92 protein-coding genes and 1 pseudogene are annotated in these 97249 nt (G+C 34.6%); 84 read left to right on the top strand and 9 right to left on the bottom strand.

Annotation, left to right across the window (positions count from 1 at the left end):
* Positions 1-20 precede the first annotated feature (20 nt).
* Complete coding sequence (locus DW114_RS13760) at positions 21-341, bottom strand: transposase (RefSeq protein WP_117454309.1); 321 nt, start codon at positions 339-341, stop codon at positions 21-23.
* 70 nt (positions 342-411) lie between these two features.
* Positions 412-1773 (bottom strand): MATE family efflux transporter, encoded by a 1362-nt coding sequence (locus DW114_RS13755; protein WP_117454308.1) that lies wholly within the window; start codon positions 1771-1773, stop codon positions 412-414.
* A 596-nt stretch (positions 1774-2369) separates the two neighbouring features.
* Here DW114_RS13755 and DW114_RS13750 point away from each other — a divergent pair.
* The 21 genes from DW114_RS13750 (at position 2370) to DW114_RS13645 (ending at position 22881) form a co-directional block, all read left to right on the top strand.
* Positions 2370-3737, top strand: a complete 1368-nt coding sequence (locus DW114_RS13750) for an exopolysaccharide biosynthesis polyprenyl glycosylphosphotransferase (protein WP_117454307.1) — start codon at positions 2370-2372, stop codon at positions 3735-3737.
* On the top strand, positions 3737-4264 hold the full coding sequence (loaP, locus tag DW114_RS13745) for an antiterminator LoaP (protein WP_117454306.1): 528 nt from the start codon (positions 3737-3739) through the stop codon (positions 4262-4264). The genes DW114_RS13750 and loaP overlap by 1 nt, the downstream gene beginning before the upstream one ends.
* 135 nt (positions 4265-4399) lie before the next feature.
* Positions 4400-5092, top strand: coding sequence for a YveK family protein (locus DW114_RS13740; protein WP_117454305.1), 693 nt, complete (start codon positions 4400-4402; stop codon positions 5090-5092).
* 3 nt (positions 5093-5095) lie between these two features.
* Positions 5096-5887 carry a tyrosine-protein phosphatase gene (locus DW114_RS13735; protein ID WP_117454304.1) on the top strand — a complete coding sequence of 264 codons (792 nt, stop codon included), beginning with the start codon at positions 5096-5098 and terminating at the stop codon, positions 5885-5887.
* A 1-nt stretch (position 5888) separates the two neighbouring features.
* Positions 5889-6614 (top strand): CpsD/CapB family tyrosine-protein kinase, encoded by a 726-nt coding sequence (locus tag DW114_RS13730; RefSeq protein ID WP_117454303.1) that lies wholly within the window; start codon positions 5889-5891, stop codon positions 6612-6614.
* Positions 6615-6626: 12 nt separating this feature from the next.
* Positions 6627-7193, top strand: a complete 567-nt coding sequence (locus tag DW114_RS13725; protein ID WP_117454302.1) for a hypothetical protein — start codon at positions 6627-6629, stop codon at positions 7191-7193.
* Complete coding sequence (locus tag DW114_RS13720) at positions 7193-8632, top strand: LCP family protein (protein WP_117454301.1); 1440 nt, start codon at positions 7193-7195, stop codon at positions 8630-8632. Before DW114_RS13725 ends, DW114_RS13720 begins: the two co-directional genes overlap by 1 nt.
* A gap of 14 nt (positions 8633-8646) precedes the next feature.
* A complete protein-coding gene (gene pssD / locus DW114_RS13715; RefSeq protein ID WP_117454300.1) occupies positions 8647-9096 on the top strand; it encodes a PssD/Cps14F family polysaccharide biosynthesis glycosyltransferase in 450 nt (149 codons plus the stop codon).
* A gap of 13 nt (positions 9097-9109) precedes the next feature.
* Positions 9110-9625 carry a glycosyltransferase gene (locus tag DW114_RS13710; protein WP_117454299.1) on the top strand — a complete coding sequence of 172 codons (516 nt, stop codon included), beginning with the start codon at positions 9110-9112 and terminating at the stop codon, positions 9623-9625.
* Entirely contained in the window at positions 9618-10739 is a 1122-nt protein-coding gene (locus DW114_RS13705) for a polysaccharide pyruvyl transferase family protein (RefSeq protein WP_117454298.1), read from the top strand. The genes DW114_RS13710 and DW114_RS13705 overlap by 8 nt, the downstream gene beginning before the upstream one ends.
* A gap of 17 nt (positions 10740-10756) precedes the next feature.
* On the top strand, positions 10757-11920 hold the full coding sequence (locus tag DW114_RS13700) for a Coenzyme F420 hydrogenase/dehydrogenase, beta subunit C-terminal domain (protein WP_117454297.1): 1164 nt from the start codon (positions 10757-10759) through the stop codon (positions 11918-11920).
* Between the two features lie 16 nt (positions 11921-11936).
* Entirely contained in the window at positions 11937-13040 is a 1104-nt protein-coding gene (locus DW114_RS13695) for a glycosyltransferase family 1 protein (protein WP_117454296.1), read from the top strand.
* Between the two features lie 57 nt (positions 13041-13097).
* Entirely contained in the window at positions 13098-14036 is a 939-nt protein-coding gene (locus DW114_RS13690) for a glycosyltransferase (protein ID WP_158552275.1), read from the top strand.
* A 10-nt stretch (positions 14037-14046) separates the two neighbouring features.
* The gene (locus DW114_RS13685; protein ID WP_117454294.1) at positions 14047-15216 is read left to right on the top strand and encodes an O-antigen ligase family protein; all 1170 of its coding nucleotides are present in this window, start codon (positions 14047-14049) and stop codon (positions 15214-15216) included.
* 940 nt (positions 15217-16156) lie between these two features.
* On the top strand, positions 16157-17269 hold the full coding sequence (locus DW114_RS13680) for a polysaccharide pyruvyl transferase family protein (RefSeq protein ID WP_117454293.1): 1113 nt from the start codon (positions 16157-16159) through the stop codon (positions 17267-17269).
* A 12-nt stretch (positions 17270-17281) separates the two neighbouring features.
* A complete protein-coding gene (locus DW114_RS13675) occupies positions 17282-18685 on the top strand; it encodes a lipopolysaccharide biosynthesis protein (protein WP_117454292.1) in 1404 nt (467 codons plus the stop codon).
* Positions 18686-18692: 7 nt separating this feature from the next.
* Positions 18693-19805 (top strand): Coenzyme F420 hydrogenase/dehydrogenase, beta subunit C-terminal domain, encoded by a 1113-nt coding sequence (locus DW114_RS13670; RefSeq protein WP_117454291.1) that lies wholly within the window; start codon positions 18693-18695, stop codon positions 19803-19805.
* A 61-nt stretch (positions 19806-19866) separates the two neighbouring features.
* Complete coding sequence (locus tag DW114_RS13665; RefSeq protein WP_117454290.1) at positions 19867-20052, top strand: hypothetical protein; 186 nt, start codon at positions 19867-19869, stop codon at positions 20050-20052.
* Positions 20053-20688: 636 nt separating this feature from the next.
* Positions 20689-20970 carry a tyrosine-type recombinase/integrase gene (locus DW114_RS13655; protein ID WP_117454288.1) on the top strand — a complete coding sequence of 94 codons (282 nt, stop codon included), beginning with the start codon at positions 20689-20691 and terminating at the stop codon, positions 20968-20970.
* A gap of 500 nt (positions 20971-21470) precedes the next feature.
* On the top strand, positions 21471-22223 hold the full coding sequence (locus DW114_RS13650; protein ID WP_117454287.1) for a YveK family protein: 753 nt from the start codon (positions 21471-21473) through the stop codon (positions 22221-22223).
* A complete protein-coding gene (locus tag DW114_RS13645; protein WP_158552274.1) occupies positions 22207-22881 on the top strand; it encodes a CpsD/CapB family tyrosine-protein kinase in 675 nt (224 codons plus the stop codon). The genes DW114_RS13650 and DW114_RS13645 overlap by 17 nt, the downstream gene beginning before the upstream one ends.
* 697 nt (positions 22882-23578) lie before the next feature.
* On the opposite strand, the gene DW114_RS13635 is transcribed toward DW114_RS13645, so the two are convergent.
* The gene (locus DW114_RS13635) at positions 23579-25267 is read right to left on the bottom strand and encodes an ammonium transporter (RefSeq protein ID WP_117454284.1); all 1689 of its coding nucleotides are present in this window, start codon (positions 25265-25267) and stop codon (positions 23579-23581) included.
* A gap of 503 nt (positions 25268-25770) precedes the next feature.
* Between DW114_RS13635 and DW114_RS13630 the strand changes: the two genes are divergently transcribed.
* The 36 genes and pseudogenes from DW114_RS13630 (at position 25771) to DW114_RS13465 (ending at position 63777) form a co-directional block, all read left to right on the top strand.
* Entirely contained in the window at positions 25771-25974 is a 204-nt protein-coding gene (locus tag DW114_RS13630; RefSeq protein ID WP_117454283.1) for a hypothetical protein, read from the top strand.
* 161 nt (positions 25975-26135) lie between these two features.
* Positions 26136-26429 carry a 30S ribosomal protein S6 gene (rpsF, locus tag DW114_RS13625; protein ID WP_117454282.1) on the top strand — a complete coding sequence of 98 codons (294 nt, stop codon included), beginning with the start codon at positions 26136-26138 and terminating at the stop codon, positions 26427-26429.
* 25 nt (positions 26430-26454) lie between these two features.
* Positions 26455-26928, top strand: coding sequence for a single-stranded DNA-binding protein (locus DW114_RS13620; protein WP_117454281.1), 474 nt, complete (start codon positions 26455-26457; stop codon positions 26926-26928).
* A 17-nt stretch (positions 26929-26945) separates the two neighbouring features.
* Positions 26946-27176, top strand: coding sequence for a 30S ribosomal protein S18 (rpsR, locus tag DW114_RS13615; RefSeq protein ID WP_117454280.1), 231 nt, complete (start codon positions 26946-26948; stop codon positions 27174-27176).
* 60 nt (positions 27177-27236) lie between these two features.
* Positions 27237-28160 (top strand): DUF2232 domain-containing protein, encoded by a 924-nt coding sequence (locus DW114_RS13610; RefSeq protein WP_117454279.1) that lies wholly within the window; start codon positions 27237-27239, stop codon positions 28158-28160.
* Positions 28138-30129: a DHH family phosphoesterase gene (locus DW114_RS13605; protein ID WP_117454278.1), complete on the top strand. Its 1992-nt coding sequence runs from the start codon at positions 28138-28140 to the stop codon at positions 30127-30129. Before DW114_RS13610 ends, DW114_RS13605 begins: the two co-directional genes overlap by 23 nt.
* Positions 30107-30553 (top strand): 50S ribosomal protein L9, encoded by a 447-nt coding sequence (gene rplI / locus DW114_RS13600; protein WP_117454277.1) that lies wholly within the window; start codon positions 30107-30109, stop codon positions 30551-30553. The genes DW114_RS13605 and rplI overlap by 23 nt, the downstream gene beginning before the upstream one ends.
* A gap of 9 nt (positions 30554-30562) precedes the next feature.
* On the top strand, positions 30563-31903 hold the full coding sequence (gene dnaB, locus DW114_RS13595) for a replicative DNA helicase (protein WP_117454276.1): 1341 nt from the start codon (positions 30563-30565) through the stop codon (positions 31901-31903).
* Positions 31904-31918: 15 nt separating this feature from the next.
* Positions 31919-32668 carry an MBL fold metallo-hydrolase gene (locus DW114_RS13590; protein WP_117454275.1) on the top strand — a complete coding sequence of 250 codons (750 nt, stop codon included), beginning with the start codon at positions 31919-31921 and terminating at the stop codon, positions 32666-32668.
* Positions 32669-32670: 2 nt separating this feature from the next.
* A complete protein-coding gene (locus DW114_RS13585; protein ID WP_117454274.1) occupies positions 32671-33762 on the top strand; it encodes a S1C family serine protease in 1092 nt (363 codons plus the stop codon).
* A gap of 236 nt (positions 33763-33998) precedes the next feature.
* Positions 33999-35423, top strand: coding sequence for a Wadjet anti-phage system protein JetA family protein (locus tag DW114_RS13580; RefSeq protein ID WP_117454273.1), 1425 nt, complete (start codon positions 33999-34001; stop codon positions 35421-35423).
* Positions 35420-36052: a DUF4194 domain-containing protein gene (locus DW114_RS13575; protein WP_117454272.1), complete on the top strand. Its 633-nt coding sequence runs from the start codon at positions 35420-35422 to the stop codon at positions 36050-36052. Before DW114_RS13580 ends, DW114_RS13575 begins: the two co-directional genes overlap by 4 nt.
* A complete protein-coding gene (locus DW114_RS13570) occupies positions 36024-39335 on the top strand; it encodes an ATP-binding protein (RefSeq protein ID WP_233511368.1) in 3312 nt (1103 codons plus the stop codon). The genes DW114_RS13575 and DW114_RS13570 overlap by 29 nt, the downstream gene beginning before the upstream one ends.
* On the top strand, positions 39304-40545 hold the full coding sequence (locus tag DW114_RS13565; RefSeq protein ID WP_117454271.1) for a Wadjet anti-phage system protein JetD domain-containing protein: 1242 nt from the start codon (positions 39304-39306) through the stop codon (positions 40543-40545). The genes DW114_RS13570 and DW114_RS13565 overlap by 32 nt, the downstream gene beginning before the upstream one ends.
* 220 nt (positions 40546-40765) lie before the next feature.
* A pseudogene (locus DW114_RS22210) lies at positions 40766-41887 on the top strand (acyl-CoA dehydrogenase); the annotation flags it as partial.
* A 72-nt stretch (positions 41888-41959) separates the two neighbouring features.
* Positions 41960-42673 carry an FAD-binding protein gene (locus DW114_RS22205; protein WP_394336427.1) on the top strand — a complete coding sequence of 238 codons (714 nt, stop codon included), beginning with the start codon at positions 41960-41962 and terminating at the stop codon, positions 42671-42673.
* A gap of 12 nt (positions 42674-42685) precedes the next feature.
* Positions 42686-43888 (top strand): FprA family A-type flavoprotein, encoded by a 1203-nt coding sequence (locus DW114_RS13555; RefSeq protein ID WP_117454269.1) that lies wholly within the window; start codon positions 42686-42688, stop codon positions 43886-43888.
* A 90-nt stretch (positions 43889-43978) separates the two neighbouring features.
* Positions 43979-44644, top strand: a complete 666-nt coding sequence (locus DW114_RS13550; protein ID WP_117454268.1) for an MmcQ/YjbR family DNA-binding protein — start codon at positions 43979-43981, stop codon at positions 44642-44644.
* A gap of 187 nt (positions 44645-44831) precedes the next feature.
* Positions 44832-46250, top strand: a complete 1419-nt coding sequence (locus tag DW114_RS13545; RefSeq protein WP_117454267.1) for a hypothetical protein — start codon at positions 44832-44834, stop codon at positions 46248-46250.
* Between the two features lie 57 nt (positions 46251-46307).
* Positions 46308-46823, top strand: coding sequence for an HD domain-containing protein (locus DW114_RS13540; protein ID WP_117454266.1), 516 nt, complete (start codon positions 46308-46310; stop codon positions 46821-46823).
* A complete protein-coding gene (rlmH, locus tag DW114_RS13535) occupies positions 46820-47296 on the top strand; it encodes a 23S rRNA (pseudouridine(1915)-N(3))-methyltransferase RlmH (protein ID WP_117454265.1) in 477 nt (158 codons plus the stop codon). Before DW114_RS13540 ends, rlmH begins: the two co-directional genes overlap by 4 nt.
* A gap of 10 nt (positions 47297-47306) precedes the next feature.
* The gene (locus DW114_RS13530; RefSeq protein ID WP_117454264.1) at positions 47307-48389 is read left to right on the top strand and encodes an enhanced serine sensitivity protein SseB C-terminal domain-containing protein; all 1083 of its coding nucleotides are present in this window, start codon (positions 47307-47309) and stop codon (positions 48387-48389) included.
* Positions 48390-48490: 101 nt separating this feature from the next.
* Positions 48491-48859 (top strand): winged helix-turn-helix domain-containing protein, encoded by a 369-nt coding sequence (locus tag DW114_RS13525; protein ID WP_117454263.1) that lies wholly within the window; start codon positions 48491-48493, stop codon positions 48857-48859.
* Positions 48849-49517, top strand: a complete 669-nt coding sequence (locus DW114_RS13520) for a nitroreductase family protein (protein ID WP_207732834.1) — start codon at positions 48849-48851, stop codon at positions 49515-49517. The genes DW114_RS13525 and DW114_RS13520 overlap by 11 nt, the downstream gene beginning before the upstream one ends.
* Positions 49518-49990: 473 nt before the next feature.
* Complete coding sequence (locus DW114_RS13515; protein ID WP_117454262.1) at positions 49991-50974, top strand: ABC transporter substrate-binding protein; 984 nt, start codon at positions 49991-49993, stop codon at positions 50972-50974.
* 30 nt (positions 50975-51004) lie between these two features.
* Positions 51005-51874: an ABC transporter permease gene (locus DW114_RS13510; RefSeq protein WP_117454261.1), complete on the top strand. Its 870-nt coding sequence runs from the start codon at positions 51005-51007 to the stop codon at positions 51872-51874.
* Entirely contained in the window at positions 51867-52622 is a 756-nt protein-coding gene (locus DW114_RS13505; RefSeq protein ID WP_117454260.1) for an ABC transporter ATP-binding protein, read from the top strand. Before DW114_RS13510 ends, DW114_RS13505 begins: the two co-directional genes overlap by 8 nt.
* Before the next feature lie 283 nt (positions 52623-52905).
* Complete coding sequence (locus DW114_RS13500) at positions 52906-54042, top strand: glucose-1-phosphate adenylyltransferase (RefSeq protein WP_117454259.1); 1137 nt, start codon at positions 52906-52908, stop codon at positions 54040-54042.
* 2 nt (positions 54043-54044) lie between these two features.
* On the top strand, positions 54045-55154 hold the full coding sequence (gene glgD, locus DW114_RS13495; RefSeq protein ID WP_117454258.1) for a glucose-1-phosphate adenylyltransferase subunit GlgD: 1110 nt from the start codon (positions 54045-54047) through the stop codon (positions 55152-55154).
* A complete protein-coding gene (gene glgA, locus DW114_RS13490; protein WP_117454257.1) occupies positions 55154-56593 on the top strand; it encodes a glycogen synthase GlgA in 1440 nt (479 codons plus the stop codon). Before glgD ends, glgA begins: the two co-directional genes overlap by 1 nt.
* 224 nt (positions 56594-56817) lie before the next feature.
* Positions 56818-57732 carry an Abi family protein gene (locus DW114_RS13485; RefSeq protein ID WP_158552273.1) on the top strand — a complete coding sequence of 305 codons (915 nt, stop codon included), beginning with the start codon at positions 56818-56820 and terminating at the stop codon, positions 57730-57732.
* A gap of 108 nt (positions 57733-57840) precedes the next feature.
* The gene (locus DW114_RS13480; protein WP_158552272.1) at positions 57841-59709 is read left to right on the top strand and encodes a BglG family transcription antiterminator; all 1869 of its coding nucleotides are present in this window, start codon (positions 57841-57843) and stop codon (positions 59707-59709) included.
* A gap of 80 nt (positions 59710-59789) precedes the next feature.
* A complete protein-coding gene (locus tag DW114_RS13475) occupies positions 59790-60833 on the top strand; it encodes a PTS sugar transporter subunit IIC (RefSeq protein ID WP_207732784.1) in 1044 nt (347 codons plus the stop codon).
* Between the two features lie 28 nt (positions 60834-60861).
* Positions 60862-61125, top strand: coding sequence for a PTS sugar transporter subunit IIC (locus tag DW114_RS21735; RefSeq protein ID WP_207732783.1), 264 nt, complete (start codon positions 60862-60864; stop codon positions 61123-61125).
* Positions 61126-61143: 18 nt separating this feature from the next.
* Positions 61144-62625, top strand: a complete 1482-nt coding sequence (locus DW114_RS13470) for a glycoside hydrolase family 1 protein (RefSeq protein ID WP_117454254.1) — start codon at positions 61144-61146, stop codon at positions 62623-62625.
* 30 nt (positions 62626-62655) lie between these two features.
* Entirely contained in the window at positions 62656-63777 is a 1122-nt protein-coding gene (locus DW114_RS13465; RefSeq protein ID WP_117454253.1) for an iron-containing alcohol dehydrogenase family protein, read from the top strand.
* A 23-nt stretch (positions 63778-63800) separates the two neighbouring features.
* Here the strand turns inward: DW114_RS13465 and DW114_RS13460 are convergent, their stop codons facing one another.
* Positions 63801-64076, bottom strand: a complete 276-nt coding sequence (locus tag DW114_RS13460; protein ID WP_117454252.1) for a hypothetical protein — start codon at positions 64074-64076, stop codon at positions 63801-63803.
* A 70-nt stretch (positions 64077-64146) separates the two neighbouring features.
* Positions 64147-64788, bottom strand: a complete 642-nt coding sequence (locus DW114_RS13455) for a TetR/AcrR family transcriptional regulator (protein ID WP_117454251.1) — start codon at positions 64786-64788, stop codon at positions 64147-64149.
* Between the two features lie 125 nt (positions 64789-64913).
* Here DW114_RS13455 and DW114_RS13450 point away from each other — a divergent pair, with 125 nt between their 5' ends.
* The 5 genes from DW114_RS13450 to DW114_RS13430 all read left to right on the top strand — a co-directional run bounded on the left by DW114_RS13450 (position 64914) and on the right by DW114_RS13430 (position 71639).
* Positions 64914-65918 (top strand): DUF952 domain-containing protein, encoded by a 1005-nt coding sequence (locus DW114_RS13450; RefSeq protein ID WP_158552271.1) that lies wholly within the window; start codon positions 64914-64916, stop codon positions 65916-65918.
* A gap of 86 nt (positions 65919-66004) precedes the next feature.
* The gene (locus DW114_RS13445; protein WP_117454249.1) at positions 66005-67387 is read left to right on the top strand and encodes an MATE family efflux transporter; all 1383 of its coding nucleotides are present in this window, start codon (positions 66005-66007) and stop codon (positions 67385-67387) included.
* A 1060-nt stretch (positions 67388-68447) separates the two neighbouring features.
* Positions 68448-69959: an IMP dehydrogenase gene (locus DW114_RS13440; RefSeq protein ID WP_117454248.1), complete on the top strand. Its 1512-nt coding sequence runs from the start codon at positions 68448-68450 to the stop codon at positions 69957-69959.
* Positions 69960-70125: 166 nt separating this feature from the next.
* Entirely contained in the window at positions 70126-71148 is a 1023-nt protein-coding gene (locus DW114_RS13435) for a GGDEF domain-containing protein (RefSeq protein WP_199483592.1), read from the top strand.
* Between the two features lie 50 nt (positions 71149-71198).
* A complete protein-coding gene (locus tag DW114_RS13430; RefSeq protein WP_117454247.1) occupies positions 71199-71639 on the top strand; it encodes a hypothetical protein in 441 nt (146 codons plus the stop codon).
* Positions 71640-71725: 86 nt separating this feature from the next.
* On the opposite strand, the gene DW114_RS13425 is transcribed toward DW114_RS13430, so the two are convergent.
* Positions 71726-73333 carry a GGDEF domain-containing protein gene (locus tag DW114_RS13425; protein ID WP_117454246.1) on the bottom strand — a complete coding sequence of 536 codons (1608 nt, stop codon included), beginning with the start codon at positions 73331-73333 and terminating at the stop codon, positions 71726-71728.
* A 231-nt stretch (positions 73334-73564) separates the two neighbouring features.
* Here DW114_RS13425 and DW114_RS13420 point away from each other — a divergent pair, with 231 nt between their 5' ends.
* Positions 73565-74743 (top strand): phosphoglycerate kinase, encoded by a 1179-nt coding sequence (locus DW114_RS13420; protein ID WP_117454245.1) that lies wholly within the window; start codon positions 73565-73567, stop codon positions 74741-74743.
* A gap of 18 nt (positions 74744-74761) precedes the next feature.
* On the top strand, positions 74762-75508 hold the full coding sequence (tpiA, locus tag DW114_RS13415) for a triose-phosphate isomerase (RefSeq protein WP_117454244.1): 747 nt from the start codon (positions 74762-74764) through the stop codon (positions 75506-75508).
* 151 nt (positions 75509-75659) lie between these two features.
* Here the strand turns inward: tpiA and DW114_RS13410 are convergent, their stop codons facing one another.
* Positions 75660-76751 (bottom strand): metallophosphoesterase, encoded by a 1092-nt coding sequence (locus DW114_RS13410; protein ID WP_117454243.1) that lies wholly within the window; start codon positions 76749-76751, stop codon positions 75660-75662.
* 300 nt (positions 76752-77051) lie between these two features.
* Here DW114_RS13410 and DW114_RS13405 point away from each other — a divergent pair, with 300 nt between their 5' ends.
* The 12 genes from DW114_RS13405 (at position 77052) to DW114_RS13350 (ending at position 85621) form a co-directional block, all read left to right on the top strand.
* Positions 77052-77354 (top strand): DUF2089 family protein, encoded by a 303-nt coding sequence (locus DW114_RS13405; RefSeq protein WP_199483591.1) that lies wholly within the window; start codon positions 77052-77054, stop codon positions 77352-77354.
* The gene (locus tag DW114_RS13400) at positions 77351-77746 is read left to right on the top strand and encodes a hypothetical protein (RefSeq protein WP_117454242.1); all 396 of its coding nucleotides are present in this window, start codon (positions 77351-77353) and stop codon (positions 77744-77746) included. Before DW114_RS13405 ends, DW114_RS13400 begins: the two co-directional genes overlap by 4 nt.
* 198 nt (positions 77747-77944) lie before the next feature.
* Positions 77945-78748: a PTS mannose/fructose/sorbose/N-acetylgalactosamine transporter subunit IIC gene (locus DW114_RS13395; protein ID WP_117454241.1), complete on the top strand. Its 804-nt coding sequence runs from the start codon at positions 77945-77947 to the stop codon at positions 78746-78748.
* A complete protein-coding gene (locus DW114_RS13390; protein ID WP_117454240.1) occupies positions 78741-79568 on the top strand; it encodes a PTS system mannose/fructose/sorbose family transporter subunit IID in 828 nt (275 codons plus the stop codon). Before DW114_RS13395 ends, DW114_RS13390 begins: the two co-directional genes overlap by 8 nt.
* Before the next feature lie 226 nt (positions 79569-79794).
* Complete coding sequence (locus DW114_RS13385; protein ID WP_117454239.1) at positions 79795-80604, top strand: PTS mannose/fructose/sorbose/N-acetylgalactosamine transporter subunit IIC; 810 nt, start codon at positions 79795-79797, stop codon at positions 80602-80604.
* The gene (locus DW114_RS13380) at positions 80597-81424 is read left to right on the top strand and encodes a PTS system mannose/fructose/sorbose family transporter subunit IID (RefSeq protein WP_117454238.1); all 828 of its coding nucleotides are present in this window, start codon (positions 80597-80599) and stop codon (positions 81422-81424) included. Before DW114_RS13385 ends, DW114_RS13380 begins: the two co-directional genes overlap by 8 nt.
* An 18-nt stretch (positions 81425-81442) precedes the next feature.
* Positions 81443-81922, top strand: coding sequence for a PTS system mannose/fructose/N-acetylgalactosamine-transporter subunit IIB (locus DW114_RS13375; RefSeq protein ID WP_117454237.1), 480 nt, complete (start codon positions 81443-81445; stop codon positions 81920-81922).
* A 20-nt stretch (positions 81923-81942) separates the two neighbouring features.
* Positions 81943-82791, top strand: coding sequence for a MurR/RpiR family transcriptional regulator (locus tag DW114_RS13370; RefSeq protein WP_117454236.1), 849 nt, complete (start codon positions 81943-81945; stop codon positions 82789-82791).
* 17 nt (positions 82792-82808) lie between these two features.
* Positions 82809-83708 (top strand): N-acetylmuramic acid 6-phosphate etherase, encoded by a 900-nt coding sequence (gene murQ, locus DW114_RS13365; protein ID WP_117454235.1) that lies wholly within the window; start codon positions 82809-82811, stop codon positions 83706-83708.
* The gene (locus DW114_RS13360; RefSeq protein ID WP_199483590.1) at positions 83653-84687 is read left to right on the top strand and encodes a serine hydrolase domain-containing protein; all 1035 of its coding nucleotides are present in this window, start codon (positions 83653-83655) and stop codon (positions 84685-84687) included. The genes murQ and DW114_RS13360 overlap by 56 nt, the downstream gene beginning before the upstream one ends.
* A gap of 2 nt (positions 84688-84689) precedes the next feature.
* Entirely contained in the window at positions 84690-85106 is a 417-nt protein-coding gene (locus tag DW114_RS13355) for a PTS sugar transporter subunit IIA (protein ID WP_117454234.1), read from the top strand.
* A 59-nt stretch (positions 85107-85165) separates the two neighbouring features.
* Positions 85166-85621: a GNAT family N-acetyltransferase gene (locus DW114_RS13350; RefSeq protein ID WP_117454233.1), complete on the top strand. Its 456-nt coding sequence runs from the start codon at positions 85166-85168 to the stop codon at positions 85619-85621.
* On the opposite strand, the gene DW114_RS13345 is transcribed toward DW114_RS13350, so the two are convergent.
* Positions 85611-86480 (bottom strand): NAD-dependent epimerase/dehydratase family protein, encoded by an 870-nt coding sequence (locus DW114_RS13345; protein ID WP_117454232.1) that lies wholly within the window; start codon positions 86478-86480, stop codon positions 85611-85613. The genes DW114_RS13350 and DW114_RS13345 overlap by 11 nt on opposite strands.
* Positions 86481-86631: 151 nt before the next feature.
* Here DW114_RS13345 and DW114_RS13340 point away from each other — a divergent pair, with 151 nt between their 5' ends.
* A complete protein-coding gene (locus DW114_RS13340; RefSeq protein WP_117454231.1) occupies positions 86632-87519 on the top strand; it encodes a YitT family protein in 888 nt (295 codons plus the stop codon).
* A gap of 12 nt (positions 87520-87531) precedes the next feature.
* On the opposite strand, the gene DW114_RS13335 is transcribed toward DW114_RS13340, so the two are convergent.
* The gene (locus tag DW114_RS13335; protein WP_117454230.1) at positions 87532-89214 is read right to left on the bottom strand and encodes a bifunctional diguanylate cyclase/phosphodiesterase; all 1683 of its coding nucleotides are present in this window, start codon (positions 89212-89214) and stop codon (positions 87532-87534) included.
* A 165-nt stretch (positions 89215-89379) separates the two neighbouring features.
* Between DW114_RS13335 and DW114_RS13330 the strand changes: the two genes are divergently transcribed.
* From DW114_RS13330 to DW114_RS13300, 7 genes are all read left to right on the top strand, one after another.
* Entirely contained in the window at positions 89380-89931 is a 552-nt protein-coding gene (locus DW114_RS13330; RefSeq protein ID WP_117454229.1) for a VanZ family protein, read from the top strand.
* 145 nt (positions 89932-90076) lie between these two features.
* Complete coding sequence (locus DW114_RS13325) at positions 90077-90742, top strand: response regulator transcription factor (RefSeq protein ID WP_117454228.1); 666 nt, start codon at positions 90077-90079, stop codon at positions 90740-90742.
* Positions 90739-91758: a sensor histidine kinase gene (locus DW114_RS13320; protein WP_117454227.1), complete on the top strand. Its 1020-nt coding sequence runs from the start codon at positions 90739-90741 to the stop codon at positions 91756-91758. Before DW114_RS13325 ends, DW114_RS13320 begins: the two co-directional genes overlap by 4 nt.
* 60 nt (positions 91759-91818) lie before the next feature.
* Positions 91819-92583: an ABC transporter ATP-binding protein gene (locus DW114_RS13315; protein ID WP_117454226.1), complete on the top strand. Its 765-nt coding sequence runs from the start codon at positions 91819-91821 to the stop codon at positions 92581-92583.
* Positions 92570-94519 (top strand): FtsX-like permease family protein, encoded by a 1950-nt coding sequence (locus DW114_RS13310; RefSeq protein WP_158552270.1) that lies wholly within the window; start codon positions 92570-92572, stop codon positions 94517-94519. Before DW114_RS13315 ends, DW114_RS13310 begins: the two co-directional genes overlap by 14 nt.
* Positions 94520-94524: 5 nt before the next feature.
* Positions 94525-96438, top strand: a complete 1914-nt coding sequence (locus DW114_RS13305) for an FtsX-like permease family protein (protein WP_117454224.1) — start codon at positions 94525-94527, stop codon at positions 96436-96438.
* A 99-nt stretch (positions 96439-96537) separates the two neighbouring features.
* The gene (locus DW114_RS13300; RefSeq protein ID WP_117454223.1) at positions 96538-97179 is read left to right on the top strand and encodes a site-2 protease family protein; all 642 of its coding nucleotides are present in this window, start codon (positions 96538-96540) and stop codon (positions 97177-97179) included.
* The last annotated feature ends 70 nt before the right edge of the window (positions 97180-97249 follow it).

Genomic DNA, 97249 nt, shown 5'->3' with positions numbered 1-97249 from the left:
GTGCTAATGTTTAATTATTTTTAAGACATTTTCATTTTTGCTTGACACTTAATCCAATTAATTAATGTACCATCTGAAGATAGCCCATACTCAATCGCAGTTGATTTAACAGAGTGATGTTGGAGTAAGACTCTGTTTATGATTTCTTCTTTAAGTGCTGGGGGATAATATTTGTTTTTGTCTTTTCTTAATATACTCTCCCCATGTTTATCAAGGAGTCTGATTAAATATTTTACATTTCCTATGAGAATTGCATATTCTTTGGATAATGAAGATATGCTCCTTCCTTGTTTTCTTTTCTCATAGATTTCTATTTTTTGTTCTCTCGTTAGTTTTGACATAATAAAATGCACCTCCATATTTGGTGTCCAAATTATGGGGTGCATTTCAAATGACAAGAGCTTTTGTGTTTTAAGCTTCTACTGTTTCGTATTTCTTTAACCATTTGCCTCTGCGATAATATATAAATAACCATAGTGAACTAATCACCCAGCTGACTGGCCATCCTGCGAAAACAAAGCCAATGTCATGGAATAGTGGAACGCTTGTTAGAATCCATGCCATACGAATACCACACCAGCAAGTAACCATGACAATCATAGGAATTGTAGTAATACCGGCACCACGAACAATTCCTGCAAATGCATGAGATAATGCTAAGAATACATATCCTGGCACAAGTACATGCATCATATATAAACCATAATCGATAACAACAGGGTCACTAGAGAAGATTTCAAGAACCTGTGGTCCAAAGATTAATAAGATTGCGCTAATGGAGATTGTGGTAATACAGCTCATAATACAGCCTGTTTTTCCACCTTTTTTAACACGATCATATTTTTGTGCACCCATATTTTGGCCTGTGAATGTTGTAAGTGCCATCGCAAAACTCATCGCAGGTAGAATGACGAATCCATCAATTTTAGTATAAGAACCACAACCTGCCATTGCCAAAGAACCAAAGGCATTGATATTTGTTTGTACAATGACATTTGAGAAAGATACGATTGCATTTTGAAGTCCACTAGGCAGACCTAAACGAATGATATCCATTAATGTCTGCTTGTGGATTTTTATTTTACGTATGGTGACTTTGTATTCCTGTTTTGTTTTCACAAGCAAAAGCATCGTTAGTAACATACTTGTTGTTTGAGCAATCAATGTCGCCCATGCCACACCGGCAATCCCCATTTTAAATACCACAACAAACAATAAATCCAGAATAATATTTAATACGGATGATACAATCAGGAAGTATAGGGGATTTTTACTATCTCCTACAGAACGTAAGATTCCACTTCCCATGTTATACATCATAACGGAAATTACACCTAAGAAATAAATACGCAAATACAATACAGAATTGACCATAACATCTTCTGGTGTTCCCATCAGTTCCAGAATTAATGGACTGGCGATGACACCAACAATCGTCATGACGATACCCGCTAATAGTGTAAATGCTAAAGATGTATGAATTGCATCCTGTAGAGAATCATGCATGCGTGCGCCAAAATAACGGGATATAATGACTCCAGCACCAACAGACAATCCCATAAAAAAACTTACCAGCAAGTTAATCAGAGGTGCACTGGAACCTACCGCCGCAAGTGCCTGTGGTCCTATATAATTTCCTACAACAATGGAATCCACTGCGTTGTATAACTGCTGAAACAGGTTTCCTAATAATAATGGAATGGAAAACAGCAGCAGTTCTTTCCAGATGACACCCTCGGTCATCAGACCTTTTGTTTTACCTTCATTTTTCATTTAAAACGCTCCCTTAATTACTGTATTATTATACGCCGATGTAAGGATAAAAGATAGAGAAAGAGGTTTAAAAAGTAAAGAATTCCATAGGAGGCTATATAGGTTTGTTAAGATTTATGAAAACTTTGAATTATTAATAAAGCGATATTTCTAAGAAGAATGAATTCATGTACAGGCAATATTGCTGGTTTATCCTTTATAAGATACAAACGTACACGTATTTTAAATGTATTAGCGAAAAGGCTTACATTAATGTATATAAATTCGTTTTGTTTAAAAGTCTAAAAAAGATTACAAAAGTAGAAAATTTTTCTTGATTATGGAATTTATATGTAGTAGAATGGTAAAGGTTACATGATTAGGGAGAGTCATAAATACATCTCGTTATCTTTACATAACGAGTTTGATTCTGTACCAGTTAAATCTATAAAACTTATATTTAAGGAACTTAAAATGTGTATAAAAACAGTTTATACTGGTTTTATCATATATATTAAATCTATAAATATGAACTTATATAGATTATCGTGCAGCTATGAAGAAGGAGGAGGGGAAAGAAAGTAGACCAGAAATGGTTCCTATGAATTTCGAAAACAATGAGGACAAAAACAAATATAGGAATTGTTAATTTCTTATCTGAGGTACTCTTTGTTCTGCTAATCATGCTGTTGGTTCGTAATTCAATGGATTATACGTTACGTTTTGTTATTCTTTATTTTATGATTCAAGCAATGTTTGGCCATTACCGGGTATCTACTTTACTTATCTGGGAAGAGGTTCAATTGCTGATCAAAAGCCATTTATGTTTCTATATGGCAAGTCTGCTATTGATCCCTATTGGTAAACGTGTTTTATATCTTTTGTTATTTAATTTATTGATAACATTTCTGATGTTTATATTTGATGTGTTTATCAGCCGTACCATTCGTATTCTTCTTCGCAATTATGCCAAGGAACGTGTATTAATCATCGGTACTGGAAAAGAAGCACAACAGCTTGGACATGTGGTAAAAACAAATCGATTTTCACTCATGGAAGTTGTTGGATATGTGGATGTAAATGATAAAGAATTATTTCCACGCATTCATCAATCGATTGAGGTAGAAGGAGATATTTATCCTGTTAAAAATTTAGTCAAGGTTATTGAACAACAGGATATTGATACAGCGATTATCGCCATTCCTAATGCTTCAAGAAAACAAATGGATCACTTTATGAGTATTCTTTACAATAAAGTAGAAAAAATCAAATATCTGCCAAGAACTTCTGGGATGGTAACATTTGATACCAAAGTACAGGATTTTGATGGAATGTTGGTTATTTCTACTGCGAAAGGAAAAACAACGAAAGGTGCCTTGATCATGAAGCGGTTGATTGATATTGCTGGGGGACTTGCAGGAATGATTATTTTATTGCCACTATATTTCTATGTTCGTAAAAAGAACCATGCAAATGGGGATTATGATCCCATCTTCTTTACACAGGAGCGTATTGGTAAAAATGGCAAACCGTTTAAAATTTATAAATTTAGAACGATGGTACCGAATGCTGAAACAGTGTTAGAAAAGCTGATGGAAGAAAATCCTGCTATCAGAGAAGAATATGAAACAAACAAAAAGCTACGTAATGACCCAAGAATCACCGCAGCAGGAAAAGTATTGAGAGAAAAGAGCTTAGATGAGTTTCCACAGTTCATTAATGTCATTAAAGGTGAAATGAGCATGGTGGGACCAAGACCATATCTGCCAAGAGAAATCAAAGATATGGGCATATATTATAACAGTGTAATTGGCTGTACACCTGGTGTTACCGGGATGTGGCAAAGCCATGGAAGAAGCGATGTCAGCTTCGATGATCGTCTGAAAATGGATGATTATTATTATAGGAATTGGACCATTTGGCTGGATTTAACGATATTAATTAAAACAGTCAAGATGGTATTCAAAGGCGAGGGTGCCCTTTGATGGAGAATAAAACAAACTGGTATGTGCTATTTGTCATGGGTGGCAAGGAACAGCAGATTTGTGATTTTATGAATCAGGAATATGATAACTGGAAAGTATTCATCCCTAAGATTGAAATCATTCATACCAAACAAGGCAAAGAATTTTTTGTGGAAAAAGTGATGTTTCCAAGCTATCTGTTTATTGAAAGTGATATCCCTTCAAAAGATTTTCAAGATTTGTTGAAAAATATCAGAATGAAGAAAACAGGTATCATCAAAGAATTAAAATTTGATGAGGAAACACCAGCACTGAGAGATTATGAAAGAAAGTATCTGGAAGGCTTATTGAATCATGATTATAAAGTCACAAAGTCTACAGGCTATATTGAAAATGATAAAGTTATGATTACAGAAGGGCCTTTAAAAGGTTATGAAAGTTATATCACCAGAATTGATCGTCATAAGAAAAAAGCAGTGCTTAGTCTTGACTTATTAAACAAGGAAGTCAATGTTACAGTCTCTTTAGAGATTATTAAAAAGATATGAATCAGCGTAGTAGTTGTCAAAGCGCACTATACAAACATTCAAGGACATACTTAACCGTTCAACACTGCATGTGGGGGAAGGGAGAAGTATGTCCTTTTTACTTGTTTGAAGCGGATAAATGAAGGAGTTAATTTTATGGATGAAATAAATAAAACAAATGATGAAATAGAAATTGATATCAGTGCTTTAATGAAGCTTTTAAAGAAGAATATCAAGATGATTGTAATCTGTACAGTATTAGGTGCAGTCATAGCATTTCTTGTGACCAATTTCTTTATGACGAAGAAGTATGCAAGTTCCGCAAGAATCTATCTGATACCAAAAGTAACCGAACAGGGGTATGCAGATTATAATGCGGTAAACTCAAATTCAAAGATGGTCAATAACTATGTTTCCTTGATGCAGGGGGAAACAATCTTATCTAAAGTTGCGGATGAATTGAATATTGAGAATGTAGAAGAAGTAAAAAATTCACTTTCTATTACGAATGTGAACGAAACAGAAATTATAGATGTAAAAGCAACAACCGATGATCCTAAGAAATCACAGGCAATCGTTAGTAAAACAGTAGATATCTTCTTTAAGGAAATGCAGGAAAAACTGGATATCAAAAATATGACGATATCTGATCAGCCAAAAGTAAACGATGTACCTGTATCACCAAGTAAAAAGATGAATACAGTAATTGGTGCTATGGCCGGTCTATTGCTTTCATGTGGATATGTATTCTTACAATATCTATTTGATAAACGTTTGAAAACGAAAGCGGAGGCAGAAAGCTTCTTAGGTGTACCAGTATTAGGAGAAATTCCTTGGTTTGAGGATTAAGGTATGGAGTTTATTGATATACACAATCATTTAGCTTGGGAAATCGATGATGGGATGCCATCTAAAGAAGATGCCATCATTGCATTACAACAAGCAAAAAAAGATGGTATTACAACGATCATATCTACACCTCATTTTGTGCCAGGGCTTCATGATGTATCAAATATTGATATCATCAATGATCGAATAGAGGAATTGAAGGAATTAGCAAAAACTTATGATATTGAAATATACAGCGGTTCAGAAGTTTTTCTGAACCATGAGTATTTAGATATGATTGATAGCAAAGCATTTAATACATTAGCAGATTCTAAATATTTATTAGTGGAATTTGATGTTAGACGAAATATGGATCATAACGATTATGCGGAAGATTATCTGTATGAATTAAAAGTCAGAGGATATCGACCTGTTATCGCACATGTAGAGCGTTATTTTCCAAAAGGTATTGATTTAGATAGAGTACAGTCATGGATAGAACTAGGTTGTTATATCCAAGTCAATCGAACAAGTCTTTTAGGAACACATGGGGATATTTGTAGGAAGAATGCAGAAAAGCTTTTAAGAGAAGGCATGGTACATGTGATAGCAAGTGATACACACAGAAGTGAAGGTCATCGTATCGCAAAGCTTTCTGATGTGTATTCACTAATTGAAAAAGAATATGGAAAAGAAAATGCAATCCTTTTATTACAAGTTAATCCCAAACATATTATTCAAAATGAAACTTTAGAAGGAATGGAAGTCATAAAGAAAAGATCTATCTTCGATAGATTAAGAAAGAAAGGAAGATAGGATGGAAAGAAAACTTGCGCCAAAGCGACATGATAAGAAAAAGAAAAAAACTATCAAACAATCGCAGTTTGATTTTTCAGAAGTATATCGACAGTTAAGAACGAATATTGAATATTCACAATTTGAAGGAGATATTCAAGTAGTCAATCTAACAAGTACAAATCCAGCTGAAGGAAAAAGTTCTGTGGCATCAAATTTAGCAACAGTGAGTATTGCGAAATATCACAATGTCTTATTGATGGATTGTGATTTAAGAAAACCAGTACAACATAAGATATTTAATGTTTCTAATAAAGTCGGATTAAGCAACTTAATGAAGAACTTTGATAGTTTTGATGTAAATGATGATACATATTTCCAGAAATTCAAGGATAACACAAGTGATGGAAAGCTTTATTTACTAACAAGTGGAATGAAGGTACCTAATCCATTGGAGCTTTTATCAAGTGAAAAGTTTAATCATTTAATAGAAAAACTAAGAACAAGATTTGATTTCATCGTGATTGATTGTCCACCAGTAGATGCGGTGGCAGATGCAATTCCAGTGAGTACAGTTACTGATGGAACAATCTATGTAGTATCAGCGAAAGAAACAAACAAAAATGATGCAAAAGCGGCAATCACACAGCTTCAAAGAAATGGTGCCAATATTCTTGGAACTGTACTTACAAAAGTAGAAGCAGAAGCGAAACATTATTATGGCTATTACTATAATAGTGAGTCATAAAGGAGGCATAAGGTGAATTATTTTTATGCGTATATTCCTGATCATAAGCAACAGGATGCGATTTTACAATCTGTGCATTTGTCAGAAAAACAAGTTTATATCGATGAAAACAGAGAAGACAAAAACTGGAAAGATTTATTATCAAAGATTAAAAAAGAAGATACAGTTTTTATTCCTTCTATAGAAATGTTATCTTTTGATGAAGAAGAATTAAAGAATAAATTAGAAACAGTTAAAAATAGGAAAATTCAGTTAACATGTTTAGATAAGAAAACGATTGATGCGACTTTGTTGTTGGAATTGATAGAGTTTTTAAATTTCAGCAGAAGAAATAAAGCAAGAGAGCTTCAAAGAGTAGGAATTGAGAAAGCTTTAGAGAAAAAATATAAAGGCGAAGGAAGATTTGGGCGTCCAAGAGTCGTAAGACCGGATGATTTTGAATATCAATTAGATAGAATTTTTAATAAAGAACTAACTCATGAATCTTATCGTGAAGAATTGGGTATGAAAAGATCAACTTATTACAAATTAGTACATGAATACAAGTTGAAATTAGAAAAGGAAGAAGGCAAATCGTAATGGAAAATATAAAAAAATTTGGTAAACATATTTTCTGGATTATACAATTAATTGCCAGCTTGATTTTATCTTATAGTGTTTATAAAATTCTTCCAATGAAGTATTTGATTTTAGTTATTCTAGTTTTAGCTATTTTATTAGGTTTAGTAATATTTATGCAAGTAGCAAGTAAAACGAATAAAGCAGTGAAAATAGGTAGTAAAGTATTAGCTATTGTTTTGAGTATTTTAATGATATTTGTGAATGTAAAAGTCATCAATAAAGTTCAACAAACCATCGATAAGATTTCAAATGGAAATATCCAAACAACAACAGTTTCAGTACTTGTGAAAAAAAATAGCGCTTTTCAAAAAATAGAAGATTTAGATGGAAAACAGTTCGGTATCATGAAAAATATTGATCGTGAGAATACTGATTTTATGTTAAATCGTTTAAACGAGCAATTTAGGAATCAAGTATCTAAAACAGAATACGCAAGTGGAGAAGAAATGCTTCAAGATCTGTTAGACGAAAAAACAGATGCAATCATCATGAATGAAGGATTTCGCGACAGCTTTAATCTGATTGATAAAAAATTTGAATCTGATACGAAGGTAATTTACACATTGGATAAACAAAAAACGATTGAAAATCTTAAATCAGCTTCAGTGACAAAAGAAAGTTTCATTGTTTATATTTCAGGCATTGATACAACAGGGCCTATCACAACAACAAGTCGTAGTGATGTGAATATGTTGATGGCAGTAAATCCAGTGAAGAAAAAGATTGGATTAATCTTTATTCCACGTGATTATTATGTTCCATTACAATGCCATGATGGTGTTTGTGAAACTGGAGCCATGGATAAACTGACACACGCTGGTTTGTATGGCGTGGAAGTAAGTCAGGCAACAATTGAAAACATCTTAGGAGTAGATATTAACTACAATGTCAGAATCAATTTTGATACCTTAACAACGATGGTAGATGCATTAGGTGGTATAGATATTAATTCAGATCAAGATGTGAATTTACTTCATGGTGCAGGATGTAATATCAAACAAGGCAAGAATCATGTAAATGGAGCTTGTGCGTTAGGCTTTGCAAGAGAACGCTATGCCTATAATGCAGGAGATCGTCATCGTGGTGAGAACCAACAAGAAGTGATTCGTGCAATGATTAATAAGATGACAACAACCAATATTATCAAGAATTATGAATCAATACTAAACGCAGTACAAGGTATGTTTCAAACAAATTTGAAAACAGATGAGATAACAGCACTAATTCAGATGCAAATCAATGATATGTCAAAATGGGATGTACAAAGCACTCTAGTAGATGGTACAGGCGATATGGTGCCTACGTATTCTTATGGAAGTACACCTTTGTATGTTATGCGACCAAATACTGATTCTATTAGTTCTGCGAAAACTTTTGTAAATGAAATTATTAAATAAAATGAGGTGAAGAAATGAAAGTATGTTTAGTAGGATCTAGTGGAGGACATTTAACTCATTTATATATGTTAAAACCATTTTGGGAAAATAAGGATAGATTTTGGGTTACATTTGATAAAAAAGATGCAAAAAGTCTACTAAAAGATGAAAAAATGTATCCATGTTATTATCCAACGAATAGAAATATAAAAAATTTGATACGAAATACAATTGTTGCGTGGAAAGTTCTTCATACTGAAAAACCAGATGTAATTATTTCTTCTGGTGCAGCAGTGTCTGTTCCTTTCTTTTATTTAGGTAAAATTTTTGGTGCTAAACTAATATATATAGAAGTTTTTGATCGTATTGATAAACCTACTTTATCTGGAAAATTAGTATATCCTATTACGGATAAATTCATTGTACAATGGGAAGAAATGAAAAGCGTTTATCCTAAAGCGATAAATTTAGGTAGTATATTTTAAGAGGGGGATTAATATGATATTTGTTACAGTTGGAACACATGAACAGCCTTTTAATAGGTTGATTGAGTATATAGATAACTTAAAACGAGATGGTTTTATAAGTGAGGAAGTAATAATGCAAACAGGTTATAGTACTTATGAACCCAAATATTGCAAATGGAGCAAACTACTTCCGTATAAAGAAATGGTGGAAAATGTTGCTGATGCTCGAATTGTTATTACTCATGGAGGACCAGCAAGTTTTATAATGCCTCTTCAAATTGGAAAGACACCGATTGTTGTACCTAGACAGAAGCAGTTCAATGAGCATGTTAATGATCATCAAGTGGAGTTTGCTAAAGCTGTTGCAGAGAGAATGGGAACAATTATACTAGTCAATGAGATAAATGAATTAAAGCAAATTATTGAAAATTATGATGAAGCTGTTGATGGTATGCCTTCTGGGATGAAAAATAATAATGAGGCTTTTAATCAAGGACTCGAGACAATAGTAAACGATTTTACTAAAAGGAGAAAACAAAATGACTAAAGTCGGTATTTTATCAATGCAAAGGATAATAAATTATGGGTCTTTTCTTCAAGCATACGCACTTAAAACACTTCTTGAAGAACAAGGACATGAAGTTCAATTTGTAGATTATCGAGTTGGAATGCCTTTAATCGAGTCAAATGATGCAAATAAAAAAAGTGCTTTAGGAAAAATATATAAAGTGTTTGAAGCGTTGGCATATGATGCACCGTTAAAGCAAAAATTGCAATTTATTTTATACAAGAAGCAATTTGCGAATAAATATCATAATTTACTTGGATTGACTGTTCAACCCAATTATACTCCTGAATTGGATGTTTTGGTTATTGGAAGTGATGAAGTATTTAATTGTGTGCAGAAGAATCCAAATGTTGGATATTCCCTTGAATTATTTGGTGCAAATAATAAAGCAAATAAATTAATTTCTTATGCTGCATCTTTTGGAAATACAACAGTAGAAAAACTTAAAGAATACAATAAAACTAGTGAAGTTGGTGAGTTATTAAAGAAGTTCAATTGTATATCTGTACGGGATGAAAATTCAAGACAGACGGTACATGTTTTGACAGGAAGAGAAGTACTAAATCATCTTGATCCAGTGTTAGCATATGACTATATCGGAAAATGCAATAGAATACCTACACTTCAAATCAAAGAAAAATACATGATTTTATACGCATATTCTGGACGTATTTCAAAAGAAGAATCAGATAAAATTGCAGCGTATGCAAAGAATAAAGGATTAAAAATTTATGCAATAGGAGGGGTACAACGATGCGCAGATCGTTTTGTAAATTGTTCTCCCTTTGAAGTTTTGGCTTATTTTGCAAATGCTGAAGAAATTATTACAGATACGTTTCATGGTACGATTTTTTCTATTATTACAAGACAAAAATTTACAACACTTGTACGTAAAAGTGTTGGTACATCATATGGAAATGAGGAGAAATTAACAGATTTATTAGTTAGATTGGGGTTACCAGAGAGAATTGCTTTTAATATTGATGAAGTCTTTGCACATCAGAGCGAGTCCATTGATTATGATACGGTGCATACATTTATTAATAAAGAACGAATGAGAACGTTTGAATATTTAAAACATGAAGTGAATTGAAGTCAGGAGGGCTTAGAATGGAAACAATAGCTAAAATTGGAATGGATTGCGTAGGTTGTAGAAGCTGTGAACAATCTTGCCCCCTAAAATGTATTACAATCAAAGAAAACTCTGAGGGTTTTCTATATCCTGTTATTGCAGAGGATGTTTGCGTGAAGTGTGGTCTATGTTTAAAGAAATGTCCGATAAATAAGACTGAAAAAGAAGAACATCATCCACTAGAGGCTTATGCATTAAAGGCAAAAGATAAAAGCTTCTTATTTAATTCTGCATCTGGAGGTGCATCGGATGTAGCGGTCAAAGCAGTGTTGGATCAAGGCGGTTATGCTTATGGTGCAGCCTATGACGAGAATTTTTCAGTAAGTCATATTGAAGTATCAGATGAGGAAGGTCGAAAGAGAATTCAATCATCTAAATATGTCCAATCTGATTTAAAAGATACATTTTCAAAGGCAAAAGCAAGATTGGAAAGTGGTAAAATGGTTCTGTTTACAGGATCACCATGCCAAATTGCAGGTTTGTATGCGTTCTTAGGAAGAAATTATGATAACCTATATACTATAGATTTGATTTGCCATGGTGTACCCTCTCCTAAATTTCTGCAAAAATATTTTGAATATCAAGAACGAAGAATGAAAGGTAGTATTATTTATTTTAATTTTCGTTCCAAAGATAAACGTGGTTGGGGCACACAGTATCTTTTAAAGACAAAGACAAAGACAAAGATAAAGACAAAGATATTAGCTCTTGATAAATATGGAAAACACTTCATGGATGGAGACTGTTATCGAGAAAGCTGCTATCAATGTAAATTTGCTAATCTAAATAGGCCAGCAGATTTAACGGTAGGAGATTTTTGGGGAATAAATAGATGTCATTCGGAATTTTCATCTGCATTAGGTGTTTCTTCAGTAGTTGTAAACACTGAAAATGGAAAAAAACTTTTAGATTTGATGCGAGTTGATTCAGAAATTATTCCTGTCACATTGGATGAAGTGCTAATTAAGCAGCATAATTTACAACAACCAACTTTAAGACCATTAACACGTGATAATTTTTATTTTGAAATTGATGATGAAAGATTTATTAAAAAAATAAAAGTGGGTTTGAGAATAAAAGAACGTGTAAAAAGTATTATTCCATCTAAAGTGGTAGAGAAGTTGAAGCAGTATATAGATTAGGAGAAAGAAAGATAATATGAATGAACCAATTCGAATTTTACATATATTACAACGGATGGAAGCAGGAGGAACCCAGGCACTTTTAATGAGTATTTACAGAAAAATTGATCGATCAAAAATACAATTTGATTTCATTGTAGAATATCCAGAAAAGCAATTTTATGATGATGAAATCATAGCATTAGGCGGAAAAATTTACTATACTTCTATCCGGAAAGATTTCAATTTGGCAAAATTTCAAAGAAAACTTTATCAAATTTTAAAAGATTATCCTGAATATAAAATTGTGCATGTACATGCATATACGATAGGATACTTTTGTCTTCGAACAGCAAAAAAAGCAGGTGTTCCTGTTCGAATTGCTCATTCTCATAGCAATGGGATTGTTCATGATAAAAAATATTTTATAAAATTATTAATGCAAAAACTATTTTTAAGACATGCTACTGATTTTATGGCTTGTTCAGAAGAAGCAGGAAAGTATCTATTTGAAGGAAAAGATTATGTGGTGTTAAATAATGCTATTGATTCTTCCCAATTTATTGCTCAAATAGATGTGCGAAATAATTTGCGAGAAGAATTTGGGTTAAACGAGAAATTTGTAGTAGGACACGTGGGAAGATTATGTCCAGAAAAAAATCACATGTTTTTAATAGATGTCTTTGCACAGATTAAAAAGATGAAAGAAAATGCGATGTTAGTTCTTGTAGGTACGGGACCTTTAGAACAAGAAATCAAGCAAAAAGTATCTGATATGGGGTTAACAGATAGTGTTGTTTTCTTAGGTAATAGAAAAGATATGAACCGAATTTATCAAACATTTGATATATTTATCTTCCCTTCGCTTTTTGAAGGCTTAGGGATTGTTGCAGTTGAGGCTCAGGCAGCTGGTATCCCAGTAATAGGTTCAGAAAGATTGCCACGGGAAATAGAAATTACGCCATTGTTTAATCGTATAAACATAAAAGAAGGAGCTAGAAAATGGGCAGAACTGGCACTTTATTCTGCTGAAAACTCTGTATGCCATACTAATATGCAAAAGTATGTGATAGATGCGGGATTTGATATGGATGCTACAGCAAATATGCTACAGCAATACTATATGAGAAAATGGAATTAATATACAATAGAGTTTATGAATAGAGGTAATCAAAAGGTGAGGAAGGATGAGCTGAGAATGTTGATATCTGTAATTGTACCAATATACAATGTAGAAAATTATTTGAAAAAGTGTATAGAAAGCGTATTGATTCAAGATAAATGTAACTTTGAATTGATATTGATTGATGATTGTTCATCGGATAATTCTTTGGATATTGCAAAGCGTTATGAAAATCGAAGTAATGTTAGGATTATAGGGAAGGAAAAGAATTCTGGATTATCTGATACTAGAAATATTGGTTTAAGGGAAGCAAGAGGTAACTATATTTTGTTTTTAGACTCAGATGATTATATCGAAGATGGTTCCCTAAATACAATTTGCAATATTATAAAAACTCAAAATGATCCAGATGTTATTTATTTTGGCTTTTATGAGGAAAATGAGAATACAATGCAGAAGAGATACGGTTACAAAAGTGATAAAAATAAGTTATACGTTGGTATTGATTTTGTGAAAAGTGAGTTGTCACAGAGATCCTTATATGCTGCCGCTTGTTTTGGGGTATATAAAAAGGAATTTTTGATTTCCAATAATATATATTTCAAAGTTGGCATATTTCATGAAGATGAACTATGGACTCCGCAAGTTGTTTGCAGTGCATATACAATTTTTACTTCTGATTATGCCTATTATCATTATGTAAGACGTTGTGATTCGATAACAAGAAAACAAGATAAGTCACAAAATGGAATTGACTTAATAAATAGTTGTAAAGAACTGGATTATTTATCTAGCCAGCTAACCGATTCAAGATTACGTAAACTGATGGATAATCATATAGCAATGCTGTATATGAAAGCAATGAGTGAGGGGAAACTCTTTCAAAGAGAAAAAAATAAATATGTGAATAGGTTTTATCCATTGAAAAAAACATGTTTTCCTAAGGATAAAGCTAAAGCTATGTTGTTTGCATTAAGTTTGAGGATGTATTATTTTGCAAATAATTTGAAATAAGGAATGAAAGATGAATAAATATAAAATTAGTGTATATAGTTTAATGTCATATGCTTTATTTTTTGCAGTATTTAAACCGAGTTTTTTGCCAGCAACGATAAGGCAGGCATTGAAAATTGCGATATTAGTAGGAACTTTTTTCTTTATAGTATGTAATAGCAAACGAAAGCAGTTATTTAATTGCTCGTTGATTTTTGTATCGTGTGTACTGTTATCTGCTATAGTGGTTGGTATTAGAGAAAATTACACATTTAGAGATATTTTAGATTCTGTGTTATATGCACTTACTTTTTATGATCTCTATACTTTTGCTGGATTATGTAAAAATAAAGGGTGTTCATATAAATTAGTTAATAGTATGTACAAAATTAATTTTGTTTACTGCATGTTAACTATAATCTCAGTTGCCATAGTTGGCGTACAAAACAATAGTAATACAGATGTTTATTTGTTTGGAAATAAATTTACATCAGCGTATCTGTTTATTCTTCTTGTAGCATTATATGGGGCTTCACACAAGATGAGTAAAAAACGAAATAAAGTGACTTTGTGTGCAATATTTGTATTTTCTATCGCATTTTCATTTTATATGGATTGCGGAACTGCAACAGTAACGTTGGTAGTTTTACTTATAATTTGCCTAATTTCTGATAGAATAAGACAGTTAATAGTTAATGAAAAATATGTGGTGCTTGCATTGATCATGTCTGCAGTTATTGTAATATGGATTGAAAGAATACTAAATGTTGATTTTATCAATCAACTAGTATTTCAATATTTTGAAAAAAGTTATACTGTTACAGGGCGTTTGGAAATTTACGGTAAATACTTGACGAATGTAATCTTAAGTAGTTTTTGGGTTGGTCATGGATATAGTAATTCAGTTATGAAGAATCTTACAGGTGTTTATGCGAATGCTCAGAATGGTTTGCTCGAAATGTTTGTTAGCTTCGGATTTTTGGGCGTTGTTGCTCTAATATATACTGTTTACTATTGTTATAAAAAAAGTGATAAAGGGATTCAAGTTTTCTATTTATCATTAATTGTGTATGGAATGATAATAGCTGCAGTGTTTGAGATTTCACTAAATTGGTTCTTTATGTTGGGAATATGCTTAATCAGATGGAATTGTAATTTAGATGAAAACGTGAGCCGAAAGAAAATTAGAAAAAAGTTTTAGATTTTTGGTTATATAGGAATGATCTCTTGAACCCCTGGTTAATCATGCTAGCTTTGCAGGAATCAGAACACTGAAAAGTGAATATTATCCAAAACAAAGAATGATTTGAAAAAGAGAGCATAAGTAATAAACATAACTGTCGTTATGCCTTGAGAAATTGGTTATAGTAGGTAATGATTATACCACTCGTAGAATCTATTTTCTCAGGGCAATTCAAAAGGTATATCCCATGTATCCAGATGCTGTAGCATCAAGATGTGATAGAGGTGACAGTACCATATCTTAGTTGAAATGTGTCGATGTTGCCTAATTTAAAGCCTACTTGCTTAATTTTCTTTAACTATCAAAGAGGCTTTTCACTTATTAGTTGCCTTTGGACAGAGTCACATGATGATACTAAACAGCCTTGGACTATCCTTCATTGAGACATGCATGGTTCTTCCAATTTTAGAATTCATCTGAATTTCATAGGGTATTTTGAAAGTTCAAAACTACCATGATTTATATGTCGACTCTCTTTGCATATAGAAACACCATTTTTGTCAATGATAATGCTGTTCTTGTAAGTAAGCTTAACACCATCTTTCTCTTCATCTGTGAAGGAAAGGTCAAGATTTAAAAACTGATCAATGATATTCTATGAAAAGTGAGTAATGAAATCAGGATAGTATTTACGTGAATTTTTTAAGAACAAAGTTTAGGTAGTTAACATAACTACCATAATTAACAGGGAACAAAAATCGTTACTAATCAATAAATGTGCACCGTCTGCAAGAGAATGGTACAATAAGTTAATAGCGCAAAACACCGCATTTTTTGATAAAATTATCAAGTGTTTTGACAAAAAAGAGGTAAATTTTTAATAAAATTGAAATCTTTAACCTTAATAAATTAAGGTTAAAGATTTCAAGAAATTATAGGAAAGTGTGGAGGATAAGAAATGAAGGTATCTATATTGTCTATGCAAAGGATAAATAATTATGGTTCACTATTGCAGGCATATTCTTTAAAAAAAATCATTGAATCGTTAGGAAATCAAGTTGAATTTATAGATATAAAAAGAGGTGAGAATCAGGCATTAAATGATCAGTGTGAAAAACTCGTTTTGCATAATGATGAAAAAAGTAGAAATTGGTTTGTAAAGCAAATTATTCGCGTGAAAAACAAATTTTCTAATTTAGAAGCAAAAAAACATTTTGAACAATTTAGAATTGATAAATTGGAAATATCAAACACAAATAATGATACTATGTATGATGTGTGCGTAATTGGTAGTGATGAAGTTTTTAATTGTTTGCAAAAATCTAAATGGGGATTCGATTCGCAGTTATTTGGTAATGTGAAAAATGCTAAAAAAGTAATTACTTATGCGGCATGCTGTGGTTCTACAAAAGTAGAGGATCTCTCGGAAGAGCTTAGAACAGCTATTGTTGCAGCTATGGATAATTTGAAGTCAATATCTGTTCGTGATGAAAATACAGCAAAATTTGCACGAATATTAACTGGAAAAGAATGTAACTACAACTTAGACCCTGTTGCAGTTGGTGATTTTTCTGAAGAAATTAAAAATATTGATTTAAAAGGAAAAGTGCCTAAGCGATATTGTATTGTTTATGCTTATAAAGATAGAATATCAGATGAAAATACAATAAATGCGATAAAAAAATATTGTAAAAAATACAATTTGGTGCCAATTGCTCCTTTTGGAAAACAAAAATGGATAAAAAACATGAAACCACTCACTCCGTTTGAGTTACTTAAGGCTTTTGAAAATGCGGAATGTATTGTTACAGATACTTTTCATGGAACGATATTTGGTGCTAAGTTTAGTAAAAAATTGGCAGTAATTATTAGAGATAGTAATAGAAACAAGTTAGAAGATTTAACTAAGAGATTAGGAATAGAAGGTCACATTCTTACAGATATTAATGAACTTGAAAAAATATTGAGTATCGAACTCGATAGAGCCGGAATTGATTGTTTGCTTAAAGACGCAAGAAAAGAGGCATTCAACTATTTAGAAGGAAATTTGTATCAGGATGTGCATAAGTGAAAGTGATAACGAATGGAAAAGAACAGGAAAAAATATTTAATAAAAAACACACTAATATTTACATTAGGTAATTTAGGATCAAAATTAATTACGTTTTTTTTGATTCCATTATATACGAGTGCTTTGACTACAGCGCAGTATGGCGTTGTGGATTTAGTGACGACTGTTAGTACAGTGGCGATTCCGCTTCTTACAATTAACATATGTGAATCAGTTATGAGATTTGCGTTGGATAAGGATGCAGATCAGGAACAAATTACACAGATAGGTACATATATATTTTTTATTGCGTGTCTATTTGGAACAATTGTTATTCCAATTTGCGCTCAATTTGAACAGATTTCGCCATATGCAGTATTGACCTATTTTTATGTAATAACATTGGCAGCAAGTCAACTTTATTTATGCGATTTAAGAGGAAAAGAACAGTTGCTCTTTTATTCTATAGGTAATATACTACATACTTTCTTTATCGCGGTATTCAATATTATTTTTCTACTTGCTTTTAAAATGCAGATAGAAGGATATTTATTGGCATTTATCTGTGCCAACCTCGTTACATTTTTTTATGCGTTGCTTGTAGGTAAGGGATATAAAAGCTTTAGATTGAAAAAAATTAATAAAAAACTTTTAAAAGATATGGCAAAATATTCTATAGTATTGATTCCAAATTCTTTTATGTGGTGGATTATGAATTCCTCTGATCGAATAATGGTTTCAAGTATGGTGGGAATTGCTGCTAATGGTATATATGCAGTTTCGTACAAATTACCGACACTTGTTTCTACGTTAACATCAATTTTTAATCAAGCTTGGAGTTATTCCGCTATTAGGGAAGACGGTGCATGTGATGAAGAAGAATATAATAATCGCATTTTTAAAATGCTTATCGGAATTGTTATGTTGATTGGAATTGGCATAATAACATTTGTGAAACCGTTTTTAAGCATATATGTTTCTGATAAGTTCTTTATTGCATGGAAATATACCCCATTTCTTATAATCGGATATGTCTATCTGACATTGGGATCATTTATGGCTACCAGTTATACTGTTCACAAAGATAGCTTTGGATATCTTTTTTCTGGAATTTTTGGGGCAATTTTTAATATTATATTAAACTTTGTGTTGATACCTATAATTAATGTATATGGTGCAGCAATAGCAACTTGTATGAGCTATTTTTTTGTGTTTATATTTAGACTAATTCACACAAAAAAATATATTAAATACAAAATAGGAAATATTGAGTTTATCTTAGGAAGCATTATTTTGATTTTTTCTTCAGCTATTATATATATAAATAATAATATTGGATTCGTAATTCAGCTTCTACTTTTTGGAGTGGCTGTTTGTATATTAGGTAAGCCATGGTTACAGATGTTGAAGAAAGTTATTGGTACTAAAAGGAAGTGATTAAGTTATGAAAACTGTATGTAAAAAAGACCAATGTGCAGGATGCAAAGCATGTGTTGAAATATGTTCGAAGAAAGCAATTCAGATAGTGGATTCTGTGGTAGCATATAATGCTATCATAGATGAAGATAAGTGTATTAATTGCGGTGCTTGTCATAAAATATGTCAAGCAAATAAACTGCCAGTTCAACTAGAACCAATAATATGGAAAGAGGGGTGGGCCAATGATCAGAAGATCAGGGAAAAAGCTTCATCTGGAGGGATGGCAACTGCAATAGAATTAGCTTTTGTAAATAATGGTGGGACTGTTTGTAGCTGTTCTTTGAAGAATGGGGATTTCTGCTTTTCTTTCGCACATACTGAAAAAGAAGTAATAAAATTTACTGGCTCAAAATATGTAAAAAGTAATCCAGAAGGCATTTATAGGAAAATAAATGATAAACTAAAAAAAGGTGAGAATGTATTATTTGTAGGATTGCCTTGCCAGGTGGCTGCTGTAAAGAATTTTGTAGGTGATAAAGAAAAATTATATACGATAGATTTGATTTGTCATGGTACCCCTTCGCCAAAGATACTTGAACATTTTTTTAATGATTATCATTTAGATATTAGGAATGCTCAAAATATAAAATTTCGTGTAAAGACCAAGTTCTATTTGGAAAGTGATAAAAAGCGTTTTACAGTACCCACGGTTGTAGATAATTATTTAATGACATTTTTAGATTCCGCTTCATATACTGAAAATTGTTATAATTGTAAATATGCCAAACCAGAACGTGTTAGTGATATTACATTAGGTGATTCCTGGGGAAGTGAACTGGCAGAGGATATTCAACGCAAAGGAGTGTCATTGGTACTTTGCCAAACCGAGAAGGGAAAAGCACTTTTGGAGCAAACTGATTTGCATCTGTTGGATGTTGATTTGAAGCGAGCAATACAATGGAACCATCAGCTTAATCATCCATCAATAAAACCAAAACAGCGTGATAAATTTCTAAAAGAAATAAATAAAGGAAAAAAATTTAAACGATGCGTTTGGATTAGCTATCCTAAGAGATGTACAAAAAAATTTATAAAGACGATTTTGTATAAGACGAAAATAACGCGGGGGGGTAAGTAAAACATTGCATAATTTTTACAGATAAGTCGCATTTATTACCTCATATACAAGAGGAGGCCCTGTGTTATCGTTTTTTTATAAACCGGATGTAAGTTTTTATAGTGAGAATGGTTCAACCGTAAATGAAAAAATGGTTGTATGTAAAGATGAATTCGGCACTTCTTATGTATGTGGTACTTCTTTTGCTCCCCCCTTGGATATCTCGGAAACTAGCTTATTTCATACATATCATGAGATTAAACCGTGAAGTTGCAAAAACATTAATTATTAATGCTGCTGGATGAGATAGAAAAGATGATGCTTCTCATAAAATTGGGTATGGTGTTGTTCTTATATATATTAGCGAAATATACAAACAACAAATGATGAAATAAAGTTTGTTTTGACTGATATAGTTGATTAATATTAAACGCGTACTTTCAATCTACATGTTCCGTGAAACTATAACGGACATCCATATTATGCTAGAGCAACTTTGGTGTATTTTTCTAATTGCGATAGAAATCAAGGGGTAGACTATACTAGTATGGAAATGGATATACACTTTGATAGTGTTTATTTTGATAAAAAAGGAAATGTATAAATAAAATCCGTAGTAAGCAATCAGAAGAAGGTCTTTTGACTCTTTATGAAGATGCTAGAAAGATGTATAGGAAATGGGATAATGTTAAACATATTTGCGAAAAGATTACGGACAAAAAGATTCCAAGAAAAGTTATTACAGAATCTGGTAATTGGGGTCTGAAGATTAATATGAAAGAAAGGTTGCATTCTAGTAAAAAAGATAATCTTATTTTTGAGAGTTGTCATCACTTTAAAGGAAATGAATGGAGTAAATCGAATAGATGATTTTATTAACATGTGTATTCCACGTTGATGGCTTGTGAATAGATTGGATATTGAGCATCAGATTAATGTTTATAATAAGGCGAAGTATAAGAAGAATACTGCAATCAGAGATGCTGTAATCATTGAATTATTGTTTTCTACAGGCATCAGGGTGTCTGAGTTATGTAATATCAAAAACACGGAAATTGATTTAGATGGTAGAGAACTATTGATATATGTGAAAGGTGTAAAAGAGCGTATGCTTCAGATAGGAAATGATAGTGTTATCATGACATTGAAGGCATATGAAACTATTTATCATACTAAAATTGATTAAACAGGCTATTTTTTTGTTTAAAAAGGTACCCACAAAAAAGTTCAGAGGTATCTACATGAGAATTTAGATATGACAATAAACAGCAACACCAAAGTTTAAAGGTCATCCACATCCATACGTTAATTTAAAGCACCATAAAAATTAATATTATATAGAACAATTAGTAAAATAATTGCTTTTTTGAAAATATATAAGATTTATTTTACTCAAAGATTTTTTTAAAATTAATTTAATAAAGATGTAAAATTGTCAGCATAATACGTTAAAGAATGTATAGTAATTTAATCATAAAAAACGATTAGCATTTCGCCATGGCACCAATCTGCTATGGCTTTTTTTGCGTAAATTTATGTAGTCTTTTTTACGTCACATATTAAAAATAATACCATTCTCAAATCTAAAGGAAAAGTAAAATAAAACATTATATGTATCATCCTTCATAGAAAAGAAAGAAACCATATGTTTGCCATTATAATAATAGGCAGGCAGGTGAATAAAAAATGGGAATAGAAACAAGTAATGAAGAAACAACAAGAGATGATGAGATCACTATTGATTTGATAGGATTGTTACTAAGGGTGAAAAAGTTTTGGTGGCTTATCGTCATAGGGATGATTGTGGGAACAGGGATATCCTGGTTATATACAGATAAATGTGTAACACCAATGTATTCAGCATCCTCTATGGTGTATTTGCGAGGCAGCTCAACAGATCCTACCGCAAGCTTTCAGGATATACAAGTAAGTACTGCTTTAACAAAAGATTATGAATTGATTTTTAGAAGCCGACCAATTATGGAAAAGGTAATTGAAGATTTAGACTTACCAATGACATATAAACAGCTTGCGGCGCGTGTAGAAATCTCTAATCCTAGTGATACGCGTATCTTAAAGGTAGCCATCAAAGACCAGGACCCAGAATTAGCAAAAAAGATTGTGAATCGTATCGTTGTACATGGTATGGATAGCGCAAAAGAAATCGATCAAAAAGATCCATATCTGGTAGAAGAAGCTGTCAAGGACTTGGATATTGTCAGTCCTAATAAGAAAATGAATATGATGGTAGGAGCATTAGCGGGTTGCATTCTCATGCTGGGTGTTATCTTTATACAATACTTATTGAATGATCATATCGTGACCAGTGAAGATGTGGAAAAATATCTGGATTTACCGGTTCTGTGTGAAATTGTAGAAAGTAAAAGCTGCAACTATGATCGTAAAGAAGGGAGAATGCGACATGGTTTTAAAAAATAATGATACGATAACATTATCCATACCAGAACTAGCACCAGCAGTTAAAGAATCCTTTATGGCATTACGCACCAATTTATTATTTATGAAGGATACAAAAATGATTGCGATTACAAGCTCATTAGCAAATGAAGGAAAATCAGTTACATCCTTTCATCTAGCATTGAGTTTTGCGAATGCAGGAAAGAAAACCCTATTGATTGATGGAGATTTGCGCCGTTCAAGACTTTGTAAATACTTAGGAATTGGAAAAGAATATCCGGGATTAAGCGAATTTTTAAGCCAACAACATGAAGAAAAGGTTTTTTCCACATCCATAGAAAATCTATCTCTTATGTTGAGTGGAAAATGTCCGCCTAATCCATCAGAACTTTTGATACAGGATAATTTTCCTGCGATGATGGAAAAACTACGAGAACAATATGATTATGTATTTATCGATACACCACCGGTATGTAGTGCCACAGATGCGACCATTATCGCCAGGGCGGTTGATGGTGTATTGTTGGTAGTAAGGAGTGATTATGTGAAACGTAAAGTGATTGAGAAAAGTAAACGTATTATCACAAGGAATGAAGGAAGAGTGATTGGCGTCGCATTAAATCGTTTAGATCAACACCATGCTGGTTATTATGGCTATTATGAAGATAAGGATAAATGAGGACTGTGTGAATAACACAGTCTTTTACTTCATGTGTGGCTTATAGAACACAGTATGATATGAATCGTGTAGTAATAATTGATATGATAAACATGTTTCGGCAGTGTTATATGGCATTGCGGTACGATTTGATGAAAATCCATTCTTGTTCTTTGAATTAAGAGGTATTGATGTGAATCGTTTTATCAATGTGACATTACAGAATAAAGTAGAAGTGATGCTGGAACATGCTGATGATAAAAGCGAACGCCAGATTGAGGAAGATAAAATCTATCAAGTATTTGGTCTATAGAAAGATATACATGAAAATCATAAAGCTTTGAAAAGGAGGAAGACAAAAACGATACTATGGATTTAACCAAAAATATTTGCTTTCATATATCTATGGGAATGCTCATAGTATGTCCTTCATCAAAGTTGAAGCATTATCAGTAGACCAATACATAAGAACTTACAATACGACCAAAAGGAAAGGGTAAATGAACGCTTTCCTTTATTTCTTTTAAAGCATATAAATTGAATGTATCAGAAACGTATATCACTTTAAATAGGGATAAGAGGTGTGGGAGTACACTAAATATATGAAGCATATTAATAAACAAAAATACAGCAGACCATCATATTTAAACAGATGATATGAAAAAGAAAGACTATAGAACATATGATATCGTATCGCATTCTATAGCCTTTTCTAAAGTTATTTGGTTTCGTATTGTAAAGCTTCTACACCTTGTTTACCAGAAGAAATTCGGATAACATTTTCTACATCATATACAAAGATTTTTCCATCGCCAATATGACCAGTATATAATACAGTTCTTGCGGCATCCACAACAGCCTGTACAGGTACATTAGATACAACGATTTCTGCTTTTAATTTAGGTAACAGCTTCATTTCTACCTTAGCTCCACGATAGTAAGAAGTTTGACCTTTCTGAACACCACAGCCCAAGACTTTTGTGACTGTCATACCTGTGATGCCAAGAATATCCATAGCAGCTTTTAATGCATCAAATTTTTCTGCTTTGGTAATGATAACAACTTTTGTTAATTTACCAGCGCCTTTTTCAACTTTGGCAGGAATGGCTTCCTCCACACTTACTTGTTGTGGCTTTACAACTGGCGTTGCTTCAATACCTAATGTTTCTGTTTCTAATGCAAATCCAGCATATGCACTTTCTAATCCATGTTCTAATTTATCTAGACCAGTTACCTCTTCTTCTTCGGTAACGCGTAGTCCAACAGTAGCTTTGATGATCACAAATACAATCGTCATCGTTATGGCAGTCCATAATGCAACACTACCAACACCAAGCAGCTGTGTACATAATAATTTCGTACCACCACCATAAAATAAACCAGCAGCTTCAGGCATTGTGTCTGTACCACATGCAAATAATCCAACACAGATAGTACCTAAAATACCACATCCTCCATGAACGGCAACTGCGCCAACAGGATCATCGATTTTTAATTTATAATCTAATAGCCAGACGACAAATACAACGACGATGCCAGCTAAAATACCAATGATGGCTGAGCCTAATACATTAACAACATCACATCCGGCAGTGATAGCGACAAGTCCTGCTAATGAACCATTTAAAGACATGGCAACATCTGGTTTTCCATATTTTACCCATGTGATTATCATAACTGTACAAGTCGCAAGTGCTGGGGCAACTGTTGTTGTCGAAAAAATCGTTGCTAACTGTAATCCATTGGTTGCCGCAGCACCATTGAATCCATACCATCCAAACCACAGGATGAAACAGCCAAGTGCCCCAATGGTGATGTTATGTCCTGGGATACCATTTGGAGAACCATCTTTATTGAACTTTCCAATTCTGGGTCCAAGTAATTTGGCTCCAATACAAGCAGTAATACCACCAACCATATGAATTGCACAAGAACCGGCAAAATCATGAAAACCTAATTGAGATAACCAGCCACCACCCCAAATCCAGTGAGCTTCAATTGGATATATAATCAAACTGATGACGAAACTGTAAATACAATAAGAAATGAATTTTGTACGTTCTGCCATCGCTCCAGATACTATGGTTGCTGCGGTTGCACAGAACACCAAGTTAAATACAAATGCTGACCAGTTGGTGTTTGTAAAATCAAACAAAGGTCCTTTACTGAAATCAAACCAGCCAATGAAACCACCAAGATCATCACCACATAATAAGGCATAACCGATTAATAAGAATGCGACAGTTCCTAAACAGAAATCCATCAGATTCTTCATAATAATGTTACCGGCATTTTTTGCTCGTGTAAATCCTGCCTCTACCATCGCAAAACCTGCCTGCATAAAGAATACAAAGGCTGCACCAATCAGGTACCATATGCCAAAGATTTGACTTAAAATTTCTTCCATATGTTTTTCCTCCTCTTTTTACATACATCCATTTCTATACAAAAAAAAGCGTACGTATCAAAATTGAAACACACGCCTTTGTGGTATAGAAAAAGATAGTTTTCTTGTATACACAAAATAGAAAAAGAAGCCTATGATTGTAAAATCATAAGCTTCTTTGCTTGTGTATGCGAATAGTTTAAATCAAACTGATTTTATTGTCAATTATTTTTTTACATTATTTTCAATGTAAATGGTTACATCGCTGATGACGGTTTAATTTGGTAAAATATTTCTGTGACAGTCCGATAATCATAGAATTCATGATCTAATAAGAAACATACAACAGAGCGCGGATATAAAATAGATACTTCTTCATTTAAGCGATATCCATCATCAAAAGACGAAGCTTGTACACTTGGGATATTTAGGATATGATAAAAAAACAAATGATATATATTCTAATAATGAAGTAGTGGAAATCCTTTGTGAATTATATAGAAGTTTCTAACTGGGTGTAGTGAGTGAATCATGAAGATACTATGAATCTGATACAGGCAATTTTTGCATGCGATAGTAAGCAAGTTGCCATATATATAGAAAAGGCGCATTTAGAAACAAGCATCTTACACTATAATGACGATGTCGATAGGTGTCAAGAGGGAAATGCATTGGCATATACAATCTTTTTAGCATATATATTATGGCTTATGGCGCAAAATGATTGAAAAATATGAATCATAAGATGTACTTTGGATAAGATTGTCAAAAAAATAAAAAAGAACTTTACTTTGCCGGAACCAAATGATAAAATATATAAATGGGTAGAAATCTCTACTCCCCGCTCTATTCAGGAAATAGGGCCGAAGACCATGAGGAGGTGTACAGAATGAAAAAATACGAAATCATGTACATTGTGAACGCATCTTTGGAAGAAGCAGCTCGTAACGAAGTTATGAATGGCTTACACAAGATCATTACAGACCACGAAGGATCAATCGATAAGGTTGACGAATGGGGTGTAAAAGAGTTCGCATATGAAATCAATCACATGAAAAAAGGTTACTATGTTGTAATGAACGTTACAGCTAACAACGAAGGAATCAAAGAATTCGATCGTTTGGCTCGTATCAACCACAGCATCGTACGTTATATGATCATCAAAACTGAAGGCGAAGAATAATCGCTCGATAAAGGAGAGATAGACTATGATCAATCGTGTCGTTTTGGTTGGACGTCTTACAAAAGACCCAATCTTAAGAAAAACCGGCTCAGGAGCATCTGTGGTATCCTTTACCGTTGCATGTGATCGCCGTATAAAAACCGAAGGTCAGCCAACAGCCGATTTTATCAATTGCGTAGCATGGAATAAAGTTGCTGATTTAATGGCACAATACCTTCATAAAGGAAGTCTAGTTGGAGTGGAAGGAAGAATCCAGACACGCAGCTATGATGACCAGACAGGAAAACGTGTATATGTTACTGAAGTAGTTGCTGACAGCGTACAGTTTCTGGAAAGCAAATCTGCAAGTGCAAACAATGCACAAGCTGGATATACACCTGATTACAATGCAAACAACCAGGGTTATGAACCAGATACATCAAGTTCACAGTCATCTTATTCCAGTGATTTTGCATCAAGCGATACACTTGATATCGCAAGTGATGATTTACCATTCTAAAGAAAGGAGATATTTCTATGGCATTCAAAAAACAGCGTATGGGACGTAAAAAAGTATGTTACTTTACAAAGAACCATATTGAAACTATCGATTACAAAGACGTTGAATTATTAAAACGTTTTATTAGCGCAAACGGAAAAATCATTCCAAGACGTGTTACAGGTACACGTGCTAAATATCAGAGAATGCTGGCTACAGCAATCAAACGTGCTCGCCAGATGGCTTTATTGCCTTACGTAAGCGAATAAGAATAGATTACCTCCACTTGTCAAACGGGTGGAGGTTTTTGTCATAATTAGGAGGTTCTTATGAAAAACGATACCAGAAAAATAACCGAAGGGGCCATGATGGTGGCGATTGTAGGATTGATGCTGTTTATTAATCGTCAGTTGGCTGGAATGATTGAATATATGATGTATTGGATTTTGACATTCCCTATTTTAATTTATACCGCAAAGTATGGTGTAAAGAATGCAATGGTGCCAAGTGTCTGTATGTTGATTTTAAGCTTTATGCTGAGTGTGCCTACCACTATCTTTTATATGTTCAGCTGTATTGTAACTGGTATGGTTTATGGCGGTGGGATAAGAAAAGAATGGAAGAATGGAACGCTGATGTTCTGGACGTTTCTTTTTACACTGTTTTCTTATTTGATCACTTTTGTTTTATTTGCCTCTATTTTTGGATATGATCCATCGGAAGATGTAGAAATTGCCAATATGTTATTATCCATGTTTCACTTGGATGTTGGCTTTAATATCGCAAAAGTCATATCCATCATCAGTATTTTATCAACGTTACTAATGAGTATTCTACAAACGATGTGTATTCATATGCTGGGAAATGTAATGTTAAAACGCTTTAAAATTAAGGTGCGCCCAATGAAGCCACTTTATGAATTAAAGGTGCCAAAAATCATAGGATTCATAATAATTGTTATTTGGCTACTATTTTATATGCAAAATGTGATAAAATTAAACCAAGAACTTTTAAATGTTCTGTTCGCATGTTATCTATGTGCAATGGTGTTTGCGATTGGCTATGGTGCATTGGCCTTGATGTGGTTGATTGTATTGCTTCGTAAACGTGCTGCTGTGTTTCTTGTCATGATTGCTATATTTGTTCCATACGTGAATTTTGTAGTGGCATGCATTGGCGTATTGGACATGTTATTAGATTTGAAACAGAAAATGAGTGAGGTGTTATTACATGGATCGCTTAGAAAATTTTAAGGTACAAATCGCTATTATTGTGATATTACAGATTCTGGCATTGATATCGTTATATTCTGTAGGGTTTAATGATATCAATATGGTGCCAATGGTAGTAATGTTAGTATTGAATATCGCTATTATCGTCTGGATCATGGTAAAATTTCAAAAGGATAGAGAACAACGAGATATTGATATCTCAAGAATTTTAGGGCATGATGCTAAAGATGCATTGTTATTTGGTGAAGTAGGAATTATTACCTATGATGAACAATATAATGCCACATGGATCAATGACTTTTTGGAAGAAAGAAAAATTGATGTCGTTGGAAAAAAACTTTCCAGCTGGATTGCGGAAATCACGGATTTATTTACTGGTGATGTAGATGTGATTACCGCAACGGATGATGATCATGTATATGAAATTACCCGAAAAGAAAATGCGCAGGTATTGTATGTCCGTGATATTACAGAATATGCTGTATTGAAAAAACGCTTTGAATCTGATGGTGTTGTGGCTGGTTTATTACAATTGGATAACTATATGGAAATCCAGCAGTATGTGGATGAAGGCAAAATGGCACAAATCAACTTACAGCTGCGTCAGCCATGTGTGGAATGGGCAAATAAATACGGCATGTTTATTCGTCGTTTGAGAAGTGATCGTTTTCTGGTTATCTTAAATGAACGGATTTTTGCGCAGGTTGTAAAAGATCGTTTTTCGATATTAAATACAATAAGAAAAAATGCAGAAGAAATAGATGTATCCATCACATTAAGTATGTCATTTGCTCGTGGTACAGATGATTATCAGTTATTAGATACCATGGTAAATGATTTGCTGGAGCTTGCACAAAGTCGTGGTGGAGATCAGGCTGCTGTTAAGAAATATGGAGAAAGTGTCAAATACTTTGGCGGTAATAGTGAAGCAAGTGAAAAACGTAGTAAAGTGCGTGTACGTGTTATGGCACAGGCAATCAAAGAAGCGATAATGGAAAGTAAACGTGTATTTGTGGTTGGACATTCCAATATGGATTTTGACTGTATGGGCAGTGCATTATGTATGTCACGTATCGCAAGTGCTTATGGAAAAGAATGTTACGTGGTTAGTAAAAGCGGTGGTATGGAGCCACAGTTGAAAGAAGCATTTACTGCTTTGGAAGATGAATTAGATTCCCGTCATCGTTTTATCGAAGATGAAGAAGCCACAAAATTGATTGGAGATGGTGATCTGGTCATTGCGGTGGATCATCATAACCCAAAACAAACTGGAGCACCAATGACTGTCATGTCCGCAAAACGTATTATTGTGATTGACCATCATCGTCGAAGTGAAGATTTTATTGGAAACCCACTTCTTGTCTATGTGGAAACCAGTGCCAGTTCTGTAAGTGAACTTGCAACAGAGCTTTTGCCATATCAGACAAATAAGGTGAATATATCAGAAAGTGAAGCTACGATTATGTATAATGGTATCTTGGTTGATACCAATCGCTTTAGAATGCGTACAGGAAGTCGTACCTTTGAAGCCGTTGCTTATCTGAAAAAGATTGGCGCAGACAGTATGAAAGCCGAAAACATGTTAAAAGAGGACTATGATGATTTTGAAGCAAAAACCTCTATCATGAACTGGTCTGAAAAATACCGTGGAAATATGATTATTGCGGCTGTTAATGACAATACGATAGAAGATCGTACCATGATGTCACAGGCGGCGGATTCTTTATTAAATATCAAAGGTATTGAGGCAAGCTTTGTCATTGCCAATATCAAAGATAACAAAGTTGCTGTTTCTGCACGCAGTAAAGGTGAAATCAATGTGCAGGTCATTATGGAAAAAATGCATGGTGGTGGACATTTCTCTGCTGCAGCATTGCAACGTGATGATACCAGTGTTGCGGCAGTAGATGATGAACTACGCGCAATGATTGATGAATATATAGAAGAAAACAAGGAGGATACAACAGATGAAAGTAATACTACTAAGTGATGTAAAAAAGGTTGGTAAAAAAGGAGATATTGTAGAGGTCAGTGATGGCTATGGCAGAAACTTCCTGTTAAACAAAAAACTGGCTGTTTTGGCCACAAAGAAAAGTATGGAAATCTTAGATGAAGAGAATCTTCAACATGATTTAAAAGAAAAACAGCTGGAATCAGAGGCTGAAGAACTAAAAAAAGAATTAAGTAAAATCGTTTTAGAATTCCATGTAAAAACGGGAGAAGGCGGCAGAGTTTTTGGAAGTGTATCCACAAAACAGATTGTTGCCCAGTTGCATGATAAATATGGTATCAAAGTAGAAAAACGTAAAGTTATCGACAATGAACCAATTTCTAATTTAGGATATACCGATGTAAAAGTTGATTTATATAAAAACAAAGTCATTGGTGTGATTCGTGTTCATGTCAATGGATAGGAGGAAACCATGAGTAAAGAACTGCCACACAGTAATGAGGCGGAACAATCCATATTAGGCGCCATGATGGTGTATCCCAATGTTGCGGGTGTCGTGTATGATCAAGGACTTGTGGCAGAGGATTTCTATCTGGATATCCACCAGAGAATCTTTCGTTGTATGTTAGATATTGTGGATATGGGAAAACCGGTGGATGTAACGACCGTCATTACCCGTTTACAAGATACAGATCAATTGAATTTAGTCGGAGGTGCTGATTATATCATCAAATTAAGTGATACAGCGATCTCCAGTACCAATAGTGTTTACTATATTGAAATGATTAAAAGCCGTGCCCATTTACGGCGCTTGATTGAAACAGCACAGGTGATTGCGGAAGACAGTTTTGATACCAGTGAAAGCCTTGATGTTATCATGGATAACGCAGAGCGTGAAATATTAAATGTCACAAGAAGCCGTAAAGCAACGGATTTCAAAAGCAGCCGTGATGTCATCAGTGGTGTAATGCAGGAATTGATCAAACTTCGTTCTTCAGATAATCGTGTAACTGGAATCAAAACCGGCTATGATGACCTGGATCGATTGACCAATGGTTTTCAGCGTGGTGATTTGATTATTTTAGCGGCTCGTCCTGCGATGGGAAAAACTGCATTTGCGTTAAACTTGGCGCTAAATGCATCCTTCTATAATCCAGGTGCGATTGCGGTATTCTCACTGGAAATGCCTGCGGAAGCCTTGATGAAACGTATATTAAGCGCAAAAAGTGCAGTCGAATCTAGTAAACTTCGAAGTGGGAACATTCTGGATGAAGAATTTAATAAACTGAATGAATCTGCCAACGAACTGATGGCATGTAAACTGTTTATCGATGATTCCAGTAATATCAAAATATCTGAGATATTCTCTAAATGTCGTAAATTAAAAAGCGAACATGGTCTGGATCTTGTGGTCATTGACTACCTTCAGCTGATATCAGGAAGCGGCAGAGGTGGATCGGATAATCGTCAACAGGAAATCTCAGAAATTTCACGTTCTTTAAAAGGGCTTGCCAGAGAGATGGAATGTCCCGTTATATCATTATCACAGTTATCACGTAGTGTAGAAACAAGACCTGATAAACATCCAATGCTGTCAGACCTTCGTGAATCCGGAGCCATCGAGCAGGATGCCGATATCGTTATGTTTTTATACCGTGAAGAATACTACAATAAAGACAAAAATGAAGCGGCTGAAAATGTGACAGAGCCTACCGATGTGGAAATCGCCAAGCATCGTAATGGGGCAACTGCCAGAATCCAGCTGGCATTTCAAAAAAACATTTCCGCATTTTTCAACATGGCGAAGATTTAGAAAGTTGGTTACCTTATGAAATTTGCATTATTGGCCAGTGGCTCCAAAGGAAACTGCTGCCTGATTAAACATAACGACACAAAAATCGTCATCGACTGTGGCACGACCAAACGATATCTGAAAGGATGCTTTGAACGCATTCAATATGATCCCACCCAGTCTGATGCGATATTGATTACACATACACACAGTGATCATGTATCCCAGATGAAGATGTTCAATGATATTCATACTTACGCAACACAAAATATTGAAACAGAGCATCTTCATGGGATTGCCCCTTATGATACACTGGATATCAAAGATTTCCACATTACCGTTTTACCAATGAGTCATGATTGTGAAGGAACTGTTGGTTATGTGATAGAATGTGAGAATGAAAAAATGGTTTATGTGACTGATACGGGGTATATTAAAGAAGAAGTAAAAGATTATATCAAGGACGCTGATTATTATATATTTGAAAGTAATCATGATATAGAGATGTTGATGCAAACCAATCGCCCTGTATATATCAAACAGCGAATCATCAATGACTATGGGCATTTATGCAACGATGACAGTGCGAATGTTTTATGTGATGTGATTGGAAACAACACCAAAGAAATTATACTAGCCCATATTTCTCAAGAAGGAAATACACGGGAGCTGGCATTAAATACACTGATATCTCATTTGGATAAAAAACAAATCCATCATGATCAGATGAAGTTATATCCTGCAGATCAGTTTTCTATTTATGTTGGAGGAAAGGGTGCGAAATAAGCATGAAAAAAACACTAACATTTTTGGTAGTCATGTTGTTGGGCTGGAATATTGTGATCAGTATTCAGCTGTATCGAGTTTCCACAGATAAAAGTAGTAATCAGATTCAGACAACCACAACACAGGGGAATGTACAACAGGCAAGAGTGGAAATCAATAATGATGTAACGGAGCTTGTACAAAAATGTGAAAACAAGGTTGTGACTGTAACAGCAACACTTCGCAATCGTTCCATCGGAAGTGGTAGTGGCGCAATCTATCGGGTTGATGGAAAAGATGTATATATTATTACCAACAACCATGTAGTTTCTGATGGAGATGGCGCAATTGTCACATTTGCGAATGGGAAAGAAATAAAAGCAGAAATCAAAGGACTAGATGAAGTCATGGATTTGGCATTATTGAAGGTCACAGTTGATTTTGATGCGGAAGCCTTTACGATGGCAGATAGCTCGTTGGTGAAAAAAGGGGAATACGTCATCGCTATGGGAAGTCCTCTTGGAATCGAATATCAGGGAAGTGTTTCTGGTGGCTTAATTTCCGGTGTAGATCGTCACATGGAGGTAGATACCGATAACAATGGTGTCGCAGACTTTGATGTATCCGTTCTTCAAACAGATGCAGCTATCAATCCTGGCAACAGTGGAGGTCCACTCATCAATATGGCAGGGGAACTGATTGGTATCAATTCTATGAAAATCAGTGCAGAAGAAGTGGAAGGCTTTGGCTTTGCGCTACCAATCAATGAAGTATTGCCTGTCATTACCCAGTTAGAAAAGGAAGGTAAAGTTATTCGTCCTATTTTGGGTATTTCTGTACAGGAAATTGCACAGTTAACAAGCTTTGAACGCAGCTATTTTGATATCGATAAAGATATTGATAGTGGCTTGTATATCATGAAAGTAACATCAGGCTCACCAGCAAGTAAATCGGGTATAAAGAGTGGGGATGTCTTAGTGAAATTTGATGGCAAAGCTTGTACCGATTTCAAAACATTCCGTACGCTTTTATATAGTAAAAATGTTGGCGATGAAGCAATCCTGACCATTAATCGAAGTGGTAAGGAAAAAGAAATTAAAGTAACATTAGAGTAAAAAGAAGGAAGTATGGTTTCTATTCAAGAACATACTTCTTTTTTTTGATTGTGATGGTTTGGGTGTTAGATGAGTTTATATCTTTGTCATAAATTATTTATGATACTTTATATTTCATTCATAATCAAAATTTTCTTAATTAAAGGAGTAAGTCATAATGAAACAGGTAATTCTTTATGGATATTTTTCAAGTATTCATGTAAAATAAAAGGACGAGGTTTATCGGAGGTGAAGTTATGTCACTATTTGAAAAGATGGATGCATCTTTTTTTACGATACTGGTGTCAAAAAATAAAGATAGGTATGTGGATTTATTATTAGAAATCCATGATTGTATATATCGAAATCAAACAATGAGTATGGAACGTTCCCTGCTTGTGGATTTATTAGAAGAATACGTGAAAGACCGTGAAATATCGTTAGATTTTAAAGAGGAAGAAGAGTATGCGCAAATAGAAACAGAACTTAGGCAGGAAAAGGATACGTATGGAAAAGATATCCAGTTTTTATTGCGCCTGTTTGAAAAACATGGCTGGATCAATGTAGATTTACATATGGATACGATGAAGAAAATGGTGTCTTTGCCTTATCACAGCCGCGTATTTATCACATTTGTGAATGATATTATCAAAGAGCGTGAACAGATTGGATATATGATTCGTATTCATGCGTCTTTAAAAGATATGGAAGATCCAATGAAAATTGAGGACAGCTATCAGCATATCCGTAATGCCTATGCAGATTTTAAAGAGCTAATCTTAACACTTGAACAGACCAATGCCAGAATCCGTGATTATTATGCCATTCAGGTGAAAAAAGTATCGACGAAAATATATCATGATTTCTTTGATGTATACTATGGGGATATTGTGGAAGGATATGTGTTCCCAACACTTGTAGAGGATAGTTTAAAACGTTTTAAAAATCCAGTTGCCAATATATTGGAAACACTGCTTCATGATGAAACATTAAAGGAAAAAATCATTGACAGTGCTACCAGTCATTATCGAGTAAATGGCCGTGATCATGCGAAAAAATCAATTGAGTCTATGTTATATGCGATGTATAACGATTTAAATATTGTGGAAAATCTGACAGCTCAGCTTGTAAATAGTGATGCAAGTTATCGTCGACTTGCGAAACAGAAAATTATGTATTTATGTAATAGTGATCAAGGCTTAAAAGGAAAACTTGTGGAACTGATTCATCATATGAAGGAAGAACCACAAATTACCTCAGATATGATTTCACAGACCATGAATATTCAAAAGACACAATATATACCAAAGAATGAGGTGTATTCCTTCGCCAAACGTAAACGTAAACAAAGCGAAGATATCATGCGTTTCACCTTTGATGAAGAAGCACCTGATCAAAGCCAGCTGGAAGAAAAAATAGGCTTAGATCGTTATGAACGCTTCACAAAAGAAAAAGTGGCGGCTTATTATAAAGATAAATTAAAAGATCAGTCTGCCGGTAAATTAAAGGATATCGGGGTAAAAGATATGGATGATTATATACGATCTATTCTGATTTATGTCTATGGACGAGATCGAAAGATGGATATAGAGGCTACACTTCTGCCAAATGAAACACAAGGTATTGAAGAAGGTAACTTCCACTATCCAAATCTATTAATAAGAAAGAAGGGCGATTCATGAAAGTAGAAACATTAATGGAAAATCAACGTGAAGAATTTTCACGTATCGTGAATATTTTATTAGCTGAAAATTGTGTTTATCAGTACAATAAAATCAAGAATTTTGAGAAAAAAGAACGCAATGAGGACTATACATTTATTTCAGATCATTGGGAATACTTTGATGAATATTTACGATATGCAGGATGGATCCTTCAAAAAGATCGTTCTTCCTATATGGGGATGATTTATATCACAAATGAGCGGGAAGACTGTGCATGTAAATATCAGTTGAATATGTTGGAAACGATGTTCCTATTGATTTTACGTAATTATTATGAAGAAAAAATGCTGGAATTAGATGCCTCCCTAACGATACGTATCACAACCAATGAACTGCTTCGATTGTTGGTGGATGTATTTGCGCTTGTGTCCTCAAAACCATCTTCTACCATGATTTCTTCTGCGATCATGACGTTACAAAGATTGAATGTGGTACAGCGATATCACGTTGAGGAAGAGGAATATCTGTGGGTTTTACCATATATCACTTGTGTATTAACTCCAGAGCATATAGATCATATCTTAAAGAATATACATAACGAGGAAGAAGGTGATGAAGATGAAACTGAAGAAAATGCTATTGATTAACTGGCTGTACTATGAGAAAGTCATGTTAGATTTTGATGATATCGTATTTTTAAGTGGAAAAACCGGTGAAGGAAAATCTGCGCTGATTGATGCGATGCAGATCGTCATATTAGGAAAAACAGATAAATCTTTATTTAATAAATCCGCCAATGATAAAACCACACGAGATTTGATGGGATATCTGAAAGGAAAGTATAAAAACGGTACCTATAAACGAGATAAAGGCTTCTTCAGTTCTCATCTTTGTATGCAATTTGAAGATGAAAAAGGTCAGACATATTGCTTTGGTATCGTCTTTGATTGCGAAGGTGCCACAAGAAATGAAATGGATTATCGTTTCTATATGATGAATCATCCAATTCCTGAACATGAATTTGTGGAAAGTGATGGATTGCTGGATCATGAAAAACGAGTATATGATATCCGCCGCATGAAAAAGTTTTTAGACAGCTTTTCTGATCGAGGATGCCGTATGTTTACGACCAATACCGATTATCGTAATTACTTTAAACAACGTATGATGATCAAAGATGAACGTTTCTTTGATGTATTTAAAATGGCAGTTGCCTATACACCAATGATGAATATATCAGAGTTTATCGTAAAAAATATCTGTCAGGAAGAAGAAGATTTAAATCTGGAAGAAATGCAGGAAGAAATTCAGGATTATCGCCAGATGAAGGAACAATTAGAAACTGTACAATCTAAGAAGGAGCAACTACAGATCATTCATGATAAATATATGGATATCCTGCAGGATAAAGAACGCTTTGATACTTTAGCGATAGAACAACAAGCCATAAACTATCAAATGATGGTATTGGAGCATGAACAGGTGGTTGCATCTTATCATCAACACAATGAAGAATTTCAGACACTAAAACAACAACGTGCACAAAGTGCTGCAGAATATGAGGTAGTAGAAAAACAGCTGGAAGAAATAAAAGATAAGCGTAAAGATAATGCTGCGGATATTTTGGAACGTAAAATTCAAAACTGTCAGAATCAATGGGATATTCACCATGAGGATGTCAGTGTTGTGAGTGAGCAGTTAATCCAGAAGGGCAAAGATCTGGATGAACAGCTGGAAACTTTAGAAGATATTGAAGATGAGGAGCTGCTTGCATTAGAAGAAGGAATTTCATCAACACAGCGTTTAATGGTCAGAAAGTCCATCAATCAGGTGGAACATCTGGAACGTTTTGATTTAGATGAATATAAGACACTTTATGAAAATCTGCAAAACATAGATGAACATGTTGTAAATTGTAGAAGTAATCTGAAAAATGCATTGGTAAAACAACAGGAAGAAATGAAAGAGCTGCTAGTGAAGAAACAAAAGCTGGAAAATGGAAAGAAACCATATTCTAAACAACTTCTTTTATTCAAAGAAGAACTACAAAAACGTTTATCCATGTTGCATCAAAAAGAAATTTCAGTAACCATATTGGCAGACCATATTACCATCAAAGATGAAACATGGCGAAATGCAATTGAAGGATACATCCGTAATCAAAAATTAAATCTGATTGTAGATGAAGCATACTTTATGGATGCCTATCGAATGTATCGTTCTATGAAAAATGAATTAGATATTCATACATATTCCATTGTCGATCAGGCTAAAGCAAAACCAGGACCTGACTTAGATACAACCACCTTATATGATCATGTGGAAGTCGATCGTGAAGATTTAAAGCCGTATGTGAAATACTTGTTGGGAAGAGTCGCATGTTGTGAAAAGGAAGCAGATATTCGTAAATATCACACCAGCATTACACCAGATTGTATGTTGTATAGTGGCTATGCGATTTCTCATATGAATCCCAACCATTATAAAATCCCATTTATCGGGGCGGATTCCCTTGAAAAACAATTGATTGAAGTTGAACGTGAAATAAAAGAAAACCAACAACACGAAGCACAATTACAACAGCTTTATGATATCGTGAAGGATATTCATATTGCGTATGTTATCAATGATGATTTTATCCGTCAGGTAGAAGCCGCTATGACAAAGGCCGAACAAATGAATGCTTTGGAAAAAGAAATGAAAGAGCTGAAAGATGCGATGACGCCACAGTCTTTACAAGAATTAATGGATATTGATGAACAAATTAAGGCTACGCAAAAAGAAAGAAATCGTATTTATGGTATCCAGGTAGAACAGGGAAGCAATGCCAAACAACTAGAAAAAGAAATTACCAGCGATAACAAACGTATGCAGGAATTAGAAGAACGTTTGAAACAGAGTGAAAAACCAGTTTATGGTATCCCTGATAGTATCGCAAATATTAAAGAACTGGATAAAATGATACAAAGAAAACAACAGATAGATAGTCAGTATAAGCATCTGGAAAATTCTTTAGGTATTGATCAGATGGAATTAAAGAGCCAAAAGGAACAATATAATCTGATGTTTCGCATTCATTTAGATCCATCCTTTGCGAGTGAAGATTATGAACGAGAATATGAGAAGTTTGCGCAGAATGTGGTAGAAGGATATATAGAGAAATGTCATCTTGCTGAACAGAAAGCATATGAATGTTTCCAAAACAATTTCTTTAATGCCTTAAACAGTAAGATTGAAAATGTAAAAATGCAAATCGACCGATTAAATCGTTCTATCAAACGTCATCAGTTTGGCCGCTCTCAATATGAATTCGTTTGTACCTGTAACGAAGATTATCGTGAATACTATAATCTGATTACCAACAAAGAATTAAATGGTCATAACTTATTAAATACGCATGTGTATGAAGAAAATGAAGAATTAATACGGGAATTGTTTGATAAAATATCCGCATTATCATCTTTAAATGATCCTAAGGCATATCATGAATTAGAAAAAGAAGTGAAGATGTTATCACGCTTTACGACCTATCTGAAATTTGATATTCTAGAGAATGGAAATTCGCTTGGAAAGACCATCGGATCAAGTTCAGGTGGAGAAACACAAACACCATTTTATGTGGCTGTTTTAGTATCATTATTTAGTGTTTATGATGGACCAGCAGGTGGCTTACAATTAGCTGTATTTGATGAGGCCTTTGATAAGATGGATAATGAGCGAATTGAGGAATGTATCAATCTATTGAAGTCTTTAGGCTTTCAGGCAATCATTGTTACACCAACCGATAAAATCTCTAATTTAAGCAGAGTGGCGGATATGACGTTGATTGCGACAAGTGATGAACGTAACCATCAACGTGTATCTACCGTAACCAAATGGACCCAGAAAGAGGCAATACATGAGCAAGCATCAGAAGCAGTTATTGGATAAACTGATTCAGAAGTACGAAAACAGTGCCCATGCCAATCCCAATAAAGATAACAGTAAGCGTCGAATCATGTTTCATTTGAAAAGCTATCATGCATATGATGTACAGGATTTTGATAGTGTGGAAGAAATCAATGCGGATATGGAAGAACTGCAAAACAAAGGATATATTCAAATTGTGTATGATCAAGAACATACCAACCATATGAAAACCATCATATTAAATCTGGAGCATGTGAATGATATCTATCAGGAATACTATGGTAAACAATCGAAAAATGATGAAGCGCAACAATTATCACAATTACTTCATGACTATCAGGAAAAGATAAAAACTCCATGGATACAATCATTTATTCAGGATGAACAAGCATATCTTGTAAAAAATGGAACTTTGCATAAATATGTGGGAAAAGATATGGAGCATATCAAACAGCTTTTTATGGTACTTGACTATATTGATGAAGGGCGAAATAACTTTATGCGTGCGATGTCCAATGCTCTCTTTCATGATACCAAGTACTTTGAAAATGAACTAAAAAGTAGCTTCTTATCACTGATTCATCGATATGAACCTAATTATCTTATGGCAAAAGCAGATGATTATGAAATGCGGGAAAGTGAGATATTTCGCAGTCTTGGATTTCAATTATATCCAGAGGAATTTGCATGGTGTGCGCCTATTCAACTCTATTTAAAAGATGGTACTTGTATCGATACAACCCCATTTCAAAAAGGGTTTATCCTAAATGGAGATATGCTTTCTGATATAGAACATATGGAAATACAGGCAAAGCGTTTGGTGCTGATTGAAAATAAAGCGAATTATTATAGCCGTATCAAAGAAAAACGACCAGATGAAGCAATCGTATTTGCAGGTGGTCATTTTAGTCCTGTTAGAAAACAATTATATGAATGTATGCGGGAAGGATTTCATGGAGAAATATATTTATCCTCCGATATCGATTTAGGTGGATTTTTGATGTTTGCACGATTAAAAGAGGAAGTATTTCCTAATTTAAAGCCTTATCATATGTCACTTGATATTTATGAAAAATATTTGAAATATGCAAGAAGTGTGGATGAAGCCTATCTTGATAAGATAGAAAAAGCACGAGATCGTGAAGATTTGACAATCTTTCATGATGTAATGGATGCGATTTTAAAGCATAGAAAAGCACTTGAACAAGAAGCGATGATTATAAAGTCGTGAAGTTTTAGAATAAATCAGACTTGCCGATAAGGCAGGTCTTTTCTTTTTTATAAACATAAAAATAATTCTTAGAAAAGTTTTAAGAATTATGAGCGTTTTAGTTGTATAAGCGCTTACATATATGTTATCCTATCGGTGTAAGAGGCATAGAACCTAAAAAGCGAGTAGCTGAAAGAACATCGTCATCATAGGTTAAGGTAAAAAGAGGAGGTATACGTTGATGAATTATGTAACAACACAACAACAGGAAGAATTACGTGCCAAAATCCGTGAGTTTGCGGAAACAGAAGTGAAACCAATCGCATTTATGCTGGATAAGGAAAATGAATTTCCTACGGAAGCAATCAAAAAACTTGGCAAAATGGGTCTAATGGGTATTCCATATCCTAAAGAATATGGAGGAGCTGGCTTAGATGTTGGAAGTTATGCAATTGCAGTAGAAGAATTGAGTCGTGTAGATGGTGGCACAGGGGTTATCCTATCTGCCCATGTATCATTAGGAAGCTGGCCAATCTTTGCATTTGGTACAGAAGAACAAAAACAAAAATATCTAGTACCACTTGCCAAAGGTGAAAAAATTGGTGCTTTTGGTTTAACAGAACCAAACGCTGGAAGTGATGCTGGTGGTACAGAAACAACAGCCGTATTACAAGGTGATCATTATATCTTGAATGGTAATAAAATCTTTATCACCAATGCGCCAAAAGCCGATACGTATGTGGTATTTGCGGTTACGACACCAAATATCGGCACAAAGGGAATCAGCGCTTTTATTGTGGAAAAAGGCTGGGAAGGATTTACATTTGGCGATCACTATGACAAGATGGGCATTCGTTCATCATCAACAGCAGAATTGATCTTCAATGATGTGAAGGTGCCAAAAGAAAACCTACTTGGTAAAGAAGGTCAGGGCTTTAAAATCGCAATGGCAACTTTGGATGGAGGACGTATTGGTATCGCATCTCAGGCTTTAGGTATTGCACAGGGTGCATTTGAACATGCGGTAGAATATGCGAAAGAACGTGAACAGTTTGGAAAACCAATTGCCCAGCAACAAATCATTTCCTTTAAGATTGCGGATATGGCTACCAAGCTTCGCTGTGCAAGATTCTTAGTATATAGCGCCGCAGAATTAAAAGAACATCATGAACCATATGGTATGGAATCTGCCATGGCAAAACAATATGCTTCTGATATCTGTTTAGAGGTTGTCAATGATGCATTACAGGTATTTGGAGGCAGTGGATATTTGAAGGGTATGGAAGTAGAACGTGCATATCGTGACGCAAAAATTTGTACAATTTATGAAGGTACCAATGAAATCCAGCGTGTGGTTATCGCATCACATATCTTAGGTAAACCTAAAAAGAAAGATCGTGCTGCCACAAAAGCAGCTCCAACAGGCATTACTGGTATGCGTAAGAAAATGATTTTTAAAGATGGCAGCGCAGAAGAAAAAGTCGCAAAATTAGTGGAATCATTAAAAGCTGATGGTTATGATTTCACAGTTGGTATTCCACTAGATACACCAATTACACAGGCTGAACGTGTTGTCAGTGCCGGAAAAGGTATTGGATCAAAAGAAAATATGAAATTAATTGAAGCACTGGCAAAACAGGCAGGTGCAGCTATTGGATCATCAAGACCAGTTGCGGAAACATTAAAATATGTGCCAATTGATCGTTATGTGGGTATGTCAGGACAAAAATTCAGTGGCAATCTGTATATCGCATGTGGTATCTCAGGTGCCAGTCAGCATTTAAAAGGTATCAAAGATGCGACAACCATTGTGGCAATCAATACCAATAAAAATGCACCAATCTTTAAGAATGCCGATTATGGTATTGTTGGAGATGTCAATGAAATTCTGCCATTATTAACTGCTGCATTAGATAATGGAAAGCCAAAGAAGGCAGCACCACCAATGGTAAAAATGAAGAAACCATTTATCAAAAAAGATGCATTGCCATACAAACTGCATGTTTGCAATGGATGTGGATATGAATATGATGCAATGTTAGGTGATCCGGAAGCAGATATCGCACCAGGTACACCATTTGAACAATTGCCAGAAGACTGGATTTGCCCAGAATGTGGGGAAGCAAAAGGCCAGTTTATAGAAGAGTAGGAGGAAAAATCAATGGAATGCGTAAGAAAAGTATGTGATGATTTATATTGGGTAGGTGGAAATGACCATCGACTTGCGTTATTTGAAAATATTCATCCAATTCCAAGAGGTGTTTCCTATAACTCCTATCTTCTTTTGGATGAAAAAACAGTGCTGTTTGATACAGTTGATTGGTCTATTGGGCGCCAGTTCTTAGAAAATGTAGCAGCTGTATTAAAAGGACGAGATCTGGATTATCTGATTATTAATCATATGGAACCAGACCATGCGGCAAGTATAGAAGAAATCCTGTTGCGTTATCCAAATGTTACCGTGATTTCTACAGAAAAAGGCTTCCTGTTAATGCGCCAGTTTGGCTTTGATGTGGAAAAAATGGAAGAAGTAAAAGAAGGCGATACCAGATGTTTTGGTACACATACGATTACATTCGTAGAAGCACCTATGGTACACTGGCCAGAAGCCATGGTAAGCTTTGATATTACCAATGGTGTATTATTCTCCGCTGATGCCTTTGGCTCATTCGGTGCCTTAGATGGCAAGCTGTTTAATGATGAAGTGAACTTTGATCGTGATTGGATCGATGATGCTAGACGCTACTATACCAATATTGTTGGGAAATATGGTGCACATGTACAGGCATTATTGAAAAAAGCTGCGACGATCGATATCAAGATGATCTGTCCGCTTCATGGACCGGTATGGCGTAATGATTTAGGATATATCCTTGATAAATATCAACACTGGAGCACATATGAACCAGAAGAAAAAGGTGTATTAATTGCCTATGCTTCTATGTATGGAAATACTGAAAATGCCGCTCATGTGTTAGCCACAAAACTTGTGGAAAAAGGCATGCACAATGTAGCACTTTATGATGTATCAAATACACACGTATCCCAGCTGATTTCTGAAACCTTTAAATACAGTCATCTAGTATTAGCCAGTGTGACATATAATTTAGGTATCTATCCGGTTATGCATAATTTCCTTATGGATATGAAAGCATTAAATGTTCAAAAACGTGTGGTGGGTATCATTGAAAATGGTTCCTGGGCACCTAAATCAGGCAGCTTGATGAAAGAATGCTTAGATGAAATGAAACAGATGAGTATTCTGAATGAAGAATTATCCTTTGTATCCAGTATGAACGATGCAAATCGTAATGAAATGGATGCTTTGGTTGATGGTATTTTAGATTCCATGAAAGATGCTTAATGAATCAGACCTGTCGAATAGGCAGGTCTTTTTTGCATATACAGAAATTATGTTTATACGATATAATATAAGCATCAGGAGTTGACACAAATGGAAAATGAAGTAACCAGAAAAGCACGTTGTAATTTCCATAAGCTAATCGCATATGGTTTTGAAAAACAAGTAGGACAATACATATATCACACCATCATGATGGATGTTTTCAATGTGGAAATTCATGTTGATGAGGAAGGAAATTTAAGTGGAAAACTATATGATATGGAAAGTGGAGAAGAATATGTCAATCATCGGATCAAACAACAAACGGGAGAATTTGTGTCAAAAATGAGAGAAGCATATTTTGAAATTCTATATGATATTGTATCAAATTGTTACAATGCACAGCCATTTATAGGAAATCAGTCAAATAGAATCGCTGTATATCTGAAAGAAACCTATGGAACAACACCAGAGTTTTTGTGGAAAAAATATCCTGGACATGGCGTGTTTCGTAATACACAAAATCAAAAATGGTATGGTATTATTCTAAATATCCATGCGTCAAAAATTATGAATGAAGATAAAGAAATAGAAATTTTAGATGTAAAAATAAAACCAGAACAATTAGAAGAACTCTTAAATAAACCAGGATATTATCCAGCTTATCATATGAACAAAAAAAACTGGATCACACTGGTACTTGATGAAACACTCAGTGATGAAGAAATCAAACAGCACTTAGATGAGAGCTTTTATTTATCAAATTGTAAAAAATAAAATTGATATACGAGCTATCGTGTAAGCTTTTTGTTATCGTGGTATGATAATTTTTATAGTTGTGATTTACATAAGATGTAAATGAAATGAAAATAGTAAACATTTATCGAAAACGCTTGCAAAGTTGCCTTTCAAACAATATAATGGTATAGACCATATAAACAAAAATGAGGGAAGGTGAGTTTTCATGAAAACCAAGCAGAAAAAAGAGGGTGCAGTTGCATCGTTGAATCAGACGGTAGCATTCATTAATCGCTACGCCAAAGATCATCATGGACATCCTTTTCAGGATATCACTTCCTCTAATTTTATGACAATTTTATCAGGGGAAAATATCTGGAATTATATGAGTGCAGATAAAAAGACAATTGCCAATGGTATCCTGCTGGCAGCACAAAGCAAAAGCTATGATCAGATGTTGGCGGAAGCAAAACGTTTAAAATCAAAAACGGATGTTTTTATGCATACATATCTCATGGATGATGAAGAAAATATATATCAGGAGGTCTGCGCCAATCAATATGAACAAATCATGCTGGGAAAATCTGCATATGAAGGTATGGAAGATGAAATAAAAGCAGCTGTAAATGCAATCTTACAGGCAAATGGTGGCAGTACTTATGAACAAATGCTATCTGAAGCAAACAGTTTATCAAAAACAGTGGAAACTTTTTTATCATCACATATGATTGGTGAGGATGGAAGATGTTACTTCAGTGTGGATGCATCCAATTATCAGAAGATATTATCCGGGGAGATTGATTGGAATTTATTATCCCTTCGCACAAAAGAAGCAATTAACGCAAAGCTCAATCAGCCATATGAACAGCTATTGAATGTTGCGCAAATGCTGGATAGCTCCACAAAATCATTTGTTAAAGTGTATGTATCCAATCAAGATGGAGAAATCTATTCAGAAATTGATATTCATAATTATGAACAGATCATGCTTGGAAGAAGCTATTGGAAACGCATGTCAAAGATGGAAAAAGAAATCATTGATCAAATATTATTAAATTATGATTGTAAAATATATGAAGATTTTATCCTGGATGCTAAAGAAGTAGAATATATGTTACAGGAATTTATAAGTCTTTATATGAGTGATCAGAAGGGTGCTTTTCAAGAAGTCAGTGCAGAAAACTATTCCATTATTCTGTCAGGAGAAGAAGATTGGAATGCAATGTCTGAGGATGAAAAAAAGGCAATAAATCAACAGTTGTTGATGCAGGGAACACATACATATGAAGAAATGTTATCTCAGGCAAAATTGTTTTATAAAAATATTATTAGTTTTATCAAAACATATGCGAAAAAGAAACCAAATCCTGAAGATTTAACAAAGCAGCAAAAAGATGCTGTTCAGGCGATTATGGAAGAAAATAATTGTACATCTTACGATGATTTAAGAGCAATGGCTTCCTGTATGGTGGAAAGCTATCAAACACCAGTTCGTGTAATTCATAAACCAAAGGAAATAAAAAACACGGAAACAAAAGATAAAATCATGAAGCTGGAAGAAAAAGCATATAAAAGTACATTAGCTGTGGCAGGGGTTGTTTCCATTGCGGCGGCAGCTTTGCTTGGAAAAAAGAAGAAAAAGTAAGAAGTGAAAATATGGCAGTTTTACAAAAATTGTGATATAACATACCCAGGTGATGAGATGAAACAGGAACAATTACATTTTTTTAAAACTACAGTGGAAGAACTGCTGTCACAGGCATCTTTAAAACAGATGCAAAGTTATACGCAGCATGGTGATATTTCAACGCTGACACACAGCATTTTGGTTGCTTATTACAGTTATGCGATGAATTGTCATCTACACTTGCACAGTGATGAAAAAAGTCTGATTACAGGGGCATTATTACATGATTATTTCCTGTATGACTGGCATGAAAAAGAAAAATGGCATAAATGGCATGGCTTTCGTCATGCGAATTTCGCATATCATAATGCATTACGTGATTTTAATATCAATGCAAAAGAAGCAGAAATCATACGAAAACATATGTGGCCATTGACGATTATTCCCCCAACCTGTAGAGAGGCATGGGTTGTGAATGCTGTGGATACCTTTTCCAGTGTGATGGAAGTGTTGATTGCTCATCGTATCTTTCACACGTTAAAACGAAAATATATGCATCATCCACTCACCGTGTTAGGAGTAAGTATATGATAAAAATAGTGGCAGTAGGTAAGTTAAAAGAAAAAGCTCTGCGAATGCAGATTGAAGAATATGAAAAACGTCTTCGTCCGTTCACAAAACTGGAAATTGTAGAAGTGCCAGATGAAAATGCCCCACAAAGCAATAGTGAGGCGGAAAATGAAATCGTAAAGGATAAAGAAGGCGAACGTCTGTTAAGCAAAATCAAAGATGGAGAATATGTGATCTTATTAGATTTATGGGGAGAAATGATTGATAGCATCGCCTTTGCGAAGAAACTAGAATCTATACAGATCTATCAAAGTCCTAATATCACATTTGTTATAGCCGGCAGTCTGGGACCATCAAAAGAAGTTGTAAAACGTGCGGATTATCGCTGGAAACTAAGCGATTTGACATTTACACATCAAATGACCAGAGTCCTTGTATTAGAACAGATTTACAGAGGATATATGATTCAGCATCATAATCCATATCATAAATAAGGAGAACATTATGGATATTCAAAAACCAGTTACCAATCCTACCTTAGTGGAGGCAATGAAACACTATGATGAAACGCAAAGCCTGGAAGATTTAAATCATATGATTGATGAAGTCATGAAGGCAGATTTTTTATGTCCTGTAATGATGGATATCAAAGAAAAACCAGATGAAAATGGCACTGTTACATTAAAGGAATCTACAATCATTCAGTTTGCGATGATTTCTAATTCTAATAATGAAAGCTTCTTTTTGGCATTTACAGATTGGAAGGAATTAAAGAAATGGCAGGATGTCGCACAACAACAAACTGTTGTGATGCATTTTGATGATTATGCTTCCTTGGTTTTAAAGGAAGATGGAAACGCAAGTGGTTTTGTGATCAATCCATTCCATGAAAATAAACTGTTCACAAAAGATCTGATTGCGAATCTGAAACAGCAATTAGACGCAAGAACACATGTGCAAAAAGAACGTGTAGAAAAAGATGAAACGATAACTTATGGACAGCCAAAAGACGATCCCAATGAAATGGTACAGGCATTAAAAAAAGCTGCGAAAAGAATAAAAGATGTGCATGCGATCTATTTACAGTTTATGGTGCGAAATGCTGAAGAAAGCTGGCTGCTCATTGTGGATCATTGTGGAGATCAAACAACAGTATTTGATCAGTTAGCAAAAGCCGCAATGCCTTATAGAAAAGGATTTCCAATTTATTTTGTGCCGCTGCACGATGATTTTTCCATGAATGTAGTGAAAAATATAGAACCCTTCTATAAGACGTTATTTTATAAAAAACCAGTGATAAAACAAGCACCTGTTGCGATTATAGAAGATTGTTTCGCTATGAAAGATGGCTCCTGTGTATTAGGTGTAGATGTTGTACAGGGAAGCTTTCAGGAAGGTGATCTTGTGGACGTGATGGATGGACAGGAGATTCTTTTTGATTGTAAGATTGCAGGCATAGAGCAGCCAACAGGTCGTATAAAAACAGCTGGTGCTGATCGAAAAGGTAAATATGGTGCCCATTTTGGATTCTGGATCAAAGATCATACAAAAGAAGAATTTGAAAAAGGATATCAATTAAGAAAATAGCATGGGAACTTACCATGCTTTTTCTTTCGTCTTGATTTGCTTTACCAATGCGCAAAAGTATGAAATATCCTGTATAATACAAGGGATAAGGATGTGATCAAATGCAGGACAGCAAAGAAAAAATGAAACAGCTCGCAAAGGAATTTGCGAATTGTCGAACAGCATTTACTGCGATGGGAGATGAAAACCGTCAACTGATCATGATAAGTTTGATGTGTCATTTTGAAGGCATGCGTGTGAATGATATTGCGCAGGAAACTCACCTTTCCAGACCTGCGGTATCTCATCATTTAAAGGTGTTGAAGGAAGCGGGTATTGTGGAAATGTATTCTATTGGCACAAAAAATTTCTATCATATGAGTGGCAAGGAAGCAAACTGGAAACGTTTTACTGATTTGATACAGCATGTGGAAAAGCTGATGAATGAAATGAGCGAAGAGGAAAGAAACTGTGGAAAAAATGATGAATGAAGCAGCAATCTTACAAAAGCGCCATGCGATAAGAAAATATTCAAAAGAGGTTATTGATCAGGATACCATAAGAAAACTAAGACAAATGATAGAAGCCTGTAATAAAGAAAGTGGTTTACATATACGTATGTATCTTCAGGAGCCAAAGGCATTTCAAAGCTTTTTTACGCATTTTGGAAGGTTTTCAAATGTTGAAAACTATATCGCATTGATAGGAAAACCAGGTGAGAAACTGGAAGAAAACTGTGGCTATTATGGTGAAAAAATCGTATGTCAGGCCATCGCATTAGGACTTGATACCTGCTGGGTGGCAGGCAGTTTTCAAAGGAAACATATTCCCATACATGATGATGAACAATTATGTTGTGTCATAGCCATCGGTTATGGCAAAGAAAGTGGAAAACCTCATAAATCAAAACCAATAGAAGAACTTTGTGTGGCAGAAACTAAGATGCCATCATGGTTTTTAGATGGTATGCGATGTGTACAGATAGCACCAACTGCGATGAATAAACAACAATTTCAATTTACACTTCATCAAGATCATTGTGTAAGTGTAAAGGCATTATCAGGGAAATATTCAAAAATAGATTTAGGTATTGTGAAGTATCATTTTGAAGCAGGCGCTGGCCAGGCTGCATGGAAATGGAAAGATTGACTGAAATAATTTTCACAAAATAAATGATAAAATTTTCAATTTTGGGTTGACATAAAAGAAAAATCGGTGTAAATTAGAAGAAACCTACGACAAAGAGATAAAACATGTTGTGCGCTGATAGAGAGTCATGGATGGTGGAATCATGATAGAGATGCAGGCTTGTAAATGGACTTTGGAGGGCGAGGGGAAAAGCAAATGCTTAGTATCCAAGACGTGTGCTCGCGTTAAAGGGCTAGAAATGTGATAGCATTTTGAATGAGAGGATGTTTTAAAATAAGGAAAACATCAAATCAGGTGGTACCGCAGATGAAGATACAGCATCTGTCCTGAAGTCAAAAGACTTTTGGACGGGTGCTTTTTTTATAACAAAAGGGAGGTGGTCATTGTGTTAAACACAGGAGAATGGCGATGGCGTAAGCCAATAAAACAAATAAAAAACAAACAACACAATGATGAAAGAGAGGAAATTGAAAATGAAAAAAACAGTAAAAACTTTAATGGCATGCATGATGTGTGCAGGTGTATTAGCAGGATGTAGCAGTAATAAGGATGAGAAAAAACCACTTGTATCTGTAGCACAGATTGTGGAGCATACAAGTCTGAATGAAATTCGTGATTCATTCAAAGCGGAGATGGAAAGATTAGGATATAAAGAAGGCGAAAACATTGCATATGATTTCAAAGATGCTGGAAATGATCCAACAACAGCTAATTCTATCATGTCAACATTTGCCGGAAATAAATCAGATGTCATTGTAGCAATTGCTACGCCAACAGCGACAGCAGCAGCAAACTACAGCAAAGATATTCCTATTGTATTTGCGGCAGTCAGTGATCCTGTAGGTTCTAAGTTAATGACAAATGTGGAAAAACCTGATAAAAATATCACAGGAACAAGTGATGAAATTCAAATTGATCAGATCATTGCTTTAGCACAAAAGATTGATCCAAAAATGAAAAAACTGGGCTTCTTATACAATCCCGGTGAACCCAATTCAGTAACTAACCTTGAAAAAGCCAAAGCATATTGTAAAGAAAACAATATTGAATTAGTCGAAGGCAGTGGAACAAATATTTCAGAATTACAGAGTGCTATTTCTGTATTGACAGATTCTGTAGATGCTATTTTAGCACCAAATGATAACACCGTCGCAAGCTCTATGGCACCACTTGTGGAAGCCGCAAATAAGAAAAAGGTGCCAGTATACACAGGTGCTGATTCTATGGTAAAAGATGGTGGATTTGCGACAGTAGGTATCAATTATACAGAACTTGGACAGGAAACAGCAAAGATGGTAGATCAGATTTTAAAAGGTACAAAAGTAGAAGATATCCCAGTAAAAGTATTCAATACAAATTTAAATATCTATGTAAATAAAAAGACAATGGATACCTTGGGGATCACACTTCCAGATGAAGTGAAGAATGATAAAAACTTAGTCATGATCGAAGAATAAACGTATACAAACAAGAGAGGGTGAGCAGTTATGAGTTTAGATGTAATCATGGATGCAATCATGTTGGGGATGATTTTTGCGATTATGTCCTTTGGGGTATTTATTTCCTTTCGTATCTTAAATATCCCGGATTTAACCATTGATGGAAGTTTTACCACAGGTTGTGCCGCAAGTGTAATCTGTTGTGTGGCAGGACATCCTTATCTAGGCATTCTTATGGCATTTATCGTAGGAGGAGTGGCAGGTATTGTGACAGGTCTTTTACAGACAAAAGGCAAAATACAGCCCCTTCTTGCGGGCATCTTGACGATGACTGCTTTATACTCTGTCAATTTAAAAATCATGGCAGGAAAACCTAATATTTCTACCTTTGGCTTAACAACGATTTTTACTGCTTTTGAAGGTCTTGGACGTTATCATAAAGCGGTTTTGATTGGTTTGATCTTAGTATTGCTTGCAGTTGTATTATATGCCTTTTTAAAGACACAGTTGGGTATGAGTCTACGTGCAACAGGAGATAATGAAGCCATGGTAAGAGCTTCCAGTATCAATTCTGATATGATGAAAATCATGGGTTTATCCTTAGCAAATGCGATCGTGGCACTTGGCGGTGGCATCTTTGCACAATATCAGAATTTTGCGGATGTCAGTGGTGGTATCGGCATGATGGTCGTAGGACTTGCCAGCATCATTGTTGGGGAAGCTTTCTTGCGCAAAAAGACACTTGTATATCATTTTATGGCTGTTATTGTCGGCGCAATCGCTTATCGATTTATATTGACGATAGCCTTGCAGATTGGTATTGCCAGCACGGATTTAAAATTAGTCAGTGCAATTCTTGTGGCACTTGCCATATCATTACCTCAGCTGGTTGGAAAAAGGGGGAAGAAACATGCTTGATTTAAAAGATTTATGCCTAACATTTTATCCGGGGACAGTTAATGAAAAAGTAGCGTTAGATCATGTTTCCTTTCATGTTGAGGAAGGTGATTTCATCAGTGTATTGGGTACCAATGGCGCTGGAAAAAGTACGTTATTGAATGTCATCAGCGGTTCTTTGCCAAATGATTCTGGCAGTATTATATTAGATGGTGAAGATATCAGTTCTTTTCCAGAATATAAACGTGCTAAGAAAATCGGTCGATTGTTTCAGGATCCCTTAAAAGGAACAGCTCCCAATATGACGATTGAAGAAAATCTTGGTCTGGCTTACAGTCGTGGAAAACGTACGACGTTATCACGTGCAATCAAAAAAGGCGACCGTTCTTTCTTTATTGAAAAATTAAAAGAGTTGAATTTAGGATTAGAAGAGCGCATCACGACCAATGTTGGTTTATTGTCAGGAGGACAGCGGCAGGCCTTAACATTATTAATGGCTACCATTGTGACACCAAAGCTGTTGCTGCTAGATGAACATACAGCAGCTTTAGATCCTAAAACCGCAACACAGGTGATGGAGATCACTGATAAAATAGTAAAAGAACATAACATCACAACCCTGATGATTACCCACAATATGCGTCAGGCACTCGAATATGGAAATAAGACTATCATTTTGAATGAAGGAAAAATTGTAAAGGTATTAGAAGGAGAGGAACGTAAGTCCACAACTGTAGAAGATTTGTTACAAATGTATGACTTTATCTAAAATTTACCTTTTCCAGATATTTCCTTTGAAAAAAATAAGGAATATTTTGAAAACTATGTTAATATACTGAACATGCGGGAAATAAAAAGTTAAAAATTTTCATGAAAAATACATAAAATTTTAACTTGACTTTTTTTGCATGTTTTTGCTTGTGCACCGCAAAATAGTCCCAAATTTGAAAACGCATACAAAAAGTTTAAAAATATATAAAAAATGCTGGAAATTTGTGACAAAAGTTATTATACTAGATATATAGATGAAAATTCCTAAGGGGGGATTTACTGTGAGACAAAACAACATGTTGGCCATGATACTGGCCGGAGGCCGAGGTACTCGTCTATATGCCTTGACCAAAAAGATTGCAAAACCTGCAGTGTACTATGGAGGGAAATATCGAATTATCGACTTTCCACTAAGCAATTGTGCAAACTCCAATATTAACGTTGTTGGTGTGCTGACGCAGTATGAATCAGTTTTACTGAACTCTTATGCAGCAGCAGGACAGCGTTGGGGACTTGACGCAAAAGATAGTGGAGTGTATGTATTGCCACCTCGTGAAAAAGACGGAGCGGCATTTGATGTTTACCGTGGTACCGCAGATGCAATTTCACAAAATATCGATTTCATTGATAGTCACAATCCGGATTACGTATTGATACTGTCAGGAGATCATATCTACAAAATGGATTACTCCAAGATGTTATCACATCACAAAGCTTGTGATGCTGACGCAACGATTGCTGTTCTGCCAGTGCCTATGAAAGAGGCAAGCCGTTTCGGTATTATGAATACGGATGAAACAGGACGCATTGTTGAGTTTGAAGAAAAACCAGAACATCCAAAGAGTAATCTGGCTTCAATGGGTATTTACATCTTTAACTGGAAACAGCTGAGAAAAATGCTGGTTGCAGATATGGATGACCCAAACAGTAACCATGACTTTGGTAAGGATATCATTCCAGCAATGCTGAATGAAAACAAACGTTTATTTGCTTACCAGTTCAAAGGTTATTGGAAAGATGTAGGAACTGTTGATTCTCTGTGGGAAGCAAACATGGATCTTTTAGGAAAGAATAACGAGCTTGACTTGAACGATCCTAACTGGAAGATCTACACAGAAGACGTTGCTACAATACCTCACTTCATTGGACCAGACGCTAAGATTGATAATGCTTATATCAATCAGGGCTGTATGATCAATGGTGAAATTAACAATTCTGTATTGTTTACAAACGTGGAAGTATCAAAAGGAGCTGTTATCAACGACTCTGTATTGATGCCAGATGTTGAAATTGGAGAAGGTGCCGTCATCAACCGAGCAATTATTGCTGAAGGTGTGAAAGTTGATGCAGGTGCAGTTGTCGGTGATCCAAACAGTGAACATATTGAATTGATCAGCAAGAGAGTGAGGTGTGAATAGTTATGTGTAACGCATTTGGAATTGTAAACTATGAAGGACCTGATGTATTTGTCAAGGGAATGCAGGACTATCGTCCATTATCAGCATTCAGCTTTTTGGGAAGATATCGTTTGGTGGACTTTCCATTAAGTAATATGAGCAATAGTGGTGTCAACCACATCAAAGTGTTTGTAAAATCAAATCCAAGAAGTCTGATTGAGCACTTAGGTACAGGCCGTCATTACAATATTAACTCAAAACGTGGTAAGATGCATATTTTACCATCCTATGGAGTCAATGATCTGTATAGTACAGATATCAACTCTTTTATGAATAACATGCTGGCTATTGAAAATGTCAATTATCCATATGTTATCATTACACCACCTCATATGATTTATCGTCAGGATTTCAGAGATTTGCTGGATACACATGTAGAAAGCGGTGCTGATATTACAGTATTATATCAAAACGTTGATAATGCCAAAGAAGCATTTATCAATTGCGACGTTTTAAATTTAAACAAGCAGAAGGGTGTTCTTTCAATTGATAAGAACCGTGGAAATTATAAATCAAGAGCAATTTCTCTTGAAACATATGTATTAAGCAAAGAATTATTTATGGACCTTGTGAAAAAGGCTGCCAATGTTAGTTCTTTATACTGGTTCAGAGATATCGTAAATGATGAATGTACAGAATTAGATATTCGTGGTGTAGCACACCGTGGATATGTAGCATGTATTAATGATTTCCGCAGCTACTTCAATGCAAATATGGACCTTCTGGATTATGATCGTGTATTAGATCTGTTTAAACCAGACTGGCCAATCTATACACGTACCAACGACTCTTGTCCTGCACAATACTATTCAGGTGTAGAAGTAAAACAGAGCATGGTATCCAATGGATGTCTGATTGAAGGAGATGTCGTAAACTCTGTCATCGGACGTGGTTGTGTCATTAAGAAAGGCGCAGTTGTGAAAAACAGTGTCATTCTTCCTGGTGCTGTCATTGGTGAAGATGTTCATATTGAAAATGTAGTTGTAGATAAACAGGCTAGAATCTTACGTAAGAAAGAAATTCTTGCGCAGCCAGATAAGCCTATGTACGTGAAAAGGAATGATAAAATCTAATGGCAAGAATATTAATGGTTGCTGCCGAAGGTCTTCCATTCATCAAGAGTGGTGGACTTGCAGATGTTATCGGTTCTTTGCCGCAGGCACTGTCTAACAAAGGACATGAAGTGCGCGTAGTCCTTCCTTTGTATAGACCAATTGCTGAAAAATACCATCAGGATTTTCAGTTAGAAGCACAATACAGTGTTTCTATTGCCTACCACGAAGTACCAGTAAATATCTGGAGCAGTATGGTAAAAGATGTAAAGTTCTATTTTGTAGAACATAAAGGGTATTTCGAAAGAGATAACATGTATGGCTATATGGATGATGGTGAGCGTTTTGCTTACTTCCAGAAAGCTGTTATTGAAATGTTGAATCAGCTGAATTACTTCCCTGAAATCATGCATAGTCATGACTGGCACACAGGTATGATTCCTGCAATGTGTAAAGAAGGACACAGCTTTGATGAACGTTATCGTAACATTCGTCATGTATATACGATTCACAATCTGGCTTATCAGGGCAACTTCGGCGTGGAAATGCTGGATAGCTGTTTAGGTCTTGATTATCGTATCTATGACAATGGAAACGTACGTTATGATGGCGGTATCAGTTTTATGAAATCAGGTATTCTATACGCTGATAAAGTCACAACGGTATCTCCAACATATTCACAAGAAATTTTAACACCACAGTACGGAGAACATCTGGAAATGGTATTGAATATCCGTAAATATGATTTATGGGGCATTACAAATGGAATTGATATTGAATCATGGAATCCTATGACTGATCCACAGGTTCCTTACAATTTCAACAAGGTCAATGTGAAAAAAGCAAAAGCGTTGAACAAAGAAGCATTACAAAAAGAATTAGGTCTTACAGTAGATCCGGATGTCATGTTGGTTGGGGTCGTTTCCCGACTAACATGGCAGAAGGGATTCTACTTGATGATGGAAAAACTTTCTGAAATTTGTCAGATGCCAATTCAGTTAGCTGTACTTGGTAGTGGTGAGGCAAGCATTGAAGAAAAAATGGCACAATTAGAAGCAGGAAACCGTGGAAAAATTGCATTCTATAAAGGATACAATGATTCTTTGGCACATCGTATCTATGCAGCTTGTGACATGTTCTTAATGCCATCTTTGTTTGAACCATGTGGTATTTCTCAATTGATTAGTATGCGTTATGGTACTTTACCACTTGTAAGAGAAACTGGTGGATTAAAAGATACGGTTACACCATACAATGAATTTGATAAGACTGGTAATGGATTCAGTTTCACAAATTATAACTCTGATGAAATGATTCAGGTTATGTACAATGCAATCAGCGTTTACTATGATCGTCCAGAAGACTGGAAGACATTGGTACGCAATGCAATGGACACAGACGTGAGCTGGGACCACAGTGCGGATATGTATTGCCAGTTGTATTCACAATTACATCTATAAGAAATGAAGGACAGGGAGTACCTGTCCTTTTATGGTGTTTAGAAGGCCTCTAAATATTGCAATAATAGATAAATACTATAAATAATGTTAAAAGCAAAAATAAACTATACATAAAGTGCAAAAAAAATAAAAACATCATATAATAATGTTGACAGTAGCTCCGCCGCCTCTTAACAATGCGTACCACCGGAGCTCTTTTTTGTAAAATGATAAGGGGGAATAATATGGAGGATGAAAAAAGTAAGTTGAAAGAAGCATTGACTTTTGAAACACAATTAAAACATTTAATGATAGATAAAAAATTGAAAGTTGGGAATAAGAGCAATGCATTAAAAGTGTTAAAGAAGGAAAATTACTATAGACTAAGTGGTTATTGGATAAACTTTGTAGATAATAATGATATCTTTTATCAATATATCACTTTTGAACAAATATATAGTATTTATAAATTTGATAAAGTTTTAAGAGGTATGATAATTGAAATTATTAATGATGTAGAAGTCTATTTTAAAACAAGATTAGCAAATTATTTTTCTTTGGCTTATGGCGCTGATGGATATATGGATGATAGCAATTTTAAAGAAATAGCCAAAAATAAACATAGAAATTTGTTAAAGAAAATTGAAGATTTAAAAAATAATAACCCTAACAATCTAATTATTAAGCATCACAAAACTAAATATGGAGGCGATATGCCGTTATGGGTTGTAATAGAATTATTATCATTTGGAAATGTTTCGAAATTATTTAGTATGATGACGAATGAAGATAAAAAAAATATGGTGAAGCAATCCTATAAAAATATTAGTTATACATATATTGAAAGTTTCTACCATGCTATCGCCTACTTTAGAAATCAATGTTGTCATTTTCATAGATTGTATGATGTTAAACATACAATTAAAATGTTGTTATATAAAACTCCGTTTTATGATCCAGATAAAGACAATAGTTCAACTTTTTATTTTATATATGTTATTATTTTGCTTAATCCTAATCATGATTTAGGAAAAAGATTGATTTTCAGACTTTTAAGTGAATTTAAAAAGACTAAAGTTGATAAGAAAAAATATGGATTTCCATATAATTGGAAAGAAATACTAGAAAAAGCAAATGGATATTGTATAGATATTCATTAGCGAGATAAAAGGATTGACAATACAAAATAGTTGCTTAATATAGTTGGAAGAATGTTTCTTATGAAAGATCCTTCCTTTTTTTTATTCTTTTATGGAGAAAATATACCTGTGTATTCTATTTTTGCCACATTAATCTGGTATTGCTTTGTTATTTCGGGTAATCATAAAATCGTCTATAATGAAGATGTAAAGAAAGAGCTGATGAAAATGAAATTGAATGAAAGACAAAAAGTATTGTTGAAATCATTGATTGAAGAAAACGATTATAAGACCTTGCAAGAATATGCAGATATGCTTCAGATTTCTTATAAGACAGTTTCTAATGATGTAAATGTTTTAATGAAAACTCTGGCAGACATTCATATAGAAGTCGATAAAAAACCACATTGTGGCATTCGTTTAAATTTAAAACATGATCAAATCAATGAATTAAATAAGCTATTACAGGAACAAAGTGGAAAAGATGAATATCTCAGTATATCGGATAGAAGAACAGAAATTTATCTTCAGTATCTTTGGAATCCCAATGCATATTACAGCATTCAATATTTTTCAGATCTATATTTCGTTAGTGCCAGCTCTATTATGAAAGATTTGGATATCGTATCTGAAAAACTAACACGATATGATATTACAATGGAAAAAAGTAAAAAGGGTACATGTATTCATGGAAGTGAAATTAACATACGAAAAGCATTGCTTGATTATATGGAACGTTATCTTTATGAACATGTGATGGAAGTTGAACGTTATCAACACTTAAGTGAAAAATTTAAGAGATTTCATGATATGGAAGTTGATGATATAGAAGCGATTATTGAATTTCTTGAACAGAATATGAATCATATAGAAGCAGTATCGAAAAAGATTATCAATGAACCATATTACAGTAATGCCTTCTTGTATCTTGTGTTAATGATTTTGAGAATCAAACATGGCAACTACATACAAGATGTAAAAGAATTGGTATATTACGATGATGCGATTGATGAAACAGATTTTGAATTTACAAATAAATTATGTCGTAATATCAATCATCAATACGATATACAGATCACAGAAGCTGAGGCGATAAATGTTTATCGGCATTTGATCAGTGGAGGTTTAAGCAAAAAAGAAATTGAGATCGTAGAGCGTAATACAAAAGCAAATGATCTAAACTCCCTTACACTTGCCTATACAAGATATCTGATCGAACATATGTCGATTCTGTTTGGTATTGATTTTTCTAATCAGGTATATTTGCATTCGAATCTGCGTTTTCATATCAAACCAATGATTAATCGATTACGCTATGATATTAAGATCAATAACATGATGGTGGAAGAAATACAAAAACGTTATCCATTGGAATTCTATCTGACACAGTTAAGTTGTATTCTGACAAGTAGAAGATATGAAATTAAAGAACCATCAAAAGAAGAAGTAGCTTATATCATGGTATATTTTCAAAGTGCAATTGAACGACATTTACATACGATTCAAGCAATCTTGGTCACAGGGCAAAGTGTAGGTTCTGCGCAACTCTTAAAAACAAGATTAGAAAACACATTTCAAGATGTTGTGATAAAAGAAATCTTACCACCAAGTAAATTAAATCAGGTAAATATGGAAAATATTGATTTGATATTAACAACAGGCAACGTTTCGATGAATTTACCATATATCGCAGTATCACTGTTTTGTGATGAAACGGATATTGCGACAATTCGCCATTATTTAAAAAATTTAAGAAAACATAAACATATGAATCCTAAAGATATATCCATTTGTTTTGAGGAATGTGATTTTAAAACAAACCAATATGCGATAACGATGCATACGGTATTTGGCAGTATCGTTATACAAAAAAGTGAGGATACACATATGTATTACGATAAACATCAAGGCAACATCAAATATGGAATCTTTTATAAAGAACTAAAAGAAATTAATCCGATGATGCAGGTTTTATTCAATCAGGTTATACATCAGTAAAAAACTGATCATAACATATATACGTCATGACGTGATCCCTGATCAGGATCTCATTCACAGAAAGAGAGGATTATTAAGTTATGAAAACATTCGATGCCATCATGAATCGATGGTTCATCCCAGTCGCAATGCGTATCGCGAATGTGAAGGGTATTTGCGCAATACGTGATGCATTCTTACAGATTTTCCCATTTACACTTGCTGGTTCGCTGGTCGTTGTAATCAACAATGTAATATTCGCATCTAATGGTTTTATTGGACAATTCTTAGTAGGAATGTTCCCTAATATTGATCAGGCACAGGCTGTATTAAATTCCGTGTTGACAGGTACCAATACTGTCATGTCTTTATTCATTGTTTTCCTTGTCGCAAGAAATATGGCACGTGAATACAAAGGTGAGGGGAATAAAGCTGGTATTACTGCATTAACTGCATTCTTCATTTTTTATCCAATTGAAAATTTAGAAAGCGGCAGCTATTTTTCTACAAATTATTTTGGCGCAAATGGTTTATTTATCGCCATCATTATCGGTTTGATTGTTGGATGGGGCTTTACCAAGCTTGCACGTATTGAAAAGATTCGTATCACTATGCCGGATACCGTTCCACCAGAAGTTGCGAAATCCTTTAATGTCACAATTCCAATCATTATTGTATTGGTCGTATGTGCGATTTTGAACTTTATCGTATTACAAATTGATCCTAATGGATTAAACGCTTTGATCTATACTATGCTTCAAACACCATTAACTGCTCTGGGAGGCAATGTGGCAACCATCTTCATTTTAGAATTTTTGGCAATGTTATTGTGGTGCTTTGGTATCCATGGGACTGCGACAGTATCACCAATCTATAAAGTATTGTTCGCTGAAGCAAATATCGTAAACTTAGATTTTGCAGCTGCACATGCGACAACTGTAGGTGCTCCTTATCCATTTACATGGCAATCATTATTTGAAAACTTTGGCTGTATCGGTGGTACAGGAAATACATTAGGTTTGATTATTGCCATTTTAATTTGTGCTAAATTTATGAAGGATAAATGGAAAAAGGATGATTATTCTAAAGTAGCAAAGATGTCATTGATTCCTGGATTATTCTGTATCAATGAACCTATGATTTAGTTTACCAATCGTATTAAATCCAATTTTAATGATTCCATTTGTCCTGGCACCACTTGTCAATACTGCCATTGGTGCATTGGAAATCTTCCTTGGACTGGTTCCTGCGGGAGTGCTGGATGCAGGATGGGCAACACCACAACCAATTAAGGCATTCTTATCTACATCCGGTGCATGGCAATCTATTGTATCTCAGATATTGGCAATCACCGTAGCAACCCTTATTTATCTGCCATTTGTCATCGCAGCAAATAAAGCTGCAAAACAAGAAAAAAAGGAAGAAACACAAGCATAAAAGAAAGAGGTTATCGTTATGAAAGAAAAAGGATTCCCAAAAGATTTTTTATGGGGTGGCGCAACAGCTGCTAATCAGTTGGAAGGTGGCTGGAAGGAAGGCGGCAAAGGGTATAGCACTGCCGATGTCGTTCAATATTATACAAAAGAAGAATCAAAAGGCAAGAATATGGAAACTGTTCCAAGATGCGAAGTGGAAGAAATATTAAAAGGAAATCGAGAAACTCGTAATTATCCAAAACGTAGAGGAATTGATTTTTATCATCACTATAAAGAAGATATCGCATTACTTGCGGAAATGGGATTTAAAGTTTTCCGTATGTCTATCAACTGGGCAAGAATCTATCCAAATGGAGATGATGAAACACCAAATGAAGAAGGTTTGCGGTTTTATGATCAGGTATTTGATGAATGTTTAAAATATGGTATCAAGCCATTGATTACTTTATCACACTATGAAACACCATTACATTTAGCAATGGAATATAACGGATGGGTGAATAGAAAAACTGTGGATTTTTATTTGAAATATTGTGAAACAGTATTTCGTCGATATAAAGATAAAGTGAAATACTGGATGACGTTCAATGAAATCAATATGATGTTAAATTTGCCATTTACCGCAGGTGGTGTCTTTATTGAAACATGTGAAAATGAAAAACAGGCAAAATATCAGGCCATTCATCATCAATTCATCGCAAGTGCCTTAGCAACAAAACTTGCACATGAAATCATAGAGGATGTACAGGTAGGGTGTATGCTGGGAATTACACATACCTATCCGGAAACCAATAAACCAATAGACAATCTGTTATCACAAAAGGCAAACCGCAACAATTATTTCTTTGTGGATGTGCAATCCAAAGGAGAATATCCAACCTATATCTTAAATGAGTGGGAGAAAGAGAATATTCATATAGAAATGTTGCCCAATGATTTAGAAATATTAAAAAATAATACTGTGGATTATATTTCCTTTAGTTATTATTACACAATGAGTGTCAGTGAACGTGCCTTGCATGGAAATGGCGGTGCAAATGGTTTACCTGATTTCGGTATCCCAGTTGTGCCTAATGAGCATCTAAAAAGAACCAGCTGGGGCTTTCAGATAGATCCAATAGGATTTAGAATCATTATCAATGAATTATGGGATCGTTATCACAAACCAATATTTATCGCAGAAAATGGAATGGGAGAATATGATCAATTAAATGAAGATGGTACGATTCATGATGCCTATCGTATCGACTACCTGCGTGAACATATTCGCCAAATGAAAGAAGCAATCAATGATGGAGCAAATGTGTTTGGCTATACTTCATGGGGATGTATTGATATCATCAGTGCTGGTACATCAGAAATGAGTAAACGATATGGATATATTTATGTAGATCAGGATGATTATGGCAATGGAACATTGAAACGTTATAAAAAAGATTCTTTCTATTGGTATAAGAAAGTAATCGCAAGCAATGGAGAAGATTTAGGAGATAACGATTGATCGTCACGATCAATCGTTTTCATAAAAGAAATGATTCAGCATTACAAGCAGACAGATATCGTCATACAAGATAAGTCATTATATCAATTACAGGATATCGTAGATAAATATGCTATACAAAAAGCGTTGATACTTATATCTAAAACCATACAACGATCTCTATATTATCAAACTGCATTATCTTCACTAGATATTACGTATATCGAATATAATCAAATAGAAAAAGATCCTGATGATGATATGATTATGAACGCATTATATACAGCACGAAAATATCAATGTGATGGTGTGATTGCGATAGGTGGAGGAAGTGTGCTAGACACTGGAAAAGCTGTATCCTTGATGTATGATCAAAAGCAACATATTTTAAATTTTATACATGATAAATCATATGATATTGAAAAAACAATACCACTTATCTGTATACCGACAACCATTGGCACAGGAAGTGAAATTAGTAAAAATATTGTCGTAAAGAATCATAGAACCGGTAGGAAACATCGTATCATTGAGAAAGCTGCTCGTGCTGATTTTATGATGATAGATTGTGAATTTATGAAATCATTAACAGTGGACATGGTTTTATATGGCAGCATGGATATTCTTGCGCATGCGATTGAGGCATATACGAATAAAAAATCAATGACGATGCCAGATGAATTTATTGATGAATGTGCCCTTACATCCATACAGTTGGTAACAAAACATTTAAAACCAGCCTTGTTTGGTGAATTACACGATCGTATGCAGCTACAACTCGCAAGTTTATATGCAGGAATTGCAATGGAAAATGATTTACATGCCAATCATATACTTGCGGGATGCATTCATGAGATGTTTCCTCAATTACATCATGGAATGTGTGTAGGAATGTTGTTGCCATATATTATGCAGTATAATGCCAGCACATGTAAAAGTCGATATGATCAAATCAATGATCGCATCCAAATGGATTGTATAAATTGGATCATACAAATACAACAACAGTTTCATTATCCACAACTTAGCGACTATATCCATACGTTAGAAGATGCAGATAGATTAATAGAAATGATGATACAAAAAAATATTTCTATCAACCCGATTTCCATATCCCCACAACAAATCAAGCAAATGATCTATCAAGCATGTTATATAAAAAGGCAGGAATGATTATAATTTTTCTGCCTTTTCGCTTAGTGATTTAGATTTTTACATATTCTGTGAGATATCAGTGTCACAATTCCAATGCCACTACTACCTAAAGCATAATAGGGGAAACCAAAACATAACTGCACACCACCAACGACAATCAATCCGCCAGCAATGATATCGCCAATATGATTACCTTTCTCCATGACCTCTTTTGAAGGGTGGCTTATCTTTTTACTTTTTGTGCATACACGATTATTGAAAGCTTGTGTTTTTTGTAATACCTTTTTAGTCTTTTCCATTGGATCCATTCTTTTCATCAGCGTTCTTCCTTTCTTACAGACTATTGGTCTGTATTGCTGTATAAAATAATCTGCTTAGGCAGATATTTTAATTATTTTTTTGATAGGCATGCCATATATCTTCCATTAATTCATCATCCAGAATATCAAAGCCAATACGATCCATCATATGCTTTAAATATGATAAACGCCGTTTGATCTGGTCACAATCATCTGGATTGATGATAGGATTGATCCAATAGTTAATAAGAAATAGGAATACTTCTGCACATAAATCAGGATCGCTTGTTTGAATGGAACCATCAGATATACCTTCTTCAATAAATTTTGATATTAAGGGCGCATCAACTTCCATACAGTTTCTCATACCATTGACCACAAAATGTGGATTTTTCGCTTCTATAGCTGTTGTTTTCTCAAAGCCATATCGTTGTGCATGCGTGGCAAGATAACGTAATAATTCTTTTAATTTAGCTTTTCCATTCTCAGCTTCTATTGAATTTATGATATCGTGTAATTGTTTCTGATATTCTTTACTACAATGCTCCATCACTGCGGATAATATGGCTTCTTTAGATTCAAAATGATGATATAAGCCACCTTTTGATAAATGCAAAGCATCTAATATATCCTGAATACTGGTTTGTTCATAACCTTTTTCAAGAAATAAGGCAGTTGCAGTTGTGATGATATTTTCTACTGTTCTCTCTGGATGTGCATATCTAGCCATAATTTTCTCCTATACAGACTTTTGGTCTGTATTCAGCTTAACATGGTTTTTAAAGGATGTCAAACATTTACTTGTGATAGGGATTGAATCATGGCATAATGATAAAGATGAAATGGGGTTATAGAATGGAAATCATACATTGTTGTTTAAAAGAAGCATTTGAAAAAGAAATAGAAAATGGAACGTATGGAACATCAGAGATAAAGGCGAAAGGATATATCCAGTTTGCGACATGGAACAGTTTTCGTTACCTCGCACCAGCTTTCTATAAAGATACCCGTGAATATATCTTTTTGGTTGTGGATATGGATAAAGTAAGAAATCGTATACGTTTTGTGAAGGATCATAAAGGGCACGCATTTCCTTGTGTATATGGCATGATTCAACATGACGAAATCAAACGTTGTGTACCATTTATTCATGATGATAAAGCATGGCTGAATCAAAAGGAATGTGTACATATTTTGATGAATACCAGTATGATTGATGAAAACTGGTGTTATCCAGCTTTGAAAAAATATATATCTGCTCAGGATGAAGTATGTGTGATGGCATTTAGCTTCTTTGATGATACCAAGACATTAGATGATTGGAACCGTCAATATAAACCAGGACAGGGCATCTGGTACAAAAGCAATACCGATGTATTCTTTCGCTATGGATTGAAACGTGAACAAATTCATTGGGTCAATTATTTCACAGACAGTAAAATAGAGATGGAAAATAAGATTATGAACAGCAGTATCGTGTTTTTTACCGGAGGTGCACCAGATCTCATGATGAAACGTATTCGTGAATTTAAATTAACATCTTTATTGAAAAATTATCAGGGTGTGATGATGGGATATAGTGCAGGAGCAATGATGCAATTTGATGAATATCACATTACTCCAGATGAAGATTATCCATCATTTGTGTATGAAAAAGGTTTAGGATGTTTAAAAGGTTTTGGAATAGAACCACACTATCAAGCATCCAGGATACAAAAAGAAAGCATGCAGCTTGTAATAAAAGAAAAACAAAAAGATGTATATGGCATCTATGAAAAAGGCGGCATCATCATTGATCAAGGCAACATGATAATGTTTGGAAAAGTAGATATCATGGAGGCAGAAGATACAAAGTTATGAAACTTATGTACAATCGAAAAAACATCATTGACGAAATGAAACAAAAAAGTGTACCATAGATAGGAAAAAGAGAAGGGATGCGTAGTATGTTTCATTTACAAGTAGATTTAACAAAAGACAATATTTTTAAAGCGCTGTTACTGTTTGCGATTCCGATTTTTATCGCTAATGTGTTCCAGCAGTTATACAATACGATGGATACCATGATCGTAGGAAATTATCTGGGAGATGCTTCACTTGCGGCCATTGGTTCTGCTTCAGCAATATATGAGCTGATGATAGGATTCGCATTAGGGGTTGGCAATGGGTTAAGCATTGTCACCGCCCGCTGTTATGGAGCAAATGATGAAGATGCAATAAAACGTTCAGTCGCAGGTTCTATCGTGATTGGGGTATTTTTAACCATCGTGATTATGATCATTGCGAAACTGTTTTTATATCCATTATTACAGTTATTAAATACACCACCTGAAATTATAGAAGAGTCATATTCCTATATATTCACCGTAACGATTTTTGTGGGCGTGATGTTTGCGTACAATATGTGTGCAGGATTGTTACGTGCAATTGGAAATAGTGTGATGCCACTTGTGTTTTTGATTATATCCAGTGCTATTAATGTTGTTTTGGATATCGTGTTTATTACACAGTTTTCTATGGGTGTACAGGGTGCAGCAGTTGCGACAGTCATTGCTCAGGCGATTAGTGCAGTGCTGTGTTTCGTATACATTTATTTCAAAGCACCATTATTAATACCACAAAGAAAACATTTTCATGTAGGAAAACAAATGTATCAGGAGCTTGCAGGACAAGGATTTTCTATGGGATTTATGATGGCAATTGTATCAGCAGGTACTGTAATCCTGCAAACAGCGATTAACAAATTTGGATATTTGATTATCGCAGGTCATTCTACCGCAAGAAAAATCAATTCTTTCTGTATGATGCCAGCTTCTACATTCTGTATGGCATTATCTACCTTTGTATCACAGAATAAAGGCGCAAATCAAAAGGAACGAATTCGTCAGGGAGTAAAAACAGCTAATATCATCAGTATTTGCTGGGGTGGAATAGCACTTGTCTTAATGTTCTTTTTTGCCAGACCACTAGTTGCGCTTATATCTGGTTCTAATGAGGCAGCTGTATTAGATAATGGGTCTTTATATTTGATGATCAATGCTCCATTTTATGCAGTGTTAGGAATCTTGCTAAATCTGAGAAATTCTTTACAGGGGCTAGGTAGAAAAGTAATACCACTTGTATCCAGTGTGATTGAGTTCTGTGGAAAAATAGTCTTTGTAATCTTGTTTATTCCGTTGCTGGATTACTTTGGTGTTATTATTTGTGAGCCGGTAATCTGGTGTTGCATGTGTTTACAGTTATGGTTCTCTTTCTACCGTGACAGCTATATGCAAAAAAGTGAAGAAGAAAAAGAGAAAGTAAAGGATTATGAGTTGAATTGTTCTTAAACCTTTTTGAGAATTTAAGTCTGTTTTTACTTGACGTTGATAACATTTTATAGTATTATATAGGCACCAAGAGTGGATGTCGAAAGACATCATAAAAGGAATGGATAACGGTGAGGTGATCCATTCCTTTTTAATACAAGAGGTCCCAAGAGTGGAAAAGATTTTCGTGCAGATTTTCCAAAAGTGTGATAAGGACCGCTTCTGAACATGATTTTACATTACCTTAGCTTATCTTTTTAGGATAACACAAAGTAATGTTAAGATCACAACTAGTAGTACTAGTGCATCCATATGTATTCTTTTCCTCTCCCAAAACGAAAATATATTTTCCATTTGGAATTTACCTCCTACTATACATATACGTAATTTAGGTGCGAAAATCCTAAATTATTTTACAATTTGTGAAAATAACCTATTGATGGTTAGAATGACGACTTAAAATTCATTGAAATATAAATGATTTTCTCTTGACGTTGATAACATTTTATAGTATTATAAAGGCACCAAGAGTGGATGTCGAAAGACATCAGAAAAGGAATGGATTACTTTGCCGGTTATCCATTCCTTTTTTAAAACAAGAGGTCCCAAGAGTGGAAAAGATTTTCGTACAGATTTTCCAAAAGTGTGATAAGGACCGCTTCTGAACATGATTTTACATTACCTTAGCTTATCTTTTTAGGATAACACAAAGTAATGTTAAGATCACAACTAGTAGTACTAGTGCATCCATATGTATTCTTTTCCTCTCCCAAAACGAAAATATATTTTCCATTTGGAATTTACCTCCTACTAATACATATACGTAATTTAGGTACGAAAATCCTAAATTATTTTGCAATTTGCGAAAATAACCTATATATAGTTTAGGAAAGCGCCTGATATATGATTTAAAGAAGTATTAGTTGAAGAATGACTATAGGATAATCAGTAAAATCAGAACAACATTTAATTTTTAACTGATTTAATGAAAAAATTTTCAAAGTCCCTTGACTTCACGAGGGATAATCTTTATAATTATATCAATTTAAGGAAAGTTTATAGAACAAAAAGGAGAGATAACATGGCTTATTACTTTAACGAACCGTCACGTACATTTGCGGAGTACCTGTTGGTACCTGGATATTCCAGTGCAGATTGTACACCAGCAAACGTGTCTTTGAAAACACCATTAGTTAAATTCAAGAAAGGCGAGGAACCTGCATTATCTTTGAATATTCCTATGGTATCTGCAATTATGCAGTCTGTATCAGGAGAAAAAATGGCTTGTGCATTAGCAAGAGAAGGAGGAATCTCTTTCATCTATGGTTCTCAGAGCGTAGAAGATGAAGCAGCAATGGTTGCTCGTGTTAAAGCAACAAAAGCAGGCTTTGTTTACAGTGATTCCAATATTCGTCCAGATGCAACACTGGCTGATGTATTGGCATTAAAAGAAGAAACAGGACATGCGACAATGGCAGTTACAGAAGATGGCACACCAGAAGGCAAACTGGTTGGTATCGTAACAAGTCGTGATTATCGTGTATCACGAATGGATCCTACAACAAAAGTCAGTGAATTCATGACACCATTTGAAAAGCTGATTGTAGGAAAAGATGGTATGTCATTAACAGAAGCAAATAACTTGATTTGGGAATACAAATTAAATCAGTTGCCAATTATTGATGAAAACGGTCATTTAAAATCTTTCGTTTTCCGTAAAGATTATGATTCTCATAAAGAGCATCCAAATGAATTGCTGGATGATCAGAAACGCTACATCGTCGGTGCAGGTATTAACACAAGAGATTATGAAACACGTGTTCCTGCATTAGTAGAAGCCGGCGCAGATGTATTATGTATTGACTCTAGTGAAGGATTTAGTGAATGGCAGGCATTGACTTTGAAATGGATCCGTGAAAAATACGGTGATAGTGTAAAAGTAGGCGCTGGTAACGTTGTAGATGCAGAAGGATTCAGATTCTTAGCAGAAGCTGGTGCTGATTTTATTAAAATTGGTATTGGTGGAGGCAGTATCTGTATTACTCGTGAACAAAAAGGTATTGGTCGCGGACAGGCAACAGCTACCATTGATGTAGCACGTGCACGTGATGAATACTTTAAAGAAACAGGTATCTATATTCCAATCTGTAGTGATGGTGGTATTGTACATGATTACCACATTACTTTAGCACTTGCTATGGGAGCGGACTTTGTTATGTTAGGACGTTACTTCTCAAGATTTGAAGAATCTCCTACAAAGAAAGTTACCATCAATGGTACATATATGAAAGAATACTGGGGCGAGGGAAGTGCTCGTGCACGTAACTGGCAGCGTTATGATATGGGAGGAAGTAAGAAACTTTCTTTCGTAGAAGGTGTAGATTCTTACGTTCCATATGCAGGAGCATTAAAAGACAATGTAGATTTGACATTGAGTAAAGTTAAACACACGATGTGTAACTGTGGTGCATTGACAATTCCAGAACTTCAGGAAAAAGCTAAAATCACATTGGTATCTTCTACAAGTATCGTAGAAGGTGGCGCACATGATGTTGTTGTTAAAGATAATACATTAGATGCAAAAGTAAAATAAGAATTAAAAAAACTTCGTTTTCCTAAGAAAGCGGAGCTTTTTTTAAGGGAAAAAACAAGAAATTCTTAAAAGTTACCATTTTCAATTATGTAAAAATACCTTATAATAGAAATTAGCAATGGATGCGTTTACAAACACAGGGATGGTATTAAAGGATGATGTAGTTATGATAGAAGAAACAGAACAAGTTTATGAGTTGCAGATGGAAAAGCTGCAAAAACTAGAAGAAGAAAATCGACAATTGAGAGTCATGGTAGAACAGGATTGGCTAACAGGGATATATAATCGTGGAACAATCGAATTAAAAATCAATCAACAGTTGCAAATGTATCAAAAAGGCGCTTTATTTGTTTTGGATGTTGATCATTTTAAACAGATCAATGATCAATATGGGCATATTTGTGGGGATGTTGCTTTGAAGAAAATTGCTGCAGTTTTGAAGAAAATAACATATAAAAATGGATCAGCTGGGCGTGTTGGCGGGGATGAATTTGTCATATTCTATCCTGAAGCTGATGATGAATCATTTATTGAAGAAAAACGTAAAGAAATACGTTCATTGTTAAAACAGATACAGGTAACAGATGGTGCATCTATTTATGTTTCCATATGCGGCTGTATGTATCGCCCTAATGATGATTACATCAGTATGTTTCGTCGTGCAGATGCCTTACTTGTAAAGGAAAAGCACATTAGAAGACGTTTAGATGGGGAACATGTGTATAATGATATTTATATGTCAGAAAATTTATTGGTTGATATTGAACTGATTCGTAAAGAATTACGGGAACAGGAAATTATACCTGGCGCTTTCTGTCAGGATTATCACTCTTTTCAAAATATTTATCGTTTTATCGAACGCAGAATGTCCCGTATTCAGGGGGAAGCCGGCTTGATTTTATTCACATTAATGAATCCAAAGGGAGCGTATCCTTCCTTTGAACAACAAGAACAGTGTATGTTTGCGCTGAAACGGATTATTCAATCATCATTAAGACTGGGAGATGTTTTTACACAATACAGCAGTTTTCAGTTTCTGGTAATGGCGTTGGATACCAAAGAAGAGGGAATACAATGTATCATAGATCGTATTCAGAAAGCTTTTGCGCAGAATGCCTGTTTAAAAGATAAGATGCTGCTGCATCATGATTTTCCACTTGAGGCAGTACATACACATGTCGCAAGATGAGTATAGAAGAATCATATTTGTGAGATGCTAATGATGAAAGAAGGAATAGAATGGGAAAATTACCACCAGCAGCAAAGGTATATGAGGCCTATAGCGCTATTGCGGATAAGCGTGTAGAACTTCATGAACAGGAAGCATATGTTACTAGCAGTGATGAATCAAAACGATATACAGTACGTTTTCAAGATGATGTATATTCCAGTAATGATAATGCAACGATATGGCAGCATTATGCTGGATATCCGATTTTAGCAGTATTGATGCTTCAAAAGCGATTACCAGTAAATGAAGAAATTCTTCCAGCTTTTAAAAATGTGAACTGGAAAGCATTAAATACGAAATATAAAAATAAATATGATCTGGCTATTCAGGAATTTTATGAACAACATCCTACCCTTGATCCAACTTTGGTAGAGGAAAGTGTAGAAGAATGTTTAAAAGCTTGTGAAACCTTGCAAATCATTATAAAAGGCAACCGGGCAAAAAAATAATACCAGGAAATCAGATTCTTATTTGCACATAGGTTAAAAAAAGAGATTTCAAATGAAACCTCTTTTTAATTATCTGTCCTAAATAGTTATTGAGCACAACTGTTTTTATTCAATGAAGCAAAATGATTTCTACCGTTTTCTTTTACCTGATACAAGGCACTGTCCGCAACATTTACTGCCACATCTAATTGAAAATACTTATCATTTTTCAAGTTCGCATAGCCTGCCGAAACACTTACGATATCCGCAGCCTTAGATTTTTTATGTTCGATATGCATGTTGTTTAAATCTTCTTTTACTTTGCCTAAATAATATTCAATTTCATGATCACTCATATTTACACAGACACAGATAAATTCATCGCCACCATATCTTGCCGCAAAAATACGGCTATCAGAGTTGATGTCCAGACAGCGTGCCACACTTTGTAAAACCTTATCTCCTTGTGTGTGTCCATAGCAGTCATTGTATTGTTTAAAATAATCTACATCTAACAGAATAATGCCAAGTTTTTCCACATTATGATTATGATGAAGACTATTGATTAGATTAATGAAATAAGAACGATTAAATAAGCCTGTTAATCCATCAATTTTCACTTTAGATTCCAGTACTTGTTTTTCTTTCATAATACATTCTTTTTCTGTCTGCATATCGTTTACCAGAATTTTTTCACGCATACTTTCGGCTTTGAATTTATTAGTGACATCACTTACTTGTTTCTGAAGCTGATAATATTGTTTATAAGAATAAATTAAAGCATTTTCCATATGGAAAGTTTCCGCAAAATTGATCCAGCATAAATGCAGCTGTAATTGCTGGGCGATATCATCCTCAAGACATAAAGTTCCCATACAACGCAATAATTTATCCGCACGCTCTTTATCTTCCAGTTTTAAAGTGATTTGAAAAGCATCACGATAGAAAGAGAAGTACATATTTCGATTTAATGTATTATGTAGGCCACTGTTGATAAAAAAATCAATCATCTGCAAAGTATATTCTTCATTTTTCATATAATATGCCATATATAATTGAGAAACATATAAAATACCAATGTTTTCTTCACCAACATATATTTTCAAATCATCGTAATATTTGTCATATAAATCAATGGCTTTTTTGATATGACCATTTTTTAAATACAGCTCTATCAGATTGAAAATAACAACACAGTCGATATGATCTCTGATCGCATCTTTATTTGCGTTAAACAAGTCAAAGGCTTTCTGGATATATAACAAGCCATCCGTATTATCATCTTTTTCTTCAAACATGACACCGATGTTATTATAAACAGCAATCTGCGTATTGATGTCATGTGCCTGCTGTGCCACTTTTAATCCATCCAAGTAGCATTGTACTGCCGTTATTTCATCAAAGTTTGCGTTATGATACATGCCTTCAATAATATGTATTTTGATTAATAAATCTAAATAGTTATAGGCGAGTGCGATTTCTTTTGTTTTTTGCACGTAATGGATACAATTGTGATGTTCACGAATGGTTACATAATAATCCGCAAGAAAAGCATAGGCAAAGGCAATTCCATAAAAATCATTTATCTTTTTCGCTGCTTCTAATAATTCATTACTGTACTTTTTTTGTTTTTTTAAATCAACATGATGTACAGTTTGGATAGCTTCCATTTTATTTTGAATGAATTCCTTTAAATTTTCTTCTTTATTCTCCATCTTTTCTCACCCTTCTTCTCTATTATACAATAAAGCGCTTTCAAGTTCGACGGTAATTTTAATATTTGTAATATACTTTTTTTGATATATAGAGGAAAAGTGGTTCGTCATATTAAGAAATGTAGAAAATGGTATTAAAAAAGGGTTTTATGTGAAATATTTCGCAAATTTGCGTTTACGAAAAAAAAGGATAGTGGTATAATAAACTCGTTACTTAAGGAGGATTTTACTATGGCAAAAAGAACAGTAAAAGATTTAGATGTTGCTGGTAAACGAGTTATCGTTCGTTGCGATTTCAACGTACCAAGAAAAGATGGAAAAATCACAAATGACAACCGAATCATTCAGGCTTTACCAACAATCAAATATCTGATTGAAAACAAGGCAAAAATCATTCTGATGTCTCACCTTGGAAAAGTTAAAACTGAAGAAGACAAAGCAAAAAACGACTTACGTTGTGTAGCTGATCGTTTAAGCGAATTGGTTGATACAAAAGTTACATTCGTTCCTGTTACTAGAGGCGAAGAATTAGAAAATGCTGTTGCTGCATTAAATGATGGTGAAATCGTTGTTATGCAGAACACTCGTTACGAAAAAGGCGAAAGCAAAAATGATCCTGAATTAGCTCAGTACTGGGCAAGCTTAGGTGATTTATTCGTTGAAGATGCATTCGGTAGTGTTCACCGTGCACACGCTTCAACTGCTGGTATCCCTTCAATCCTTCCTAACGCTTTAGGTTTCTTAGTAGAAAAAGAAGTAAAAATGTTAGGTGCTGCTGTTGATACTCCAGTACGTCCATTCGTTGCTATCATCGGTGGAGCAAAAGTATCTGACAAGATCGCTGTTGTTGACAACCTGTTGAAGAAAGCTGATAAAGTATTAATCGGTGGTGGAATGGCTTATACATTCTTGAAAGCAATGGGCTTAAATGTAGGTAAATCACTTGTTGAAGAAGACAAAGTGGAATTAGCTAAAGAATACATCGCAAAAGCTGAAGGAAAATTAATCCTGCCAGTTGACCACGTATGTGCAGATGCATTTGCTGAAGATGCAAACACTGTTGTTGCTGACAACGAAAACATTCCTGCAGATTACATGGGATTAGACATTGGTCCTAAGACTGTTGAATTATACAAAGCTGAATTAGCTGGTGCTAAAACAGTTGTATGGAATGGACCTATGGGTGTATTTGAAATGAAACCATTCGCTAATGGTACATTACAGGTATGTACAGCAATCTCTGAATTAGAAGGTGCTACTACTGTTATCGGTGGTGGAGATTCTGCTGCTGCTGCTATTCAGTTAGGATTCGCTGAAAAATTCTCTCACATCTCTACAGGTGGAGGAGCTTCTCTGGAATACATGGAAGGTAAAGAATTACCTGGTATCGCAGTAATCGCTGAAAAATAGGAAAGAGGAAATATAACTATGAGAAAACCAATTATCGTTGGAAACTGGAAAATGAATAAAACCATGAAGGAAACAAAAGAATTCATGGAAGCTGTAGATGCAGCTGCTGCTAGCGAAAACGCTACTTATGGAATCGGTGCTCCTTATACTGCATTATCAACTGCAGTTGCTGGTGCTAAGAATCTGATCGTTGCTGCAGAAAACTGCCACTTTGAAGATACTGGAGCATTCACTGGTGAAGTTTCTGTACCTATGTTACAGGAAATCGGTGTTACTCACTGTATCATTGGTCACTCTGAACGTCGTACAATGTTCGGTGACACAGACGAAACTGTAAACAAAAAAGCAAAACGTCTAATCGAAGCTGGAATTACTCCAATCTTATGTATTGGTGAAACAGAAGCTCAGTATGATGCTGGTGATTCTGAAAAAGTAATTCGTGACCAGTTAACTGGTTCTTTAGCTGATATGTGTCCAAAATGTGTTGGTAATATGGTTATCGCATATGAACCAATCTGGGCAATCGGAACTGGTAAGAGTGCATCAGTAGAAATCGCAGAAAACTGCTGCCGTATCGTTCGTGACCAGGTTCGTGTAATGTATGGTGATGATGCAGCTGAAAACGTACGCGTACAGTACGGTGGATCTGTTAAACCTAACAACATTCAGGAATACATGGCTCAGCCAGATATCGATGGTGCATTAATTGGTGGAGCAAGCTTAAAAGCTGATAGCTTTATCGAAATCATCGAAAAAACTAAATAATTGAATAAGATGAACAGTCTGTTCCAAATGGAATGGACTGTTTTTTAACATATTCAAATGTTTCAGAGTTTCAGCTTTCTCTAGGGAAAACTAAGTGTTTTTTTATTTAATACTACAAATAAATTAATAAAAACGTCCGATTTGGACGTTTTCATTTGCTTAATATTTTTCTTGGAATCCATCCCATAATACCATTCTTTTTCACTAAGGCATGTTCACCACAAGTGGAAACAATTTTTACATAATCACCTTTTTCCACAGGTAAATGATAGGTGGTAAAGTTATCCACATGAATTTCATCACCTTTATGAAAAATAAAATCTTTCGGTATCCAAAAATCTTTTCCACTGGAAAGATGGCGACATAAGTAACGAATATCATCTTCTTTTAATATCTTCACAGAGCTGTCATACCATTTGATAAAAAAAGGATCAGAATTTATGGGCTGTATGCTGTCTAATACTTTGGCTTTCTTTAAACAGTCACTATGCGCATACGAGAAATTTCCATGCTCAATTAACAATGCATTTAACTGTCCTGCACTCTTTACTTCATTTCCACCATCAATCGCAATGATATGGCGAAAATCATCAATCATTGGATTAAAGCAACAGATACCATCACAATATTCACTTACTGGTAGATGACCTACAACAACATATTTTTGGAATCGTTTCGCATCATCTAAAAAACGGTTATGCGTCATAATATCACGCATTTCTTTTCCATAATGATCTTCATCCAGAATCGCCGCATGCCCAAAGATATAATGTTGTGTTTCCACCACATGAGGGAGCTGGTCTACAAACGCTAATTCCTTTGGAAAGTGTTGTTTTAATATTCTGGCATATTCAATCATATCTATATCTTTATGAAAATGAATGCCAAGTGTAGCAGCCATTTCATGCAGAATACTATTTTGACGATGTAATAGGACTTCTTTTAGAAAATCCAGGCGATATTCATAAAGAACATTCTTACATACAAAATCACAATTTCCCATCATAGGATGTACATGTGGACTTTTAGAAAGCTCCATTATAAAGTGCAAAGTTTCCATGTTGTAAGCACCTTTCTCTAATAAATCGCCAACAAGAAACAATTCATCCTGATGCATATCAAAAGCAATTTTTTTCAATAATTTTTTTAAAACAGGCAGATTCGCATGAATATCACTAATAGCAATGATGCGGCGATGATCATCTACATTTATGTATTTTGATTTTATAGATCGATCAATCATTTTCATGCACCTCCTTGCTTATTTATTATAATCGATTTATGATAATGGTACCAGTAAAATGTTTAGACGGAAAGGGAGAGTCCTATGAAATTCTTATTTACCATGTTATATGCGCTGATTGCATTTGTGATCGTTGGTGTCGTCATCATTAGTTATGCACGATTTATGCAATATTATCACGATCATCATAAAAAGTGATAAACTTTAATAATATTAAATATAAAATTAATATTATTAAAGTTTTTGTTTATATTTACATTCATAAAAATAAGTGCTATCATAAAATTGAAGGTGATAGATATGCAGAATATACCAGAATGGTTATTAAATCTAGATAGTGAAGATTTTGCGTTTATCAAGCGCTTCATCTTATCAAGTGGTTCATTAAAGGAAGTCGCAAAGGAATATGGGGTTTCTTATCCTACGGTGCGTTTACGCTTAGACAGGCTGATACAAAAGATTAATTTAAATGATCAGATAATGGGGGAGGAGCCTTATATCGCATTGATCAAACGTTTGGCTTTAGAGGATAAACTAGATTTTGAAACAGCAAAGCTGTTAATTCATGAATATCAAAAACTAGAGGAGGAAAAGAATCTATGAAAACAAATAGTGTTTACATTATTTTCGCCCTTATCTGTGTCATTGGATTATGCGTATTACAGTATTACATATCATTAAAGTCAAAAAAATGGCTAGGATGGATTCTGCCTGGTATATTCTTTTGTTTATCTATTCTTTTTACAATCAGTGCAGTTACTTTTCTGCATTCATATGAAATCTCAGAAGTGTATTCAAATAATGGTAATTTAATGTCATCCATTATAACAAATACAACAAGTAATTTTCCTATCCAGACAATCCTTCCAAAAGCAATTGAGATTTTTTTGATCAGTAATCTTCCTACCATCCTATTTATCATCATTTTCTTAGTCGTGCATCAAAAACAAAAAAGAGAGGCACAAATTCATAAAATGAATATACAGGACTTATGATTTTGTATAAAACAGCAACTCATAAAAGACTTGCTGTTTTTTTATATATCTTGTATATTTTAATACCACAATATTGTAATAAAATTGCATAATTTAAATATTAATATAAAATATATTGAAATTTAATTTCATCAGGACTATAATTCGTAGTGTAAGCGCTTATTAATGTTCTTTAGAAGAATGAGAAAGGAGAGTTTTATGACAGATATTTCTCTAATTATGATTTTAATACTTTGTTTGTATACCGTTATTGGTGTTTTAGATCAAATTTCCATTCAAATTGGTGTGTACACACCATTGTTTGCAGCTACAATAACGGGAGCTTTGCTTGGAAACGTTGAGTTAGGTCTAAGTGTTGGTGCTACTTTACAGTTGATGACACTTGGTGTTGCAACTTATGGAGGAGCTTCTGTACCAGATTATTTATCAGGAGCTATTATGGGTACTGCGTATGCAATTATTTCAGGAGAAGGTGCTGAATATGGTATTGCACTTGCAGTACCAATTGGATTATTACTTACACAACTAGATATCATAGGGCGTATGGCAAACTCTTTCTTTCAACATTATGCTGAACGATGTGCAGAAAAAAATGATATAAATGGTGTAGAATTAGCAAATAAACTTGGGATGATTCCCTGGATTTTATCTCGTGTAATTCCTGTTTTTGTAGGATTATTATTTGGTCAGGCAGTTGTAAATTCGATTAATAGTTTTATCCCTGTATGGTTTATGTCTGGTTTAAAAGCAGCCGGTGCGATCCTTCCTGCTTTAGGTATGGCAATATTGATGCGTTATTTACCACTTAAAAAATATTATCCATATTTCATTATTGGTTTTGTGATGATTGCTTATGGTAAGAGTATGTTTACAGTGCTTTCTGTAGCATTGGTAGGATTTGCTTTTGCGGCATTACAATATTCAAAGCTAAAAGAAAAAAGCTTAGTAATAGAATCAGGAGTTAGCGAAAGTGATGATGAGGAGGTGGAAATCGATGGTTAACTTGAATAATAAGATAACAAAAAGCGATATTCGTAAAGTATATATTCGTAATTTATTTGGTTTGCAATGGGGTTGGAATTATGAGAAAATGCAGGGTTTAGGTTATGCATGGGTTATAATGCCAGCTTTACGAAAAATATATCGCGATGATCCAGAAGGATTACAAAAAGCACTAACAATGCAACTGGGTTATTTTAATACAACTCCAGCCATGTCACATTTGATTATTGGTGCTGATATTGCATTGGAAGAAGAATTTGGAAATAAAGCTGAAGATGCGGTTTTAGGTCTGAAAACAGGTTTGATGGGACCTTTTGCAGGAGTAGGAGATACTTTATTTGTAGCAATTTATCGTGCAATTGTATTTTCAATTGCAGCATATATGGCTCAGCAAGGCAATGCTTTTGGTTTAATCATACCAATTATCGCATGTATGATCGTTATGGCGATTCGTTATAAATTCACTACAATAGGATATGCACAAGGAAAAAAATTAGCAACAGGTTTTGCGACTACAATGATTCCAATAACAGAAGGTGCAGCTATTTTAGGGTTAACAGTAGTAGGTGGATTGATTGCTTCTGTAATATCATATAAGCTGGATTTAACATTTACAATGGGTAAAGTAAGCATGTCAGTGCAAGATAATCTTGATAAAATTATGCCATCCTTAATTCCACTTGCAATTGTATTATTTTCCTATTGGTTATTAGGCAAGAAGAAAATGAATTCTACCAAATTGATATTTATTTTGATAGGACTGGGAATGATACTTGGAAATCTACAACCATTTTTTAATTGGCTGGTTTCCATATTTTAAATAATCTTAAAAAGATTGTAATATTCAGCAGTAAGGTTGAAAACTTTAAATGTTAAAAAGTAAAGGTAATATCGCGTAGATAATTCAATTAAAAAGTTCTTTAAAATGTAATAAAAATACAAAAATAAAAATATTTTAAAAAATATATTGAAATAATATTACATTTTGGTTATAATATCAACGTGGAAGCGCTTTACAATAAAAACATTGAAAGAGGAGGATTTCTATGACTGAAATTTCATTACTGCTGATTTTCGTACTATGTCTGTACACAGCAATTGGTGTATTAGACCAAATATCCATTCAGATTGGAGTTTACACACCATTATTTGCGGCAACAGTTACTGGAGCTTTACTTGGTAACATCGAACTTGGATTAACAGTTGGAGCAACATTGCAATTAATGACACTTGGTGTTGCGACTTATGGTGGAGCTACCATTCCTGATTATTTATCTGGTGCAATTATGGGAACAGCTTATGCGATCATCTCAGGTGAAGGTGCTGAATATGGAATCGCACTTGCAGTACCAATTGGCTTATTATTAACTCAACTTGATATTATTGGACGTATGGCAAATTCATTCTGTCAACACTATGCAGATCGTTGTGCTGAAAAAGGAAATGCAAGAGGTGTAGAGCTTGCGAATGTATTGGGCATGCTGCCATGGATTCTATCACGTGTCATTCCAGTATTCATTGGCTTATGTTTCGGAGAAGCAGTTGTTAATTCTATCAACAGTTTTATTCCAGTATGGTTTATGACAGGCTTAAAAGCGGCTGGTGCTATATTACCTGCATTAGGTATGGCAATCTTAATGCGTTATCTGCCACTTAAAAAATACTATCCATATTTCATTATTGGTTTTGTAATGATTGCATATGGCGGCAGTATGTTTACTGTATTATCTGTAGCACTTGTTGGCTTCGCGTTTGCAGCTTTACAATATACAAAGATGAAAGAAAAAACTACTGCGGTAAGTGGTAGTGGAAGTGTTGTAGTTGAAGATGATGAGGAGGTAGAAATCGATGGCTAACTCAGGAAATAAGCTGACAAAGAGCGATATTAATAAAGTATATGTTCGTAACCTGTTTGGTTTACAATGGGGATGGAATTATGAAAAGATGCAAGGGCTTGGATATGCATGGGTAATCATGCCTGCATTAAAACGTATCTATAAAGACGATCCTGAAGGAATGAAACAAGCATTAAAAATGCAGTTGAGTTATTTTAATACAACACCTGCCATGTCACATTTGATTGTTGGTGCAGATATGGCATTGGAAGAAGAGTTTGGTATTGAAGCTGAAAATGCAGTTGCTGGTTTAAAAACCGGCTTGATGGGACCATTTGCTGGTGTTGGTGATACTTTGTTTATTGCTATCTATCGTGCAATTGTTTTCTCAATCGCATCTTATATGGCATTAGAAGGAAATGCACTAGGACTGCTGATTCCAATTATCGCATGTATCGCAGTAATGGCTGTTCGTTACAAATTCACAACAATGGGATATGCTCAGGGTAAAAAACTGGCAACAGGTTTCGCAGATAAGATAGCACCAATTACAGAAGGCGCTGCAATTCTTGGTTTAACTGTTGTTGGTGGCTTGATTGCTTCAGTTATTTCTTATAAACTAGATTTAACATTTACAATGGGTGAAGTAACTTTATCTGTTCAGGAAAACCTGGATAAGATCTTACCATGTATGATCCCATTAGGAATCGTTATGTTGTCTTATTGGTTATTAGGTAAGAAAAATATGAATTCTACACGCTTGATCTTTGTTTTATTGGGATTGGGTATGATTTTAGGTAACTTACAAAATATGTTAAATTGGCTAGTTGCATTATTTTAAGAAAAGGAGATATAAATTATGGCAATTGTACACGCAAGAATTGATGAGCGTTTGATTCATGGACAAGTAGCTATGGTATGGACAAATACTGTAGGAGCTACAAGAATTGCAGTAGTAAATGATGAAGCAGTAAAGGATGAAATGATCATTGCGGGATTAAAAATGGCAAAACCTGCTGGTGTAAAATTATCTATTTTATCTAAGAAAAAGGCTGTGGAAAAGTTTCAAAGCGATGTATATGACAACGATAAAGTATTCTTGATCACAAAAAATTTGCAAGATATGGAATTTTTAGTGGAAAATGGTGTAAAAACAGGTACAATAAATGTAGGAAATATTGCGAAAAGGGAAGGTTCTACACAGATCAAGAAATCTGTTTATGTAACCAAAGAGGATATCGATTCAATTCATCATCTGATTGATAAAGGCATCCGTGTAACTGCCCAGATGATACCTGCAGAATCAGATCAATCCATTATAGAATACCTTCCAAAATAACATAGAAAAGAGGAAGTCATATGAATGTAAAATTAAAAATCAGAGAACGTTATCAGAATTTATCAAAAACCAATAGAAAGATTGCGGATCATATTCTTTCTGATACGGATGGATTTTTAAAGATGACAGCATTGGATGCTGCGGAAAGTTATCAGACTTCCTCCGCTTCTATCATACGTTTTGCGAAAACATTAGGATACAAAGGACTGGATGAGTTTAAAATCGCATTAGCCAAAGACCTTTCTAAAGAAGAAAAAATTTATGATGTGGATACAATTATTTCAAAAACAGATGATATTGAAACACTATGTCAAAAAGTAGAAATGTTAGTAGATAATACCAATCATGATTTATTTGAATTACTGGATAAAGATGTACTGTCTAAGGCAATTGATTGTCTGAAGAATAGTGAAAATATATATTTATTGGGAATAGGGGCATCTATGTTGCCTGCATATGATATGTATCATAAATTAAAACGTATTAATTTTAAAGCTCACTATGAATTTGATGCGCATATGGCAGTTGAGTTTTTTAACTATGTCACAGAAAAAGACTGTGTTGTAGCATTTTCTTATAGCGGTTTATCAAGAGAAGTAACATATCCTTGTGAAATTGCAAAAGAAAAAGGAGCCAACATTATTGCTGTGACTCGTAATGCACCATCAAAATTAAGTGATCTTGCGAATATGATTCTACACGTTCCTGATAAAGAACATTTAACCAGAATTGGTGCCATTAGTTCTCGTTTTTCATCTATGGAGATCGTTGACTTATTATATCTTGGCATTACACAGAAAGATGATAAAATGTTTGAGGATAAACTTATTAACACCAGTCTATTAGTAAGAGAGTTAAAAGAAGATTAATAGAAAGTGGTGAAACAATGGAAAATATCCATTCACTGACAACAGAAACAGTGAATCCTGATACAAGGGATATTGATCGTGTTGATACATTAACAATGTTAAAGAAAATCAACAATGAAGATAAAAAAGTCGCAGCAGCAGTGGAAAAAGAATTACCACAGATTGCGAAAGCAGTAGATTTAATGAAAGAAAGATTCTTGAATGGTGGAAGAATTATCTATGCTGGAGCTGGTTCTTCTGGTCGAATGGGAACACTTGATGCAGTAGAATTAACACCTACTTATAATGTGGATCCATCTTTGGCATTTGGTTTGATGGCAGGTGGAAAAGAAGCAATGTATCGTGCTATTGAAGGTGCAGAGGATTCTAAAGAATTAGCTATTCAGGATTTAAAAGATGTCAATTTAACAGATAAAGATATTGTCATTGGTATTGCGGCCAGTGGAAGAACACCTTATACCATCTCAGCACTTGAATATGGAAATCAGGTGCATGCATTAACGATAGCAGTTACATGTAATGGTGAAAGTGAAATGGCAAAAGTTGCATCAATCTCTATTGCGCCTGTTGTAGGTCCAGAGGTTATCAGCGGTTCTACACGTATGAAAGCTGGAACTGCACAAAAAATGGTTGTGAATATGTTATCGACAGCAACCATGATTGCGAGTGGAAAAGTATATCAGAATTATATGGTAAATGTACAGCCAACCAATGAAAAACTGGTTATCCGTGCAACCAACATGATTGCCTCAATTACTGGTGTTGGTTATGATGAAGCTTATGAACTATTAAAGGCTTCTGATATGAGTGTGGCAGCAGCTATTTTAATGCATGAAAAACATGTAGATAAAGATAAAGCACATGCTGCATTGTCCGCATGTCATGGCAAAGTTTCTGAAGCATTACAACAACTGTAATATGAAAGAAGAAAATATTCAGCGTGCGTTGCATCAATATATCCAAGAACATAAGATATGCGGAGCGTCGTACGCTTTTCTTTCAGATACATCATCAAGGAATTATTATGATGGGACTGCAGGATGTATAGCACCTTATCATCATCAGATATTAGAGGCAGGCGATCGTTATGATCTTGCTTCCTTAACAAAAGTAGTTGGAACAACGACACGTATTTTACAGTTGATTGAAGAGAAAAAGTTGTCTTTACATACACCGGTATCATCAATTTTACCTAAACTTCAAAATAATCAAATATGTGTAGAAGATTTATTATTACACAGGAGTGGATTACCACAGGATATTCTTCATAAAGAAACCCTGACAAAGGATAATATTAAAGATCGTATCTACGCTATAAAAGGCTCTATGGATATGTATCATAAAACTTGTTATTCAGATATTGGATTTATTCTACTTGGTTTTCTTATTGAGGCAATTGATCAGATGTCATTAGAAGAAAGCATGCAGATGCATATATTTAAAAGACTAAATATGCATGATACTTCATATCTTTGTGATGATACAAAACGATATATTCCAACAGAAATCACAATTGAAAGAGGATGTATCTGTAAGGAAGCTCATGATAGAAAAGCGCATTTGTTAGGTCAAAGTGGAAGTGCAGGACTTTTTTCTACACTGGATGATTTAATATTATTTGCGCAGGCAATATTAAGACAAGACGAACACTTGTTTCATAAAGAAACTTATTTGCTTTTAAAGCAGATAGAGCAAGAACAACGAGGACTAGGATGGGAGAAGCCATATGGATGCCATGTGCTATATCATACTGGGTTTACTGGTACCAGTATGCTGCTGGATATGGAAAAGAAACAAGGCTTTATTTTACTTACGAATAGAATTCATCCTACTCGTCATCAAACTGATTTTTTGGAATTTCGTAAAAAGTTAAATCAAATATATTTGGAGGAATAAACATGAAACCTAATTTAATTATCACCAGCCATGGAAATCTGGCATCTGAAATCTTAAATTCTGCGAATATGATTGTTGGAGATACATCTAGTATCAAAACTGTATGCATGGCAGCAGAAGATGGATTAGAAGGAACAACTAAAAAAATGCAGGAAGCGATTGCTTCATGCAATCATGAATCCATAGTTATATTAGCAGACTTATATGGGGGAACACCTTTTAATGTGGCTGTTATCAATGCTCAAAAAAATGATAATATTCGTGTTGTTTCAGGATTAAATCTTGGAATGGTCATTGAATACAGTGTATCTCAGCTGGAAGATGTTCATGCATTAGCTGATTATCTATGTGAAGTAGGAAAAAATGGTGTTATTGCCCCGGCATTTGATGCTGATGAAGATGATTGTGATATTGAATAAAAAGCCAAATGGCTTTTTTTAGTAAGGGAATGATATAATATATAAGAAGAGGCGATCATATGGAAATCAAAGAAATCAACACATCTGATATACAAACAATTTTCTCATGGAAATACCCGACTCCTTATCAACAATATGATATGCCATCCTTAGAGGTCGCAAAAGAGCAAGGCTATGCGATCCTTGATCCAGCAAAACAACATGTTTTTCACACCTTATATAGGGAAGATGCATGTGTTGGTTACTTTCGCAGTTATCAAATAGGCGATAAGACATATCTTGGCATAGGACTAGCACCATCGTATTGTGGAAAAGGAATAGGAAAAGAAGCACTCCATGAAATCCTTTTGTATTATGCAAAAGATTTGAGGGAGTTGTATCTGGAAGTAGATTTCCACAATATACGGGCAATCAAATGTTATCGAGAATGTGGATTTTTACTTACCCAGCTGTATCAAAAGAAAACATCCGCACAAACTATGCGGACGTATCTTCAAATGCGGTTTACTTTTTAGCTTCTTCAATATAAGTATCTAATAAAGGATATAGCCATTGTTTTAAGGACTGGCATTTATATCCTTTTTTCTTTGCTTTATCGCAATTGATAGAGAAGGATGTAAAGCCATTAAGTGGTGCTTTGTCATCACACTCCGTAAGAATAGCTTTTTTACCAGTTTTTGTTTCAACATAGCCAATGACTTCCTGCAAAGTAAGGGTTTCAGGTGAAGCTGTCTGAATGACCTCATTCAAACGTTTGTTGGATAAAAATGCTAAGAATCCACCTGCATCCTTTGAGGATATCAAAGGAAATTCTGCATCCAGATTATCAATATACATTGGTTTGCCTTGTACAATATGCTCTACATAATAATATAAACGTTTGGTGTAATCATCTTCACCAAAAACAAATGGGAAACGAACAATGGCTGCTTTCTGAAAAGCATACACCTGTGTTAACACACTTTCTGCCTGACGTTTTCCTTCCCCATAATCGAAATCATCACGATTTCCCATAAGCAGACGATATTTATCGCTATCGAAATAGCATTCTCGCATATTCATATCATTTTCCTTATAAACGGATACAGTAGATGTCAGAATATAACGATTGCAATGAACAAAGTTTAAGATATTTTTTACATCGTTGGAGCAATAGGCAATGTTATCATAAACAATATCATATGTTGATCCTTGAAATGCCTGTTTCATTGCTTTTAGATCATTTCGATCTACATGAATACGTGTGACCTGATCGCCAAATGTATCGGGTGTTTGTCCACGTGTTGCTATGGTGACATTATGCCCCATCGCTAATAAATCATTCACCAGATGGATTCCGAAATAACGTGTTCCACCTAAAACCAATATATTCATATTTCAATCCTCCTATTAATTTTTTATATTATAACATAGAATTTTTAAAAAATGTTTAAAAATTACATTTCCTAAGTCATAGGAAGTAAAAAATAACATTTTTCCTGTTTCAAGAGTATAATTTAGATATATGAGGATGAGGTGACTGCATATGAAGCATAAGAAAAAAGAAACAAAAGTACAAAAGATCATTACCAATTATGGAATGATGCTTGCAGGAGCACTGATATTTGCGTTGGCATGTAACTGTTTTATTGTGCCTAGTTCATTAAACAATAGTGGCGTCATTGGTTTTTCTCAGATTGTGCGTGAAGCATTGGATCGATTCACCTTTATCCATTTGCCGATATCTACTGTTGGTATCTTAAACTTTTTATTCAATATCCCATTGTTAATGCTGGCATGGTTTAAAATATCTAAAAAGTTCTGTATCAATACATTGTTATGTGTTGGTGCTCAAACTATCTTTTTAACGATTGTGCCAATTCTGGAGAAGCCTATTTTAGATGTGATCCTGGCTAATGCGGTAATTGGTGGTATCATTGCAGGTGTTGGAAGTGGATTTATGCTGCGTGGTGGAAGCTGCAGTGGGGGTATTGATATTTTAGGTATGTATTTGAGTATCAAAATGCCAGATTTCAGTATTGGCAAGCTTGCAGTTGTATTTAATGCATGTGTCTATGCAGCATGTGCTGGTTTATATGATTTAGAAATTGCGATTTATTCTATTATCTACAGCTATTTTATGAGTCAGATGGTGGATAAGATTCATTATCAGAATATCAAAATGAGTGCGACAATATTCACAAAAGTTGATCATGTGGATAAAGTGATTACATACAGTTTACGCCGTGGAGTCACCTATTGGAAAGGCAGTGGCAGTTATACGGATGAGGATACATATGTCATTATGACTGTGGTTTCTAAGCAGGAAGTCAATCGGTTGAAACAAATCGTTCATGATTGTGATCCGAAAGCCTTTGTGATCTTTAATGAGGGTATGAATATTGATGGTAATTTTGAAAAACGTTTAGCATAAGAAAACAGCTGTTCACGATTGGACAGCTGTTTTAATAAATATACGTTCAAAATCTTGTTTGGCAATCGGTCTAGAGATATAAAATCCCTGGATACAATCCGCATGGATATTACATACCGTATCCCATTGTATTTGATCCTCTACACCTTCGATTGTTACTTTAATACCAACACTATGACATAATCGAATGACAGCACCGATAAAATCAAGATTAAAGGTATTATCATGAATGGCATTGATAAACAGACGATCGATTTTCACAATATCTGCGGGCATTTGTGCCAGCATGCCTAAAGATGAATAACCAGTACCAAAATCATCCATTGCGATCTTTATGCCTAATAATCGAAGGCTTTGGAAGATGCCTTTTAAGGCTTCCATATCTGTAACGAAATAGCTTTCAGTAAGTTCAATAACAATATGCTTGGGTTTTAAATCATTCTCTTTTAATATTTTCTGTATAAAAGGAATAAAATCAGAATCCAGCATTTGTAGATAAGATACATTCACATTCATCACAAAGTCAGGTAAATACGCTGTCCACTTTTTACATGTTCTTATAGCCTGTTCTAACACCCATTTGCCAACTTTAATGATCCATCCACTGCTTTCTAATAAAGGAATAAATTCGGCAGGAGAGATAACCCCATAAGTATCACTCTTCCATCTAAGCAAGGCTTCTGCACCTTTGATATTGCGCGTTTTTACATTTGTTAAAGGCTGGTAATACACTTCAAAGTTTTCCATATCTTTTACAATTGCGTGAGATAATTGATCACTGATTTCCATAGAGCGATTCTGTGCCTGTATTAAATCAGATGAGAAGAAGGTACAGGTGTTTTTTCCTTTTTTCTTACTGGCATCAAGGGCACATGATGCATATTTGATCAAATCTAGATAATTGTCGGCATCTTTTTGAAGAATTGCGGCACCGCCAGATACACTACAATAATAAGATACACCATCAATAAAATGATGAGAGTTACAATAGGCATGGAGCTTCTGATAAGATTCATAAATTTCCTGTGCATCGGCATCAGGATAGAAAATCGCAAATTCATCACCATCAAAACGAAACATCAATGCATGTTGGGGCAGCATACGTAAAACATCTTGTGCAAACTGACGAAGTACGTTATTTCCAAATATATGATCATTCAAAGCATTGATACGGGAGAAATCATCTAATCCCAATAATAGAATCCCACCATGATCATGTTCCTTTTCTAAATAATGACCTACCTGTAAAGCACATTCACTTTGAAGGAATAAGCCGGTGATCGGATCAATTTTACGCTTGTTTCCAAGATTGGTCACAATACCTGCGAAAATGGTTGTATCTCCTTGTGCATTGCGCTGTAAAAGGCCACGGCAAACCACCCAGATATATTCATTCTTACGATTTTTAATTTGATATTCTACATTATGTTCATTTGTAATGCCATTCAGCATTTCGTCTATTGAATTATAGTAAGCCGGTTTATCACGATCGATAATTAAATCTCCCCACACATCAATCAGATTATCCACGATACGCCCAGGTAAATCAAAGTCTTGAAACATGTTTTCAGAAACGAGAGATTGTCCAGTTTGGATATTCGTGATATAAACATAATCATCTGTGCTGCCTGTGATGGCTTCATAAAAAAGATAAGGATCTATCGAGAAGTCTTTGAATAATGTTTTACTGTCCATAGCGCGCCTCCCTTAATACTATAAATATACCATGTTTTAGGCTTTTCGGATAGCTGGAACGCATCTTTTTTTACGCATTCTTAAGAATTTATGACGATTTCTACCGCATTCTTGATGATGAAATCAATTTGCGATACAATGTCATACAAGGTAGGCGGTGAGTATATGAAAAAGAATTTTAAGGTCCGTATCTTATGTGCTATCTTATTTCTTGGCATCAGTGGAATTGTGATGTATACGATTTATTCACTTTCGGCAGAGAATGGATATGAATCCAATATGCGAAGTGAAATCGTAACAGAAAAGATAAAAGAGGAAGTAAGTTCTAAGCTGGAAAATAGTGAAAAGGGAATGTTGTTAAGTGAGAAAATCAAATATTTTGTGATTATGCATTCGCCATATGGCAGTGACTGGAATGCGAATATACGAAAACTGGCGCATTTTTCTATTTATTTCGCGCTGGCTTGTATGGTGTATATCACACTTGCTATATTAGGGGTAAATAAAACCATGCGTTTTATTTTGACAGTTGGTATTTGTTTCTGTTTTGCATTTGGTGATGAATATCATCAAAGCTTTACAGGCAGAACCAGTTCTATGAGTGATGTATTTCTAGATACGTTTGGTTCTCTTTGTGCGACCACAGGTTTAACGATTATTTCATTGTTTTTTAGTGGGATTCATTCACTTGTTAATTTGGCATATAAAGAGGATTAGGGATGGCGATTTGCCACCCTTTTTCATACTTTAGATTATAGATATGTATGATAAGAAACAGTAAAGTTCTTACAACATTGAAAGATGGCGATTTGCCATCTTTTTTCTTAAGGATTTATTGTATAATAAAGGTTAGGTGATGAATATGTATAAAATAATGATTGTGGAAGACGATGAAGCAATTCAAAAAGAGTTAGATGTATTACTAAGAAATCAGGGATATGATGTATGTATCTGGAATATGAAGGAAGATATTGTATCCTTTTTAGAAGCAGAAGGTGCGCATGTAATTTTATTAGACATCAATCTTCCTAAAGAAGATGGTTTTACCCTGTGTACTCGCATACGAGCTAAAAGCAGTGTGCCTATTATCTTTGTGACCAGTCGTAACAGTGATATGGACGAGCTTTGCTCCATGACCCTTGGTGGGGATGATTTTATCACAAAACCATATAATCCCTCTGTGTTGCTGGCACATCTACAGGCAGTTATTAAACGTAGTTATCAACATGTAAGTGAACATATTTATCAACATAAAGGTGTGAGTTTAGATGTCGCATTATCCAAAATAACCTATGGAGATAAAGATCAGGAATTAACCAAAAATGAAGTGCGTATTTTATACTATCTGTTTCAACATAAAGGTGAAATTGTCCCAAGAGATGATTTGATTGATTATTTATGGGATAACAAACTGTTTATCGATGATAATGCACTCAGTGTGAATATTACACGTATTCGTAACAAACTACTGCAGATGGGCGTAGAGGATTTTATTATCACCAAACATCGTCAGGGGTATTACATATGAGTTTAAAAGATTATTTAGAGGATCATATTGGCTTTTTGGTGACATGTTTCCTGTTTTTAATGCTGGAAAGTTTTTTATTATTGCTTTTGGGTGTGGAAATCAGTATGGTCGTCATGTTAGGCTGTGTCTGGGCAATTTTGTTTATTGGATATTTTGTGTTATCTTTCCATCGTAAAGAAAAGCGTATGAAAGAGCTGGAGCAAATGTTAAACCAGTTAGATCAAAAATATCTGCTGCATGAAGTTATGGGAAGCGGTGGAAACAGTGAAGAACAGTTTTATCGTTATTTATTGCGTATGGGGAATAAAAGCATGCTGGAACATGTTTCAGGAATCGAGCGTACCCGTAAAGATTATCAGGAATATATTGAGCAATGGGTGCATGAGATCAAGACGCCGATTGCCGCAATGAAGCTATGGGCAGAAAATCAGGAGGGAAAGAAAAAACGGGAAGCATATACCCAGTTAGAACGTATTGAACATTATGTAGAACAAGCATTATTTTATGCGCGCAGCGAGAATGTAGAAAAAGATTTTTGTATACAGAAAATGGATATCAAAGAAGTTGTACAGGAAGCCTTATTGCAATGTAAATATTTATGTACCAGCAATGGGATTCATGTGGATATACCTGAAGAAAGCTATTGGATACGCAGTGATGAAAAATGGATTGTATTTTTATTAAATCAATTGATTGAAAATGCAGTAAAATATCGTCGAAGTGATATTGACAGCACGCTTTCTATTTTTATTGTGGAAAAAGATGATGAAGTGGAACTACATGTGAAAGATAATGGTATTGGTATTTGCGCAAATGATATTGCTCGTATCTTTGAAAAAGGCTTTACCGGAGAAAATGGAAGAAATGCCAATCGTCATGCGACAGGTATTGGATTATATTTATGTAAGAAATTATGCCATGATTTAGGCATCGACATCGATGTAGTTTCTTCACTCATGCAAGGATGTGATATGATTTTGTCCTTTCCTTCTTACAACTCTGTAAGGGAATTGTAAAATAACCTGATACAGAAAATTTCATCTTTACGATATACTGTAAGACAAGGAGGGATGATCATGTGTTTATTAAAAGTTGAACATGTACAGAAATATTATGGCAATGGTGGTAATATCACCAAAGCATTAAATGATATCAGTTTTGATATGAAAGAAGGCGAATTCGTGGCGATCATGGGGGCAAGCGGCAGTGGAAAAACAACCCTGTTGAATGTCATCAGTACCATTGATACCTTAAGTGCAGGGGATATCTATGTGCGTCAAGAGAATATCTCCACAAAGAAAGAAAAACAACTGGCTGCTTTTCGTAAAAAGGAGCTTGGCTTTATCTTTCAGGATTATAATCTGTTAAATACGCTGTCCATGGAAGAAAATATCGCATTACCATTGACACTATTAAAAGAAAAACCGGCAGTCATTGATGCTTCTGTGAAACAAATGGCAAAAACTTTGGGTATTTTAGATATCCTGGCTAAATATCCATATGAAGTAAGTGGAGGACAGCGTCAGCGAACAGCAATCGCAAGAGCTTTGATTCACAAACCGTCTTTGATATTGGCAGATGAACCAACCGGTGCCCTTGATTCTCATGCTTCTTATTTGTTTATGGAAGAATTAGGAAAACTGAATGAAGAACGCCATGCCAGTATCCTGATGGTTACACATGATGCTTTTTCCGCATCTTATGCTAAACGTATCTTGTTTTTAAAGGATGGGCGCATCTTTAATGAAATCTATCGAGGTGAATTAGACCGCAAGGCTTTCTATCAGAAGATTTTAGATGTAATGACATTGCTTGGCGGTGATGTACATGCTGTACGTTAAACTCACATTGCGTAATTTAACGCATAGTATCAAGGAATATACACTGTTTATGGCGACAATGATTATGAGTATGACATTGATGTATGCTTTTTTCTCGCTGGCACTAAGTAATCGTATCCTAAGTATCTTTTATACATTTTACAGCTTTTTACCCATCGCGATTTTCGCAAGTATTGGTGTTACGCTGGTGCTTGGCTGGATGATTATATACATTACAGATTTTATCATGAAGAAACGAAGCCGTGAATTTGGTTTGTATTTATTGTCTGGAATGAAACGAAGCAGTGTCGCATTGATGTTTTCTGCGGAGCAGCTGATTATGGGAGCCATTGCTTTAGTTATTGGCTGTATACTGGGTATGATATTGTCGCAGGCATTAGAGGCAATTTTATTTCAGGTATTTGGACAGGATTATCACTTTGTTTTATCATTTTCTTTGCAAGCATTTTTACTAACCTTGGGATGCTTCGTGTTAATTTATATATTAGAAGTCATACGGGAAATCCGTTTAATTCATCGTTGTACCTTAAAAGAACTATTTTATCGCAAAGATGAGCATACAACCATTCATGTATCAAAAACCAAAAGCGTATTATGCTTTATTGCTGGTGCAATCTGTATGGGAGTCTGTATCTGTATTGTATATATCTTTTATTGTTCTCTCAAAGATAGCAGCATGCGTGGAGATATAAATTCCATGATGCTGTCCATTTTGATGATGATTTTATCCATCTATTTGATCTATCAGGGAATATCCCAGGTTGTCATGTTGTTTCTTCAAAGATGGAAACAAAAGAAATATAAAGGAAATATGATGTTTTTAAGTGCACAGTTATGCACGAAAATCAAACGAAACCGTTTTGTTTTAGCAACTATTTCCGTGTTAACGATCCTGATTATTTCACTGATGATCATGAGCATGCAGTTAAAAAATGTTTATGATAGAAAAATAAAAGAAGAAATACCGTTTGATATTATGGCATATTCCAGTGAAACCTTAAATGAGGATGTATTATATGACTATTTAAGTAAGCATGATATGAGTTATCAGGATCATTTTTATCAAATATATCACAGTGATGCGATTAACGAAAATCTTAGAAATGCTCTTTTTGATACGCCATTTGATTATCCCGGAGTAAAGACCTATATCATAAAGGAAAGTGATGTCCAGGCACTATTGAAGATAAAAGGCTATGATCCATTAAAACCGTTGAGTGAACATCAATATGGTTTGCTTGTGACACCAGAACTAAAAAAACATATGGAAGCCTTTATGAAACAGGGAGAGGTAGAAGCAAATAATCAGAAACTATCCTGTGCGTATATAGAAAGCTCACGTATTGGACAGGCAGTGTATGTGGATTATTATTTAATCCTGCTGGATGCCTATGTGGAAAACTGTACAGTCAAAGCAAATGTCCTTGTGATGAATGTAAATGGAACAATTCCGGATACATTATATGAAGAAACCCAAACGATTCTAGATACTCATGAAGATGGCATTTATCTATATCGTGTAAAACCATACTATATTAAAGATCAATTATCTGTATATACTATGGTAATCTTTGCTTTATTATATGTATCCATGATCGCGGTATGTATTCTGGCAACAATCATTGCGACCCAGCAGCTTTCTGATATGAATGAACAAAAAGAAACCTATCATATGATGTGGAAAATGGGATGTGATAAAAAAGCAATCAAGAAATTATTATTCCAACAGGTAAGCTTTTACTTTTTTATACCATTGATTTTACCATGTCTGTATCTTCCATTTGTAATCTATGGGATAGATGTATTCTTTTCACTACTGGTATATGATGTACCAACAATGACTTTCAGCATCTTAGCGCCAATCATCTTCCTGTTGATTTATGGCTGTTACTTTATTTTGACATATCAAAGCTGTAAACGAAGTATGGAGGGATAGATGGCATGTATTTAAAATTAACAATGCGTTGTGCATTACGAAGTATAAAACAATACAGTATCTTTATGTTTACCATAACCATGGTCATGACATTACTTTATGCATTTCAATCTTTGATGTTCTCAGAGCAGATTATTAGATTGTTTGGAGCACATGTGGACATGCTATATGCCTTTTTGATGGTCAGTATTTTATTAGTTATCGTGATGACATGGCTCATTGGATATATTAGTGGGTTTATTATAAAAAATAGAAGCAGAGAATTTGGTATCTATTTATTATCGGGTATTGAGCGTAAAGTCATTGCACGCATGCTTGTGGTCGAAATGTTTTTTATGGGATTTTTATCCTTTATCATCGGCTGCTTTTTAGGAAGCTTTTTATCTGAAGTATTGCGTATGCTGATTTTACAGTTCTTTTCTAAAGACTTTCAGTTTGTCTTTCATTTCTCCATTGAAACGATGGGATCCACCTTCCTATATTTCCTGTTTATGTGGATATTGACATTATGGAAAGAGCGAAGAACCATCATGAAAGTCAATATCAAAGAGTTGTTATATGAAGAAAATAAAAACGATCCCGTTGTCAAACACCGTTTCATCAAATGGATGGTATTACTAATTGCATGTATATGCTTCTTTTTTGGAATCATCGCCACAAAAAAGGGCATATTGGATATGCTTTATGGAGAAGGATCGCCAGTCTTATTAATAGGTGTCATATTATTGGTTATAAGTAATTATGGGTTTTATTATGGTATGATTGCTTTGTCAGATGCTTTTGTGAATAGGCAAAAAAAGATCAAATATTCCTTTGGGATACTGCCGCTTTATGGACATATCAAAGGAAGAATCAATGGCAATCGTATGGTATTAGCAACATTATCCATGTTGTTGATTTTTACCATTATGTTAAGCAGCTTTGCATTAAAACTATACGACTCCTCCAACGTGCAGATGGATATCATTTGTCCTTATGAGCTACAGATTAATGCTACAGAACCATTTAAAAGCGATGAAATCAAAATAATGCTAGAGAAAAAAGGATACCAAATACAGGATGATATATTTTGTTTATACTCATGTGCAGATGCAAAAACAAATGTGGACATGATTTTTACACAGGATCAGGCGATATATGGAACATCATTTATGAAAGAAAGCGACTATCAAAAACTGTTAAAGTTAAAACATAAGACAGCAGCTTCCATACCTTCTCATGGTTATATCTTATTGGTAAATGAATTTGATAAAAAAAGAGCGGAAGAAAAAGGCATACAGCTGAGCATTAAAGATGAAAAAATGGTGCCTTTCCAAATTAGAAATGATTCTATTGGACAACTGTACGATGATGTAGTTTTTGTAGTAAAAGATGAAGTTTTAAAAGACAGTCAGATGCTCACATGTTCTTATGTCGCAGACAGTGATAAACCATTCCCTATAGGAATGGAAAAAGAAATAACAAAAAGTATAAAATTGCCACTATATGCGAGTATAAATGTCCGCAGTGATACACAGCAGGCATCCATCAGTTCTTCTGTAACAATTATTTTCGCATTATTTTATTTATCTTTTGTATTTATTTGTATTGCGGCAACGATTATGGCAACACAACAGATGATGGATGCGACAAGACAGAAATATGAATATGAATTAATGCATCAATTAGGAATGGATAAGGCAGAAATCTATGCGATTCTACGTAAACAAATTGGTATCTACTTCTTTGTGCCGATGATATTGCCAGTTGTGTATATATTTCCATTATTATATATTGTTAATTTACTGTTTCTAAGGATACCGGGAAACTATTCTATTTATACGGTTGCATTTGGATGTATGCTTTTGTATATGGTGATCTATCTTTGTTACTATATGATGGCATATATCGGTTGTAAACGAAGTCTTGATTTAAAGTAGCTATAGCATAGAAAATGTCCTGTGTGAAAAAATGGGTATGGTTTACCTTTTCTGTCATTTCTGCTATACTGTAAGATATGTTGGATGGAGGTATACATCATGTTACAAGATTTATTATCAAATTGGATATATATATTACCAGCTGTATTTATTGCTTTTTCCTTTCATGAATTTGCACATAGTTTTGTTGCATATAAATTAGGTGATACTGCACAGAAGGAAAGTGGCAGATTATCATTGAATCCAATCAATCACATTGATCCAATTGGGTTTATCAGTTTGGTATTGTTTGGTTTTGGCTGGGCAAAGCCGGTACAAGTCAATCCTTATATGTTTAAAGATCGTAAAAATGGAATGATACAATCTGCTGTGGCAGGTCCATTAGCTAATCTGATCTTAGGGTTTGTCTTTACCATTCTTATGCAGTTGACAATAAAAACAGGCCTTTTCATCAATGGACCTGTTGGGAATTACTTATATTACTTCTGTGTATATTCTATTGTGATGAATGTTGGTTTAGGCGTATTTAACCTGATACCATTACCACCACTAGATGGTTCTAAGATTTTAATGGGAATTCTGGATGAAGAAACATACTTTAAGATTATGCAGTATGAACGCTATATCGCAATATTTATGATTGCGATTCTATTATCAGGAGTGTTGGATGGACCATTACTTTATGTAAGATCTGCTATCATTGATTTCTACTCCAATATTGTATCTAAAATTTTATTCTAAGAAAAAGAAGCGGCTTATTCTGATACGATTCTCAAAAGTAGACAGTACAAATAATTAAAACGTACTGAAT

This window comes from Absiella sp. AM09-50, assembly GCF_003433845.1.
Classification (GTDB): Bacteria; Bacillota_I; Bacilli_A; order Erysipelotrichales; family Erysipelotrichaceae; genus Hoskinsella; species Hoskinsella hominis.
This window is presented reverse-complemented; position numbering and strand designations above follow the sequence as displayed.

Excerpts from the sequence above, each read along its gene's own strand:
- DW114_RS13325 (WP_117454228.1), top strand. The coding sequence starts at position 90,077 with ATGTATAAAATAATGATTGTGGAAGACGATGAAGCAATTCAAAAAGAG.
- DW114_RS13705 (WP_117454298.1), top strand. The coding sequence starts at position 9,618 with ATGACTAAAGTCGGTATTTTATCAATGCAAAGGATAATAAATTATGGG.
- DW114_RS13545 (WP_117454267.1), top strand. The coding sequence starts at position 44,832 with ATGAAAACCAAGCAGAAAAAAGAGGGTGCAGTTGCATCGTTGAATCAG.
- DW114_RS13645 (WP_158552274.1), top strand. The coding sequence starts at position 22,207 with ATGGTTTTAAAAAATAATGATACGATAACATTATCCATACCAGAACTA.
- DW114_RS13300 (WP_117454223.1), top strand. The coding sequence starts at position 96,538 with ATGTTACAAGATTTATTATCAAATTGGATATATATATTACCAGCTGTA.
- DW114_RS13570 (WP_233511368.1), top strand. The coding sequence starts at position 36,024 with ATGAAACTGAAGAAAATGCTATTGATTAACTGGCTGTACTATGAGAAA.
- DW114_RS21735 (WP_207732783.1), top strand. The coding sequence starts at position 60,862 with ATGATTCCATTTGTCCTGGCACCACTTGTCAATACTGCCATTGGTGCA.
- DW114_RS13530 (WP_117454264.1), top strand. The coding sequence starts at position 47,307 with ATGGATATTCAAAAACCAGTTACCAATCCTACCTTAGTGGAGGCAATG.
- DW114_RS13305 (WP_117454224.1), top strand. The coding sequence starts at position 94,525 with ATGTATTTAAAATTAACAATGCGTTGTGCATTACGAAGTATAAAACAA.
- DW114_RS13505 (WP_117454260.1), top strand. The coding sequence starts at position 51,867 with ATGCTTGATTTAAAAGATTTATGCCTAACATTTTATCCGGGGACAGTT.
- DW114_RS13485 (WP_158552273.1), top strand. The coding sequence starts at position 56,818 with ATGGAGGATGAAAAAAGTAAGTTGAAAGAAGCATTGACTTTTGAAACA.
- loaP (WP_117454306.1), top strand. The coding sequence starts at position 3,737 with ATGGAGAATAAAACAAACTGGTATGTGCTATTTGTCATGGGTGGCAAG.
- DW114_RS13565 (WP_117454271.1), top strand. The coding sequence starts at position 39,304 with ATGAGCAAGCATCAGAAGCAGTTATTGGATAAACTGATTCAGAAGTAC.
- dnaB (WP_117454276.1), top strand. The coding sequence starts at position 30,563 with ATGAGTAAAGAACTGCCACACAGTAATGAGGCGGAACAATCCATATTA.
- DW114_RS13420 (WP_117454245.1), top strand. The coding sequence starts at position 73,565 with ATGGCAAAAAGAACAGTAAAAGATTTAGATGTTGCTGGTAAACGAGTT.
- DW114_RS13460 (WP_117454252.1), bottom strand. The coding sequence starts at position 64,076 with ATGAAAAGAATGGATCCAATGGAAAAGACTAAAAAGGTATTACAAAAA.
- DW114_RS13710 (WP_117454299.1), top strand. The coding sequence starts at position 9,110 with ATGATATTTGTTACAGTTGGAACACATGAACAGCCTTTTAATAGGTTG.
- murQ (WP_117454235.1), top strand. The coding sequence starts at position 82,809 with ATGGAAAATATCCATTCACTGACAACAGAAACAGTGAATCCTGATACA.
- DW114_RS13730 (WP_117454303.1), top strand. The coding sequence starts at position 5,889 with ATGGAAAGAAAACTTGCGCCAAAGCGACATGATAAGAAAAAGAAAAAA.
- DW114_RS13585 (WP_117454274.1), top strand. The coding sequence starts at position 32,671 with ATGAAAAAAACACTAACATTTTTGGTAGTCATGTTGTTGGGCTGGAAT.
- DW114_RS13375 (WP_117454237.1), top strand. The coding sequence starts at position 81,443 with ATGGCAATTGTACACGCAAGAATTGATGAGCGTTTGATTCATGGACAA.
- DW114_RS13435 (WP_199483592.1), top strand. The coding sequence starts at position 70,126 with ATGATAGAAGAAACAGAACAAGTTTATGAGTTGCAGATGGAAAAGCTG.
- DW114_RS13650 (WP_117454287.1), top strand. The coding sequence starts at position 21,471 with ATGGGAATAGAAACAAGTAATGAAGAAACAACAAGAGATGATGAGATC.
- DW114_RS13735 (WP_117454304.1), top strand. The coding sequence starts at position 5,096 with ATGGAGTTTATTGATATACACAATCATTTAGCTTGGGAAATCGATGAT.
- DW114_RS13635 (WP_117454284.1), bottom strand. The coding sequence starts at position 25,267 with ATGGAAGAAATTTTAAGTCAAATCTTTGGCATATGGTACCTGATTGGT.
- DW114_RS13540 (WP_117454266.1), top strand. The coding sequence starts at position 46,308 with ATGAAACAGGAACAATTACATTTTTTTAAAACTACAGTGGAAGAACTG.
- DW114_RS13320 (WP_117454227.1), top strand. The coding sequence starts at position 90,739 with ATGAGTTTAAAAGATTATTTAGAGGATCATATTGGCTTTTTGGTGACA.
- tpiA (WP_117454244.1), top strand. The coding sequence starts at position 74,762 with ATGAGAAAACCAATTATCGTTGGAAACTGGAAAATGAATAAAACCATG.
- DW114_RS13590 (WP_117454275.1), top strand. The coding sequence starts at position 31,919 with ATGAAATTTGCATTATTGGCCAGTGGCTCCAAAGGAAACTGCTGCCTG.
- DW114_RS22205 (WP_394336427.1), top strand. The coding sequence starts at position 41,960 with ATGCGTAAGAAAATGATTTTTAAAGATGGCAGCGCAGAAGAAAAAGTC.
- rpsF (WP_117454282.1), top strand. The coding sequence starts at position 26,136 with ATGAAAAAATACGAAATCATGTACATTGTGAACGCATCTTTGGAAGAA.
- DW114_RS13430 (WP_117454247.1), top strand. The coding sequence starts at position 71,199 with ATGGGAAAATTACCACCAGCAGCAAAGGTATATGAGGCCTATAGCGCT.
- glgD (WP_117454258.1), top strand. The coding sequence starts at position 54,045 with ATGTGTAACGCATTTGGAATTGTAAACTATGAAGGACCTGATGTATTT.
- DW114_RS13450 (WP_158552271.1), top strand. The coding sequence starts at position 64,914 with ATGGAAATCATACATTGTTGTTTAAAAGAAGCATTTGAAAAAGAAATA.
- DW114_RS13510 (WP_117454261.1), top strand. The coding sequence starts at position 51,005 with ATGAGTTTAGATGTAATCATGGATGCAATCATGTTGGGGATGATTTTT.
- DW114_RS13465 (WP_117454253.1), top strand. The coding sequence starts at position 62,656 with ATGATTCAGCATTACAAGCAGACAGATATCGTCATACAAGATAAGTCA.
- DW114_RS13525 (WP_117454263.1), top strand. The coding sequence starts at position 48,491 with ATGCAGGACAGCAAAGAAAAAATGAAACAGCTCGCAAAGGAATTTGCG.
- DW114_RS13620 (WP_117454281.1), top strand. The coding sequence starts at position 26,455 with ATGATCAATCGTGTCGTTTTGGTTGGACGTCTTACAAAAGACCCAATC.
- DW114_RS13680 (WP_117454293.1), top strand. The coding sequence starts at position 16,157 with ATGAAGGTATCTATATTGTCTATGCAAAGGATAAATAATTATGGTTCA.
- DW114_RS13580 (WP_117454273.1), top strand. The coding sequence starts at position 33,999 with ATGTCACTATTTGAAAAGATGGATGCATCTTTTTTTACGATACTGGTG.
- DW114_RS13455 (WP_117454251.1), bottom strand. The coding sequence starts at position 64,788 with ATGGCTAGATATGCACATCCAGAGAGAACAGTAGAAAATATCATCACA.
- DW114_RS13695 (WP_117454296.1), top strand. The coding sequence starts at position 11,937 with ATGAATGAACCAATTCGAATTTTACATATATTACAACGGATGGAAGCA.
- DW114_RS13425 (WP_117454246.1), bottom strand. The coding sequence starts at position 73,333 with ATGGAGAATAAAGAAGAAAATTTAAAGGAATTCATTCAAAATAAAATG.
- DW114_RS13405 (WP_199483591.1), top strand. The coding sequence starts at position 77,052 with ATGCAGAATATACCAGAATGGTTATTAAATCTAGATAGTGAAGATTTT.
- DW114_RS13760 (WP_117454309.1), bottom strand. The coding sequence starts at position 341 with ATGTCAAAACTAACGAGAGAACAAAAAATAGAAATCTATGAGAAAAGA.
- DW114_RS13350 (WP_117454233.1), top strand. The coding sequence starts at position 85,166 with ATGGAAATCAAAGAAATCAACACATCTGATATACAAACAATTTTCTCA.
- DW114_RS13520 (WP_207732834.1), top strand. The coding sequence starts at position 48,849 with ATGATGAATGAAGCAGCAATCTTACAAAAGCGCCATGCGATAAGAAAA.
- DW114_RS13605 (WP_117454278.1), top strand. The coding sequence starts at position 28,138 with ATGGATCGCTTAGAAAATTTTAAGGTACAAATCGCTATTATTGTGATA.
- DW114_RS13470 (WP_117454254.1), top strand. The coding sequence starts at position 61,144 with ATGAAAGAAAAAGGATTCCCAAAAGATTTTTTATGGGGTGGCGCAACA.
- DW114_RS13370 (WP_117454236.1), top strand. The coding sequence starts at position 81,943 with ATGAATGTAAAATTAAAAATCAGAGAACGTTATCAGAATTTATCAAAA.
- DW114_RS13475 (WP_207732784.1), top strand. The coding sequence starts at position 59,790 with ATGAAAACATTCGATGCCATCATGAATCGATGGTTCATCCCAGTCGCA.
- DW114_RS13750 (WP_117454307.1), top strand. The coding sequence starts at position 2,370 with ATGAGGACAAAAACAAATATAGGAATTGTTAATTTCTTATCTGAGGTA.
- DW114_RS13330 (WP_117454229.1), top strand. The coding sequence starts at position 89,380 with ATGAAAAAGAATTTTAAGGTCCGTATCTTATGTGCTATCTTATTTCTT.
- DW114_RS13515 (WP_117454262.1), top strand. The coding sequence starts at position 49,991 with ATGAAAAAAACAGTAAAAACTTTAATGGCATGCATGATGTGTGCAGGT.
- DW114_RS13380 (WP_117454238.1), top strand. The coding sequence starts at position 80,597 with ATGGCTAACTCAGGAAATAAGCTGACAAAGAGCGATATTAATAAAGTA.
- DW114_RS13740 (WP_117454305.1), top strand. The coding sequence starts at position 4,400 with ATGGATGAAATAAATAAAACAAATGATGAAATAGAAATTGATATCAGT.
- DW114_RS13410 (WP_117454243.1), bottom strand. The coding sequence starts at position 76,751 with ATGATTGATCGATCTATAAAATCAAAATACATAAATGTAGATGATCAT.
- DW114_RS13445 (WP_117454249.1), top strand. The coding sequence starts at position 66,005 with ATGTTTCATTTACAAGTAGATTTAACAAAAGACAATATTTTTAAAGCG.
- DW114_RS13340 (WP_117454231.1), top strand. The coding sequence starts at position 86,632 with ATGAAGCATAAGAAAAAAGAAACAAAAGTACAAAAGATCATTACCAAT.
- rplI (WP_117454277.1), top strand. The coding sequence starts at position 30,107 with ATGAAAGTAATACTACTAAGTGATGTAAAAAAGGTTGGTAAAAAAGGA.
- DW114_RS13390 (WP_117454240.1), top strand. The coding sequence starts at position 78,741 with ATGGTTAACTTGAATAATAAGATAACAAAAAGCGATATTCGTAAAGTA.
- DW114_RS13310 (WP_158552270.1), top strand. The coding sequence starts at position 92,570 with ATGCTGTACGTTAAACTCACATTGCGTAATTTAACGCATAGTATCAAG.
- DW114_RS13360 (WP_199483590.1), top strand. The coding sequence starts at position 83,653 with ATGCTGCATTGTCCGCATGTCATGGCAAAGTTTCTGAAGCATTACAAC.
- DW114_RS13555 (WP_117454269.1), top strand. The coding sequence starts at position 42,686 with ATGGAATGCGTAAGAAAAGTATGTGATGATTTATATTGGGTAGGTGGA.
- DW114_RS13400 (WP_117454242.1), top strand. The coding sequence starts at position 77,351 with ATGAAAACAAATAGTGTTTACATTATTTTCGCCCTTATCTGTGTCATT.
- DW114_RS13335 (WP_117454230.1), bottom strand. The coding sequence starts at position 89,214 with ATGGACAGTAAAACATTATTCAAAGACTTCTCGATAGATCCTTATCTT.
- DW114_RS13550 (WP_117454268.1), top strand. The coding sequence starts at position 43,979 with ATGGAAAATGAAGTAACCAGAAAAGCACGTTGTAATTTCCATAAGCTA.
- DW114_RS13690 (WP_158552275.1), top strand. The coding sequence starts at position 13,098 with ATGTTGATATCTGTAATTGTACCAATATACAATGTAGAAAATTATTTG.
- DW114_RS13670 (WP_117454291.1), top strand. The coding sequence starts at position 18,693 with ATGAAAACTGTATGTAAAAAAGACCAATGTGCAGGATGCAAAGCATGT.
- rlmH (WP_117454265.1), top strand. The coding sequence starts at position 46,820 with ATGATAAAAATAGTGGCAGTAGGTAAGTTAAAAGAAAAAGCTCTGCGA.
- DW114_RS13440 (WP_117454248.1), top strand. The coding sequence starts at position 68,448 with ATGGCTTATTACTTTAACGAACCGTCACGTACATTTGCGGAGTACCTG.
- DW114_RS13575 (WP_117454272.1), top strand. The coding sequence starts at position 35,420 with ATGAAAGTAGAAACATTAATGGAAAATCAACGTGAAGAATTTTCACGT.
- DW114_RS13720 (WP_117454301.1), top strand. The coding sequence starts at position 7,193 with ATGGAAAATATAAAAAAATTTGGTAAACATATTTTCTGGATTATACAA.
- DW114_RS13355 (WP_117454234.1), top strand. The coding sequence starts at position 84,690 with ATGAAACCTAATTTAATTATCACCAGCCATGGAAATCTGGCATCTGAA.
- DW114_RS13755 (WP_117454308.1), bottom strand. The coding sequence starts at position 1,773 with ATGAAAAATGAAGGTAAAACAAAAGGTCTGATGACCGAGGGTGTCATC.
- DW114_RS13610 (WP_117454279.1), top strand. The coding sequence starts at position 27,237 with ATGAAAAACGATACCAGAAAAATAACCGAAGGGGCCATGATGGTGGCG.
- pssD (WP_117454300.1), top strand. The coding sequence starts at position 8,647 with ATGAAAGTATGTTTAGTAGGATCTAGTGGAGGACATTTAACTCATTTA.
- DW114_RS13315 (WP_117454226.1), top strand. The coding sequence starts at position 91,819 with ATGTGTTTATTAAAAGTTGAACATGTACAGAAATATTATGGCAATGGT.
- DW114_RS13345 (WP_117454232.1), bottom strand. The coding sequence starts at position 86,480 with ATGAATATATTGGTTTTAGGTGGAACACGTTATTTCGGAATCCATCTG.
- DW114_RS13700 (WP_117454297.1), top strand. The coding sequence starts at position 10,757 with ATGGAAACAATAGCTAAAATTGGAATGGATTGCGTAGGTTGTAGAAGC.
- glgA (WP_117454257.1), top strand. The coding sequence starts at position 55,154 with ATGGCAAGAATATTAATGGTTGCTGCCGAAGGTCTTCCATTCATCAAG.
- DW114_RS13675 (WP_117454292.1), top strand. The coding sequence starts at position 17,282 with ATGGAAAAGAACAGGAAAAAATATTTAATAAAAAACACACTAATATTT.
- DW114_RS13385 (WP_117454239.1), top strand. The coding sequence starts at position 79,795 with ATGACTGAAATTTCATTACTGCTGATTTTCGTACTATGTCTGTACACA.
- DW114_RS13395 (WP_117454241.1), top strand. The coding sequence starts at position 77,945 with ATGACAGATATTTCTCTAATTATGATTTTAATACTTTGTTTGTATACC.
- rpsR (WP_117454280.1), top strand. The coding sequence starts at position 26,946 with ATGGCATTCAAAAAACAGCGTATGGGACGTAAAAAAGTATGTTACTTT.
- DW114_RS13685 (WP_117454294.1), top strand. The coding sequence starts at position 14,047 with ATGAATAAATATAAAATTAGTGTATATAGTTTAATGTCATATGCTTTA.